The organism is Bartonella sp. CL63NXGY, assembly GCF_042194905.1.
Lineage (GTDB): Bacteria > Pseudomonadota > Alphaproteobacteria > Rhizobiales > Rhizobiaceae > Bartonella.
Genome location: NZ_JBHINK010000005.1, coordinates 1 through 115343, shown reverse-complemented (window position 1 = coordinate 115343; position 115343 = coordinate 1). Strand labels below are relative to the sequence as shown.

Annotated in this window: 93 protein-coding genes, 1 other RNA gene and 4 pseudogenes (1 of these 98 running past the window's edge); 49 read left to right on the top strand and 49 right to left on the bottom strand. The window is 37.8% G+C overall.

Annotated features, from left to right (window positions below):
* The 8 genes from rsfS to ACFIK0_RS04350 form a co-directional block, all read left to right on the top strand.
* Positions 1-158, top strand: the end of a protein-coding gene (gene rsfS, locus ACFIK0_RS04385) for a ribosome silencing factor (RefSeq protein ID WP_273790636.1). Its footprint begins 229 nt before the window's first position; only the last 158 of its 387 coding nucleotides appear in the window; the start codon falls outside the window, past its left edge; the stop codon is at positions 156-158.
* 1 nt (position 159) lies between these two features.
* Complete coding sequence (gene rlmH / locus ACFIK0_RS04380; protein WP_273790635.1) at positions 160-642, top strand: 23S rRNA (pseudouridine(1915)-N(3))-methyltransferase RlmH; 483 nt, start codon at positions 160-162, stop codon at positions 640-642.
* A 133-nt stretch (positions 643-775) separates the two neighbouring features.
* Positions 776-2020: a murein hydrolase activator EnvC family protein gene (locus ACFIK0_RS04375; protein ID WP_375663571.1), complete on the top strand. Its 1245-nt coding sequence runs from the start codon at positions 776-778 to the stop codon at positions 2018-2020.
* Positions 2010-3320 carry a S41 family peptidase gene (locus ACFIK0_RS04370; protein WP_273790634.1) on the top strand — a complete coding sequence of 437 codons (1311 nt, stop codon included), beginning with the start codon at positions 2010-2012 and terminating at the stop codon, positions 3318-3320. The genes ACFIK0_RS04375 and ACFIK0_RS04370 overlap by 11 nt, the downstream gene beginning before the upstream one ends.
* Positions 3321-3359: 39 nt before the next feature.
* Positions 3360-3881 carry an RNA pyrophosphohydrolase gene (locus ACFIK0_RS04365; RefSeq protein ID WP_375663566.1) on the top strand — a complete coding sequence of 174 codons (522 nt, stop codon included), beginning with the start codon at positions 3360-3362 and terminating at the stop codon, positions 3879-3881.
* 99 nt (positions 3882-3980) lie between these two features.
* Positions 3981-4541 (top strand): invasion associated locus B family protein, encoded by a 561-nt coding sequence (locus ACFIK0_RS04360; RefSeq protein WP_375663565.1) that lies wholly within the window; start codon positions 3981-3983, stop codon positions 4539-4541.
* A 327-nt stretch (positions 4542-4868) separates the two neighbouring features.
* Positions 4869-5162 carry a YggT family protein gene (locus ACFIK0_RS04355; RefSeq protein ID WP_273790631.1) on the top strand — a complete coding sequence of 98 codons (294 nt, stop codon included), beginning with the start codon at positions 4869-4871 and terminating at the stop codon, positions 5160-5162.
* A gap of 22 nt (positions 5163-5184) precedes the next feature.
* A complete protein-coding gene (locus ACFIK0_RS04350; RefSeq protein ID WP_273790630.1) occupies positions 5185-5499 on the top strand; it encodes a DUF167 domain-containing protein in 315 nt (104 codons plus the stop codon).
* A 53-nt stretch (positions 5500-5552) separates the two neighbouring features.
* On the opposite strand, the gene ppa is transcribed toward ACFIK0_RS04350, so the two are convergent.
* The 3 genes from ppa to mgtE form a co-directional block, all read right to left on the bottom strand.
* A complete protein-coding gene (ppa, locus tag ACFIK0_RS04345) occupies positions 5553-6083 on the bottom strand; it encodes an inorganic diphosphatase (protein WP_273790629.1) in 531 nt (176 codons plus the stop codon).
* A 79-nt stretch (positions 6084-6162) separates the two neighbouring features.
* Positions 6163-7989, bottom strand: coding sequence for a translational GTPase TypA (gene typA, locus ACFIK0_RS04340; protein WP_273790628.1), 1827 nt, complete (start codon positions 7987-7989; stop codon positions 6163-6165).
* 1261 nt (positions 7990-9250) lie between these two features.
* Entirely contained in the window at positions 9251-10627 is a 1377-nt protein-coding gene (mgtE, locus tag ACFIK0_RS04335; RefSeq protein WP_273790627.1) for a magnesium transporter, read from the bottom strand.
* Positions 10628-11179: 552 nt separating this feature from the next.
* Between mgtE and ACFIK0_RS04330 the strand changes: the two genes are divergently transcribed.
* The gene (locus ACFIK0_RS04330; RefSeq protein WP_375663564.1) at positions 11180-13204 is read left to right on the top strand and encodes a M3 family metallopeptidase; all 2025 of its coding nucleotides are present in this window, start codon (positions 11180-11182) and stop codon (positions 13202-13204) included.
* A gap of 162 nt (positions 13205-13366) precedes the next feature.
* Here ACFIK0_RS04330 and ACFIK0_RS04325 read toward each other — a convergent pair whose 3' ends face one another.
* Together ACFIK0_RS04325 and ACFIK0_RS04320 are read right to left on the bottom strand one after the other, a co-directional pair.
* On the bottom strand, positions 13367-14443 hold the full coding sequence (locus ACFIK0_RS04325; RefSeq protein WP_375663563.1) for an SGNH family hydrolase: 1077 nt from the start codon (positions 14441-14443) through the stop codon (positions 13367-13369).
* A gap of 14 nt (positions 14444-14457) precedes the next feature.
* Positions 14458-15711 (bottom strand): lytic murein transglycosylase, encoded by a 1254-nt coding sequence (locus ACFIK0_RS04320; RefSeq protein WP_375663562.1) that lies wholly within the window; start codon positions 15709-15711, stop codon positions 14458-14460.
* Between the two features lie 264 nt (positions 15712-15975).
* On the opposite strand from ACFIK0_RS04320, the gene ACFIK0_RS04315 reads away from it, so the two are divergent.
* Both ACFIK0_RS04315 and ACFIK0_RS04310 read left to right on the top strand, forming a co-directional pair.
* A complete protein-coding gene (locus tag ACFIK0_RS04315) occupies positions 15976-16866 on the top strand; it encodes a UTP--glucose-1-phosphate uridylyltransferase (protein WP_375660852.1) in 891 nt (296 codons plus the stop codon).
* 39 nt (positions 16867-16905) lie between these two features.
* Positions 16906-17898, top strand: a complete 993-nt coding sequence (locus tag ACFIK0_RS04310; protein WP_375660851.1) for an SIS domain-containing protein — start codon at positions 16906-16908, stop codon at positions 17896-17898.
* Positions 17899-18173: 275 nt separating this feature from the next.
* Here the strand turns inward: ACFIK0_RS04310 and ACFIK0_RS04305 are convergent, their stop codons facing one another.
* Positions 18174-18533 carry a hypothetical protein gene (locus ACFIK0_RS04305; protein ID WP_375631095.1) on the bottom strand — a complete coding sequence of 120 codons (360 nt, stop codon included), beginning with the start codon at positions 18531-18533 and terminating at the stop codon, positions 18174-18176.
* Between the two features lie 252 nt (positions 18534-18785).
* On the opposite strand from ACFIK0_RS04305, the gene ACFIK0_RS04300 reads away from it, so the two are divergent.
* The 3 genes from ACFIK0_RS04300 (at position 18786) to guaB (ending at position 23796) form a co-directional block, all read left to right on the top strand.
* Positions 18786-20171 (top strand): sigma-54-dependent transcriptional regulator, encoded by a 1386-nt coding sequence (locus ACFIK0_RS04300; RefSeq protein WP_375631094.1) that lies wholly within the window; start codon positions 18786-18788, stop codon positions 20169-20171.
* 403 nt (positions 20172-20574) lie between these two features.
* Entirely contained in the window at positions 20575-22146 is a 1572-nt protein-coding gene (locus tag ACFIK0_RS04295) for a phospholipase D family protein (protein WP_375663561.1), read from the top strand.
* A 150-nt stretch (positions 22147-22296) separates the two neighbouring features.
* Entirely contained in the window at positions 22297-23796 is a 1500-nt protein-coding gene (guaB, locus tag ACFIK0_RS04290) for an IMP dehydrogenase (protein WP_273790618.1), read from the top strand.
* 179 nt (positions 23797-23975) lie between these two features.
* On the opposite strand, the gene ACFIK0_RS04285 is transcribed toward guaB, so the two are convergent.
* Complete coding sequence (locus ACFIK0_RS04285) at positions 23976-24122, bottom strand: hypothetical protein (RefSeq protein ID WP_375631092.1); 147 nt, start codon at positions 24120-24122, stop codon at positions 23976-23978.
* A 455-nt stretch (positions 24123-24577) separates the two neighbouring features.
* Here ACFIK0_RS04285 and ACFIK0_RS04280 point away from each other — a divergent pair, with 455 nt between their 5' ends.
* The 7 genes from ACFIK0_RS04280 to ACFIK0_RS04250 all read left to right on the top strand — a co-directional run bounded on the left by ACFIK0_RS04280 (position 24578) and on the right by ACFIK0_RS04250 (position 33335).
* Positions 24578-25864, top strand: a complete 1287-nt coding sequence (locus ACFIK0_RS04280; RefSeq protein WP_273790617.1) for an RsmB/NOP family class I SAM-dependent RNA methyltransferase — start codon at positions 24578-24580, stop codon at positions 25862-25864.
* A 132-nt stretch (positions 25865-25996) separates the two neighbouring features.
* The gene (gene guaA / locus ACFIK0_RS04275) at positions 25997-27553 is read left to right on the top strand and encodes a glutamine-hydrolyzing GMP synthase (RefSeq protein WP_375663296.1); all 1557 of its coding nucleotides are present in this window, start codon (positions 25997-25999) and stop codon (positions 27551-27553) included.
* A 76-nt stretch (positions 27554-27629) separates the two neighbouring features.
* Positions 27630-28352 carry a glycerophosphodiester phosphodiesterase family protein gene (locus ACFIK0_RS04270; protein ID WP_273790616.1) on the top strand — a complete coding sequence of 241 codons (723 nt, stop codon included), beginning with the start codon at positions 27630-27632 and terminating at the stop codon, positions 28350-28352.
* Between the two features lie 757 nt (positions 28353-29109).
* A complete protein-coding gene (ugpB, locus tag ACFIK0_RS04265; protein WP_375663560.1) occupies positions 29110-30444 on the top strand; it encodes a sn-glycerol-3-phosphate ABC transporter substrate-binding protein UgpB in 1335 nt (444 codons plus the stop codon).
* Positions 30445-30539: 95 nt separating this feature from the next.
* Positions 30540-31424, top strand: coding sequence for a sn-glycerol-3-phosphate ABC transporter permease UgpA (ugpA, locus tag ACFIK0_RS04260; RefSeq protein ID WP_375663559.1), 885 nt, complete (start codon positions 30540-30542; stop codon positions 31422-31424).
* Between the two features lie 10 nt (positions 31425-31434).
* The gene (gene ugpE / locus ACFIK0_RS04255; protein ID WP_375637593.1) at positions 31435-32286 is read left to right on the top strand and encodes a sn-glycerol-3-phosphate ABC transporter permease UgpE; all 852 of its coding nucleotides are present in this window, start codon (positions 31435-31437) and stop codon (positions 32284-32286) included.
* A 2-nt stretch (positions 32287-32288) separates the two neighbouring features.
* Positions 32289-33335 (top strand): sn-glycerol-3-phosphate import ATP-binding protein UgpC, encoded by a 1047-nt coding sequence (locus tag ACFIK0_RS04250; RefSeq protein ID WP_375637594.1) that lies wholly within the window; start codon positions 32289-32291, stop codon positions 33333-33335.
* Between the two features lie 28 nt (positions 33336-33363).
* Here ACFIK0_RS04250 and ACFIK0_RS04245 read toward each other — a convergent pair.
* The 4 genes and pseudogenes from ACFIK0_RS04245 to ACFIK0_RS04230 form a co-directional block, all read right to left on the bottom strand.
* Positions 33364-33564, bottom strand: a pseudogene (locus tag ACFIK0_RS04245) (DNA-binding protein).
* 1643 nt (positions 33565-35207) lie between these two features.
* Positions 35208-36125: a metal ABC transporter solute-binding protein, Zn/Mn family gene (locus ACFIK0_RS04240; protein WP_375663558.1), complete on the bottom strand. Its 918-nt coding sequence runs from the start codon at positions 36123-36125 to the stop codon at positions 35208-35210.
* A 10-nt stretch (positions 36126-36135) separates the two neighbouring features.
* A complete protein-coding gene (locus ACFIK0_RS04235; protein ID WP_375631086.1) occupies positions 36136-37005 on the bottom strand; it encodes a metal ABC transporter permease in 870 nt (289 codons plus the stop codon).
* 3 nt (positions 37006-37008) lie between these two features.
* A complete protein-coding gene (locus ACFIK0_RS04230) occupies positions 37009-37761 on the bottom strand; it encodes an ABC transporter ATP-binding protein (protein WP_375663557.1) in 753 nt (250 codons plus the stop codon).
* 682 nt (positions 37762-38443) lie between these two features.
* On the opposite strand from ACFIK0_RS04230, the gene nrdH reads away from it, so the two are divergent.
* The 4 genes from nrdH to nrdF are packed head-to-tail and all read left to right on the top strand — an operon-like array spanning position 38444 to position 42184.
* A complete protein-coding gene (nrdH, locus tag ACFIK0_RS04225; RefSeq protein ID WP_005774163.1) occupies positions 38444-38668 on the top strand; it encodes a glutaredoxin-like protein NrdH in 225 nt (74 codons plus the stop codon).
* Positions 38668-39066 carry a class Ib ribonucleoside-diphosphate reductase assembly flavoprotein NrdI gene (nrdI, locus tag ACFIK0_RS04220; protein WP_273790607.1) on the top strand — a complete coding sequence of 133 codons (399 nt, stop codon included), beginning with the start codon at positions 38668-38670 and terminating at the stop codon, positions 39064-39066. The genes nrdH and nrdI overlap by 1 nt, the downstream gene beginning before the upstream one ends.
* Positions 39048-41198: a class 1b ribonucleoside-diphosphate reductase subunit alpha gene (gene nrdE / locus ACFIK0_RS04215; protein ID WP_273790606.1), complete on the top strand. Its 2151-nt coding sequence runs from the start codon at positions 39048-39050 to the stop codon at positions 41196-41198. The genes nrdI and nrdE overlap by 19 nt, the downstream gene beginning before the upstream one ends.
* 11 nt (positions 41199-41209) lie before the next feature.
* A complete protein-coding gene (nrdF, locus tag ACFIK0_RS04210; RefSeq protein WP_273722534.1) occupies positions 41210-42184 on the top strand; it encodes a class 1b ribonucleoside-diphosphate reductase subunit beta in 975 nt (324 codons plus the stop codon).
* On the opposite strand, the gene prmC is transcribed toward nrdF, so the two are convergent.
* The 4 genes from prmC to secA form a co-directional block, all read right to left on the bottom strand.
* Complete coding sequence (prmC, locus tag ACFIK0_RS04205; protein WP_375663556.1) at positions 42181-43047, bottom strand: peptide chain release factor N(5)-glutamine methyltransferase; 867 nt, start codon at positions 43045-43047, stop codon at positions 42181-42183. The two genes, nrdF and prmC, sit on opposite strands and share 4 nt — an antisense overlap.
* The gene (gene prfA / locus ACFIK0_RS04200) at positions 43044-44120 is read right to left on the bottom strand and encodes a peptide chain release factor 1 (protein WP_375631085.1); all 1077 of its coding nucleotides are present in this window, start codon (positions 44118-44120) and stop codon (positions 43044-43046) included. The genes prmC and prfA overlap by 4 nt, the downstream gene beginning before the upstream one ends.
* A 223-nt stretch (positions 44121-44343) precedes the next feature.
* Positions 44344-44835 carry a Fur family transcriptional regulator gene (locus ACFIK0_RS04195; RefSeq protein WP_273790603.1) on the bottom strand — a complete coding sequence of 164 codons (492 nt, stop codon included), beginning with the start codon at positions 44833-44835 and terminating at the stop codon, positions 44344-44346.
* Positions 44774-47491, bottom strand: a complete 2718-nt coding sequence (gene secA, locus ACFIK0_RS04190) for a preprotein translocase subunit SecA (protein ID WP_375631084.1) — start codon at positions 47489-47491, stop codon at positions 44774-44776. The genes ACFIK0_RS04195 and secA overlap by 62 nt, the downstream gene beginning before the upstream one ends.
* A 435-nt stretch (positions 47492-47926) precedes the next feature.
* Here secA and ACFIK0_RS04185 point away from each other — a divergent pair, with 435 nt between their 5' ends.
* The 3 genes from ACFIK0_RS04185 to mutT all read left to right on the top strand — a co-directional run bounded on the left by ACFIK0_RS04185 (position 47927) and on the right by mutT (position 50781).
* The gene (locus ACFIK0_RS04185) at positions 47927-48880 is read left to right on the top strand and encodes a peptidylprolyl isomerase (protein WP_273790601.1); all 954 of its coding nucleotides are present in this window, start codon (positions 47927-47929) and stop codon (positions 48878-48880) included.
* A gap of 129 nt (positions 48881-49009) precedes the next feature.
* Positions 49010-50242, top strand: coding sequence for a bifunctional glutamate N-acetyltransferase/amino-acid acetyltransferase ArgJ (gene argJ, locus ACFIK0_RS04180; protein ID WP_375663555.1), 1233 nt, complete (start codon positions 49010-49012; stop codon positions 50240-50242).
* A 125-nt stretch (positions 50243-50367) separates the two neighbouring features.
* Positions 50368-50781 (top strand): 8-oxo-dGTP diphosphatase MutT, encoded by a 414-nt coding sequence (gene mutT / locus ACFIK0_RS04175; RefSeq protein WP_375631082.1) that lies wholly within the window; start codon positions 50368-50370, stop codon positions 50779-50781.
* A gap of 876 nt (positions 50782-51657) precedes the next feature.
* Here mutT and ACFIK0_RS04170 read toward each other — a convergent pair.
* The 4 genes from ACFIK0_RS04170 to ACFIK0_RS04155 all read right to left on the bottom strand — a co-directional run bounded on the left by ACFIK0_RS04170 (position 51658) and on the right by ACFIK0_RS04155 (position 56196).
* Positions 51658-52545, bottom strand: a complete 888-nt coding sequence (locus tag ACFIK0_RS04170) for an NlpC/P60 family protein (protein WP_375663554.1) — start codon at positions 52543-52545, stop codon at positions 51658-51660.
* A 153-nt stretch (positions 52546-52698) separates the two neighbouring features.
* Positions 52699-54072 carry a M17 family metallopeptidase gene (locus ACFIK0_RS04165; RefSeq protein ID WP_375631081.1) on the bottom strand — a complete coding sequence of 458 codons (1374 nt, stop codon included), beginning with the start codon at positions 54070-54072 and terminating at the stop codon, positions 52699-52701.
* A 13-nt stretch (positions 54073-54085) separates the two neighbouring features.
* The gene (coaA, locus tag ACFIK0_RS04160) at positions 54086-55084 is read right to left on the bottom strand and encodes a type I pantothenate kinase (protein ID WP_273790598.1); all 999 of its coding nucleotides are present in this window, start codon (positions 55082-55084) and stop codon (positions 54086-54088) included.
* 122 nt (positions 55085-55206) lie between these two features.
* Positions 55207-56196, bottom strand: coding sequence for an asparaginase (locus ACFIK0_RS04155; protein ID WP_375663553.1), 990 nt, complete (start codon positions 56194-56196; stop codon positions 55207-55209).
* A 220-nt stretch (positions 56197-56416) separates the two neighbouring features.
* On the opposite strand from ACFIK0_RS04155, the gene hslV reads away from it, so the two are divergent.
* Both hslV and hslU read left to right on the top strand, forming a co-directional pair.
* Positions 56417-56998, top strand: a complete 582-nt coding sequence (gene hslV / locus ACFIK0_RS04150) for an ATP-dependent protease subunit HslV (RefSeq protein WP_012754621.1) — start codon at positions 56417-56419, stop codon at positions 56996-56998.
* Entirely contained in the window at positions 56999-58309 is a 1311-nt protein-coding gene (gene hslU, locus ACFIK0_RS04145; protein WP_375631079.1) for an ATP-dependent protease ATPase subunit HslU, read from the top strand. It abuts the gene before it with no gap.
* Between the two features lie 19 nt (positions 58310-58328).
* On the opposite strand, the gene ACFIK0_RS04140 is transcribed toward hslU, so the two are convergent.
* From ACFIK0_RS04140 to rpsO, 3 genes are all read right to left on the bottom strand, one after another.
* On the bottom strand, positions 58329-59324 hold the full coding sequence (locus ACFIK0_RS04140) for a class I SAM-dependent methyltransferase (RefSeq protein ID WP_375663552.1): 996 nt from the start codon (positions 59322-59324) through the stop codon (positions 58329-58331).
* Positions 59325-59398: 74 nt separating this feature from the next.
* Positions 59399-61594: a polyribonucleotide nucleotidyltransferase gene (gene pnp, locus ACFIK0_RS04135; protein ID WP_375663551.1), complete on the bottom strand. Its 2196-nt coding sequence runs from the start codon at positions 61592-61594 to the stop codon at positions 59399-59401.
* A 249-nt stretch (positions 61595-61843) separates the two neighbouring features.
* Positions 61844-62113, bottom strand: coding sequence for a 30S ribosomal protein S15 (gene rpsO / locus ACFIK0_RS04130; protein ID WP_375611819.1), 270 nt, complete (start codon positions 62111-62113; stop codon positions 61844-61846).
* Between the two features lie 314 nt (positions 62114-62427).
* On the opposite strand from rpsO, the gene ACFIK0_RS04125 reads away from it, so the two are divergent.
* A complete protein-coding gene (locus ACFIK0_RS04125; protein WP_375643392.1) occupies positions 62428-64056 on the top strand; it encodes an MFS transporter in 1629 nt (542 codons plus the stop codon).
* Between the two features lie 461 nt (positions 64057-64517).
* Here the strand turns inward: ACFIK0_RS04125 and truB are convergent, their stop codons facing one another.
* From truB to ACFIK0_RS04005, 24 genes are all read right to left on the bottom strand, one after another.
* On the bottom strand, positions 64518-65480 hold the full coding sequence (gene truB, locus ACFIK0_RS04120; RefSeq protein ID WP_273790592.1) for a tRNA pseudouridine(55) synthase TruB: 963 nt from the start codon (positions 65478-65480) through the stop codon (positions 64518-64520).
* A gap of 4 nt (positions 65481-65484) precedes the next feature.
* The gene (rbfA, locus tag ACFIK0_RS04115; protein ID WP_375637598.1) at positions 65485-65892 is read right to left on the bottom strand and encodes a 30S ribosome-binding factor RbfA; all 408 of its coding nucleotides are present in this window, start codon (positions 65890-65892) and stop codon (positions 65485-65487) included.
* A gap of 123 nt (positions 65893-66015) precedes the next feature.
* The gene (gene infB, locus ACFIK0_RS04110) at positions 66016-68535 is read right to left on the bottom strand and encodes a translation initiation factor IF-2 (protein ID WP_375663550.1); all 2520 of its coding nucleotides are present in this window, start codon (positions 68533-68535) and stop codon (positions 66016-66018) included.
* Positions 68532-69167: an RNA-binding protein gene (locus ACFIK0_RS04105; protein ID WP_273790589.1), complete on the bottom strand. Its 636-nt coding sequence runs from the start codon at positions 69165-69167 to the stop codon at positions 68532-68534. Before ACFIK0_RS04105 ends, infB begins: the two co-directional genes overlap by 4 nt.
* Positions 69168-70799, bottom strand: a complete 1632-nt coding sequence (gene nusA / locus ACFIK0_RS04100; RefSeq protein ID WP_375631074.1) for a transcription termination factor NusA — start codon at positions 70797-70799, stop codon at positions 69168-69170.
* Positions 70800-70846: 47 nt separating this feature from the next.
* On the bottom strand, positions 70847-71497 hold the full coding sequence (gene rimP / locus ACFIK0_RS04095; protein WP_273790647.1) for a ribosome maturation factor RimP: 651 nt from the start codon (positions 71495-71497) through the stop codon (positions 70847-70849).
* Positions 71498-71624: 127 nt separating this feature from the next.
* On the bottom strand, positions 71625-72326 hold the full coding sequence (locus ACFIK0_RS04090) for a tRNA (guanine(46)-N(7))-methyltransferase TrmB (protein ID WP_375631073.1): 702 nt from the start codon (positions 72324-72326) through the stop codon (positions 71625-71627).
* Complete coding sequence (gene metK / locus ACFIK0_RS04085) at positions 72323-73591, bottom strand: methionine adenosyltransferase (protein WP_273790586.1); 1269 nt, start codon at positions 73589-73591, stop codon at positions 72323-72325. Before metK ends, ACFIK0_RS04090 begins: the two co-directional genes overlap by 4 nt.
* A 130-nt stretch (positions 73592-73721) precedes the next feature.
* Positions 73722-74135 (bottom strand): helix-turn-helix domain-containing protein, encoded by a 414-nt coding sequence (locus ACFIK0_RS04080; protein WP_273790585.1) that lies wholly within the window; start codon positions 74133-74135, stop codon positions 73722-73724.
* A 148-nt stretch (positions 74136-74283) separates the two neighbouring features.
* The gene (gene lnt, locus ACFIK0_RS04075; protein ID WP_273790584.1) at positions 74284-75918 is read right to left on the bottom strand and encodes an apolipoprotein N-acyltransferase; all 1635 of its coding nucleotides are present in this window, start codon (positions 75916-75918) and stop codon (positions 74284-74286) included.
* Positions 75881-76906: a hemolysin family protein gene (locus ACFIK0_RS04070; RefSeq protein ID WP_273790583.1), complete on the bottom strand. Its 1026-nt coding sequence runs from the start codon at positions 76904-76906 to the stop codon at positions 75881-75883. Before ACFIK0_RS04070 ends, lnt begins: the two co-directional genes overlap by 38 nt.
* A gap of 108 nt (positions 76907-77014) precedes the next feature.
* Positions 77015-77482 (bottom strand): rRNA maturation RNase YbeY, encoded by a 468-nt coding sequence (ybeY, locus tag ACFIK0_RS04065; protein ID WP_375637600.1) that lies wholly within the window; start codon positions 77480-77482, stop codon positions 77015-77017.
* Complete coding sequence (locus ACFIK0_RS04060) at positions 77479-78603, bottom strand: PhoH family protein (RefSeq protein WP_375663570.1); 1125 nt, start codon at positions 78601-78603, stop codon at positions 77479-77481. The genes ybeY and ACFIK0_RS04060 overlap by 4 nt, the downstream gene beginning before the upstream one ends.
* Before the next feature lie 159 nt (positions 78604-78762).
* Complete coding sequence (miaB, locus tag ACFIK0_RS04055; RefSeq protein ID WP_375631070.1) at positions 78763-80139, bottom strand: tRNA (N6-isopentenyl adenosine(37)-C2)-methylthiotransferase MiaB; 1377 nt, start codon at positions 80137-80139, stop codon at positions 78763-78765.
* 31 nt (positions 80140-80170) lie between these two features.
* Positions 80171-80662 carry a ribosomal protein S18-alanine N-acetyltransferase gene (gene rimI / locus ACFIK0_RS04050; protein WP_273790580.1) on the bottom strand — a complete coding sequence of 164 codons (492 nt, stop codon included), beginning with the start codon at positions 80660-80662 and terminating at the stop codon, positions 80171-80173.
* Complete coding sequence (gene tsaB / locus ACFIK0_RS04045; protein ID WP_375663549.1) at positions 80662-81348, bottom strand: tRNA (adenosine(37)-N6)-threonylcarbamoyltransferase complex dimerization subunit type 1 TsaB; 687 nt, start codon at positions 81346-81348, stop codon at positions 80662-80664. Before tsaB ends, rimI begins: the two co-directional genes overlap by 1 nt.
* Positions 81349-82061: 713 nt before the next feature.
* Complete coding sequence (locus tag ACFIK0_RS04040) at positions 82062-83090, bottom strand: YeiH family protein (RefSeq protein WP_273790578.1); 1029 nt, start codon at positions 83088-83090, stop codon at positions 82062-82064.
* Positions 83091-83139: 49 nt separating this feature from the next.
* Positions 83140-83745, bottom strand: coding sequence for a recombination mediator RecR (gene recR / locus ACFIK0_RS04035; protein ID WP_273790577.1), 606 nt, complete (start codon positions 83743-83745; stop codon positions 83140-83142).
* A gap of 30 nt (positions 83746-83775) precedes the next feature.
* Complete coding sequence (locus tag ACFIK0_RS04030) at positions 83776-84099, bottom strand: YbaB/EbfC family nucleoid-associated protein (protein WP_273790576.1); 324 nt, start codon at positions 84097-84099, stop codon at positions 83776-83778.
* Between the two features lie 14 nt (positions 84100-84113).
* On the bottom strand, positions 84114-86054 hold the full coding sequence (locus ACFIK0_RS04025; protein WP_375663548.1) for a DNA polymerase III subunit gamma/tau: 1941 nt from the start codon (positions 86052-86054) through the stop codon (positions 84114-84116).
* Positions 86055-86277: 223 nt separating this feature from the next.
* An RNA gene (gene ffs / locus ACFIK0_RS04020) (signal recognition particle sRNA small type) lies at positions 86278-86375 on the bottom strand.
* Positions 86376-87926: 1551 nt separating this feature from the next.
* Positions 87927-88334: a hypothetical protein gene (locus ACFIK0_RS04015; RefSeq protein WP_375613320.1), complete on the bottom strand. Its 408-nt coding sequence runs from the start codon at positions 88332-88334 to the stop codon at positions 87927-87929.
* A gap of 537 nt (positions 88335-88871) precedes the next feature.
* On the bottom strand, positions 88872-89735 hold the full coding sequence (locus ACFIK0_RS04010; protein WP_273790573.1) for a prephenate dehydratase: 864 nt from the start codon (positions 89733-89735) through the stop codon (positions 88872-88874).
* Positions 89732-90463, bottom strand: a complete 732-nt coding sequence (locus ACFIK0_RS04005; RefSeq protein ID WP_375663547.1) for a 3-deoxy-manno-octulosonate cytidylyltransferase — start codon at positions 90461-90463, stop codon at positions 89732-89734. Before ACFIK0_RS04005 ends, ACFIK0_RS04010 begins: the two co-directional genes overlap by 4 nt.
* 104 nt (positions 90464-90567) lie before the next feature.
* On the opposite strand from ACFIK0_RS04005, the gene ACFIK0_RS04000 reads away from it, so the two are divergent.
* A complete protein-coding gene (locus tag ACFIK0_RS04000; RefSeq protein ID WP_375663546.1) occupies positions 90568-91131 on the top strand; it encodes a c-type cytochrome in 564 nt (187 codons plus the stop codon).
* A gap of 822 nt (positions 91132-91953) precedes the next feature.
* On the opposite strand, the gene ACFIK0_RS03995 is transcribed toward ACFIK0_RS04000, so the two are convergent.
* Complete coding sequence (locus ACFIK0_RS03995) at positions 91954-92748, bottom strand: molybdopterin-synthase adenylyltransferase MoeB (RefSeq protein ID WP_375663545.1); 795 nt, start codon at positions 92746-92748, stop codon at positions 91954-91956.
* 87 nt (positions 92749-92835) lie between these two features.
* On the opposite strand from ACFIK0_RS03995, the gene gshB reads away from it, so the two are divergent.
* The 11 genes from gshB to ACFIK0_RS03940 all read left to right on the top strand — a co-directional run bounded on the left by gshB (position 92836) and on the right by ACFIK0_RS03940 (position 105387).
* Entirely contained in the window at positions 92836-93783 is a 948-nt protein-coding gene (gene gshB, locus ACFIK0_RS03990) for a glutathione synthase (protein ID WP_375663544.1), read from the top strand.
* A 132-nt stretch (positions 93784-93915) separates the two neighbouring features.
* On the top strand, positions 93916-94962 hold the full coding sequence (locus tag ACFIK0_RS03985) for a PstS family phosphate ABC transporter substrate-binding protein (RefSeq protein WP_375663543.1): 1047 nt from the start codon (positions 93916-93918) through the stop codon (positions 94960-94962).
* Between the two features lie 75 nt (positions 94963-95037).
* Positions 95038-96498 (top strand): phosphate ABC transporter permease subunit PstC, encoded by a 1461-nt coding sequence (gene pstC / locus ACFIK0_RS03980; RefSeq protein WP_375663542.1) that lies wholly within the window; start codon positions 95038-95040, stop codon positions 96496-96498.
* A complete protein-coding gene (pstA, locus tag ACFIK0_RS03975) occupies positions 96495-97784 on the top strand; it encodes a phosphate ABC transporter permease PstA (protein WP_375631059.1) in 1290 nt (429 codons plus the stop codon). The genes pstC and pstA overlap by 4 nt, the downstream gene beginning before the upstream one ends.
* Before the next feature lie 51 nt (positions 97785-97835).
* Positions 97836-98594 carry a phosphate ABC transporter ATP-binding protein PstB gene (gene pstB / locus ACFIK0_RS03970; protein WP_273790565.1) on the top strand — a complete coding sequence of 253 codons (759 nt, stop codon included), beginning with the start codon at positions 97836-97838 and terminating at the stop codon, positions 98592-98594.
* A 21-nt stretch (positions 98595-98615) separates the two neighbouring features.
* Positions 98616-99338 (top strand): phosphate signaling complex protein PhoU, encoded by a 723-nt coding sequence (phoU, locus tag ACFIK0_RS03965; RefSeq protein WP_273790564.1) that lies wholly within the window; start codon positions 98616-98618, stop codon positions 99336-99338.
* 549 nt (positions 99339-99887) lie between these two features.
* Positions 99888-100724 carry a cell wall hydrolase gene (locus ACFIK0_RS03960; RefSeq protein WP_273790563.1) on the top strand — a complete coding sequence of 279 codons (837 nt, stop codon included), beginning with the start codon at positions 99888-99890 and terminating at the stop codon, positions 100722-100724.
* A 174-nt stretch (positions 100725-100898) separates the two neighbouring features.
* Positions 100899-102146 carry an aminopeptidase gene (locus tag ACFIK0_RS03955; RefSeq protein WP_273790562.1) on the top strand — a complete coding sequence of 416 codons (1248 nt, stop codon included), beginning with the start codon at positions 100899-100901 and terminating at the stop codon, positions 102144-102146.
* Positions 102147-102418: 272 nt separating this feature from the next.
* Positions 102419-103294, top strand: a complete 876-nt coding sequence (mutM, locus tag ACFIK0_RS03950; RefSeq protein WP_375643403.1) for a bifunctional DNA-formamidopyrimidine glycosylase/DNA-(apurinic or apyrimidinic site) lyase — start codon at positions 102419-102421, stop codon at positions 103292-103294.
* Positions 103295-103379: 85 nt separating this feature from the next.
* The gene (locus tag ACFIK0_RS03945) at positions 103380-104774 is read left to right on the top strand and encodes a M20/M25/M40 family metallo-hydrolase (RefSeq protein ID WP_273790560.1); all 1395 of its coding nucleotides are present in this window, start codon (positions 103380-103382) and stop codon (positions 104772-104774) included.
* On the top strand, positions 104767-105387 hold the full coding sequence (locus tag ACFIK0_RS03940) for a ribonuclease D (RefSeq protein WP_273790559.1): 621 nt from the start codon (positions 104767-104769) through the stop codon (positions 105385-105387). The genes ACFIK0_RS03945 and ACFIK0_RS03940 overlap by 8 nt, the downstream gene beginning before the upstream one ends.
* A 249-nt stretch (positions 105388-105636) precedes the next feature.
* Here ACFIK0_RS03940 and ACFIK0_RS03935 read toward each other — a convergent pair.
* A pseudogene (locus tag ACFIK0_RS03935) lies at positions 105637-106071 on the bottom strand (integrase); the annotation flags it as partial.
* 412 nt (positions 106072-106483) lie between these two features.
* On the opposite strand from ACFIK0_RS03935, the gene ACFIK0_RS03930 reads away from it, so the two are divergent.
* The 3 genes from ACFIK0_RS03930 (at position 106484) to ACFIK0_RS03920 (ending at position 109838) form a co-directional block, all read left to right on the top strand.
* On the top strand, positions 106484-106813 hold the full coding sequence (locus ACFIK0_RS03930; protein ID WP_273790557.1) for a hypothetical protein: 330 nt from the start codon (positions 106484-106486) through the stop codon (positions 106811-106813).
* A 1018-nt stretch (positions 106814-107831) separates the two neighbouring features.
* The gene (locus ACFIK0_RS03925; RefSeq protein ID WP_375631054.1) at positions 107832-108665 is read left to right on the top strand and encodes an outer membrane protein; all 834 of its coding nucleotides are present in this window, start codon (positions 107832-107834) and stop codon (positions 108663-108665) included.
* Positions 108666-109001: 336 nt separating this feature from the next.
* Positions 109002-109838: a porin gene (locus ACFIK0_RS03920; protein ID WP_375663541.1), complete on the top strand. Its 837-nt coding sequence runs from the start codon at positions 109002-109004 to the stop codon at positions 109836-109838.
* Positions 109839-110130: 292 nt separating this feature from the next.
* Here ACFIK0_RS03920 and ACFIK0_RS03915 read toward each other — a convergent pair whose 3' ends face one another.
* Positions 110131-110301: a hypothetical protein gene (locus tag ACFIK0_RS03915; protein WP_375660866.1), complete on the bottom strand. Its 171-nt coding sequence runs from the start codon at positions 110299-110301 to the stop codon at positions 110131-110133.
* Here ACFIK0_RS03915 and ACFIK0_RS03910 point away from each other — a divergent pair.
* From ACFIK0_RS03910 to ACFIK0_RS03900, 3 genes and pseudogenes are all read left to right on the top strand, one after another.
* Positions 110231-111026 (top strand): annotated as a pseudogene (locus tag ACFIK0_RS03910) (outer membrane protein). The gene ACFIK0_RS03915 and the pseudogene ACFIK0_RS03910 sit on opposite strands and share 71 nt — an antisense overlap.
* A gap of 182 nt (positions 111027-111208) precedes the next feature.
* Positions 111209-112090, top strand: coding sequence for an outer membrane protein (locus ACFIK0_RS03905; RefSeq protein ID WP_375631052.1), 882 nt, complete (start codon positions 111209-111211; stop codon positions 112088-112090).
* 575 nt (positions 112091-112665) lie between these two features.
* Positions 112666-115343 (top strand): annotated as a pseudogene (locus ACFIK0_RS03900) (hemagglutinin repeat-containing protein); the annotation flags it as partial.

The window sequence follows — 115343 nt, the reverse complement described above, 5'->3', positions numbered from 1 at the left end:
TAGAAGGGCTTGCTGGAGGTGACTGGGTATTGATTGATACAGGTGATATTATCACTCATCTTTTTCGTCCAGAAATTCGTCTTTTTTATAATTTAGAAAAAATATGGATGACACCGGATTTAAACGATACGGCTTTGCTTCTCTTCGGAGATCATTAAAATGCAAATTTCTATTTTTGCGGTTGGTCGTATGAAAAGTGGGGCGGAGCAAAAATTAGTTCAGCATTATTTGGATCGTTTTTCTAAAATTTCTGGAGATGTAGGCTTTCATTTAAAAAAGTTACAAGAGATACCAGAAAGTCGTGCTCAAACAGTTTGTCAACGTATGGAGGAAGAGGGGAGAAAACTTATTGAATTTTTACCTGAAAAATGTCGGTTAATTGTGTTAGATGAGCGTGGAGAATCGATTTCGTCAATTTCTTTTTCTGAAAAATTGAGGTGTTATCGTGATGAGGGCATTCGAGATGTCGTCATTGCTTTGGGAGGACCTGATGGGCATAATGAACAAATAAAGAAGCGTGCTGATTTCCTTTTATCTTTTGGTTTGATGACGTGGCCACATCAAATTGCACGTATTCTTCTTACAGAACAACTTTACCGCGCTGTAACAATTGAAAATAATCATCCGTATCATCGTTTTTAATATTTTTGTGCAATTTTTAGCACTTATTTATATGTTTATTAATATTGTTTTAGCTGACACCATTTAAAGCATCTCTAATGTATACGATGAGGTGTCATGGTTTTTGCAAATGAAAAAGCTTCTTCATAGAAAGATGCTATATTTATATGAGGAGTGCGTCATATTTGTCATTCTGCTCTTGAGTATGTTTTTTTGCTTTTCTGTATCGCACGCGGAAGATACAATGAGGAGTACGGAAGTACATAAAGAATTAGGAGAAATTCGCCAAAATATTTCACTTTCGCGTGAGCGTGTTGCTTTTCTTATGCATCAAGTTGAGCATTTAAAAAAAGATCAACGTGTTTTGAGTGATGCACTCATAAAGGCGGCTAAAGAAGAACGTATAGTAGCAGATGATATTGCTAAAAGGGAAGAAAAGCTTAAAAAAATGATAGAAAAGCGGGTACAAGTCTATCAAAGTTTAAAAAATCGTCGTGCTGAATTTGCGGAAGTTCTTGCAATTTTGGAGCGTATGGGATTGAATCCGCCTCCTGCTCTTATGATACAGCCAGAGGACGCGTTGGCTTCTATACGTAGTTCTGTTTTATTAGGTACTGTTATTCCTCAGATGCAAGAGAAAACACGAGATTTAACAGAAAAACTCAAGGAGTTGACCAATTTGAGTAATTCCATTACTACGGAATATAAGGCATTAAAGACAAAGCTGCAAAATCAAGCAGAGCAGCGAAAACGTCTAGAGCTTTTATTAGACCAAAAAAACAAACTACAAAAAAAATCAGAAACAGAACTTACAGAACAGCAACAAAAAAATATTGCTCTTGCTAAAAAAGCGCAGTCTTTGGAAGAATTGATTTTGGAGCTCGATCGTCAGTCAAAACTTAGCTCTGATGCATCAGTACAGGTACGGAAAAGTTTGCAATTGTTAGAACAGTCCAATTTTGAAAGCCGAAAAGGTTCTTTACTTTTTCCTGTTTCAGGAAAAAGAATACATCACTCTAACAAAAGTTCGCAGATTACGCGCTTTGGTGAAACGATAGAAACAGAGTCAGGAGCTGTTGTTATATCACCTGTGGATGCTTTTGTTGCTTTTGCTGGGCCATTTCGTTCTTACGGACATTTAATCATTCTCAACGTTGGAAATGGTTATCATATCATTCTTACTGGAATGTCGAGAATTAATGTAAAACAGGGGCAGTTTGTTCTTTCAGGTGAGCCTCTGGGTATAATGGAGATGCAATTTATTTCAAACAGTGTTGCATTGGATATAGGAAAAACTTCTCCAATGCTTTACATTGAGTTTAGAAAGCAGGGAAAACCTGTAAATCCAACTCCTTGGTGGCAGACTGAAAAAATAAGAAGGAGCCAAAATGATTCGTAAAGTTATTCTTTTGGTCGCTGGGGTATTGCTCGGCGCCTGTTCAATGATTATGGTGCAGTCTGTTGCTGCGAATAATGAAGATAATGCATATAAAAAGCTAGCTATATTTGGCGATGTTTTTGAGCGTGTGCGTATGCAATATGTTACAGTTCCAGATGATAAAAAGCTTATTGAAAATGCTATCAATGGCATGCTCACATCACTGGACCCTCATTCATCTTATTTGAATGCTGAAGAAGCTAAGGATATGCGGGATTCTACGAAAGGAGAGTTCGGAGGTCTTGGTATTGAGGTCACTATGGAAAAAAACTTAATTAAAGTTGTTTCACCAATGGATGATACTCCCGCTTCAAAAGCAGGTATTCTAGCAGGAGACCTTATTTCAAAAATTGATGATGTACAAACGAATGGTCAAACATTGAATGAAGCTGTTAATAAGATGCGAGGTGCTCCTGGAACACCAATTACCTTAACAATTATTCGTTCTGGTGTTGATAAGCCATTTGAAGTGAAGATTGTTCGTGATATTATCAAAGTAAAAGCGGTGAAATATCGGGTTGAGGGTGATATTGGATATTTAAGAGTTATCCAGTTTTCTGAGCAGACATTGAATAATCTTCTGGCGGCAATTAAAGATATCCAATCTAAAATTCCTGAAGATAAGCTAAAAGGTTACGTCCTTGATTTGCGGCTTAATCCGGGTGGGCTTTTAGATCAAGCTGTTAATGTTTCGAGTGCTTTTCTCAATAAAGGTGAAATTGTGTCGACTCGTGGGCGCAAAAAGAGTGATGTGACAAGATTTGATGCGAAGCCAGGTGATGTCATCAATGGAAAACCGCTCATTGTCCTTATTAATGGTGGTTCGGCAAGTGCTTCTGAAATTGTTGCGGGTGCATTACAAGATCATCGTCGTGCAACAATTTTAGGGACGCAGTCTTTTGGTAAAGGATCTGTTCAAACAATTATTCCTTTGGGTGAAAATGGGGCTTTACGCTTAACAACAGCACTTTATTACACGCCATCTGGCACTTCTATTCAAGGAACAGGGATCACGCCTGATATTATTGTAGAGCAACCACTCCCTGAAAAATATAAGGGTTATGATGTAAAAGTTGGTGAGTCTGCATTAAAAGGACACATCAAAGGAAAACGAGAGAGTAATAAAGGATCTGGTTCAGCTGCTTTTGTTCCCAAAGACCCTAAAGATGATATCCAGTTGAATGAGGCTTATAAATTGTTACGAGGTGAAATGGCAAATGCAGCATTTCCACCAGATCCCAATAAGGATGTGTTGAAGTGAGAATTGATATCTATAGCTTGCGATTTTGAGGAATATTAAATGGATGCAGGTATTAATTTGAAAATTCTTCCATATCGCAAATGTGTTGGGATTGTTATCTTTAATCATGACGGTAAAGTGTGGGTTGGGCGTCGTTTAATGATGCCCATTCATGCAGATATTGAAATATCTCATCGTTGGCAGCTTCCTCAAGGAGGGATTGATGAAGATGAAAAACCATTAGATGCAGCATATCGTGAACTTTATGAAGAAACGGGTATTCGATCTGTGAAGTTGATTAAAGAAGCACAAAATTGGTTCCATTATGATTTTCCACAAGAACTTATTGGGTGCACATTAACAAATAAATATCGTGGGCAAATACAAAAATGGTTTGCTTTCCAGTTTACAGGAAAGCTTTCTGAAATTGCGATTAATCCGCCACCAGATGGCAATAAAGCGGAATTCGATCAATGGAAATGGATTGATCTAGAAACCCTTCCGTTGATTGCTGTTTCTTTTAAAAGGCACGTTTATACGAAAGTTGTCAGCGAATTTCGAGGTAGCCTTAGACCATTATAAAAGCTATATGATTACGAGAAAGCTTTTTTTATTAAGATGCTTTATATTATAATAAATAATAAACATGTTTCTCTTTTATGTAAAGAACAGGAATATAAAATGAAAAAGTTATTTAATTTACTTATAGTTTTTACTCTCTTGAGTATTTCATCTGTTGCATTTGCAACAAGTTCAAAACCTCCTGCATCAAAAGATGCGGCAGCGACATTGCCAAATGGAGCTTCTTCTTTGACTGAAACCTACGGTTTGTGGACTATTAGCTGTGGTATACAAGAAGGGAAAAGAATTTGTTTTATGCACCGTCAAGAAGTGAATGAGCAGGGGCGTGTTGTTGTGGCTATGGGCCTTACTCTCGATGCTGAGGGTGTTGTATCTGGTAATTTAACAGTTCCTTTTAACATTTTGGTTTCTAAGCCTGTTCGTTTACAAGTTGATGAGGGAAAAGCTGTTATCGAAACCGGTATCCGGACTTGTGTACCAGCAGGTTGTGTGGTTCCTGTCGTTTTTGACAAAAATCACGTAGCAGCTTTACGTTCTGGAAAACAGTTAAAGTTGGCGATGACAATTGCTGCTGCAGGTGAACCAGCTTTGAATGATTTATTTATTCAGCTAGATGGTTTTAGCAGTGCTCTTAATCGTTTGACTGCTTTGCAGAAATAATTTTAAAACTAAAAGCGGCCTTTAAAAGGCCGTTTTTAGTTTGTTTGTTTTTTATATATTAATAATTAAGACGATGAGATTTAAGATTAATCCTATAAGGGATATTCAGATTTTTTGCCGTTTCTTCTATTGTATGTTCTATTTTTAATTTTGATATTTGTTTTCTAACTGCATCGTCATTAAATAGAGAGATGAAGAATTTAGATATCTGGTTTTTATTCAAGAAAAAAGAGTATTGAAATATAAAACCATTTTTTGATACACAGACCTGCTTTAATGAAGGTTTTCTATACGCTCTTCTGTTTCCTTGATTGAAAGGGATGACGCATGATTTATGCATTGCTTCGAACGATTGATTTGATTTTTGAGATTTATATTGATATTTTAATCGCTAGTGTCATTTTTTCTTGGCTTTATGTCTTTAATATCATAAATTCACGCAATCGCTTTGTTGTTTTGATAGGAAGCTTTCTAGATCGTCTTACAAATCCCGTTCTAAGCCGTATCCGGAAAATTTTACCAAATTTGGGAACGATTGATATTTCACCTATTGTAGTGTTCATTATTATATATTTTATTCGTACTTTTATGTGGCGCGTTTACGCAAACATGTATGTATAGAAATATTACTTGAGGCGAATACATGTTTTATCAAGTTGATAAAAATAACTTGATTTTGTTTGTATATCTCATTCCAAAATCGTCCGTTGACAAAATAATAGGGATTGAATGTAGGGATGGTGAGAAACAATATCTGGTTATACGCCTTCGTGCTGTTCCTGAAGATGGAAAAGCGAATAAAGCTCTCATTAAATTTCTTGCCAAGCAATGGAGAATACCATCTTCTTCTATTTCTCTGAAAAACGGTGCAATATCTCGCTACAAACAACTTTACTTTTCAACACATTTAGAAGAGCTAAAGCAGATATGGCAATCCTTTAGAGATTGCATCTCGTAGAAAAAATAAAGAATAAAGCCTATTTTTAAATAGGCTTTATTTTATTAAAATCGTTATATTTTTTTATTGCGCTCAACAGCTTGCTTAATTAATTCATGCGCAAAGTTTTTATCACGCCATCCTTCAATTTTAGCCCATTTTCCAGGTTCCAGATCTTTGTAATGCTTGAAGAAATGTTCAATTTGTTTGAGTGTAATCTCGGGTAGATCTGTATAGTCATGAATATTGATATAGCGTTTTGTTAATTTTGTAGTGGGAATGGCAATAATTTTTTCATCTTTACCACCATCATCTTCCATCATTAGAGCTCCGATGGGGCGAACATTGATAACACAACCAGGCATAAGTGGACGGGTATTACAGATAAGGACATCAATAGGATCACCATCATCTGAAAGCGTATGAGGGACAAAACCGTAATTTCCAGGATAAACCATTGATGTATGAAGAAAACGGTCAACAAATAATGCACCAGACTTTTTATCCATCTCATATTTTATTGGTTGCCCACCAAGGGAGACTTCCACAATAACGTTAATATCTTCTGGTGGATTTTTGCCTACGGGTATTTCCTTAATATTCATAGAGACATCCTTTCTGGAATATAGTGAGGCTCAATACAATTAAATATTTTATAAATATTTTACCAAAGAGATTATGAAATTAACTTGAAATTGATGCACGTGTTTTTTCAAAACGTTTACGTTCATTAGGATCAAGATAGAGTTTGCGGAGACGAATATTTTTAGGGGTTACCTCCACAAGTTCATCATCTTGTATCCACGATAAGGCACGTTCTAATGTCATTTTAATGGGAGGCGTTAACTTTACGGCCTCATCTTTTCCAGAAGCGCGCATATTGGTAAGTTTTTTCCCTTTTAAGACATTGACTTCTAAGTCATTATCTCGTGAGTGGATGCCAATAATCATACCTTGATAGACTTTCACACCCGCATCGATGATCATAGGACCACGATCTTCAAGATTAAAAAGAGCATAAGCGACAGATTCACCGTTGTCATTTGAAATCATAACACCATTAACACGACCAGCAATGTCTCCTTTATAAGGTTCATAAGCATGGAAAAGGCGATTCATAATTGCTGTACCACGTGTGTCCGTTAAAAGTTCAGATTGATAACCAATGAGTCCTCGGGTTGGTGCATAAAAGACAAGGCGGACACGATTACCTCCAGAAGGACGTAATTCCACCATTTCGCCTTTACGTTCAGACATTTTTTGTACAACAGTACCGGAATATTCTTCATCAACATCGATAACAACTTCTTCGATTGGCTCAAGAGTTATTCCATTTTCATCTTTTTGCATAACAACACGTGGGCGTGAAACACTAAGTTCAAATCCTTCACGGCGCATATTTTCAATGAGAACTGCAAGCTGTAATTCTCCTCGTCCTGAAACGTAGAAAGAATCTTTATCGGCTGATTCTTCAATTTTAAGAGCGACATTGCCTTCTGCTTCTTTTAACAATCGGTCACGAATGACACGGCTTGTTACTTTATCGCCTTCAGTTCCAGCAAGGGGACTATCGTTGACGAGAAAACTCATAGTAACAGTAGGAGGATCAATTGGTTGGGCAGTAAGGGGTTCATTGACAGTAGGATCACAGAAAGTATCAGCTACGGTACCTTTTTGCAGACCTGCAATCGCAACAATATCACCAGCACTTCCTTCTTCAATAGGTTGCCGTTCTAAGCCACGAAACGCTAAAATTTTTGAAATACGCCCAGTTTCTAAAAGTTTTCCATCTTGTCCAAGAACTTTGACATTTTGATTGGGTTTTAGACAGCCAGAATGAATCCGCCCTGTAATAATTCGTCCCAAAAACGGATCCGCTTCAAGAATAGTTCCAATCATGCGAAACGGTCCTTCTGCTACACTAGGAGAAGGGACATGCTGCGTCACAAGATCAAATAAAGGACCTAATCCATGATCTTTTGGTCCTTCAGGGGCTTCAGCCATCCATCCATCGCGTCCAGATCCATAAAGAATAGGAAAATCAAGCTGTTCATCGGTTGCATCAAGAGCAGCGAAAAGGTCAAAAACCTCATTAATGACTTCATCAACGCGTGCATCCGGTCGGTCAATTTTATTAATAGCAACAATAGGGCGCAATCCTACTTTCAATGCTTTGCCAACAACAAATTTTGTTTGTGGCATTGGTCCTTCAGCAGCATCAACAAGTACAATGGCTCCATCAACCATATTTAGAATGCGTTCAACTTCTCCACCAAAGTCGGCGTGTCCTGGTGTATCAACAATATTAATTCGAGTATCTTTCCAAACAACAGATGTCACTTTCGCTAGGATTGTAATTCCGCGTTCTTTCTCAATATCGTTTGAATCCATCATACGTTCGCTTGTACGCTGATTATCACGGAAGTTTCCTGATTGCTTGAGAAGTCCGTCTACAAGCGTTGTTTTCCCATGGTCAACGTGGGCAATGATGGCAATGTTACGCAATTGCATAAATTTTCTTCTTTTCGTTTAATGAAATTTCATTTGAGGCAAAGTCTTTACATTCTTTGCCTGACTATTAAAAAACCTTTTACATGTTTTTTTATAGTTTTGGAAGATGGAGGCAATATTTTTATGACAAAACTATTTATCCAAGTCTTTAAGGCTCTATTAAGCTTCAATTGCTGGAGCTTCGTAAAAGGATTTTTATAGTGCGTATGTTCTATTCTCGAGCTAAGAATTATCCAAAAAATCACCGTCAACTTGATTTCTATCAATATGACACAAGGAATTTATATGAGCTCTTGTAAGAGTAAGTAAGTATAAAGCTAGCCATATTATTGTTGTTGTTTTGCAAAGAGATTAATAAAAATCCGGAATATCTCTCAATCCATAGCCAATTTGTTGACAATTGTACAACATTCTTATTCTAAATAAAGCTTTTTCTTATTCTATAACTTGTCAAACAAAATCCAGATCTAATGCAACCGTGTATTTGAGGTAAATATTGAGATGATTAAGAATTTTATAAGAAGTTCTAGCTTTTGTATGCCAGATTGGGGCAAGAGTTATATCTGTTTTATTTATTTATGAACCCGGAATACAGTCTTATTTAGAAAGAATATGAAGGCATCCAAAGAAAATTTCCATCTTTGCCGTTAATCCAATTTATGCTTTCAAAGGCATCTAAAGTAATATCTTTTAAACCATGGAGATAGTGCCTTGCCCCTCACACTTTTGTTAATCGTATTCTCTAATAGGAGCATGCTTTTCATGCCAAACAGAACACTTTAAACAGAATATACTTGTTGTTGCATATTCATGTACTTAAGAGAGATTGCTTAACGTATACTACATCCATTCCATGATAGGCTCATAAATGATATAATATACGCGAATAGTATACTATTAACGCCTTTGTGAAAAAATATAAAACTGTTGAGCATTATCATTCTTTCTCAGCTGTCAATATTGCGCCAGTTTTTGCTACGAGAAAGAAGATATAAGAAGTATTTTATTTTTTCTTGAATAGTTTTTAGCCATACACCGATCTCGTTTGTGACTGGCAAGAAGATGACTTTAATCGATTTAATATGAGAAGCTTTATGATGAGGTAAATTTACGTCATTCGGAGCTGTTATTCAAAAAAAATAATAAATTATCTATGGAGCGGTGCGCTAGAAAATAAATAATAAAGCTTATTTTCTTATGGAAAGAATCTTAGGTTACATGACAAGATCTTTCCATAAGTAAGAGTTTTTACTTTACATGTTTAAAGAAGAGTTCCTGACAAAATGAGGGAAGCTACAGAAAAATAGATTATAATGCCCATGACATCTACTAAAGTTGCCACAAAAGGAGCAGAAGCACTTGCTGGATCAAATTTTAAACCTTTAAGAATAAAAGGCAACATAGATCCAGAAAGAGAACCAAAGGTAACGATTCCAACTAAAGCTGTACCCACTGTTGTCGAAATAGCAATCCAATGTTGTCCATAGTCGTAGATACCCAGTTTTTGCCAAAGAGCAATGCGCGTAACACCAATAATTCCTAGTAAGAGACCAAGGGATAGTCCTGTTGGAATTTCACGAATGATCACTTTCCACCAGTCTTTCAACGTGAGTTCACGTAAAGCCAATGCACGGATAATAAGGGATGTAGCTTGTGAGCCGGAATTTCCTCCTGAGCTCATAATGAGAGGTATGAACAGTGTAAGAATAATCGCTTTTTCGAGTTCTGTTTCGAAATGTTGCATAGCGCTTGCTGTCAGCATTTCACCGATAAAGAGTAAAGCGAGCCATCCGCCACGTTTTTTCATCATTTCAGGAAACTTAATTTGCATATAGGGCTTATTAAGCGCTTCCATACCCCCAAATTTATAGGCATCTTCATTCATCTCATCGACCATAGTATCAAGCACGTCATCAACGGTTACAATGCCAATGACATGGTTACTTTCATCAACTACAGGCACAGAGAGAAGATCATGGCGCTGGAAAAGGCGTGCGATATCTTCATGATGTGTGAAGGGCGATATTGTAATGGGCGAGTCATGGGTAGGGACATTAAGAATTAGTTCATCAGGTGAGGCAAGAATAAGGTTACGCAGGGAAACAGCTTTTAGAAGAGTACCTGTTTTAGGGTCAATTACATAGCTGGTATAAACTGTTTCACGTGTTCGCTCGACCTCACGGATGTGATCCAAAGTTTTTTGTATGGTCCAGTTTGAAGGAACGGCTATAAATTCTGTTGTCATCAGTGCCCCTGCTGTATGGTCAGGATAACTGGTGAGTTTTTTAAGTTCAGCGCGCGTTAAGGGGTTAAGCAAGGCATAAAGTCGTGTGCGGGTTTCTTTATCCATTTCTTGAAAGACGTCTGCAGCAGCATCGGCAGACATGCCATCAAGAATTTCAACAGCACGATTTATAGGGAGAAGTTCTAGGATGGCAGCAGGTTGCTCAAGCTCTGGTTTATCAAAAAGTTCGATAACATAATCAAGAGGCAGAAGACTAAGAATAGTTACACGTTCCATGCTATCGAGGTCATTTATGATATCAATAGAGTCTGCAAAATGCTGGTTCTTTAACTTTTCAGCAAGAGCTTCAGGAGAAAAATTTTTGAAGTCGAAGGCCGTTTTGATTTCAGTCATGATAAAGTACCTCCTGAAGAGTTGGAGAGTTATAAATCTAGATAATAGATGAGATAAAAACAAAAGTTTATGGAAGATTTAAAAAAAACTCCCCAGCTATATTCCCAATTGTTAATATTTGAAGTAAAGTCAAGGGTAAAATATAAGTTATAAACAAGTTTCTGAATCACTAAAACGAGAATACAGCTTAATTTGAGGATAATATAAAAGCGTAAATGTAAAAATCAGTTCTGATTTTTACCATCATTTCTTTAATGCAGTTTTGTGATTTTCAAAAGAATCTACAGCAATATTTTGTAAAGAGTGGAGATTATGCCTTTCTCCAAGTGTTTTTGTTAATATGCAATTCTATTGTGATGTGTGAGCGAATAATCTTTATTGCTTCAATATAATATGGTTTAAAATGAAAGAACTTTGCGATTTTCAGGTTTTTTATTCAATAGCGTTTTGAAAGGTAGTTTTGAAACTCACGAGATAGTTTTAGTATGTTATCAATTTGTGTCGTAAAGATAATTGTTACAGTTTAAATTTATAATGGAGACATAAAGTATTATGGCAAAAGAAGCAGTGCTGGAGTGGAAGGGATTTTCATGTCTTCCTGATTTTTCTTCTATAAGTGATGAAGATTTTAAACCCGCTTTTGAACAGGCTCTTCAAGAAGCCGAAGAAGAACTAGAGGCGATTGCGATGGTGCAAGAACCTCCAACGCTTGAGAATTTTTTACAGCCTTTTGAGCTTTGCGGCAAAGCGCTTGATCATGTCTGTTCAATATTTTTCTTACGCACCAGTGCTCATACGAATGTATTAATTCAACAGCTAGAGCAAGAGTTCGTTGTAAAACTTTCTCGTTATTCTTCAAAAATGATGATGGATGCGCGGATATTTGCGAAAATAGATGTGCTTTATAAACAGTCGCAGCTGGGCATATTTGAGAGTGAAACAACACGTGTTCTTGAATTATGGTGGAAAAAGTTTGTTTGTCATGGGGCAAAACTCGATGAAAAAGCTAAGAAACGGCTTTTGGAAATTAATGAAAGACTTGCTTTTTTAAATGCTACTTTTGGACAAAATGTCTTAAATGATGAAGCTGAATGGATTCTATTTTTAAAACAAACAGACTTATCTGGTTTACCGCAAGATCTCATTGCTTCAATGAAGGAAATTGCGTGTGAAAGAGGCAATGAAGAAGCGTATGCATTAACACTAGCACGTTCGATTGTTGAACCTTTTTTAAAATTCTCTGATCGTCGTGATTTGCGTGAGGTTGCATTCCAAGCTTGGGCTAAACGTGGTGAAAATAATAACAAGAATGATAATAAAACAATTATTGTAGAGATTGTTGCGCTTCGAGATGAGCAGGCTAAATTATTGGGATATAAATCTTTCGCAGATTTGAAGCTCGATAATACTATGGCTAAAAGTGTTGATTCCGTTATGGATTTGCTTATGCCTGTATGGGAGTGCGCAAGAGCGAAAGCTTCTACTGAGCAAATTGACTTACAAAATTTTGCCAACAATCAGGGCTGCAATGAATCTTTAGCTGCTTGGGATTGGCGTTATTATGCTGAAAAACTTCGTACTGAAAAACTTTCTTTCGATAGCGCGGAGATTAAATATTATTTTCAGCTTGATCGTATGATTAAAGCGGCTTTTAGGGTAGCAGAAAAACTCTTTGGCATTACATTTGAAGAAAAAAACGCTGTTACACTTTGGCATCCTGATGCACGTTTGTGGGAAGTAAAAAAGTCTGATGGAAGTCTACTTGGGCATTTTATTGGTGATTATTTTGCGCGTTCTTCAAAACGCTCCGGTGCGTGGATGAGTAGTTTGCAATCACAACATAAATTGGATGGCGGACAAAAGCCTATTATCTACAATGTTTGTAATTTTGCTAAACCGCCCAAAGGAGAAGTTGCTCTTTTATCACTTGATGATGCACGTACGCTTTTCCACGAATTTGGACATGCATTGCATGGTTTGCTTTCTGATGTCACATGGCCATCTGTGTCGGGAACATCTGTTGCACGTGATTTTGTTGAGCTACCTTCTCAACTTTACGAACATTGGTTAACCGTGCCAGAGATATTAAAATCTTATGCTATACATACAAAAACAGGCCATCCTATGCCACAAGAGTTGATAGATAAAGTTTTAGTAGCACAGACATTTAATGCAGGATTTTCTGCCGTTGAATTTATCTCATCAGCTTTAGTGGATATGGCTTTTCATCAAGGCGAAACAGTCACTGATCCAACAGTGTTTGAACGCCAAGAATTAGAAAAGCTGCAAATGCCTGACACAATTATTATGCGTCATCGTCCCCCACATTTTATGCATGTGTTTGCAGGGGATGGTTATGCATCTGGTTACTATTCTTATATGTGGTCGGAAGTTCTTGATGCAGATGCTTTTCAGGCTTTTGAAGAAACGGGAGATGTTTTTAATTCAGAGCTCGCTGATCTTTTAAAGCGTTGTATTTACTCCGCTGGAGGAAGTCGTGATCCAGAGGAGCTTTATAAAGCTTTTCGGGGACGGATGCCTTTACCAGAGGCAATGATTAACAAACGTGGACTATAAGATATAACGGTATGGTTAACACCATGCCGTTTTCATATTATTCGAAAGGTGCAGTTGCTAGTTATGCAAATTTCCTCTTCATTATAGCTCTGTAAACAGAGTTTTTTATCTTATTCGCTTTTTGTTTATAGAGGAAAACAGATTTTGTATTTTAAATAGACATTATGGGAAAGAAAAATCATCAGCTCGATCTTTTTGATGCCCATTTGGTGGAAACCATGATTTTTTTATAAAACTTGACTTTCTTTTGCCTAAAAGGTGAGTGTTTTGTTGTGCCATATCATCGAGGCTCATTGGAAGCTGACGCATAATTTTACTCCGCTCTTGATTCTCTGATTCTTGTATAAGTTTTTGAATAGCTTGATCGGTTGAGTAAGGATTTCCATGAGAAAAGGCATAAAAATTTAAAATATTTTTCAATGGCTTTTCTAAATAAGAGGCAAGTTTTTTCTTTCCTTCAGGGGTGAAATGCATGCCATTATTGGTGCGTAATTTGGTTATTTTCCCATTAATATCATAGCCTGAAAAAGAAAAATTTCCTGTCTCATCACTAAAGCCGCTCCAGATATCGAGAAAATACCCTCCTGCTGTTTCTGTTTCTTGTTGATAGAGCGCATTAAAAATTTTTATTTTTTGTGTCAAAAGATCATTTCCAAAAGAAGGCTGACCTATCCATATCCATGGTTTTCCAGAGGCATGAAGACTTTCAGCAATTTCGATAATTCTTTGTTTGTAGATGCGCATCCATTCTGACTGATCTGTGTTAATCATGTTATGAGAGTCTGTGATGGGTTGATTATCATTTGCACCGATCATCATGATAATAACATCGGGATTATTTTGATCAATGAGTTTAGAAATATTGCCTTGCCAAGAATAATAATCCGTTCGAACTAAGCCGGAAACTGGTATTGTGTTGTTCATGATAACGATATCGCTATTATTTATAAAAGACTTCTTAAGTGCATCGGCAACAGCAGAAGCTGCAAAATCCCCTATGACAAGAACGCGCTTTGCATTCTCATTTTTTAGCTTTTGTATGTTTTTTTGTGTTACGATCTTTTTTTGCGGCTTGTCTATTTTTTGTTCTATAATTTGCGGTGGCTGCTGTGTCTGTTTGTTTTGTTGTGACAACCATTTGAAGAAGTTCGTTGCTTTACTTGGGGATGGCTGTAAGATCCCCACAATAGAAAGTGAAAACAGCAATAATGTCAAGTATATCAGGCGAAAAGAAGACAAAAATTTAGTCTCCCTTATTGTTTGCGAAGGAGAAAAAGCACTTGAGATGATGGATATCCATTTGCTTTTAGACCGTGACGCAGTTGAAAAGCTTTAATTGCTTTGCGAGAAGCTGTTCCGATTTTTCCATCAACATTCCCTTTATAATAGCCCAGTGCACTTAAGCGAGATTGTAGTTCTTTACATTCCTGGAAAGTAAGAGGTTGAAAAGGTCTTTGCCAATCATTTACCAATCCAGAATGTCCAGCAATGCGATCAGCAAGAAGGCCAACAGCAAACGCATAACGATCTGCATTATTATAATGTTTCAGAACAAAGAAATTTTTTGTGACTAAAAATATAGGTCCTTTTGCTCCATCTGGATATTTTAATATTGCTTGTTCAGCTGATGTAGGAAGAGGGTGCCCATTTGCGTGTTTTACACCTAATTTTTTCCATTGTTCAAAGGAATACCAGCCTTCAGGAAGGTTTTTCCCCTGCGGCACTTTTACCTCTACTCCCCAAATAAGATTAGGTTGCCAGCCATTTTTGTGGAGAAGGTTAGCAGCAGTAGCCAGAGCATCTGGAACAGAGTTCCAGATATCACGCCGTCCATCTTGGTCCATATCAACTGCATAGGCGAGATAACTGCTTGGAATAAATTGTGTATGCCCCAATGCACCGGCCCAAGATCCAGTGAGTTGAGAGCGTTTAATTTCGCCACTTTGTAGAATTTTCATAGCAGCAATCAGCTGTGTATATGCATATTTTGCACGTTTTTTATCAGCATAGGCTAAAGTTGCAAGAGAGCGAATGGTATCACGCATTACACTTTTATTGGCTAAAACCTTCCCATAGTTGCTTTCCATTGACCAAATAGCAAGCAGAATATTGCGATCAACACCAAAACGTTTTTCAATTTGAAGAAGCCATTTGTTCCATTTTTGAGTTTGGCGCCGTCCTTCCTCAATTGCAATATCATGGACACGATTATCGAAATAGTTCCATGAAGGAGCAACAAATTCCGGTTGGTATGCGGCACTTTTTAGAACTTCTGGATCAATGGCATTAACACCTTTAAACGCCATATGAAACGTAGAAGGGGTAATATTGTGAGCAATAGCTATTTTTTTAAATTCTTTAATCCAGTGTTTAAATCCGCTATCAGCATATGAAAGGGATATAAAAAACATAAAAAAAGCAGAAAAAATAACGGCAGAGACAGTGAAAAGAGTTCTCCAAGTTATTGACTTCTCTAAAAAGAGAGTCTTCAATTCTGTTTTTTGCATTTTGAAATCCCCATTAATATTCAATTCATTAGATGTGCAATAACTTTATTTTGTATTTAGTTTAATCGATAATATGATCAAGAAGAGGAAAAAACTGAATAAATAATACGTTTTAATCTTTTCAATAAATTCTCAGACTCTTTTTACATTTTTATTATCCATTATAATGATAATCAAAACAATAAGATATCTTTTTTACCATTTCGTAAAAACATATGATAAATAAAACAAAAAAGTTATATGAATTCATTGAGGAGGGTGAGTGTGCGTAAAATCCGGAAAGCAGTATTCCCAGTTGCAGGTCTTGGGACGCGTTTCCTTCCTGCGACAAAAACGATTCCTAAAGAAATGCTAACAGTTGTTGATAAACCTGTTATTCAATATGTTGTGGATGAGGCGAGGGAAGCTGGTATTGAGCATTTTATTTTTGTGACTGGACGTAACAAAGCAGTCATTGAGGATTATTTTGATGCGCAAGTTGAATTATACACGACACTTGCTGAATGTGGAAAGAAAGAAGATCTTGCAAATTTATACCGTTTACAGCCATTACCAGGGTCAACTTCTTTCACTCGGCAACAGCAACCTTTGGGATTAGGGCATGCTCTTTGGTGTGCGCGTGAATTAGTTGCAGGGGAACCTTTTGCTTTGTTATTACCCGATATGTTGATACAGGCGAAAAATGGCTGTCTTTCTGAGATGATTAGTCTTTATGAAAAGGTGGGTGGGGGAAATATTATAGCAGTTCAGGAATGCGATCCTAGAGAAACACATAAATATGGTATTGTTGGGAAAGGCAAACAGATTGCAAATGGTTTTGAAATCACAAAAATGGTAGAGAAACCAGCACAAGGAACGGCACCATCAAATTTGTACATCAATGGACGTTATATTTTGCAGCCAGAAATTTTTAATATTCTTTCCACTCAAGAACGGGGAACAGGAAATGAAATTCAATTAACAGATGCTATGATACGGCTTTCAAATGAGCAAGATTTTTGGGGTTTGCAAGTAAAAGGGCGCACTTTTGATTGCGGTTCTAAAGCTGGTTTTATTGAAGCCAACGTTGCATTTTCTTTGGCACGCGCTGATATGCACAGCCACGTTTCTGCTTCATTGAAAAATTTACTGGAAACCATTAATGTTGAAAAATAATATAGATCTCTCATTTAATTTTATTGATCGAATTTGATTATGATAATATCGTCTCCTCATATGGCTTTGCAGGGTGCTGTTGTATCAGCGCTTAAAACACTTGCCAGTGAAAAGCAGGGGCTTGAAGCCCTTGAAAAAGCTCTTCTGGAAAGTCTTTCTTCTTCTTTTGAAGCGGCTGTTCAAACTATTAGAAATGCTCGTGGACATGTGGTTATTACTGGTCTTGGAAAAAGTGGTCATATAGGGACAAAAATTGCAGCAACCTTAGCCTCAACTGGAACACCTGCTTTTTTTGTTCACGCTGCAGAAGCCAATCATGGTGATCTTGGTATGATTGGATCTGATGATGTTATTCTTGCTTTATCATGGTCTGGTGAAACTCAAGAGTTAAGTGGTATTATGAGTTATGCGGCGCGTTTTCGTATTCCCCTTATTGCGATGACATCAAGTAAGCACTCTGTGTTAGGACGACAAGCTGATATTGTGCTATTATTACCAAAGATAGAAGAGGCTTGCCCCCATGGTTTAGCCCCTACAACTTCAACAATTATGCAATTGGCAATGGGAGATGCATTAGCGGTTTCTCTTTTAGAAATGCGTGGTTTTACCGCAACGGATTTCAAAATATATCATCCTGGTGGTTCTCTTGGTGCAAGCCTTAAATACGTGTGTGATATTATGCATGAGGGTGATAATATTCCTTTGGTAATGCAGGGAACATCTATGACTGAAGCGATGAATGTTTTGGTGGAAAAACATTTTGGTTGTGTTGGTGTTGTGAATCAAGAAGGTGAACTAATCGGAATTGTAACTGATGGCGACCTTGCACGTAACATTCATTTTAATTTATCAAAATTTAATGTTGACGAGGTGATGACCAAAGCTCCTAAAGTTGTAAAGCCAAATACACTTGTTGGTGCAGCAACAGCTTTTATTAATGATCATCAGATTGGTGCATTTTTCGTGGTTGAAGATAAAAAACCGATAGGAATTGTCCATTTTCATGATCTTTTGCGCATTGGCGCTGCTTAGATTAAGCTTCCTTATCAAATAAAATGTTATTTTAGGTTGAAATAGATTGCAGGGTACAAAGTTACAATTTTATTGTGAGGTGGCTTTACTGATATTTTGTGGAAGAAAATGATTATTTTACGCATTTCATAATGTTTAGAAAATTCTCAGGGTAAAGATTATACCAGCCTCTTTGCGTATTTTAGAGAGGATTTTCTATCAGGAGGAGAACGGATCGCCTCCTGCTTAATGTGTGTGCTCCCTCTGTTCTTAAGAGAGGTTTCCCTTGTACTTTGTTAAGATTTCCGCTTAAGGAAAAACTGTGCTCCTGTATGTGAGGTGCAGAGAAGTTGTGTGGCGTCATATGACATTGTACAATTGACTCTAGAAATTGTTCCACGGAGAATAGAGCGTATTTCAATTTCTATATTTTGGGCATTGAGATAATTATATGCCCCTTCTGATAGTTTTTCTTCTGTATCTGCTGCACGCGTTTCAAAAACACCATTGTGGAAAGAAGAAATAATACCATTCTCATCAACCCATTTCCCATCAATTCCAGTTGGCATATTTGAATTATAATATTGCGAAAATTTACAGGCACTTAACAGCAAGGCGGTGATTGTAAGACATAAAATATGAAAGGTATGTTTCATTTATTGCACTCTATTTAGATTATTTTCTCTCGAGTTTCTATAACATTATTAAATTACCCCATGAGTCAATATGAAAAATTTAATGAAAATCAATGAAAAAGCAAAAAAATGGAAAAAAATGCCTTAATGTTGTATTTAATTGATAGCTTGATGAAGTTTGTAAGTGAAACACAAGAGGTGAAATATTTCTTATGGTTTACAACAATTTTGATATTAAGCTGCTGAGTAGTCTCAAAGGAGATTATTGACATTATGGTTGGTCCCATTCTTGTTGCGAGTGAAGATTATGGAAGACGTATAGAACTTTCTGCTATGCTGAGAGGTTTTGGTTATCGTGTCATTGAAGCAGAAAATGGTCTCCGTACGATTGATCTTTTACACAGGCGTAAAAACATTGTGCTTGCACTCCTTGATGTCGTTATGAGTGATTTGAGTGTGAGCGATTTGATTAAAATGATTAGAGTTGCTGGTGTTTCTGTTCCTATTGTCGTTATAGCACAACAAGAGAATCAGCATTTACTCCAGAAAGCTTTAACAGCTGGAGCTATTGATTATTGGATCCATCCAGTAACATTATTACGCGTAAGAGTTACTTTGGATATTCTTGCTCTTATTTCTGCCTTGGAGCATGAGGTTCGAGATATTCGGCGAAAAAAAGAGAATCATTTACGGTTTTCTGATCTTTGCGTAAAAAGTAGAGCTATGCAGATAGTGTTAGAACAATCGAGACAAGCAGCAACTTCTTTACAGAATCTTTTGATAGAGGGGGAAGCTGGAACAGGACGTGAGACATTAGCTCGGATTATTCATCATGAGGGATTATTTTCGGAGGGTGTTTTTGTTCGCTTTCAATGTTCAGCCATCGTTGATCCAGAAGAAGAAAATCAGCAGTGGTTTAAAGAATTCCTACCATTGGTTTCTTCTCTTGAAAAAGGGACACTTTGCCTTTGTGATATTGATCGACTTGAGCCCATACAGCAAAAACGGTTTGCTCATTACCTTAAAGAGAGGGAAAGGGATACAAAAGGAGGATTTTTCCCTTTTCGGATCATTGCTATTTCAACATCGCGTTTAAAGGACTTGGTTAATGAGAACTTTTTTTTGCATAGTTTGTTTGAACAATTTTCTCACTTGTCTATTAGCGTCCCTGCTTTACGAGAATTAAGGGATGATTTTCCAGAGATTACACAACGTTTGATTGATCGCATTATCACAGAAACAGGGCGATCACATGTCCATGGTTTAGCAGGCTCTGCTCTTTCCTTGCTTATGCAGTATGATTGGCCTGGCAATAGAAATGAGCTTGAAACCTTTTTATTTCGTGCGATTTTACTCAGTGAAGGACCGTTATTAACTGTTCGAGATTTTCCGCAATTAATGGGAAATTCATTAATGAATGTTCCCAATATCATTGAGGGTAATATACAAGAAGATAATGAACAAGAATCGATAAAATTTTTGAATACTGATGGGCATGTGCGTACTTTTGCAGAGATGGAACATGATATTATAGAGAAAGCGATTAAACATTATAAAGGACATATGAGTGAGATTGCACGCCGCCTTCATATTGGTCGCTCTACACTTTATAGAAAAATGGAAGAATTGAGAGCAATAAGAAATCAAGAACGAAAGTAAAATTCATAACAAATTTCTCTTCATGACAAGCATGAGTTTCACAAAAATAGAGTGGATTTTGATAAAGTTCGTGGGGGAAGCTTAAGAAAACAATTATTTATTGTAAAATTTATCTATAGAGGATGATTTTGTAGATTTAAATCAAATATAAATTTTATGTGATTATTTTAATCGTTTGTTTCAATTTATACAATTTTAGTTAAGTTTACATTTATTAAAACAGAGAAGCATTTTTAAAAACTTTTAAATACTACCGCTAAAATTTTTGTATCATCAATATTAAATTTATACTCTCTTAAGCAAGAAGTGGCATTTTATCTGCTATACGATTAAGATAAAGTGATTAGTGTTATCGTTTGCATTACTGATGATGTGATAGTTTAAAATAGAAAGTTTATCCTCTTTGACTCTTTTACAGATTGTTATTGGTTTTGTCCTCTTTTTTTTTATTGCATCTATGTTGGCAATCTACACCTATGGGCGTTTTGTGAAAAATGCTAGGGGGCAGTGTTCTTATGCGTTACCTATTCAGAAAGATGAAACTAAGCTTGATCGTATCATCAGTCAATTAGCTGAGGAAGAAAATGGATTGGGGATTGATAAAGATGCCCTTTCCCTCATTATCAGCAATTTGGATGCGTTTTGTGTTCGTGCAATAGGATCTGCAGAGGCTGGGCGTAGCCTTGATCTGATGTATTATATTTGGGACGATGATTTAACGGGGCGCCTATTATTAAGTGAAATAGTTGAGGCAGCAGATCGGGGTGTTCGGGTACGGCTTCTTTTGGATGATATTAATGCTCAGGCACGTGATCCAGCTTATATTGCGCTAGATAAACATCCTCATATTGAGGTGAGAATGTTTAATCCAGGGCGATCTCGTAAAGGTGGTTTACGCCGTGGTTTAGAAATTATATTACGGGCAATTACCGTAACACGTAGAATGCATAATAAAGCTTTTATTGTTGATGGCAGGGTCGCTTTTGTAGGAGGACGTAATCTTGCAGATTCTTATTTTGATGCTGGTAAAGAATCCCATTTTCGAGATTTAGATTTGATGTTAATCGGTCCCTCTGTTAAAAAGGTAGAAAGTATCTTTGATGATTTTTGGAATAGTGCTGTTGTTTTGCCAATTCATACTTTGGTTGTTCCTAAAAGCGCAAGTGATCTTAGCTATTGGAAAGATAAATTACGAAAGTTTCGTGATTCCAAGGTTGCAAAAGTTTATTTAGATTATGTCAAAGAGCACATTAACTTTAATTGTTTTATCCAAACAGGAAAGCGGTTATTTTTAGCAGACAAAGTTGTTGTTCTTTCTGACCCTCCAGAAAAAGCATTGCGTAAAAAAGCAAGCAATTGGCTTATGAAGGCACTTTCAAAGGTTATTGGAAATGCCCAAAAAACGGTTCAGATTACGTCACCTTATTTTGTTCCTGGTAAGGTTGGCACGCAGAATTTTAGTAATTTGGTTTCAAAGGGTGTTGATGTCAAAATTCTGACAAATTCTTTAGCAGCTACTGATGTAGCATTAGTGCATGGTGGTTATGTACCGTATCGTAAGGCATTGTTGAAAAGTGGTGTTAATCTTTATGAATTAAAAGCGGAAGGCAATACTCATGGGTTACGATTGTTTCGATCGAGTAAGGCAAGTTTACATGCCAAAGCTTTTTTAATTGATCGTAAAACAGCTTTTATTGGATCTTTAAATTTTGATCCAAGATCAGCATCATTAAATACAGAAATGGGCATTCTTTTTGAATGTGCTCCCATTACAGCAAGATTAGATTTGTTGTTTTCTGAAGAAACCACAGGGGAAATGAGCTATCATCTGCGTCTTGGTGATAATAATCGTATTTATTGGGATTTTATTGAAAATGAAAAAAAATATAGCATTGACTATGATCCAGAAAGCAATTTTTGGCGTCGCGCATTTGCAAAAATAATAAGTTGGTTACCTATTGAATCACAATTGTAAATTTTTATAAACCACACTTAAAAAAATATTTTATTTTTCTTTTCATTTTGTTTGTAGCATGGCATAATTTTTTGCCAATCTACCATGTATGAGAACCGCAGTTGTATTTTAAAGCTCCTTGCGGTGTTTTATTATAAAAGGAATTTTGCTATGGCAAAGATTGTTGAAACGGGGACAGGTGCATTGGCACTGACTTTTGATGATGTACTTTTACAACCCGGTCATTCTCTTGTTATGCCTAGTCAAGTGGATCTCAGTACGCGCATTGCAGCGGATATTAAGCTCAATTTGCCATTGCTTTCTGCGGCAATGGATACGGTAACAGAATCGCGTTTGGCTATTGCGATGGCTCAAGCTGGTGGTCTTGGGGTTATTCATCGTAATATGTCTCCTGCAGAGCAGGCAGAAGAGGTCCGCCAAGTAAAAAAGTTTGAATCTGGTATGGTTGTTAATCCAGTCACCATTGGACCAGATGCAACACTTGAAGAAGCAAAATCTTTGATGCGCTCTCATGGTATTTCCGGTATTCCGGTTGTTGAAAATGGTGCTAAAGGTGAAACTGCTGGACGGCTTGTTGGCATTTTGACAAATAGGGATGTGCGTTTTGCATCGGATCCCAAACAAAAAATTTATGAATTAATGACGCATGAAAATTTAATCACAGTGCGTGAAAATGTTCAACTCAATGAAGCAAAGTATCTTTTACACCATCATCGTATTGAAAAATTATTAGTTGTGGATGAACAGAATCGTTGTGTCGGACTGATAACAGTTAAGGATATTGAAAAAGCAAAATTAAATCCAAACGCTGCCAAAGATTCGCAAGGTCGCTTGCGTGTTGCAGCTGCAAGTAGTGTAGGGGACGATGGGTTTGAGCGGGCTGAACGATTAATTGATGCAGGTGTTGATATTCTAGTGATTGATACTGCACATGGACATTCTCAGCGTGTATTAGACACAGTTGAGCGTATTAAAAAAATGACGTTTTCTCCAGCCATTATTGCTGGTAATGTTGCAACTCCGCAAGCAACACAGGCTTTGATTGACAGTGGTGCGGATGCTATAAAAGTTGGTATTGGTCCTGGTTCTATTTGCACAACGCGAATTGTTGCAGGTGTTGGTGTTCCTCAGCTTGCAGCCATTATGAGTGCGGCAGAAATTGCTGATAAGGTCGGTATTCCCGTTATTGCTGATGGGGGGATAAAAGCTTCGGGTGATTTTGCTAAAGCCTTAGCAGGTGGGGCTTGTGCTGCTATGATTGGCTCTCTTTTAGCGGGTACAGAAGAAAGCCCTGGTGAAGTTTATCTATATCAAGGACGATCCTTTAAAGCTTATCGCGGCATGGGATCTGTTGGTGCTATGGCACGAGGATCGGCAGATCGCTATTTTCAAGATGATGTTCGTGATGAACTTAAGTTGGTTCCTGAGGGTGTAGAGGGGCAGGTGGCTTATAAAGGTCCTATAGCATCAGTTCTACATCAGCTTGCTGGTGGACTTCGTGCTTCGATGGGGTATGTTGGAGCAAAAGATCTTGTAGAGTTTCGTGAAAAAGCAACGTTTGTACGTATTACGAATGCGGGACTCCATGAAAGTCATACGCATGATGTTTCTATCACACGAGAGAGTCCAAATTATCGTGGGCCAGTTTAAAGATACAAGATCCTAATGTCATATTGCATAAATATAAAATCTTCCGAGAATAAGAAAGAGAGACTGCGCTTTTTTCTGTTTGTAATTTGGTGTAATAATCCCAAAAAGGAAAGAATTAGAGGTCAAAACTCTAATTCTTTCTGTTAAGACTATATGAAATAAGTTATATAAAATTAGAATTAACTTTTTGTTGTCTTCCGTCCAGTCTTTGACGCACGTTGGCGAGTGTTTGTCTGATCACTTTGGATGGATTTCTTTCCGTTGTTTGAGGGCATTGTATTATGACGGCTTTTAGACGAAGTTGTTTTTCCATTATTATAAGTCATTATTTTCTCCTTTTAAATTGTCTGGCAGTTGCCATTAGAGTAAAAACGGTCATGCCAAATAGTGGTTCCAAGCATTTTCTAAAAAGTTAATTTTTTGTTGAACGTAAGATGAAATTGTTTAATTTTATGAGAAGACTTTTTCTATTTTTTCAGCAGGATAGCCGTACAAAGATGGGAGATATTTGATTTTTTCGTAATGCATGGCGGAAATAAGTTCTTTATGGATGGCTACGTATCTTTTAGCATAAGAGGTAGAAGGATAAAAAGCGAATGGGCAGAAGATGAAAGGAAAAATCTAGATACTCTAAATTTGATTTTATAAAAAAGTATGATCAGATCATTTTAATATTGAGTGTAAATTTTTTATGGCTTTGAGAAGGTTCCATTGGCAAGAAGACGATAATATTATTTTTTTAGATGATTTAAAATTTTATTATTTTAATTGGGAGAAATGAATGCGATTAGGTGGGCGTTTGCAAGCAGCAATAGATGTTCTCAAAGAGATAGAAATGAAGCATCGCCCAGTAGGAGCAGCTTTAAAGGATTGGGGGCTTTCTCATCGCTTTGCTGGAGCAGGTGATCGCGCAGCTATTGGTACAATCGTTTATGATGTTTTAAGACGACGTTATTCTTTACAATGGCGTATGGAGAGTGATGATATCCGAGATATCGTTTTTGGTGCCTTATTAGATTATGGAAAAATGACGCTGGAGCAAATTGACGGTGAGTTGGCAGAAGATCGGTTTGCACCACAGTTATTAGGGGCTAAGCAGCGTAAATCGTGGCAAGGTCAGCAATTAGTGGATGCTCCAGACTATATTCGTGGTGATATTCCACAATGGTGTCAAGCGCATCTGCGTCCTTTATTTGGTGATAATTGGATCACTGAAGCGGCTGCGTTAGCAACGCGTCCTTCTTTAGATCTACGGGTAAATAACCTAAAGGCAACACCAGAAAAGGTGCTGAAAGAATTAGCAAAAACCAAACTTAAATCTTTTCCATGGTTTGGGCAAGCTTTAAGAATTGCACCGATTGAAAAGTTTAATCGTCATCCCAATGTTCAAGTGGAACAAGCTTTTCAAAAAGGACACTTTGAAATACAGGATTTAGGATCTCAAATTGTTGCTCACCTTGTGGACGCGCAAGAGAGCATGCAGGTATTAGATTATTGTGCAGGTGCTGGGGGCAAAACATTAGCTTTAGCTTCCGATATGAACAATCGTGGACAAATTTATGCTTATGATTCCGATAAAGCGCGCTTAGCTCCTATTTTTGATCGTCTTCGACGCGCTGGTGTTCGTAATGTACAAACACGAGCACAAAAAGAAGAATTGAAGCCATTAATAGGCCAGATGGATAGAGTTCTACTAGATGCACCATGTAGTGGGACAGGAATATGGCGTCGTCGTCCAGATGCGAAATGGCGTTTAACATTAGAACAGGTGAAACAACGCCAAACAGAACAGAGGGCTATTTTGAATGAAGCGATAGCTTATCTTAAGCCAAATGGGCGCCTAATCTATATTACCTGTTCTCTTTTTACAGATGAAAATGAGGAACAAATTTCCCATTTCCTTCAACAACATTCTCATTTTTCTCCAATAGATATGCCAGCGCTTTGGCAGAAACATTTTAGTTTTTCTCCTGTGCAACCAGTTTTTTCAAATTATGGACTTACTTTGTCGCCAGCCACAACACAAACAGATGGGTTCTTTTTATCTGTGTTGCAAAAAAAACATTGATCCATATTTTTGCACTTTTTATCATAAACTTTACGAGAATAATCTTTTTCTTAAGAAAACAGGCTTGTGAAAAGAGAAAGATTAAATCATAACTCTCATGAGTTTTCTTTTACAATTGTTGATTGGTTTTCTATGAGCATATCACATCCAGACACTGTTCTTATTATTGACTTTGGTTCACAAGTTACACAACTTATTGCACGACGGGTACGAGCAATGGGGGTATATTGTGAAATTGCTCCTTTTCAATTGGCTTTAGAAGTTGTGCGCCGCATAAATCCTAAAGCTATTATTTTATCAGGGAGTCCTTATTCCGTTATTGATGAGGGCTCTCCGCGTGCTCCAATGGAAATTTTTGAGGCGGGTATTCCGATTCTGGGTATTTGCTATGGTGAACAAGTCATGTGTGTTCAGCTTGGAGGAAAGGTTGAAGTTGGGCATGAGCGTGAATTTGGGCGTGCTTTTTTGGAAGTGCAAGAAGAGAGTGCCCTTTTTGATGGAGTGTGGAAAAAAGGTTCTCGTTATCAAGTATGGATGAGCCATGGTGACCGTGTGGCAGCTTTACCAGAAGGTTTTCGTGTCATAGGAACCTCAAAAGGAGCTCCCTATGCGGCTATTGCGGATGAAAAAAGACATTTTTATGCGGTACAGTTTCATCCTGAAGTTATCCATACACCGGATGGTACAAAACTTTTGCAAAATTTTGTTCATAAGATCTCTGCTATTACAGGCAATTGGTCAATGGCTTCTTATCGTGAGCAGGCAATTGCTACGATACGACAAAAAGTTGGGAAAAGTCGTGTGATTTGTGGTCTTTCAGGGGGAGTGGATTCATCTGTTGTAGCGGTACTCCTTCATGAAGCTATAGGAGATCAACTGACATGTATTTTGGTAGACCATGGGCTGATGCGCAAGAATGAAGCTGAAGAAGTTCTCACGCTCTTTCGTGATCATTATAATATAGAGCTTATTCACGTTAATGCTGCTGATGTGTTTCTTAATGCTTTAAAAGGTGAGACAGATCCAGAAAAAAAACGCAAAACAATTGGTCGCCTTTTTATTGAAGTTTTTGAAGAAGAAACGAAAAAAATAGGAGGTGCAGAGTTTTTAGCACAAGGAACACTTTATCCAGATGTTATTGAGAGTGTGTCTGCTATTGGTGAAACGGTAACCATTAAAAGCCATCATAATGTGGGTGGGCTACCAGAACAGATGAAGATGAAACTTGTAGAACCGTTACGTGAGCTCTTTAAGGATGAGGTTCGCTCGCTAGGACGAGAGTTAGGGCTACCGGAGCAGTTTATTGGTCGCCATCCTTTTCCAGGTCCCGGCCTTGCAATTCGGTGTCCAGGTGCTGTAACACGTGAAAAATTAGAAATTTTACGCGAAGCAGATGCTATTTATCTTGAGGAAATCCGTAAGGCCGGTCTTTATGATGAAATTTGGCAAGCTTTTGCTGTTCTTCTTCCAGTTCAAACTGTTGGTGTTATGGGGGATGATCGCACTTATGAATTTGTTTGTGCTCTTCGCGCTGTCACATCTGTAGATGGAATGACCGCTGATTTTTATCCCTATGATATGGCATTTTTAAGTAAGACAGCAGCACGTATTATTAACGAAGTTAGAGGGATTAATCGTGTTGTATATGATGTAACCTCAAAGCCTCCTGGTACTATTGAATGGGAATAATTGAAATGAAGAATAAGCCTTTATCTGACAATCTGTACGTCAATATCGTTTAAAATTGAGAAGTGTGGGATTTTGCATGTCTGAGAAAAAAATTGTTGCACACCGTGGAGGAGCTCATCTTTATCCTGAAAATACCCTTTCAGCATTTAATAATGCTATAGCGTTAGGTGTTGATGAAGTTGAATGCGACGTTCATTTGCTGAAAAGCGGTGAAGTGGTTGTCTTTCACGATTTCCGTTTAGACCAATTGGTTGGGAAAAAGGGGTATATTCACGACATTGATAATGAAACACGCAAACAACTCTGCGTGAAAGGAAGCCAAGAAGCACCTCCCTTATTAGAAGAAGTGCTTGATCTTTTAGCACCAACGAATGTTGCATTGCATCTTGAAATCAAAACATGTGGTGAAGTGGAGCGTGAAACAATATTATCCCAAAAAGCGCTTGCACTAATAAAAAGCCGAAATTTATTAGAACGGGTTTCTGCAATTAGTTTTGATCCTTTTATCCTTCGTCCTTTTATTGAAGCAGGAATACCATCTGGTCCATGTGTTGATAATTTTGAAGGTGATATGTACCGTCATTTTTCTGAATGGAAGCAATTAGGTTATTCTGATCTAAGTTTAGATGGCTCCATTGTTTCACAGAACTTTATTGAATCAGCTCTTGAGGCTGGTTTTACTGTAGGGGTATGGACAATTAATGGAAAAGCTCGGTTATCACATTGGCTTGATATGCCTGTACATTACATTACGACAGATCAACCTGATCTCGCATTGCAATTGCGTGCACAAAGGTAAAAAACACATCAACACAAAAGGAACTATATATTTTCATAAAGCTAGCGTAATAAAAGAATAAAAATTATCTAATATATAACAATAATACATTGATTTATAATGATAATTAATGGTTTATTCATGTGAATAATAGACCTTAATACATAAGATTTTCTTATTTCAAATCTTTTTACAATGAATCAATCAAAATCATTCCTTTGCACATTACAAGCAGGGTTGGTGTGTGGATAAAAAATGATTGAGAAAAGAATAAAAATATTCATTTAACGTATTTTAAATGCAAGATTTGTTGAAGCATTAGGGTCTCACATGATGATGTCGTTTTGCACTTTTATGAAGTGTAAAAGTGATGGTATACAAAAAGTCTTATATACTTTAGTGGAGAGGCTTTATGGCTTATATTATAGGAGCTATCACGAAATGTAGATGTATTGAAAGATTTTTTAACAGCATGGAAATTGGTCATACATTGTCATTTTGTTTTGCGTGAGGGGCGTGATCTTGTTACAGGGAAAGAGACTATTAAGCGCTCAAAATGATTTTTAATTTTAAGAAAAGTTTTATTTGTCTCTTCGTTAATACATAAGAATGCTTATAAAAGAAAATGAATAAATTTAAACAAATTCATTTGACCTTTTGGTGGTTCCTGTTTAAATGAGAGAATATGTTTCTGAAATAAAACTGTCATAGCATGTTCATGTGTAATACTATAAATTTAGGGGTAGTTTGTATTCCATCACTTCAGAAAGGGTGAACCATGAGTCGTTTTTATCTTTCCATAGCGGCCACGGTTGCTATCATAATGTCCACAGCGGGAATAACAGCAAGTTTTGCGCAGACAAAAATCAGCTTTTGGCATTCTATGAGTGGTGAATTAGGAAAGCAAACTGAAAGTCTCATTAACGATTTTAATGCAAGTCAATCTGAGTATAAAGTTGTTTCTTCATATCGCGGTGAATATGAAGAGGGGTTGATTTCACTTATTGCAGCATTTCGTGGAAAGAAACAGCCAGTACTTGCCCAAATTTATGACGTTGGTACTGGAACTATGATGGCTGCAAAAGGCGCAATCTACCCATTTTATCAACTTATGGCTGATACAAAACAAGAATTTGATCCTACAGATTATTTCCCTGCTATTAGTGGTTATTACTCCGATGAACAGGGGCGTATGGTTTCTATGCCATTCAATATTTCAACACCCATCCTTTATTATAACAAAGATATCTTTAAAAAAGCAGGGCTTGATCCAGAACAGCCTCCTAAAACGTGGCAAGATATAGAAAACTTTTCCAAAAAAATTCTTGAGACTAAAGCAGCAACTTGTGGTTTTACAATGGCTTATGCCGCTCAATGGATTGGTATAGAAAATTTTTCAGCGTTGCATAATGTTCCGTTTGGAACAAAGGAAAATGGCTTTAAAGGACTTGATTCAGAACTTACATTTAATGGACCTTTACAAGTGCGTATGTGGACTGACCTGAAAAAGTGGTCTGATCAAGGTATTTTCCGCTATGGTGGTCCAGCAGGTGCATTAGATTCAACACCAATGTTTATGGCACAAAATTGTGCAATTTTTATGCAATCTTCAGGATCACATGCTGGAATTGTTTCTGAAGCTCAGTTTAATGTGGGGGTTGGTATGCTACCGTACTATAAGGATACAGAAGGAGCACCACAAAATTCAGTTATTGGGGGAGCTTCTATTTGGGCGTTTAAGGGCCATACCCCAAAGGAATATGCAGGGGCAGCCGCTTTTCTTAAATTTCTTTCGAAAACAGAAAATCAAGCAAAATGGCATCAGGAGACAGGTTATCTTCCAACCACAAAAGCAACTTATGAATTGAGTAAAAAACAACATTTCTATGAAAAAACGCCAGGTGCGGATATAGCTATCAAACAGATTAATCTTAATCCACCAACAGTTAACTCAAAAGGGATAAGATTTGGTAATTTACCACAAATCCGTGCCATTCTTGATCAAGAGTTGGAAGCTGTTCTTAGTGGTTCAAAAACGCCGAAAGATGGTTTAGATGAGACCGTTGAACGTGGAAATAAACTCTTGCGTGAATTTGAAAGATCTAATCATTAATTTCGTTTTATTGTTAAACATTAAAGACTCAACAAAAACAGTTGAGTCCTTTTTGTTTACCTTTTTAAAGTCTCTACATTTAAAGAGCCCTACGAATGCAAGAAAAACATGCATATTTTAAAAATAATCTACTTTCTTATGGACTGCTTTTTCCTCAGCTTTTTGTGACTTTTTTGTTTTTCTTTTGGCCTGCTGCTCAAGCAATAAAATCATCTTTTGAGCGTGAAGACCCTTTTGGCTTTACAACAACCTTTATTGGTTTTGAGAATTATCTAACCGTTCTTTCTGATCCTACTTATCGGCAATCGCTTCTTACAACCACAGTATTTTCCATCTCAGTTACTGTCGCTTCAATGACAATATCACTTCTCTTAGCTGTCTGTGTTGATCGTGTCATCCGTGCAAAAAAGGCTTATACAATGCTTTTGCTTTGGCCCTATGCTGTTGCTCCAGTATTGGCAGGTATATTATGGCTGTTTATCTTTCATCCCACCATCGGAATTATGCCTTTTCTTCTCGAGAAAATAGGAGTGCTATGGAATTATCGTATTAATGGCACTCAAGCAATGATTCTTATTGTCATTGCGGCTAGTTGGAAACAAATTTCTTACAATTTTCTCTTTTTTCTTACAGGTCTTCAGTCTGTTCCGCGTTCTCAAATAGAAGCAGCCGCCATTGATGGTGCTGGTCCCTTTAAACGATTTTGGACAGTGGTCTTCCCGCAAATTTCACCAACGACGTTTTTCCTTCTTATTGTCAATGTCAATTATGTTATGTTTGATACTTTTGGTATTATTGATAATACAACTTCTGGAGGTCCTGCGCGTGCAACGAGCATCCTCGTCTATAAAGTATATGACGATGGCTTTAGAAATCAAATAATCGGTGCATCAGCAGCACAATCAACAATATTGATGTTGATGGTTATTGTCTTAACGTTTATCCAGTTTCGCTGGATTGAGCGCCGTGTACAATATTAGGAAACAAATTATGGTTGAAAATCGCCCTGTTTTGAAATTTCTAACCCATATTACTCTCATTGTTGGTATTATCATTATTTGCTTTCCAGTTTATGTTGCTATCATTGCATCAACTCATAGTTCAGCAGCATTTAACTCAGGAACACTTCCTCTTTTGCCTGGGAAATACGCTCTGGAAAATTATAAAACAATCTTTGGTGATGGCCTTGCACGGCTAGGTTTGCCCAACCTCTGGCCACTCTTAATGAATTCATTCATTATGGCTCTTGGGATTAGTATTGGAAAAATTATTATTTCACTTTTGTCTGCTTATGCAATTATTTACATGCGCTTTCCCTTCCGAAAAACTGCTTTTGTTCTTATTTTTGTTACATTGATGCTCCCTGTCGAAGTTCGTATTCTTCCAACCTATGAGATTGTTGCAAAATTGGGGATGGTTAACACCTATAGTGGAATGATTATTCCACTTATTGCATCTGCAACCGCTACATTTTTATTTCGCCAGTTTTTTTTGACTGTTCCAGATGAACTCTTAGAGGCGGCACGTGTTGATGGTGCAGGTCCAGTTAAATTTTTTAAGGATATCCTTCTTCCTCTTAGTAAAAGCAATATCGCTGCTTTATTTATCATTATGTTCATTTATGGATGGATACAATATCTCTGGCCTCTTATCATCACAACGGATCAAAATCATCAAACGATCCTTATTATTTTAAAACAGCTTATTGTCGAATCACTTCAACATGATCCTCAATGGAATATACTCATGGCAGTATCGGTTGTTGCCATGGTTCCCCCTGTTCTTGTTGTTATCTTCATGCAGCGGCTTTTTATCAAAGGCCTTATTGAAACGGAGAAGTAATTGTGGCCATAATCCAGTTATCAAATATAAAAAAACAGTATGACAACGGCATTCTGGTCATTGATGATTTAAACTTAACTGTTGCCGATAAAGAACTTCTTGTTCTTGTCGGTCCTTCAGGGTGCGGAAAATCGACCTTATTACGTATTATAGCAGGACTTGAACAAGTTACCTCAGGTGAATTATGCATTGATAACGAATGTATCAATGATCGTGAACCAGCTGATCGTGATATCGCTATGGTTTTTCAAAATTATGCCCTTTATCCCCATATGACAGTTCGTGGAAATTTAGAATATGGTCTTAAAAATCGTAAAACCCCTAAAGAAGAAATTAAAAAACGTATCGCACATGCTGCAAAGCTTTTGGAGATAGAACCATTTCTTGATCGTAAACCACGACAATTATCAGGAGGACAACGTCAGCGTGTTGCAATGGGGCGTGTGATTGTACGTCAACCCCGTGTTTTTCTCTTTGATGAACCTCTTTCAAATCTTGATGCAAAATTACGGGCGCAAATGTGTATTGAAATAAAAACACTACAGCGTTCATTAGGAACAACGAGCCTCTATGTTACCCATGATCAACTAGAAGCTATGACATTAGCTGATAGAATAGTCGTTTTGAATAAAGGAGCTATCGAGCAAATTGGAACACCAATGGAAATTTACGATACTCCAGCAACAACATTTGTTGCTGATTTTATTGGTTCTCCTCCTATGAATTTTCTTGATCGCCATGTCTTAGAACAACATTTAGGGCATTCATTTACTTATGGCGAAGAAACTGATCTTTTAGCATTCAGACCTGAAATAATCTTATTGGGCGAACATCCAGATAAAGGACCAGTCTTTCACACAAAAATTGAGCTTATCAAGCCTATTGGAACAGGTTGCCATGTTTTAACGCGTTGGAATGGTATCATCTTTACGATTGAAATAAAAGAACGCTTGACACACGACTATGGTCAAAAACTAAGTTTCACAGTTGCTCATCAGAATTTTCATACTTTTAATAAAAACACAGGAAAGCGCACAAATAATAAGTAAGCATTAATTGATGTGACACGACTCTCTTTTATGCTGCGTCATGATAATGTTGCTTTTTGACTTTCTCGATTACATTTACAAAATCAGGTTGTAACCGGCGGGATTAAAAACAAAATTTTAATAGTTTTGGTAATGATCCATTGTCCCATGGCGCTGAGAATGTCAAAACATTTATATGAAAAAATTTTGCGGTTTCACGGTCTGTAAGAAGAATATTATTTTCAAACATCATTTTCATTATAAAAAACAACATATTATCATATGTTTCTTGATGTAATAATTTATGTATCTTATAAAAAGTAAATGAGAGAAATAGAGAGAAAAAATGCGTCACAGATAAGGGAGGATGCACCCCATATCTTAGCTTTGATCCCTAACATAAGAAGTCTATTTGATCCACAAAATACGACGCTGTTCTAAATAGTCTGTACGAGAATAGGCGCATTCTATTTTACCGCTGACCATATGATCTAAAATGGTTTCAGAGCTCCTATAAGAAGCATTTGTTTTTTCTACCAATCACATAAATTAGAGAGAAACCTATGCGCGCATGCTACAAGTTTATTTTTTCTCATGTAAATCACTATGCAATTCTCAGCGAGGGTATCTGATAAGTTGCAAAAAAATCACTGAGATATAGAAGGCGTGCTTGTTTTAGAATTTTCATGACTGTTAACGATAAAAGCAGATGAAACACATCTGTAACATCTCATCGATCTTTCTATAGTCTTGAGTTAAAAATTGCCTATAGATCATCCTAAAACAGATCTTTATGAATATAACATAAGGGATTGGTGCGAACACCTATAAGAATCAGCAGAGACAAAGACAGTTATATTATTGTTTTGCAAAACATTTTATAAAATCTGGTATATTTTTTCAATATATTGCCAGTCTATTAATGGTTTTATGATATTACTTTCTTATAAAGCGCGTGCTTTTTTGTTGCTTATAAATCAACCTAAACTTTATACAGCAGTATGTTTGAGACAAATATGAAGACGGTTCGGTGCTGTATTCAGTTTTTGTATGTCAGAGTGGAATAAGCTTGTCTTCTTATGTAATTTCTAAAATGAGGAGACAGCTTAATTTAGGGAGAATATGAAAGCATCAAGATAAAAAATAGTTTCTATCCTTAGCCTCATCTTTTAATTTAGTATTGCGATTTTCAAAAAAAAATCTGAGCCAATGTCTCTTACATAATGGAGATTACGCATTGCTGAGCACATTTTTTTATTACGTTCTTTGAATAGAGTTGCACCTCTCATACAAAACAGAATACCTAAACAGAAGGCTATTGGGTTGCCAATTCACGCACTTGTTTTAAAAAATATCTTGCAAGGTTGTTCCAACTATTTTTTCACGCAGTCTTTTATGAGTGGTATAACATAAAATCCACAGTGTATCGCCATCTTTATGCTTATAAAAGTGCAAGCTGGGGACATCATCATACTCTCTTTCAGTCTCCAACATTGCAACAATTATTGTGTTGAGACTCTTTAGAAGAGGCATTTTTTCTTCAAGTGGTTTTTATTCATACGCTAATCCCACTTGCATGTTATAAATGGAGTTGGATAGATAAAAATATTTTAAGAAAGAAACACCAAATGCTTCTTATGAATCGTTTCAAGTGTCGAGAGTTATTGTAAAAGAATCATTGAAAAGTAGAGTGCTACTGCTAATGATTTGGGCACCATGAGGTAATAAATCCACTTACTTTATCTATCTTAGAATCTATTGAATATAAATTTCTCTGTAAAAGTCACTTTATTTCATATCAATGTTATCAATTATAGATGTTGGGCATCATTAGTAATATAATCATAGACTTATGATTTTATGAACTCTTTTTTATCTCTTTTGTAGAAGATCTTAATGTTTTGTGATGGCATCAATGATGGTATTCACATTATGTTCCATCATATCGAGATAAGTTGCTGCTGGACCATTTTTGTTTGACAATGCATCAGAATAAAGTGTTCCACCAATTGTTAAGCCTGTTTCTTTTGCAATCTGTTTTATGAGACGGGGATTAGAGATATTTTCAACGAATAGTGCAGCTGCTTTATTCGCTTTAATTTGTTTGATAAGTTTAGCAACATCGGCTGCGGATGCTTCAGCTTCTGTTGAAGCACTTTGAGGGGCAAGGATAGTAAAACCATATTCCTTGGCAAAATAGCCAAAGGCGTCATGAGATGTGATAATGATACGTTTATCTTTAGGAATGGTAGCAATTTTTGTTTTCAGGGTATCTTGTGCTATTTTAAGTTTTTGGATGTAGGTTTCGGCATTTTTTTTGTAGCTGGTGCAGGATTGTGGATCGAGTTTACAAAAAGCAGCAGCGATATTCTTCACATAGATTTTGACATTGGGAATGGTTTGCCAAGCGTGTGGATCAATAACGCTGTGGTGGTGATGGGCATTATGTTCTTGATTTTTCATTTTGAGGGAGGGAATGTTAGCGCTAACTTCGACAAGAAGTGCTTTTGTACCACTTGCTGTAATGAGGCGATCAATAAATCCTTCTAAATGAAGCCCGTTGATGAAAATAATTTGAGCATTTCTAAGAGCTTGAGCATCATGGGGGGTAGGTTCATAAGTGTGGGTATTCGCATTGGGACCTACAAAAGTGGTCATAGAGATATGGTTGTCTCCTACATTTTTGACGAGATCTGCGAGAATAGAAAAGCTCGCAACAACTTTGATTTTATTGTGTGCAGAAGCAGAAAATGGAGAAAGGGCAAGCAATAAAGCTCCAAGAAGAGCAAATTTTTGAGCAAACTTAGGCACATTTTTTTCCTTAAAGTGAGGAGGTATAAAAGAGGTGGGGAAACCATGTTACAATAAAGCCACGTGGACTTATCAAACAGGAAACAAGATAAATAAATCCTGCGGCAATGATGATAGCAGGGCCGGAGGGAAGTGAAAGATGAAAAGAAAGCAGAAGACCACATACGCTAGAAATGATTCCAAAAAGAGTGGAAAGCGCGCAAATAGGGCCTAGCCGTGAAAACCAAAAACGGGCTGTAATGGCTGGAATCATCATAATGCCAACGGAGAGTAATGTTCCTAGTGATTGAAAGCCTCCAACCAGATTCAACACCACAAGTCCAAGCAATGAAATATGAATATATTTACTCAATGGAGAGAGTGATTTAAAAAAGAGGGGGTCAAAGCTTTCTAAAACGAGTGCACGCCAAAAAATACAAAGGCTGCATAGTGTAATCAGCATTATAGTAGCGATTAACCAAAGGGCTTGTGCATCAAGTGCAAGAACCGATCCGAATAAGAGATGAAGCAGCTCAATTGTTGAGTCTTTCAGTGAGATAATAATGACACCTGCCGCGAGTGCAATAAGATAAAAGACGGTCATGGATGCATCTTCTTTCTGAAAGCTGTTTCGTGAAATCAAAATGGTTGCTAAAGCAACAATAAGACCAGCGAAGATGCCACCAAGAGTCATAGATATGAGGGAAAAACCACAAATCAGAAAAGCAGTTGCAACACCAGGAAGAATGGCATGAGAGATAGCATCTCCTGTCAAGCTCATTCCACGGAGCATCAAAAACACACCAACAGGACAAGCGCTAATAGACAGGAAAATAGAACCGATAAGGGCGTTTTGCATAAATTGGAAATCAACAAAGGGGGCAAGAAAAAATGCATACACGTCTTATAACCTAAGAAAGAGAGGATCATTGATGGGAAGATTTTGTTTTTGTGCGCTAACAGGGAAAGAATTGGATGAGAGAGGTGGCATAACGTGATGAATGGTGTTGTTTAAAAACTGTGTTGTTTCTCCATAAAAGGCGTTTTGTTGATCAATTTGAATCATTTGGGGGAAAAATTCTTGCACGATGAGAGGGTTATGGAGTGCGGTGAGAATTGTGCGTCCTTGCTGTTGCCAGTATGTGATCAGTGCAAGAAGGTCTTTTTGGGTACTATGATCTACACCATTGAAAGGTTCATCAAGCAAAATAATATTGGCATCTTGGACAATGATACGTGCAAAAAGAGCACGTTGTAATTGCCCGCCTGATAATGTTTCAAGTGAACGGGGTGCGAGTTCTGTAAGCCCAACCATTTTAAGCGCATTTTTAATCTTAGAATCATAAGGGCGTTGATTTTTCCATAATCCACAAAAAGACCACAGTCCTGTTTTTACAAGCGTTTTCACATCAATTGGAAATGTTTGATCTATATCACATTGCTGAGCAAGATAAGCAATGCGACTTTTTTTTTGTTTTATAATTTTTCCCTTAAGAGGTTTAATCAATCCGGCGATGGCTTTTAGCAGTGTCGATTTTCCAGCGCCATTATCACCTGTTATTGCGACCAATGAACCAGCTTTTAACTTTGCTGAAAAGTTCTTTATTGCTATTCTATTCCTATAGCCTAATGTTGTCTTATTGAAGAGCAGATCCATATTTTTTACCATCGTTGCTTATTATTTTGGAAACTATGTAATAATATAACGTTTGTCAACAAAATGTTATATTATTACATAGTTTTGAGTACTGAAAATTTTAGTGGGAAGATCGTGGAAAATTAAAAATAATAATTGAATTCACCTTGACGAACGAGAGAGAGTATATACTATATATAGTATCAAAATGATTGGTGATTCTAAATAAGCACAAGAGAGGGTGTTAGTGTGTTTCGTTTGGTATCTAAGTTATTTCCATTATTGTAAAGAGTTTATTGACCAAGGGTATAGCAGTATTTTTGCTGAAGGATCTCTTTTGGAAGGATTCCCTTTCATTTTTGTAATTGATTTTTGCCGTAAAAGAGTAAAACAGAGCTCTTGGAAAACGGTAGTTTAGAACGTTAGTTTTTTAGACAGCAGGAGGGAATTGTAATGCAAGCAAAAGATTGTTTTATAACTAGGGGACTTTGCCATTTAAGTTGTAGAATAATCTCTTATTCTCATCATAGTCTTTGAAGTTATTTGATGAGGAATTCTGTTATATTCAGGAAGCTGTGTACTATTTGAAAAATAACCACATGCTTTGCGTACAATTTCTATTTTTTGTTATTCTTGAGTACCTATAAAATTATTAGATTGACCTTTGAGGGTTGATTGTTTGGAATTGTGAAAGTTGAAGAAAATGTCGATCACTATTTATAGTAAACCATCTTGTGTCCAATGTGATGCTACACGCCGCGCTTTTGATGCAAAAGGCATTCATTATCGTGTTGTTGATATTTCCTGTGATGAACAAGCATACAGTTTTGTTCAATCTCTGGGGTATCGTCAGGTTCCTGTCGTTGTTTGTGGTGAAAATCATTGGTCTGGTTTTAGACCAGATATGATTAGTGGTCTTTGTGCTTAATGGGGCTTATTGTTTATTATTCGAGTGCAACGGGTAATACACAGCATTTTGTCTCGCAGCTTGGTCAACGACTCTTCAAAATTGATAAAAGAAAGCCTTCTGCATTGGTTGGTGAACCTTATGTACTGGTTGTTCCTACATATGCAGATGGTGAAGGAAGAGGGGCAGTGCCGAAAGCCGTTGTCCAGTTTCTTAATGAAGCTGAGAACCGAAAATTAATTTGTGGTGTTATTGGCGGTGGGAATCGTAATTTTGGTCGCTATTATAATTTAGCAAGTAAAATTATTGCTGAAAAATGTTGTGTACCTTGCCTTTATCGTTTTGAGCTGCGTGGAACTGATGAAGACGTTATTTATGTAAAAAAGGGATTGGAAATATTTTGGAAACAATTGGTATAGGACAATCGCAGAAATCGGATCAGATTACTGATTATCATGCGCTGAATGCAATGCTTAATCTTTATGATGAAAATGGTCATATTCAATTTGATATGGATCGGCTTGCCGCACGGCAATATTTTCTTCAGCATGTTAATCAAAATACAGTTTTTTTTCATAACCTGAAGGAAAAAATAGATTACTTAATAGAAGAAGGTTATTATGAAAAAGCTTTATTTGAGCTTTATGATTTTTCTTTTATTAAAAAACTTTTTAAACGTGCTTATGCATTTAAGTTTCGTTTTCCTACCTTTTTAGGCGCATTTAAGTATTATACCAGCTATACACTGAAGACTTTTGACGGGAAACGTTATCTTGAACGTTATGAAGATCGCGTCTGTCTTGTAGCTTTATATTTGGCACAAGGGAATAAAGCTCTTGCTGAAAATTTTGTGGATGAAATTATTACAGGACGTTTTCAACCGGCAACACCGACATTTTTAAATGCTGGAAAAAAACAACGAGGTGAATTGGTTTCGTGTTTTTTGCTACGTGTTGAAGATAATATGGAATCGATAGGTCGTGCGGTTAATTCGGCTTTGCAGCTTTCAAAACGTGGTGGAGGTGTGGCGCTTTGTTTAACGAATTTGCGGGAAGCAGGGGCACCAATTAAGCAAATAGAAAATCAGTCCTCAGGTGTTTTACCGGTGATGAAACTCTTGGAAGATTCTTTTTCTTATGCCAATCAGCTTGGGGCACGACAGGGGGCTGGAGCTGTTTATTTGCATGCTCATCATTTAGATATTATGAAATTTTTGGATACAAAGCGTGAAAATGCTGATGAAAAAGTTAGAATTAAAACGCTTTCGCTTGGTGTCGTTATTCCTGATATTACTTTTGAGCTTGCACGGAATAATGAGGATATGTATCTCTTCTCATCGTATGATATCGAGCGTGTGACAGGTAAGCCTTTTAGCGATATTTCTTTAACGGAGCATTATCGTTCTTTTGTTGATAATGCAAAGATTCGTAAAAAGAAAATAAGTGCACGCGTTTTTTTCCAGACATTAGCGGAAATTCAATTTGAGTCCGGTTATCCCTATATTTTATTTGAGGATACTGCTAATCGATCGAATCCGATAGCTGGGCGCATAAGTATGAGCAATTTATGTTCAGAAATTTTGCAAGTGAGTGAGGCGAGTGAACTGGAGACAGATTTAACTTATCGCACGATTGGAAGTGATATATCCTGTAATCTTGGATCCATGAATATTGCCAAAGCAATGGAAAGTCCTGATTTTGGACAGACCGTGGAATCTGCTGTTCGTGCTCTTACTGCTGTTTCGGATATGAGCAATATTGCCTGTGTGCCTTCCATTGCGAAAGGCAATGCTGAAAGTCATGCGATTGGTTTGGGACAAATGAATTTGCATGGGTTTCTAGCGCGTGAGCAGATCTATTATGGGTCTCCAGAAGCGATTGATTTTACCAATATCTATTTTTATATTGTGACATATCATGCCATACGGGCTTCCAATTTAATTGCGCACGAACGTCAAGAAATGTTTGCAGGGTTTGAAAAATCAGCTTATGCAGATGGAAGTTTTTTCGAAAAATATATTGAAAAAGAATGGAAACCGCAATTTGCGCTTGTGCAAGAGCTTTTTGCACGGAATAATATTGTTATCCCAGATCAAAAGGATTGGCAGGAACTCAAAAAATTAGTTATTGAGTATGGGCTTTATAACCGCAATTTGCAGGCAGTTCCACCTACGGGATCTATTTCCTATATTAATCATGCCACTTCTTCTATTCATCCAATTGCTTCAAAAATTGAAATTCGCAAAGAGGGAAAAATTGGGCGCGTTTATTATCCCGCTCCTTATATGGATAATACGAATTTGAATTTTTACCAAGATGCTTATGAGATTGGCCCTGAAAAAATTATAGATACCTATGCTGCTGCAACACAGCATGTTGATCAAGGTCTTTCATTAACATTATTTTTTCCTGATACAGCGACCACACGTGATATTAACCGCGCACAAATTTATGCTTGGAAAAAGGGTATCAAGAGTATTTACTATGTACGGTTACGGCAAGTAGCATTAAGTGGAACGGAAGTTGATGGCTGTGTTTCTTGCAGTTTATAGGAGATCATCATATGACAAAGATTACAACCAAAAATCCTGTTGTGTGCGCTGTTAATTGGAATAGATTACATGATGAGAAGGATCTTGAAGTATGGAATCGCTTAACTGGGAATTTTTGGTTACCTGAGAAGGTTCCACTTTCCAATGACATTCCCTCATGGTCAAGCTTAACGGATGAAGAACGTAAATTGACAATTCGTGTTTTTACAGGACTAACGCTTTTAGATACAATTCAAAACACTGTAGGAGCCATTTCGCTTCTGGCTGATGCGATAACAGAGCATGAGGAGGCAGTTTTGACGAATATTGCCTTCATGGAAGCGGTTCATGCACGTTCTTATTCCTCTATTTTTTCAACCCTTTGTTCGACGGTAGAAGTTGATGACGCGTTTAGATGGTCAGAAGAAAATATTCATTTGCAGAAAAAGGCTAGATTAGTACTTGAGCGTTATGAAGCAAATGATCCACTTAAGAAAAAAATTGCTTCGACTTTGCTGGAAAGCTTTTTATTTTATTCTGGTTTTTATTTGCCCATGTATTGGGCCAGTCGCGCTAAGTTGACCAATACAGCAGACCTCATTCGACTAATCATTCGTGATGAAGCAGTCCATGGTTATTATATAGGTTATAAATTCCAATTGGGCTTTGCAAAGCTTGATGAAGCCAAAAGACAAGAAATTAAAGATTTTGCTTTTAACCTGCTCTTTGATCTTTATAACATTGAGTGCAAATATACTGAAGATCTTTATGATGCGCTTGGATTGACAGAAGATGTTAAAATTTTTCTTCATTATAATGCAAACAAGGCTTTAATGAATTTAGGTTTTGAAGCTCTTTTCCCCCCTGAGGTTTGTCGTGTTAATCCCGCTATTTTGGCAGCTTTATCACCAAACTCTGACGAAAATCACGACTTTTTTTCAGGGGCAGGTTCTTCTTATGTCATCGGCAAGGCGGTTGCTACCACGGATGATGATTGGGAATTTTAATGTTTGCATGCAAATAGAAGTGCGCGGGGTATTCCACTTAGATCTTTGCGCACTTCTAAACATTGAAAACCATTTTTTTCGAACAAATTGCAGACTTCATTTTCTTGAGAGAAACCAATTTCAACAGCGATATAGCCGTTTTCTTTTAAGTAGTTGGCTGCTTCATGGGCGAGTTTTCGATAAAAATCAAGTCCATCTTCTCCTCCTATCAGAGCGCGCAATGGGTCATGTAAGCGCACTTCTTTTGCAAGTTTTTTGATATCTTTTACGGGAATATAAGGTGGATTGGAAACAATAAAATCAAAGCGATCTGCGACAGAATCAAACCAGTCGCTAAGAAGAGGTGTGAAGCGGTGTGCTACTTCAGCATTTTTTGCATTTTTTTTTGCTGTTCTAAGGGCATCTTCAGAAATATCGACTGCCACCGCATAGGATTGGGGAATTTGTTTAAGGAGTGCAATAGCAATGGCGCCACTTCCTGTTCCCATATCAAGGAATGTTGTTTTTCTCGAATTTTCGACCTGTTTTTGGAGAAAAGGGAGAACAAGATCTATCAGCGTTTCTGTATCAGGGCGAGGTTCTAACGTCTCTTGAGACAATGTAAAAGATATACCATAAAATTCTCGTGCTCCTATAATACGGTAAACGGGTTCGCCTGCAATACGCCGTTGTAAAGCTTGTTCTATTTGTATAATATGCTCAGAAGATAGATGCATATCTGGTTTAGAAATTCTTTCAGCAGCATTTATTCCTGTTATCCATTCAACGAGTATTTTCGCATCGAGATCGGCTTCAGCAATTCCTTTCGTGCGCAATTTTTCTTGCATTTGTTGGATGACATTCTTGAAAGAATATTTGCTCAATTATTATCCATTTCCATCAGCAGTGTTGTTTGATGATCTGAGATGAGTGCATGAAGAAGCTCATCAAGATCTCCCTCTAGAATGCGATCAAGCTTATACAAGGTTAGATTAATACGGTGATCCGTGACACGTCCTTGTGGAAAATTATAGGTACGAATACGTTCTGAGCGATCACCAGAACCAACTTGGCTTTTACGAGAAGCTGAACGTTCACTTTCCGCTTTTTGTCGTTCGATATCGAATAAGCGTGCCCGTAAAATTTGAAGGGCTCTTGCTCGGTTTTGATGTTGTGATTTTTCTGCTTGTACGACCATAATTCCTGTTGGAATATGCGTGATACGAACAGCTGAATCCGTTGTATTAACATGCTGTCCTCCTGCTCCGGATGCACGCATTGTGTCGATACGAATATCTTCAGGACGAATATCAATATCAATATCTTCAGCTTCTGGAAGCACAGCAACGGTAGCAGCAGATGTATGGATACGTCCACCTGTTTCTGTTTCAGGGATGCGTTGCACACGATGAACCCCTGATTCATATTTCAATTTAGAAAAGACACCTTTTCCTGAAATGGTAGCAATAATCTCTTTATATCCGCCAACTTCCCCCTCACTAAGTGAAATAACTTCTACTTTCCAATGGTGAGCATGGGCATAACGTTCATACATGCGGAAAAGATCACCGGAAAAAAGTGCTGCTTCTGATCCACCCGTTCCTGCACGAATTTCAACAATAGCGTTTTTTTCATCAGCAACATCTTTAGGCAAAAGCAGTATCTGGAGTTCTTTTTCAAATTGCTCTACTTTTTTATATAACGATGGTAGCTCTTCTTGGGCAAGATTACGCATCTCTATATCTGTTTGTTTATCGTTGATAATCGTTTCTAATTCTGTAATCTCTTCGTAAAGAGCATTTAATGCGCGTATAGAGGCAATAACGGGTTGTAGTTCTGCATATTCAGAAGCTAATTTAACATATGTTTCAGCATTTGGATTCGTCGTCATTTGGCTTTCAATTATTTCAAAGCGCTTTTCAAGCTGTCTCATACGATCTTGTGGCAAGGAAACCATGATAATATTGGCCTAATTTTTTATAATACAATTTTTTATAATATTTTGTTGCAATGATTTTTTGTTATAATATTGGCAATGAATTACCGTATAGCATCATACAAAGAGGGGTAATAAAGCAATTCTTTTTTTTTGCCAATGAAAACTATTATATTTTAAAGGTAAATTTTTATAAAATTTGATTTGCCTGAGGTCTTTTATCTAATGATATATGATCACTTTTTTAAGAGTTTTTTTTTCCGTAAAGTTCAAGGCGGTGATGAATAATATCATAGCCAAGAGATTTTGCAATTTCCTCTTGTAGCTTTTCAATAACATCAGAATGAAACTCGATGACTTGTCCTGTTTCTATATCAATGAGATGATCATGATGTTGCCCATCTGCTTGCTCAAAACGAGATGGACCACCACTAAAGCTATGGCGATGAATTGTTCCATTTCCTTCTAATATTTTCATGGTTCGATAAACAGTTGAGAGTGAAATATTCGAATCTATTTTGTTTGCACGCTGAAAAATTTCAAATGCATTGGGATGATCATTTGTATCAGTCAAAATATCAAGAATAACTCGTCGTTGACGTGTTACTCTTAAACCAGCGGTGCGCAATTCTTGCTCATAATTTCGCTTTTTATTCATTTGCATAATTTGCTTTTCAAATAAAGGCTCCATGACAGTGTTTGTATTTTTTCTCTGAACCGCAAGGACAACGCTCATTACGTCCAACTTTTCCCCATGTGGTTATATCGTTAGGGTCACGATCTTGTGGATTAACAAATCTATTTTCTTGTGATCGTGCCGATAAGGTGGGAGCATTTTCTTGACTTTGATCATTAAAGACAGAAGAAGCAGCATCAGTTTGCTCAGGTATGGTCGGTTCTGTGGGGTGTTGAATGATTTCAAAGCGCATAAGCTTAGAAGTGACAATTCGGCGCAAATTTCTCAACATACTTTGAAAGAGTTCAAATGATTCTGTCTTATATTCATTGAGCGGATCCCGCTGCGCATAACCACGAAAACCAACAACAGAACGCAAATGATCTAAACTCACCAGATGTTCACGCCATAACGTGTCAATAGTTTCGAGCAATACTGCTTTGTGAAAATAAGCCATAACTTCTGGAGAATATCGTTCAGTACGCTCATTTTCAAGTTTTGTAACAGCATCTGATACACGCTCTAGAATTTGCTCCTCGGCAATTCCATCTTCTTTTGCCCATTCTTCCACTGGAAGCTCAAGATTAAAGAGTTGTTGAAGCTCTTCTTCAAGAGTTTTTGCATCCCATTTTTCAGAATATGTCCCTGATGGAATATAAGCCTCTACGAGATCCTCTACGACTTCATTGCGCATTTCAAGGATCATTTCTGATAAATCATCTGCGTTCATGACCTCCATACGCTGTTCAAAAATAACCTTGCGTTGATCATTCATGACATCATCATATTTTAGCAGATTTTTACGAATTTCAAAGTTTCGTGCTTCGACCTTTTTTTGTGCTTTTTCAAGGGCTTTATTAATCCATGGATGGATAATAGCTTCATTTTCTTTCAATCCAAGTTTTTGCAGCATACCATCCATACGGTTAGAGCCAAAGATACGCATAAGATCATCTTGAAGAGAGAGAAAGAATTTTGAGCGACCAGGATCGCCTTGGCGACCAGAACGTCCACGAAGCTGGTTATCAATACGACGGCTTTCATGACGTTCAGTAGCGATAACGTAAAGCCCTCCAGCCGCTAAAGCTTTTTCTTTAAGCTTCTGAACATCTTTTTTTATTTCTTCAATTTTAGCTGTCCGCTCTGGACCTTCGGGGATATCCTGTAACTCTTGTCGGATGCGCATTTCAACATTACCACCAAGCTGTATATCCGTACCGCGTCCTGCCATGTTGGTTGCAATGGTGAGAGCTCTAGGAACGCCTGCTTGCGCAATGATATATGCTTCTTGTTCGTGATAGCGAGCATTTAAGACTCTAAAATCGGTAATGCCTTCTTTTCGCAAACGCTCTGCCAATTGTTCTGACTTTTCAATAGAGGTTGTTCCAACAAGAATAGGCTGTTCTTTTTCGTGCGCTTGACGGATATCACGCACAATTGCCCGATATTTCTCTTCTGCTGTTCGATAAATCTCATCATCTTCATCAATACGTTGTATTGGCAAATTTGTAGGGATTTCGACAACGTCAAGACCATAAATATTTCTGAATTCTTCGGCTTCTGTTGTTGCAGTTCCAGTCATGCCAGATAATTTCCTATACATACGGAAGTAATTTTGGAAAGTGATGGAAGCAAGTGTCTGGTTTTCTGGTTGAATAGCAACATGCTCTTTAGCTTCTAACGCTTGATGAAGTCCTTCAGAATAACGCCGCCCAGGCATCATTCGCCCTGTAAATTCGTCAATAATAACGATTTCATCATTGCGAACAATGTAATCTTTATCGCGAGCAAACAGTTTATGAGCTTTTAGAGCATTATTGACATGATGAACGATAGCGACATTTTCTATGTCATAAAGACTCTCACCTTTAAGATGCCCAGCTTGTTCGAGCATTTTTTCAATTTTTTCAGTACCAACTTCGGTAAATGTCGTTGTTTTTTGTTTTTCGTCTATTTCATAGTCTTCTGGAGTTAAGGCAGGAATAAATGTATCAATAAGGTTATAGAAGTCAGTACGATCTTCTAGAGGACCAGAAATAATAAGGGGGGTACGGGCTTCATCAATAAGAATCGAATCAACTTCATCGACAATTGCATAATGATGTCCACGTTGGACCATTTGACTACGATCGAAGGCCATATTATCACGCAAATAATCAAAACCTAGTTCATTATTTGTGGCATAGGTGATGTCGCATGCATAGGCCTCTCGGCGGGCATCACTATCAAGATCATGAAGAATCACGCCTGTTGTAAGCCCTAGAAAACTAAAAATTTTTCCCATTGTTTCAGCATCACGACTGGCAAGATAATCGTTTACTGTCACAACATGAACGCCTTTACCTTCCAATGCATTGAGATAAATTGGTAGAGTTGCCATTAAGGTTTTACCTTCACCAGTACGCATTTCAGCTATGCCGCAGTCGTGAAGGACCATTCCACCAATAAGTTGTACGTCAAAAGGACGCATGTCATAAACACGTTTTGCGGCTTCACGAACAGTCGCGAAAGCTTCTGGTAAGAGCAAATCAACACTTTCACCTTCACTAAGACGTTTACGAAAGGCATCTGTTTTTTGGCAAAGCTGCTCATCACTTAATTTTACGAATTGTTCTTCCAAAGCATTAATTTGTGCAACTTTTTGGCGGAGTGCTTTGAGATGTCGCTCATGAGCTGAACCAAAAAACTTACGGGCAAAAACACCTAAACTGACCATCTCTGGCCCTTTCTTTTAATTGTTGTCACTCTTGTTGGGAAATTCATATGCTCTCCCCATACTCTACATTTCCTTCAGGTTGTCTGATATCATTGGAGACATCATGAAATGCAGATGGTACCATTATACTTGCTGGTGTGCAATTTTTCACTCTAATTGTAAAGTAGAGATAAGAGGCTAAGCGCTTTATGTCAACTTTAAGTATGCTATTTAACTGATACAATACAAAGTAATTTAAGATACAATATGTCATTTTTCTCTATTATCATGTTTTTCATCTGCATTAGATAGGATTGGAGAAACTGAGATAAAAGGATGATTTTATACTTTTTTAAAATAAAATTACTAATTTATTTCTCTATGTTTAAAGATTAAAGTGTTATGGTAAAGAAAATTGGAATCTTGAACCTGCCTTCATTTTTAAGGAGTATATTTATGAAATTTAACTTTATCACGCTTTTTTTAGCATCAACTTTATTGGCAAGTACAAGTTTAGGGGTGAGTGCTCAAGAAGGTTTGAATTCATCGTCGAGTGATTTAAAGACTTTAGAGAAAGCTTCTGAAAAAGCCGTTTCTCCTTCTCATGTTATGGCGGTTATTGATGGGAAAAATATTACAGCAGGCCAATTGGATGATTTAGCGCTTGAAATAAATCCTAATTTAGCACGTTTTCCTGATGAACAACGCCGTATGATGGTTTTAAAAGCTTATTTAGATATGCAGGCACTCGCAAAAGCAGCAAGAAGCAAGGGTCTTGATAAGACAGAAGCTTACGATAAACGTATGGCAGTCATGCGTGACAATGTTCTTCAACAGCTTTATTTTAAACAGGAGATTGTTGATAAAATATCGGATACTGATTTGGAAGCTCTTTATAAGCAAGAAGTTGCTGCTTTACCTAAAGAGGATGAGGTTAAAGCGCGTCATATTTTGGTCAAAACGAGAAAAGAAGCAGAAGCTATCATTAAGCATTTAAATAAAGGCGAAAATTTTGAAGAGATTGCAAAGAAAAGTTCAACAGATGGTTCTGCTGCCGTTGGGGGTGATCTTGGTTATTTTAGCCATGGTCAAATGGTCAAGCCTTTTGAAGATGCCGCATTTGGTTTGAAAGTTGGCGAATACACAAAACAACCCGTTGAAAGTCCTTTTGGTTGGCATATTATTAAATTAGAAGATCGTCGTGTAAAACAACCGCCTGCATTTGATGATGTTAAAGAGATGTTGCGGACACAGCTAATAAAAAAGCGCTATCAAGAACTGATTGTTGATTTGCGTAGCAAGATAGATGTGAAATACCCTGATCCTAATGTTACCAAAATCATGGAATCGCTTCATCAAAATGGGACGCTACTTCCCGATGAGACATCAGATGAAGAAGATACGGAATAGCTAGGAAAAATAAGTAGATAGCCTCTTTAATAGATAATTTGCTAGGTTAGTTTTGTTCAAAAAGCCTAGCAGTTTTCTATGAGAGGTTATTGATCTGCAATCATTTCATTTTTTTATAGAAAGCATATTGTGGTTTTGAAAATCTCTCCTTTGTCGCCTCAAAAGATCCAAGAGCTTTCTCCATTATCTGGTGTACGGATAGCAACAGCTGAAGCTGGGATTAAATATAAAGATCGTACAGATCTTCTTTTCATCATATTCGATAAGCCAGTGAGTGTGGCCGGTGTTTTTACTCGTTCAAAATGTCCATCTGCTCCTGTAGAGCATTGTCGTGCATCGCTTCCTCATGGGGTTGCGAGGGGTGTTGTTGTGAATTCTGGAAATGCAAATGCTTTTACAGGAAGCAAAGGAAAGCGCACAACCAATGCAATTATTTGTGCAGCAGCGAACGCTTTAAAGGTTAGAGAAGATGAAATTTTTATAGCTTCTACGGGTGTTATTGGTGAGCCAATGGATGCATCGGGTATTGTCAATCTTTTACCAAGTATGGCAGAGACAGCAGAAGAGGGCAATTGGTTGGAAGCTGCAAAAGCCATAATGACAACGGACACATTTCCAAAACTTGCGACGCGCACTTTTGACTGTGGGGGAGAGCGTGTTACCATTAATGGAATTGCAAAAGGTGCTGGTATGATTGCACCAGATATGGCGACAATGCTGTCATTTGTGGTTAGTGATGCGACTATTTCTTCGGATGCACTCCAATCCATGTTATCAGAGGCAGTTGAGGGTTCTTTCAATTCAATTACTGTTGATAGCGATACCTCAACTTCAGATACGCTTATGTTGTTTGCGACAGGAAAAGAACATTTTCCATGTCTTACAAGTAAATCTGATCCGCGTTATGGGGTTTTTGTGAAACAATTGAGTGCACTTCTGCATGAACTTGCACTACAAGTTGTTTGTGATGGTGAAGGTGCTCGTCATTTAATTGAGGTTAATGTGATGGGCGCTACAACAAACAATGCAGCTAAAACTATTGCTTTATCAATTGCAAATTCACCGCTCGTAAAAACGGCTATTGCCGGTGAAGATGCGAATTGGGGGCGGGTCGTTATGGCAGTTGGGAAGGCCGGTGTTGAAGTCGATCGTGATCTATTGACGATTTGGTTTGGTGAGCATCGTGTGGCCGTGAATGGCGTACGAGATCCTGAGTATTGTGAAGAGACAATAGGTGCTTATATGCAAGGTAAACACATCACAATTCGTGTTGATATCGGTTTGGGTAAGAGCACGGCGACGGTTTGGTCTTGCGATTTAACAAAAGAGTACGTTATGATCAATAGCGATTACAGAAGTTAATGGATGCACTTTATATTTAACAGCTTATTATTTTTCAGAGCAAATGGGGTATGTGAGCTCTTTTAGGAGCAGAGGGGATATGATAGGAAAGTCAGTTATTTTTATGTTCCCTATTGGGGAGTGATATGTGTATGAAAAGTTCTATTCTTCTTGTTGTTGCATGCGCATTGTTCGATCAGAATAATCGTGTTTTGCTTACACAGCGTCCTGAAGGAAAATCACTGGCTGGTTTATGGGAGTTTCCTGGTGGCAAGGTTGAGCAAGGTGAAACTCCGGAAGCATCATTGATTCGTGAATTAGAGGAAGAGCTTGGTATTTATGTTCAACCAAATAATTTACACCCTTTAACATTTGCAAGTCATAACTATAAAACATTTCATCTCTTAATGCCATTGTATCTTTGTGACCATTATGAGGGTGTTGCGCAAGGACGAGAGGGGCAAAATTTAGAATGGGTTTTTATTAATGATCTTGATAAATACTCTATGCCTGATGCTGATAAACCATTGGTTCAGGTATTGAAAAATCATCTTCTTTAATGTGTTATAAGAAGAAAATATAATTCAATATATTGATTTAAAATGATAATTTATAATTTTTTATGTTGAATGGGGAAGTCCAGAGTCGTAAAAAACTTTCTCATTTCAAATCTGTTTTATGTTAAATTAATCAAAACCATTCTTTTGCACGTTCCAAGCGGGGAGGGTTATGTGGATAAAATTATTTAAGAAAGAAATAAAATACGTGCTGAAAGAACACTCTCCAATAGCCAAGGGTTATCGCAACATTGAGAATTGGCAAAGTGTATAACGATGTCTTTACACGATTCATAAGTATAAAGATAGTGGTAGACAATGTATGTTATACTTTTCACGTGTATCATTGTGAGATGGGTTTGGGTGCACTGAGAGGTATAAGGGGTATTTATTTCATGAGATATCGATAATAGGAAAAATTTCAAAAAATGTTGCTTTTGATTAAGAGGGGTACGTTCTTTACGTAATGTAGAATGGCATTGTGTTGCATATTCACGAGCTTTTTTAAAAGAGGCACCTCGCAATGCTCCAAAGCCCATTTCGCGACGGTGCCGGAATGATATAACGTTAAAGCCCCTATGGAAATAATGTAAAATCTATTGAGCGCCACTATCTTTACGCTTATGAAGAAGTAAGCTGGTCCCAATATTACGATAGCTCTTGGCATTTGAGGGCATTCAGAAGGAATATTTTTCTTTTCATAATCATTTTTACTTATACATCAATTACGCTTGTGATGAACAGACAAGCGGCTTTGATTGATCCAACATAAAAACAGATTTGAAATAAAAAATTTTACGATATTTAGAATGCTTGACGCAGAGTGAATGATGGATAATTATCCTTATAAATCAATATATTGTATAATAAAACATTCAATTAATTTTTTATAGGAGGCATGCATGAAGTTTCTTGAATTGGACGGCGTTTTGCGATGGGATATTGATTTTTTTTAGCGATACGCGTAATTGATTTTTCCAATGGCTCAATCATAACGTCCATAGAAAAACCATTTGCGTGAATAATATTTGCGTGATCGACCATAATAGCAACATGATCTTTCCAAAAAATTAAATCGCCTCGTTGAAGTTTATCAGTATCTGTAAGAGGACTGCCTATAGTTTCTTGCTGCATATCGGTATCACGTAAAACTATTTGATCGGTCATCATCATAGAGAGCTGAATGAGTCCCGAACAATCAATTCCAAAACCGCTGACACCACCCCAAAGATAAGGTGTACGGATAAAGGTTTCTGCAACTGTGACATAATCTTCATATACGCGTCCAATGGGGCTGAGATGGCTCGTAATGATTGCTGTTCCATTTTCAAGAATAGAATACATTGTGTCACGGACTTCAATTTCATCAACAACACTGACTTTGCTTCCCATAGATAAAGGGGACACTATTGGTCCACGTAAGTCAGCGTGTAAATATTTAAATGTACGTGGTACTGAAACCACATGCGTTTGTTTTATGGTTGATGTACAAAGAACTTTTGTATCAATATAACCAACATAACCATCTTTGAGTGATTGTCCCCACGACATTGTTTCCCCTTGTTCAAAAATGAGAAGTTCTTCTCCGAATAAGCATTCTGTTTGTCTTTCACTTTTTTTACTATTTTCTTTAAAAAGTCCAGCGACCACTGTATTAACACGTCTTTTTTCACCTTGAACAAAGCGCTGAGCTGTAATTTCTGTTTCAAGACGTTGATCTGCTAGATCATCTCTGAATGCATGAAGTCTTGGGTCTTTAGAGATCATCTTTTTGCTTTCCATTTTGTTACTTCTTACCTTTAAACAAACTCATGAAAGCTGTATTGGTAAGATTTTTATCCTCAAACAAAACTAAGAATACTGTGTAAGACCAATTATTCTTTAAGCTGCAAAATTGTCTATTTTTTGGAATATTGTGTGTCAAACTTCATTTTTAAAAATATTATAAAGGGCACGAATAGTTTGTGCTGATCCACCAATAGGGTATCCTGGTTTTTCTTTTGGAATCCATCCATAAAGGTCAAAATGCGCAAAATGTTCAGCTTTTTCAACAAAAGAATTAAGAAATAAAGCAGCTGTTATAGAACCAGCAAAGCTATTTCCAGTTACATTGTTAAGATCAGCAATTGGTGATGATAACATTTCTTGGTAAGGTTTCCAAAGGGGCATTTGCCAAAGAGGATCAAAGACAGCGTGAGCAGATTCAGAAATTTGTTGTGCCCATATTGAATCATTACAATAAAATGCGGGAAGATCTGGTCCTAATGCTATACGCGCTGCCCCTGTTAAAGTAGCCATACAAAGCATGAATTGTGGACTTTCTTCATCACCATAGGCGAGTGCATCGGCAAGGACAAGGCGCCCTTCAGCATCTGTATTACCTACTTCAACACTTAAACCTTTACGACTTCTGAGGATATCACTTGGTCGGTAAGCATTCGCAGAAATTGCATTTTCTACAGCTGGAATCAAAACACGTAGACGGAAAGGCAATTTTGCATCCATGATAAGTTTAGCCAATCCCAAAACGTTTGCTCCACCCCCCATGTCTTTTTTCATAAGCAACATGTTATTGGCTGATTTAATATCGAGTCCTCCAGTATCAAAAGTTACGCCTTTGCCCACCAACGTTATTTTAGGATGATGTTCTTTCCCCCAGAGTAACTCAATCAGTCGTGGTGCAGTGCTGCCTGCTCGTCCTACAGCATGAATCATCGGAAAGTTATGGGTTAAGAGATCATCTCCACAAATACTTTTGATGTGAGCACCGTAGGTTTTTCCTAGTTTTCGAGCTTCTTTTTCGAGAGCATCAGGGGTCATATCATTGGCTGGAATATTAATGAGATCACGGACGAAAAAGACAGCTTCATAAATTCGTTGGAGTTCATTAAGATCAACGGCCTCATTGACATGGATGGATAATGATTTGAAAGAAGAATTTTGACGATAGCGATTAAATTGATAGCTACCGAATGCTAATCCAAGATAGGTATTTATTTCATCAGAGGTTGTACCTTCTAAATGCCATTGACCAGCAGGAAGTTTTTGAGCAAGAACTCCTGTGATAAAAGGATCGCTATTATTGCCAATTCCAAATAAAACTTTTTTTAAATGCCCCGTTTCGTGAGGAACAAAGAGTATTTGTCCCGCTTTTCCAGTAAAGTCATTAACTTTTATCCATGCTGTTGTTGACGCATCAAGTGATAAGTTAGCAAGATTTCTTTGGTTTACCAAGATGATAGGGCAACTGTTATCGATACGCGTTGAGGTAAAATGAATGTGGTGGTGCTGCATAGTTATGAGATCCTTATAGTCGTCTAAGTGCGACATATTCGACCAAATGATTTTTTCCCTTTCGTAGAATGAGATTGGACCGTGGTCGTGTTGGCAATATATTTTCCTGTAAATTTTTTAAATTAATCGTTTGCCAAAGATCCTCAGCGATTTTTGAGGCTTCTTTTTCATTGAGGTGGGCATAACGATGAAAATAGGATTCAGGATTTTGAAAAGTTGTTTTACGCAAACGTTTAAAGCGCTCCAAATACCAGTGACGAATGACTTCTGTTTCGGCATCGACATAGATTGAAAAATCAAAAAAATCTGATACGAAAGGAATAGCTTTTCCATCTTTAGGAAGATCACTGACCTGTAATACATTAATACCTTCAACAATTAAAATATCAGGACGATCGATGGTAATTGTCTGATTTTCTAGAACATCATAGGTCATATGTGAGTAAAGTGGGGCACGGACATTTCCGATACCTGCTTTTATAGCCGAAAGAAAGCACAGCAGCTTTTTAATGTCATAGGAATCAGGAAATCCTTTACGATTCATACGATTTTTTTGCTGTAAGATTGCGTTAGGATAGAGAAAACCATCCGTTGTGATTAGATCAACTTTAAGACTAGATGTCCAACGTTTCAACAGTTCTTGAAGAATGCGAGCCGTGGTTGATTTTCCTACAGCTACAGAACCAGCAATTCCAATAATAAAGGGCGTTTTTCTACTCTCTTCTTGATGGAGAAACTGCTGACGTTTGTGGAAAAGTTCCTGTACTGCTTCAACATGGCATGATAACAGACGCGATAAAGAAAGATAAATGCGTTGGACTTCTTTAAGATCGATAGGATCATCAATAGAGCGTAAACGCTTAATTTCATCAAAAGTCAAAGTAAGAGGTGTGTCTTCACGAAACTCTGACCATTCTTGTGCAGTAAAAACACGATAGGGTGAATATCGGTCAGAAACAGATTTGACCAGATTATCTTTCTGATTAATTTTTTGTATAGTTGTATCAATCATTTGTATTTGTCGAGATTTTTTTGCAGCAGCAATTGATTAAGAGCAGACAGAAGAGCGGCTTTATTTTCAAATAAATTTTGTTTTGCATGCTCTCTTCTTTTAAGATAATAGATCATTTTTCATTAACTTATAGTCCAGTCATTCCAGTTTGCACGGATTTGTGCTAATGAGTGCCCTTGCGCCAAAAAAGCCCATAAAAGTAGACGCGCTTTTACGGCTGATAAATAACCAGACATGAGAGCACCAGAAGCAATCATATCGATTTCGGAGCCTTTATAGCCATAAGTTATACGAGTTGTTGAGCCATTACAACAACGACTAGCAATAATGATTGGTATTTTTTGTGCATATTGTTGTACAAGGTCTGCTTCTTGAAAACTACAGTGCCCCGCACCAAAACCAGCAATAACAACTCCAGCATAATACCCACTTTCAAGGCATAGTTTCATTAATTGTGCATCAGATGATAAAGAGGAATAGAGGAGTGCAATTTGATGATCATGATTTTGGGGAAGATCAAACGTTGTCGGAAAAAATTTTCGATCATTGAAATAAATAAGTTTTCCCTCTAAAATAGTTCCTAAAACACCTGCAAGACCTGATTGAAATGTTTCGACTTTGACGGTATGGCTTTTATAGAGCCAATAAGGTGAATGAATTGCATCATTTATGACAACGAGAACGCCCCTGTTACGACTTTGTGTGGCTGCTGCGACACGAGTGGCTGCTAAAATGTTTGCGGGGCCATCCGCGCCTGCTTCATGAGGCATGCGCATAGCGCCGGTTATGATGAGTGGTTCAGCCTCCTTCCAATAAAGAGAAAGAAAAAAAGCTGTTTCTTCCAGAGTATCAGTCCCTTGTGTTAAAACAATACCTTCTGCACCAGCGTTTATTTGTTGTTTTGCCCACTTAATTATTTCAAAAAGCATTTGAAACGATAAAGATCCACTTGGTATTTGCATTAATGTTTGTGCATGAATATCAGCAACGTTATTTAAATCAGGAACACTTTTTATAAGGTTATCTGAAGTTAAAGTCGGTTGCATGTGACCAAAACTATCAGCAGTCATTGCAATTGTTCCACCTAAGGTCCCTATGGCTATTTTTTTCATAATTTTCCTCTAAAAAGCACAAACTGTTTATATAAAGCTATTTAGCAGTAATTTACATTGACAACAATGATATCATTTTTCCATTTTCAACAAATTGAGTTATGCTGAATCATTGTGTTTTGCTGTATATGTTCTTAAATAGGACAATAGTAATTGAGTTTTACATTGTATGAAAAGAAATCAATATTAAAAAGTAAAGTTAATATTAAGGAGTTTCCTTATGACAGAACATAAGCCAGACATAATGTATGGTACAACAATTATTACGGTACGAAAAGGTGGAAAAGTCGTGATGGCCGGTGATGGTCAGGTCTCTCTTGGACAGACAATTATGAAAGGCAATGCACGTAAAGTGCGTCGTCTTGGAAAGAACGGAGTGGTTATTGCTGGTTTTGCAGGTGCTACGGCAGATGCTTTTACATTACTGGAGAGATTGGAAACAAAGCTTGAACAATATCCTGATCAGCTTATGCGTGCCTGTGTAGAACTTGCAAAAGATTGGCGAACAGATCGCTATTTGCGTCGTCTCGAAGCAATGATGCTCGTGGCTGATAAGAAAGTAACTTTGGCTTTAACAGGGCTTGGTGATGTCTTAGAACCAGAAGATGGGGTTATGGCAATTGGCTCTGGAGGAAATTTTGCTCTTTCAGCAGCGCGTGCACTCATGGATTTGGATTTGGATGCAGAAACTATTGCTCGTAAAGCTATGGCTATTGCCGCTAAAATTTGTGTTTACACCAATGATCATTTTACGATTGAAACATTGGATGCAGAATTATCTTCTTTAGAGAAAGCTATTTAAATGTGTGTTGTATTTTCCCCTCGTGAGACTGTTTCTGAACTTGATCGTTTTATTATCGGCCAAAATGATGCCAAACGCTCTGTAGCTATTGCATTGCGCAATCGGTGGCGTAGGCAACAGCTTGATGAGCCGATGCGTGAAGAAGTTATGCCAAAAAATATTTTAATGATAGGGCCAACAGGTGTTGGTAAAACAGGAATCGCACGTCGATTAGCAAAACTTTCTGGAGCACCCTTCGTTAAAGTAGAAGCGACGAAATTTACTGAAGTTGGTTATGTGGGACGTGATGTTGAGCAAATTATTCGAGATCTTGTTGAAATTGCCATTTCTCTTGTACGTGAAAAGAAACGAGATGAAATAAAAGAAAAGGCTCACGTGAATGCTGAAGAGCGCGTTTTAGACGCCCTTGTTGGTAAAACAGCAAGTCCTGCTACCCGTGATAGTTTTCGTAAAAAATTGCGTGAAGGTGAGCTGGATGAGAAAGAGATTGAAATTGAAGTCGCCGATAATAATAGCAATAGTGCTTCAACCTTTGATATTCCTGGTATGCCTGGGGCACAAATGGGTATTATGAATTTATCAGATATTTTGGGCAAAATGGGCAGTCGTACAAAAGTCCGTAAGACGACGGTAAAGGATTCTTTTAAACCGCTCATTGATGATGAATCTGAAAAACTCCTTGATCAGGAGCAAATTATTCAAGAGGCGCTTCGTGTTGCTGAAAATGATGGTATTGTTTTTATTGATGAGATTGATAAAATTGCAACTCGAGACGGTGGAGCCAGTGCTGCGATTTCGCGTGAGGGCGTTCAACGTGATCTTTTGCCTTTGGTGGAAGGAACAACAATTGCTACAAAATATGGGCAAATCAAAACAGATCATATTCTTTTTATTGCCTCAGGTGCATTTCATGTTTCCAAGCCATCTGATTTATTACCGGAACTTCAAGGACGTTTGCCCATCCGTGTGGAGCTCAATCCTTTAACAAGGGAAGATTTACGACGCATTCTAACAGAACCAGAAGCCAGTTTGATTAAACAATATATTGCTCTTATGGCAACGGAAGAGGTTCATTTGGAAATTACCGATGATGCAATTGATGCTTTAGCAGATATTGCTGTAGATTTAAATGCAAGGATTGAAAATATAGGGGCACGTCGTTTGCAAACAGTGATGGAGCGCGTTTTGGATGAGATTTCTTTTACGGCGCCAGATAAAGCTGGAACATCGTTTAAAATTGATGCTGCTTACGTAAGAAAATCTATTGGCGAGCTTGCTGCTGATATCGATCTTTCCCGTTTTATTCTTTGAAAGTTATTGCTTGTTTTGTTTATCTGCGCGCTTCGATAATTTTGAAACCATGGGCTTGTTCATGTATCAACACTGTGCGGAAAATATTTTTTAATAATGTTTCATAAGGCAGGTGGCGGTTTGCAACAAAAAGCAGACTGCCGCTTGGTTTTAAGCACTTTGCAGCATTTATAATAAAATTTTTTCCTAATGAAACATCTGTCGTTTGTTGTGTGTGAAACGGTGGATTTGAAATGATTGTGTCATATAGATTTGTGATAGGTTCATGTACAAGGTCATGCCAATAAAAATGAATTGGAAAAGGAGCTGTTATGGATTTAAGGTGCCGTTTTGCTGCTCTCAAAGCGTTGTAGTCGGCTTCATAAAGGTCTAGAGCGGTGAGTTTTTCACTTCTTTCAAGTGCAACGTGAGAAAGATAGCCCCATCCAGCACCAAAATCAGCCGTTTTTCCAGAAATAACTTTGAACATATAAGACGCAAGCGCAGCAGATCCTGGATCAATACGTCCGTGTGAGAACATACCAGAAGCGGTTTGAAATTTACCAAAAGTGAGCGGTGGTGAGCGCAATTGCGCAATGTTATGTCTCTCAATTTGTTGAGGAACTTGCAACCAAAATACAAGACCATGATTTTTAGATAATTTATTGGTGATGGGAACAATTGTTTTGACCCATTTCATCATTGAAGCAGCTCCAACAGTTTTATTCCCACTGATTACAATCCATCCATTGGGTTTAACGCATTCTAATAAATCAAGAAAACAATTTTGGTTCAAACCACGATATTTGCTCAAATGTAAAAATGCACCATCATAGCTGAAGGTTTTATCTATTTGAGGAGAGCAGTGAAATTGAGTATCGACAAATTTTAAAAAATCTGGTCGCCAAGGCGTAATAACTCTTAAATTTTGTGCCCATTCTTGAGCTGGGATTTCTGTTAAACCAAAACTTAGCCAACACTGGTTTGGATCAGGATACGGGAGTTCATGATTTTCAAAAGGCAAAAATAATAACACATATGACTCTTTCAAAGAAAAAAATGCCACTCCAATATTGGGATGGCATTTCATGATACGATAAGAAGAAAAACTTACTCTTCTTTTTTCTTACGGCGGCGCTTATTTTCAGGTTGTTTTTTTTCATCCACGCACTTTTCTTCATTTATCGCTTTATCACCGGTGATTTCCTTGCCGGTTGTTTGATCAATGACCTTCATTGATAACCGAACTTTTCCACGCTCATCAAAGCCCATTAATTTAACCCAAACTTTGTCACCTTCTTTTACAATATCGGTTGTTTTGCTGACGCGTTCTGATGCAAGCTGAGAGATATGAACGAGTCCATCACGAGAACCAAAGAAGTTTATAAATGCACCAAATTCTGCAGTTTTTACAACTGTTCCTTGGTAGATAGCACCAACTTCAGGCTCATCGACAATAGAATGGATCCAGCGTTTTGCCGCTTCAATGGTTTTAGCATCAGCAGAAGCAATTTTAATGGTACCATCATCTTCAATATTAATTTTTGCTCCAGTTTGTTCCACGATTTCCCGAATAACTTTACCACCAGAGCCGATAACATCACGGATTTTATCGACAGAAATATTCATAACTTCGATTCGTGGAGAAAATTCACTCAGCTCAGCACGTGCACTGGTTAAAGCTTTCGCCATCTCATTAAGGATATGAATTCGGCCTCCTTTGGCTTGTTCAAGCGCGATTTTCATAATCTCTTCGGTAATACCATCAATTTTGATATCCATTTGCAAGGCAGTAATACCATTTTCTGTTCCTGCGACTTTAAAATCCATATCTCCAAGATGATCTTCATCCCCTAAAATATCAGAAAGAACAGCAAAGCGTTCTCCTTCTTTAATCAAGCCCATAGCAATACCAGCAACAGGGCGTGCTAGAGGAACACCAGCATCCATAAGAGCAAGTGAGGTTCCACAAACCGTTGCCATAGAAGAAGAGCCATTGGATTCAGTGATTTCTGAGACAGTACGAATGGTATAAGGAAAAGATTCTTTCGTTGGCAACATGGGGTGAATTGCCCGCCATGCCAATTTACCATGTCCAATTTCACGACGACCAGGAGAACCAAGGCGTCCCGTTTCACCCACTGAAAATGGTGGGAAATTGTAATGGAGAAGGAATGTTTCCTTATACATTCCCGTTAAGGAATCAACATATTGTTCATCTTCACCAGTTCCTAGCGTTGCAACGACAATAGCTTGTGTTTCTCCACGGGTAAAGAGTGCTGATCCATGTGTGCGGGGTAAAATACTTACTTCTGATTGGATAGGGCGCACGGTAGAAAGATTGCGTCCATCAATCCGCTTTTGGGTATCAAGAATGTTCCCACGAACAATTTTTGCTTGCAACTGTTTAAATACGGTTGCAATTTGATCTGTACTAAATTGACAGTCTTTTTCTGTTTCTGGCATAAATTTATTGAGGATTTCTGTCTTTAGTGCATCAATTGCAGCATAACGTTCTTGCTTATCAGTAATTGTGTAAGCCTTTCGTATATCCTGTTCTGCCATTTTCTGCATCGCTTTTTCAAGTTCAGAAAGATCTTCAGGAACAAAATCACGAGGATCTTTTGCAGCAACTTCAGCAAGCTTTATAATGGCATCAAGGACAGGTTGAAGGCCTTGGTGACCAAACATCACGGCCCCCAACATGATATCTTCCGGTAATTCTTGTGCTTCTGATTCAACCATCAAAACAGCACTTTCTGTTCCAGCAACAACAAGATCAAGTTTTGATTCAGGCATTTCATCGATATGAGGATTAAGAACATATTGTCCATTACAATAGCCAACGCGGGCACCAGCTATAGGTCCCATGAAAGGAACACCTGACAGGGTCAATGCGGCAGAAGATGCAATCATCGCAAGGATATCGGGATTGTTTTCGAGATCATGCTGTATAACGGAAACAATAACTTGTGTATCATTTTTATATCCCTCAACGAAAAGGGGACGAATTGGGCGATCAATCAAACGTGAAACCAAAGTTTCATTTTCACTTGGTCGACTTTCACGTTTTAAATAGCCCCCAGGTATTCTACCAACAGCATAGAATTTTTCTTGATAATTAACAGTGAGTGGAAAAAAGTCCTGGTCTGGTTTTGGGTTTTTGGCCGATACAACGGTTGCTAAGACAATAGTTTCTCCATAGGTAGCAATCACTGCACCATCAGCTTGACGCGCTATTTTCCCTGTCTCAAGGGTGAGAGGACGCCCAGCCCATTCAATTTCTATCTTGTGCGTTTTGAACATTTTTTATCCTTAATGACCAGTGTTTAAATCTTTGATTGCTTACATTCTGGTTGTGCGCAGCATATTTGCAAGTTTTGGGGTGGACAACAAATTACTTCCTTTGTTGCGAGAAGAGAGAAGTAAATCGCATTAAATGTGAAACGATGAGCAGTCCTATCCCATAATAACTTATCAGTTTTTAAAATTTTTAATTAAAAGCAACACATTGAAAAAATGGGTGGTTTTTTTAATACCACTTCCATTTTTCTTTTAGCGACGCAAACCTAACTTCTTTATAAGTGTCTGATAACGATTTTGGTCAACTCCTTTAAGATAATCAAGAAGACGCCGGCGTTGAGACACCATCTTCAAAAGACCACGACGAGAATGATTATCTTTTTTGTGAGATTTAAAGTGGTTTGTTAAATTAGAAATACGTTCAGAAAGTACAGCAATTTGCACTTCTGGTGATCCTGTATCACCAACTTTGTTTGCGTATTCTGCGACAAGAGCTTTTTTACGTTCAGCTGTAATCGACATCGTATTATCCTTTCCAAAAACGAAGAAACATAAAGCCACCCATAGCCGAGATGTCGTTCAGCAAGGGTCTGTGAGAAAACAGGAAAAGTCGAAGACTCTTACCTAATTTCGTTCTTATATAGGAAAGAAGGTTAAAATACTAGTCCTTGACAGCATTTTGAAGTCTTTCTTTAAATAAAAGCTTTTGTTTTGAAATATTGATTTAAATAGAGTTTTATGAGAAGTGTTTTAAACAATTATGCATCCTTTTGATACAAAGATTATGAGTGTGTGTGAGTGGTAACAAAAGTGATAAATAGCGTTGGAGGGAAAAGATGCAGAGCATTTCAACATTAAAACTTTTTCGTAATTCGGTATTTCGAAATTTATGGTCATCTACTCTTATTTCTAATTTAGGGGGGCTGATACAAGCTGTTGGAGCAGGGTGGTTAATGGCGTTGATTAGTTCTTCGCATTCCATGGTTGGGCTCGTTCAAAGTGCCACAACATTACCACTTGTTATGTTTTCTTTGATGGCAGGGGCATTAGCTGATAATTTTAATCGGCGTCAAATTATGTTGTGTGTACAGATTATGATGATGGTCATATCGATGAGTTTATCTGTTTTAGCCTATATGGGATTTCTAACACCTTGGCTTTTGTTATGTTTTACGTTTTTGATTGGATGTGGCACAGCTTTTTATAATCCTTCTTGGCAAGCAACGATAGGAGATATTGTGAGCAGGGAAAATATTCCTGCTGCTGTTAGTTTGAATAGTGTCGGCTTTAATTTGATGCGGAGTGTTGGTCCTGCGATTGGTGGTGCCATCATTGCAACTTTAGGGGCATCGGCTGCTTTTTTGTTTAATGCTATAAGCTATATTCCTCTTATTGGTGCGTTGTTTTTCTGGAAGTCGAATTATGAAAACAACTCATTGCCACGAGAAAGGCTGTTAGGAGCTGTCTCAGATGGTTTGCGTTATGTTGCGATGTCACCTAATCTCTTAAGTATTATGGTTCGAGCGTTCCTTTTTGGTATAGGAGCAACTTCTATTTTAGCACTTTTGCCAATTGTTGCGCATAAAGTTCTTGGAGGAAGTGCCCTTCTTTATGGTACATTGCTCGGTTGTTTTGGGTTAGGAGCCATGACAGCAGGTATTATTAATGCAGTTGTACGGCATCATTTTCGTTCAGAAACAATTATTGCAAGTGCATTTATTGGTTTCGCCTTTTCTTGCTTTTTATTGGGAATCAGTCGTTCACTGATTATAAGCCATATTGCTTTATTTCCTGCAGGGTTATGTTGGGTTTTGGCCTTATCATTGTTTAATACATCTGTACAACTCTCTACACCACGCTGGGTTGTTGCACGTTCTTTAGCTCTTTATCAAACGGCAACTGCCGGGGGGATGGCTATTGGAAGTGCAATCTGGGGAGGTTTAGCTGATGGTTATTCTCCAACAATTGCTTTGAGCGTTTGTTCTTTATTCTTGATTTTTGGTGCTCTTGCAGGGGTAAAATTTAGAATTCAAGAAATTCCTCAGATAGATTTAAATCCTCTTGATCATTTTAGAGAGCCGGAATTATTACTCGACCTCAAAGCAAGAAGTGGCCCGATCATGATAATGATTGATTACCAAATTCATGAAAATGAACTCGAAGAGTTTCTCAAAGTGATGACGCGTCGACGCCATATTCGATTACGTGATGGTGCGCGTCAGTGGGTCCTTTTACGAGATCTTGAAAGACCTGAATATTGGACAGAGGCTTATCATATGCCAACATGGGTAGATTATTTACGCCATAATCATCGTCGTACAAAAGCAGATGCAGAAGTCAATAAGCGTCTGCGTCATTTAAATTGTGCTCCTAACGGTATAAGAGTGCACCGTATGATTGAACGCCAAACAATACCTCAAGCCAATGAGATGCTTTTAAAAGTTTCCTCTGATCATCTCCCTTAGGGTTAAAACAGTTTTTGTAAATATTAAATATGTTAATATTATTTCGATCAATTTGTTAGCTTAATCATAACAAAAAATTGCTGTTTCAATAGTTAATAAATTGATTTATAACGGTTATTTACAATTTTTCATGTTGAGTGATAGTTCTGAAAGTCTTAAGCTTTTCTCGTTTCAAATCTATTTAGAGTAAATCAGTCCACATCTTCGCTTGCACATTACAAACGAGGGCTAAAGTATGAGTAAAAATGATTGAAAAAGAAATAAAAAGCCTCTTATGAATCCTTTAAATGCAAGGATTATTGCGACATTAAGAGGAAAAAGTGTGTGGTGGTGTTAGCTTATAGCACTGACTTAAATTTTGATATGAATACGGTAAATATAGACAATGAAAAGCACCATATTTTTCTTAATTGATAGAGAAAAATATCTTTCCGCAAAAGGTGGTTGTGGAAAAGAATCGATTAAATTGTGAAAATCCGCTTTGGTTTAAATAGACCTTTGTCGAGAATGCCAATAGCAAGAAGTTGTTCCTTATAGAGGACACAAATTTCCTCTTCATCAAGAGGTACTTTGTGATGATTCAAGAGGATAGAATGACCCTTGATAATTCTCTGTGCTTGAGTTTCATTAAGGATATAGTGAGGGAGGCAATCTAATGCGGCACTTGTGTCAATTAAGAGCCCATCGAGTGTTGAGAAGTTTTTTTCAAAAGAACGATTATTTTCATCTGTAGTATTTTTATTTGGCGGAATGGCCGCTTTTAGTTCCTCCCATGTAATGAGATCTTCTTCATCAAAAGGTGCGACGGCAATACGTCTTAAATCAGCAATATGCCCATAGCAACCGAGATCACGTCCCATATCGCGTGCTAAAGAGCGCACATAAGTTCCTTTTCCGCAGGTTATTTCAAAGACAGAATGCTCTTTGGTAGGCATTTCTAATAACTTGAAAGTTTCTATTTCCACTTCACGGGGCGGAATTTCAACAACTTCCCCTTCACGCGCTAAATCATAGGCACGATTTCCGGCAATTTTGATTGCTGAAAATTGTGGAGGTGTTTGCAAAATAACACCTGTATATTGAGGAAGAAGAGCAAGTATTTCTTCTTGTGTTGGACGTTTGAGAGAAGTTTTCGTTATTTCTCCTTCTAGATCATCTGTTGAGCGCTCTTGCCCCCAAGCAATATGAAAACGGTAAGTTTTTTTGCCTTGCATCACGTAAGGGACGGTTTTGGTTGCTTCGCCCAATGCAATAGGAAGGAGACCAGAAGCAAGAGGATCAAGTGTACCCGCATGTCCTGCCTTTTGAGCATGAAAGAGCCATTTGATTTGTGAGACAGCTTCTGTTGATTTCATTCCTTTTGGTTTATCAAATATGACCCAGCCAGAAACAGGACGCCCTTTTTTCTTGTGTTGCCGCGCCATATCTTTAATCCTCATCTGTATCGCTATGGTGAAGATCGCGTGCAACCTCAGGCGAGCGAAGGAGAGCATCAATTTTTGAAAAATTATCAAAACTATTATCAAGTCGGAAACGCAGTTCTGGCATATATTTCATTTGTCGCAACGCATGACTGATTTCTCCACGGAGAAAACGACTATGTTTATTGAGGGTATCAACAACATCGGTATGAGAAGCATTTTTAAGAGTGCTGAGAGGTGATACAAAGCAAGTAGCAATTTTTAAATCTGGTGACATGCGTACTTCAGAGACAGAAATAACAATATCTTTTAAGATATCATCAAGCAAAATATCACGCTGTAATATATGCGCTACTGCATGACGTACTTGCTCTGCTACTCTAAGTTGCCGTTGTGATGGTCCTGCATTTTTCATCAAAGTTTTATCCTTGCTACAAGATCTCTTTTTTTGACCATTTAGATAAGGAAAAAAAGATATTGTGTATAAAATCTAATAACTTTTTCTCATTTTATAACAGAATAAGGTTATTGGATTATTTTATAATGTGCGATTAATATGTTCGATACGGAAGGTCTCAATGATGTCTCCTGCGCGCATGTCGTCATAATTTTCAAAGGCTATTCCACATTCTTGACCACTTTGCACTTCACTGACTTCATCTTTAAAGCGTTTGAGTGTTTTCAGCTTTCCTTCGTGAATAACGATATTATCGCGGATAAGGCGAACACCGGCTCCTCGTTCTATTTTACCTTCTGTAACACGACATCCTGCAACTTTTCCAATTTTTGTAATGTTAAAGACTTCTAGAATTTCAGCATTACCAAGGAAAGTTTCACGCTGTTCTGGTGAGAGTAATCCAGACATGGCAGCTTTGATATCGTCAACAAGATCATAAATGATGTTATAATAACGAATTTCAATTCCTTGTGTTTTAGCAAAATCACGTGCCTGCTTATTGGCTCGAACATTAAAGCCAATTACAGCAGAGTTAGAAGCTTCCGCAAGAGAAATATCACTTTCGGTAATTCCGCCAGCACCAGAATGTACAATACGCGCACGAACCTCATCATTTCCGAGTTTTTCCAATGCTGAAGCAATTGCTTCAATTGATCCTTGCACATCCCCTTTTATAATAAGAGAAAACTCCTTAACACCAGTCGTTTGCAATTTTGTCATCATCTGTTCAAGAGAACCACGCGAACCAGTTTGCCGCGCAACAGCTTTATCACGTGCTAATCGTTGACGATATTCAGAAATTTCACGTGCTTTTGCTTCATGTGTGACAACAGCAAAACGGTCTCCGGCTTGTGGTGTTCCTTGCATTCCTAAAATTTCAATCGGTGTAGAGGGAACGGCTTCTTTGACATGGCGGCCATGGTCATCAATCAAAGCACGCACACGACCCCATTCATTTCCGGCAACTATAATATCAGAAGGGTGTAATGTACCTTTTTGAACAAGAACTGTTGCAACAGATCCACGTCCGCGATCCAATTTGGCTTCAATGATAACGCCTTCTGCAGTTCGTTGAGGATCTGCTTTCAGATCAAGCATTTCAGCCTGAAGAAGGATAGCTTCGAGAAGTTTATCAAGATTTTGACCAGTTTTAGCAGAAACTTCAACGTCCAAAGTTTCACCGCCCATAGTTTCAACAAACACTTCATGTTGTAGAAGTTCTGTACGTACTTTTTGTGCATTCGCAGCTGGTTTATCAATTTTGTTGATAGCAACAATGATAGGTACACCAGCAACTTTCGCATGATTGATTGATTCAATCGTTTGGGGCATAACACTATCATCAGCGGCTACAACGAGAACAGCAATATCAGTAACACGAGCTCCACGTGCACGCATAGCCGTAAATGCAGCATGACCAGGTGTATCAATAAAGGTAATTTTTTGACCGTTTTGTTCTACTTGATAGGCACCAATATGCTGCGTAATACCTCCTGCTTCGCCAGAAACAACATTTGCTTTACGAATAGCATCCAAAAGAGAAGTTTTTCCGTGGTCAACATGGCCCATAATGGTTACAACAGGGGGACGCTGCTGCATGTTTTGAGGATTATCTTTTATATTAAAGATACCTTCTTCTACGTCAGATTCTAAAACACGTTTAACAGTATGGCCAAATTCAACAGCGATGAGTTCGGCAACATCTGCATCAATAACATCGCCAGGTTTCATCATTTGTCCTTGTTTCATCAAGAATTTAATCACATCAACAGAACGCTCCGTCATACGTTGTGCGAGCTCTTGAATGGTAATCGTTTCAGGAAGAACAACTTCGCGAGAAATTTTTTCTCTTGGTTCTTGATTTTGTGCACGCTTAAACTTTTCCTGTCTACGCCGCATTGCAGCCATTGAGCGCCCACGTGCGTTTCCTTCTTCATCCAGTGCACTATTCAGAGTTAGCTTTCCGCGTCGCCGCTCATCAGCTCCTTTGACAACTTTTGGTACACGTATTTCTGATTTAGCAGGATTAGCACGTCGACTATGCCGTTCTTCCTCTTTATTGTCATCTATTTTGCGTTTTTCAATCACGGTTGTGTTTTTAGGCGCAATAGGAATATCTGTCTGTTCAATGAGAGGGGGAACAGGTGGAGTCTGTACTGGTGATATTTCTTCTTCTTGTTGGAGATGTATTTCTTTTTCTTTACTTTCTTGCTGTAAAATTTCTTCACGCTCTTTAGCGCGTCTTGCTTCTTCTTCGGCTTGTTCTCGCGTTATTCTTTCTTGGATATGTGCTTCTTCTAACGCGCGAAGTCTCGCTTCCATTTCAGTTGATGAAAGATTGCTTTTGGACACAGATTCTTGAGGCTTTTTTCCCTCAAAACGCGGTTTAGAACGCTGGGGGGCCACATGCGGCTTTGTAATGGGCTGTAGGGTTTCAGCTTTTTCATCAGGTCGCGTAATTTTACGCCGTTTGGTTTCGACAACGACAGCCTTCGTACGGCCATGACTAAAATTTTGTTTAACCGTGCTCGTTTCCAAGACAGACCTCTTGAGAGTTAGTGTCTTCTTGACGGTTGTTTTGTCGTTGTTATTTTCACTCATTGTACTTCCTTCACGGCTTGTGCCGTCATCTCACTAGACTTACTATGCTTGTCGTCACGATAGCTGATCAATTTACATGTCGTTTTGAGAAATCCTTCAGCAGCCTTTGTGTCCAGTAAGGCCGCGTGCATTACAGGATTAGAGCCAAAAGCCACTCGCATTTCATCACTTGTAAATAAAGATATGGTTTTTATAGTCCGATTTGTTTGTTGTTGTATTGAATGGATGGCCTGTGCAATTTTTCGTTTCCCATCTTCTGTTGTTTCTTTAGCATGAAGTACAAGAATAACTTTACCAGAGCGGATAGCAGCGTCAACCTTTGTTGCTCCCATAACAATTGCTCCCGCTTTTCGTGCCATGGAAAGGCTTGAAAGAGCGGCTTTTAGTAAAAGCGTATCAATAACATGCACAAGATTTGGTGCAACCTCAACATCTGTTTTAAAATTTCTATGAAAAGCTTTCTGTTTTATTGCTTTCTCAATAACAGCGTGATGGGCGGAAATCCAAACGCCACGCCCTGGTAAATTCGCTTTAAGATCAGGAACAATTTGGTTATTGGGACCAATAACAAAACGGATCAGCGTTTGTGCTGAAGCATTTTTTCGGGTCACAATGCAAGTCCGTTCATTCATTTAAAGTGTATCCACATCCAAATCATCTATTTTTTCATTTTCTGTAGAATTTTCATCTTCTACAGGATTTTCTGTAACAAGATCAGCTTGGTCTATCCAGCCTGCTTGTACACGTGCGGCTAAAACCATAGCTTCTGCATCTGCGCGTGTAATGTCAAAAGGGGTTAAAATACCAGAAAAATTCTGTGTTTGACCTTCTTTGCGTTCTCTCCAACCAGCTAAATCATCAACGGCATAGCCAGCAAAGTCTTCTATCGTTTTTACACCATCCTCACCTACAGCAACCAACATAGCACTTGTCATTCCAGGAAGTGTTCGCAATTCGTCAGAAACTCCGAGCTTTTTGCGTTTTTCATCAAGTTCTTTTTCTTGATGATCAAGATATTCGCGGGCACGACTTTGGATTTCAGCGGCGGTATCATGGTCAAAACCATCAATAGAAGCGATTTCTTCAAGATCAATATAGGCGATTTCTTCAATAGAAGAAAAACCCTCTGATGCCATAACCTGTCCGATCATTTCGTCAACCTCTAAGGCTTCCATAAACAATTTACTCCGTTCAGTAAATTCTTTTTGACGATTTTCAGATTCTTCCTTTTCCGTTAAAATATCAATGTTCCATCCTGTTAGCTGTGAAGCCAAGCGAACATTTTGCCCACGTCGTCCAATAGCAAGGCTAAGTTGATCATCTGGCACAATAACTTCAATCCGTTCAGCATCTTCATCAAGGATAATTTTAGAAACTTCAGCAGGTTGCAGTGCATTAACGACAAATGTTGCCGCATCAGGCGACCAAGGAATAATATCAATTTTTTCGCCTTGTAATTCAGCAACAACAGCTTGTACACGACTTCCTCGCATTCCAACGCATGCTCCAACAGGATCAATGGAACCATCGCGTGAAACAACGGCGATTTTAGCCCGTGAACCTGGATCACGAGCTACAGATTTGATTTCTATAATACCATCATAAATTTCTGGCACTTCCATAGTGAAAAGTTTTACCATAAATTGGGGATGTGTGCGTGAAAGGAAGATTTGCGGCCCACGCGTTTCACGGTGTACATCATTGACAAAAGCACGAATGCGATCTCCATAGCGGAATGATTCACGAGGAATTAATTCATCACGGCGCACAATAGCTTCACCGCGCCCTAGATCAACGATGACGTTACCATATTCCACACGCTTAACTGTACCAGAAATAATTTCACCAACTTTATTTTTGAATTCCTCATATTGCTGATCACGCTCTGCGTCGCGTACTTTTTGTACAATAACCTGTTTAGCAGATTGTGCTGCGATACGTCCAAAATCCATAGGAGGTAAAAGATCAGCAAAAAAATCACCAATTTTTGCTTCTGCTTGATGTTTGAGAGCATCAGACAAAGTAATTTCCGTTGTATAGTCTTCAACGACATCAACGATTTTAAGCAGGCGCTGTAATTTAATTTCACCTGTTTTAGAATTGATTTCAGCACGGATATTGGTTTCTTGACCATAACGAGAACGTGCTGCTTTTTGAATAGCATCAGCCATCGCAGAAATGACAATTTCACGGTCGATTGACTTTTCACGTGCAACAGCATCTGCAATTTGCAGAATCTCAAGCCTGTTAGCGCTTGTAGCCATCAATTTTCTCCTTCTTTGTGCCACACGATGGGTATTCCCCTGTGATATTATTTTTTGAAATTGAGCGTCTGTATAGAGTCGTTAGCGTTCTCTTCGGCAATGAATTGTTGACTTAAATCTTTATTTTGTTTCAATGCATCGCGAATAAGCTCATCGGTAAGCACTAAATGTGCATTTATGATATCACAAAAGGAAATAGGGGTATACATGGCTTCTCCATAAGCAGCTTTATCGGTGTTTAAAATAAATCCATCTTGCGTGATATTTGTAAGTGTCCCGCGAAATTTTCGGCGCCCATCAATTATTATTTTTGTTTCAATTTTTGCAAGATGCCCTTGCCAATGAAAAAAATCAGATTTTCTTACCAATGGACGATCAATTCCAGGTGATGAAATTTCTAAATGATATTTGCGTTCAATAACATTTTGGACATCAAGGAGTGGGGAAACAGTTCGACTAACAGTTTCACAATCTTCTATGGTCATAGAACCATCGGCACGTTCAACCATAATTTGAAGTGTTAAACCATTTTGACCAAGAAGTTTTACACGAACCAAACGAAAACCTAAAGGTTTAAGTAGTGGTATGACAAGAGCAGCAACCTGTGCTTCGATACCCTCTTCTTCAAACAAGCGCGGTTCGTCAAGATTGCTTATTTTTTCAGCTTCGTTCATACATTTTATCCAAGTTGTTTTCATCAGTTTTATGATATTAAAAAAGAGCGGGTCCAACGGCCCACTCTTCATCATAAGACCAAGAATTTAACTATTGATACTCTTAAATTCAAAATTTTTCAAGTTGTTTATGAGAAAAGCGCTTGATCATTTATTTCTTGATAAAGGTAAGATAGGCAGGCGTTCGTCCTTCGCGTAAAGCTTTTGCTTCATAGCGGGTTCCACTCCATAGTGGATAAGGGAGTTTCCAGTCTTGAGGGCTTTCTGCTTTCCATTCAAAGTGATCATGTTGTGCACAATGGTACAAAGTCCAGTTTACATAACTGTCTATATCGCTAGCAAAGCGAAAAAATTTCCCTATTTTAAGAACACGAGCAAAACGGTTAAGATTTTTTATGTTGATGAAACGTCGTTTCCAGTGTTTCTTTTTCGGCCAAGGATCAGGATAGAAGAGGTCTATTCCATCAAGCGAGTTATCAGGGAGCCAATCAAGGAGGCGTGTAGCATCATCATTATAGAGGCGAAGACGATTTTGATGGTTTTGATGCTGTTCAAGAGACAACAATATTTTTGCCATGCCATTGATAAAGGGCTCGACGCCGATAAAACCAGTTTTTGGAAAATATTCCATTTCATGAAGTAAATGTTCACCTCCACCAAAGCCGATTTCAAGTCGAATTTCTCTTACTTTGCTTGAAAATAAGGATGTAAGGTTTGAAGGAGGAGGAACATTTAAATCAATATTAAAATTGGGGAGAAGCATTTTTATACGTGTAAGCTGACTGTTTCGAAGTTGTTTTCCTTGTCGGCGTCCAAAAAATGCTTCACTCTTACGTATATTATGTTTAATCATGGGATTTGGATCATTGTTTGAAGCGTTTTCACGAGATCAGTTTTTTCCCATGAAAACGAACCATCGTTTTTTGGTTTACGACCAAAGTGACCATAGGCAGCTGTTTTTGCATAAATAGGTTTATTGAGGTCAAGATGTTTTCGAATGCCGGTAGGTGAAAGGTCCATTATTTTGCGGATGGCTGCTTCAATAACTTTTTCATCGACTTTTCCTGTTCCATGAAGATTAAGATAAATAGATAAAGGTTGTGCGATACCAATTGCATAGGAGAGTTGAATGGTGCATCTCTCTGCTAAATGAGCAGCAACAATATTCTTAGCCAGATAGCGTGCCGCATAGGCAGCAGAACGATCAACTTTTGTTGTATCTTTTCCTGAAAAAGCACCGCCTCCATGGGGTGCTGCACCTCCGTAAGTATCCACAATAATTTTGCGTCCCGTTAATCCGGCATCGCTTTGAGGTCCTCCAATAACAAATTTTCCTGTTGGGTTAATATACCAACTGCATTGAGCTGCAATGGGAATGTCATGTAAAGCTTGGCGAATGTAAGGCTCAACCACTGTACGTACTTTATTGGAATCCCAGCTTTCATCAAGGTGCTGCGTTGAAAGAACGATGGATGTGACCTCTATTGGTTTTCCATTTTTATAGCGTATGGTTATTTGGCTTTTAGCATCTGGTCCTAATTTTCCAGTTTCTCCCTCTCCTTTATGTCGGGCTGCGGCAAGAAGTTTGAGAATTTTATGCGCATAATAAATTGGTGCAGGCATGAGATCAGGTGTTTCACGGCAAGCATATCCAAACATGATGCCTTGATCACCTGCTCCTTCTTCACCGTGCCGATCCGTAGCATTATCAACCCCTCTTGCTATATCAGCTGATTGGGGGCGCAAAAGAACATCAATTTTAACAGTTTTCCAATGGAATCCTGCTTGTTCATAGCCAATGGTACGAATAGCACGGCGCGCTGCTGTACGAAAACGTGTAGGATTAATGAGTGGAAAGCTAGTTTCATCGTAGATGAATTCTTTATTTTTATCTTTTTTTAATAGCGTATCGGGAACACGTACTTCACCAGCGATAACAACACGGTTGACACTGACGAGAGTTTCACAGGCAACGCGTACTAACCATGGATCAGTACCAGTCTTTTCAGCTTCTTTATAGATCATATCAACGATTTCATCGGAAATACGATCACAAATTTTATCAGGATGTCCTTCCGATACCGATTCGCTCGTAAAAAGATAATCTTGATGCGGCATAGGAACTCCTTCAAAAAAGAAAACCAACGATTTAATTAATTGCTTACTAAAGTCGCTACCATTTGCTAATTCTGTAGCAAATCGTCAATGCAAATTTATATGAATAAAAGAGAAAAGATATAATTTTAATTTATAACTTATTTGTCACATCTTCCTCAGAAAGTGCTTTTGCCAAGTCAATAATTTTTCGACGCACTTTAGCATCAGATATATTTGTAAAAGCGCGCATGAGCTGAATCCCTTCGCTGCTAGAACAAAAGTCTATAAAATTGTGATCACTTTCGGCAAAACCCTCTACTTGTTGGGAGGTAATACCTTTATCAAAAAAGTAAGAAACAGGAACATCCATAATTTCTGCTATCGCTTGAAGACGACTGGCACCAATACGGTTTGTTCCTTTTTCATATTTTTGGATTTGCTGAAAAGTAATTCCTAATTTTTCACCTAGTTTCTCTTGAGTGAGTCCTAAAATATTACGACGTAAACGGATACGAGTTCCAACATAGATATCTATAGGGTCAGGTTTTTTTCTAGTTTCGGTCATAATGCAACTCTTTATTTCCAGCACTTTTCTTCTAAATCAACATCATATTTATGCGAAGCTGATTTATCATATAATTAAAACAATATGTAATATTTTTTCCCAATACTACTGGTACACGCAACATAATGCCGTACAAAGGGCACTTGAATCATTTAAGCTGTTTTGTAGAACCAAAACCAACACGACACAATAGCATAAGGATGAATAAGATAAAAGTAGAGAAAGTTCTGTATTCATTGCTTCCTATAGGGGTAATGGATGATGGAACTTGTGAATCAATAATGCCCACAGCATTTTGTCGAAGAGCTACAACGATTCGTCCATAAGAATCAATAACAGCTGATATGCCATTATTGGCTGCCCGTATGAGGGGGATTCCCAGTTCAACGGCACGAAGCTGTGCTTGTTGAAGATGTTGATAGGGTCCAGGTGTTACACCAAACCATGCATCATTTGTAATATTAATAATTGCTTGAGGTGGGGAGCCTTGAAAAGTCATTTCATGGGGAAATATTGCTTCATAACAAATTAAGGGTAGATAAGAAAATCCGTTTGGCATTGTAACAATTTTGCGCACACTTGCAGTACTATATCCACCAATATTATCGGCAAGGGTACGCAATCCAATTTTTTTCAATAAATTCTGATAAGGAAGATACTCACCAAAAGGAACCAAATGAAGTTTATCGGAGGTATTTAAAATATTACCTTGAGCATTAATGACTGCAATTGTATTAAAATATTGTGTTTGGGAATGAGGTAGATCATTGCTGGCGCGTATTGCTCCGATAATAGCCCATTGTTTAGGTTTTAAAAGAGAGGCAATGCGCATTGTGATAGATGAGTTATCATAAAGAAGGTAAGGAACGGAAGCTTCCGGCCATATGATAAAATCGGGTTCTGAATTTTGATCGGTTGTTGGTGTTGCACTTAGCTTCATATGCGCTTCCAACATAGCTTCTCGTGTATTATCACGCAATTTTATATTTTGTTGGATGGACGGTTGAACAATACGCACCCAATAAGCACTTTTTTGATCTTCAGCTGTGTTTTCTATAGTATGAAGACGATAAAACCCAAAACCACAGTGAATGAATATAAGTGATAAGCAAAGAGAAAGTGCCACTTTCTTTTTTTCATTCGTTAATAAAACAGTTGGCAAACTGTAGGCTAAGACAGCAAGAATATTCATTCCGTAAAGTCCTACGATTGCATCAGATTGCATGAACATTGGGGTTGGCATGGCTGTATAGCCAAGAGAATTCCATGGAAATCCTGTGAATAAAAACGCACGCAACCACTCGGATAATCCTAATGCAAAGGCTAAAACAAAAAAGCGTGCTATTCCTTTTGTCCATAATAAACCGACAATGAAACCAGAAAAAAACCAATAAAGAGAAAGGTAGAGTGGAGGGAATAAAATGGCTAATGGGACTGCCCAACCAAAAGAATCTGGATCTGTTAACAAAGCATTGCATAGCCACCAAAGGCCGCAAATAAAATAACTAAAACCAAAGGTTCCACAGCTTAAAGCGTAAGTAAAAAAATGTTTTTTATTGTTTTTGGTGGCCCGTATTGAGTCAAGTAAAACAATAAAGAGAGGGAAAGTTAAAAAGCAAAGAGGTGTTAAATAAAAGGGTGGAAGTGCAAAAGAAGTAAGAGCACCACACAGAAATATCCATGCTTGGCGCTTCCAGCCTGTAACAGAGAACAAAAAAACGATGAAATTGTTTAAAAACGCTGGACTATTCTTTAGGGATGGCATTGTTCTCAAGATTCTCATTTTTGGGAATGCGAAAAATGCGCAATCGTTTAATCCGGCGTTTATCAGCTTCTAAAATACGAAATCTATAGCCAGGTACAGCTTCGACAATTTCACCTTTAGCAGGAATGCGATCAAGAATGGAGACGATCAAACCACCAATAGTATCAACTTCATCACCATATTCCCCTACGATAAAATCAGGACCAAGAGCTTTCTCCACATCTTCTAGTTCAGTTCTTGCATCAACGAGCCATTTATTATTTGGTTCACGTACGATAGCATTGTCGACATTATCATGTTCATCTTCGATATCCCCAACGACTAACTCAACAATATCTTCCATTGAAACGAGACCATCTGTTCCTCCATGTTCATCAATAACTAAAGCCATTTGAGTTCGTGTAGTTTGCATCCGTGTTAATAATTTGCTCGCAAGCATAGAACTGGGAACAAAGAGAACTGTTCGGATCAAATCCAATTCACCGATTGGAGTATGCAAGTCTGTATGGTTTAATTGAAGCAAATCGGATTTTTGTTCGGTTTTTGTTGGGTTGATAATAAAGCGAGTGATGTAGTTAAGAATATCGCGGATATGGATCATGCCGCGCGGATCATCTAAAGTTTCAGCATAAACGGGTATACGAGAATGACCAATTTTTGCAAAACATTGAAGGGTTTCTCCAAGAGAGGTGTTTATTTCTAATGCTTCGATTTCAGAACGAGGTATCATAACATCATCCACGCGTGCTTCACGTAAGCGTAAAATGTTATGCAGCATAGTACGTTCTTCAGGTGAGAAGAGGGCGGTATCTTTTTCATTGTTAGTCGTGAGTGCAACGGTAAGATCATCGCGCAGTGACGTAGATGCACAATTACGACCCCGTAAGAATGAAAATAAATGATTCATCAGGGAATATTTCTCTGTATGATTCGTCTGTTGAGAGGGGTCTTTTTCATTATTAGAAGATGCTTGACTATTATTTTGTGCATTTATTTTGTTTGCCATGGTTTTGAAATCTTTTAGACTTTCTTTTTATAACAGATAAATAAGAGGCTTTAAATGGTATGCTGGTAATATTGATTTTAAAAGTTAAATTTTATCATTGATAGACAATTATGCGTAAGGATCTTTTATGGAAAGCTTTTGAAGAATTTCTCTTTCGAGCTTTTCCATTTTATATGCTTCATCATCAGTTTCATGGTCATAACCAAGCAGATGTAAGATACCATGAACAATCATATGCGTTAAATGATCTTGAAATGTTTTTCCTTCTTTCTCTGCTTCGAAAACAACAGTTTCTCGGGCAATAATAATATCACCGAGCATGGGACCAGGTTGATTTCCAGCTTTAAGTGGAAAAGCAGGAAAGGATAATACATTAGTGGATTTGTTTTTGTTGCGCCATTGTGCATTGATTTGTGCCATATGTTCATCATCCGTAAAAAGCAGGCTAATCTCGCTTACAACATTTTCCAATGAAACATGATGCATAGTCGCCATTAATGCTTTTTCAGTGATATTATAAAGCATTTTCTCATCATTCCACCCTGCGCTTTTAATCATTATATCAATAATAATCATGATGAATCAAATTCATTTTTTAATGCATCGCATGCGAATGATTTTTTTTTATTTTGTATTTCGGAATCACGATCATAAGCACGAACGATAGCAGCAACAAGTGGGTGGCGTACAACATCTTTTTCATCAAAATGCACAATTGCAATATTTTCTACATTTGAAAGAATGCGAATTGCTTCAATGAGACCTGATTTTTGCCCTGTAGGCAAATCAATTTGGCTTACGTCACCGGTAACAATCATACGCGTTCCTTCTCCAAGACGTGTGAGGAACATCTTCATTTGCATGGGGGTAGTATTTTGTGCCTCATCAAGAATAACAGCAGCATGGGCAAGTGTTCGTCCGCGCATAAAGGCGAGAGGAGCAATTTCTATGACACCAGAAGCTAAAATGCGTTCTATTTTTTCAGCGGGCATCATATCATAAAGAGCATCATAAAGTGGTCGTAAATATGGGTCGACTTTTTCTTTGAGATCACCGGGAAGAAAACCAAGATGTTCTCCAGCTTCAACAGCTGGACGTGAGAGAATAATTCGCTCAATGATACCACGTTCTAGAAGCATTGCAGCATGAGCAACAGCAAGATACGTTTTTCCTGTTCCTGCTGGTCCTACACCAAACACAAGTTCAGTATGCTCCATAGCGCTTATGTAAGCGTCTTGTGTTGGAGTTCTTGCATGAATTATTTTTTTATGGGTACTCAACCGTGCTGGTATACGTTTCGTTGCAGATTTGTGTGTTATTGTGTCTTCTTTCTGCTTCTTTGGTATATTTGCCATAGCAATCGCTCCTTTTATATCTGATAAAGTGAGCTCTTGATGTGTTTTGGCACGTTCATAAAGCTGCTGCAATACATATTGCGCACGTTTTATAACAGAAATATTTCCACGGATTAAGACTTCATTACCACGCGGATGAATACTAAGTTCGAGTTTTTTTTCGATATAAGCGAGATTTTCGTCAAATTTACCAAAAACTGCTTTTGCATATTTATTATTTTCGAAAATCAAAACAACTTGGCTCACATCTGAAGCGCTTGTTTGTTTCAAGGTATCAGCCTTTTCAAGGGACATATTTACTTTTTCTTTAATACGCTTTATTTTTTCGGTTGAAGCTTTCAGCCTATTCTCCATATCTACATAAACATTGCACATTTTGTTAAGTAAACTTTATAAAAGACAATTTTTACAAAAAGTGCACGCTTTAGATGTAATCATTTTCTTTTAAAATAAAAGAGTTTTCAAAAATATTTATTTTTGAACAAGGTGTTAGAGGCATGTTTATCTATTTGTCACTTCACCAACAAAACTGTTTGAGCTGGCATTTTTAATATGAATTTCTATCACGCTACCTGTAGAGGCTTCTGTATCGACAACAACAGGTAAAAGCCAAGGGGAACGCCCTACCATTTGCCCTGAGTGACGTCCAGGTTTTTCGATGAGAACGTTCGTTTTTTGATCAATTTTAGAACGCAAAAACGCATTTTGTTGCTCAAGGAGAAGGGCTTGTAAATGTTGAAGTCGGGAATCTTTTACAGATTCATCAACATGATTTTTCATTGTGGCTCCCACTGTTCCAGGACGGGGGGAATATTTAAAAGAATAAGCTGAACTGTACTGTACTTGTTGAATAAGTTTAATGGTTTCTTCAAAGTCTTCATCTGTTTCTCCTGGAAACCCTACAATAAAATCGCCTGAAAAGGCAATATCTGGCCGTGCGTTTCGAATTTTTTCGATAAGATGAAGATAATGAGAGCTTTTGTGTTGTCTGTTCATGGCTTTTAAGATGCGATCTGAACCTGATTGAACAGGAAGATGGAGGTAAGGCATTAACATATCAAGATCTCGATGCGCGGCAATAAGGCTATCATCCATATCACGTGGGTGGCTGGTTGTGTAACGCAAACGCTTTAAACCATTGAGTTTTGCAAGATGATAAAGAAGATCGCCAAGACGCCAAGTTTTGCCATCAGCACTTTGTCCATGCCAACCATTGACATTTTGTCCAAGCAGCGTAATTTCTTTGACACCCGCTTCGATGAGTTGGCGGGCTTCCTCGGTAATTTGCTCGACAGACCGTGATATTTCAGCACCGCGTGTGTAAGGAACAACACAAAAAGTGCAAAATTTATCGCAACCTTCCTGTACTGTTAAAAATGCGCTAACACCTCGTTTTCTTACCGCATGTTTATTATGGGGCGGCAAATGAGCAAATTTATCTTCAACAGCATAGTCTGTTTCGATAATTTTTTTTCCTTGTTTTGCTTTTTCTAACAATTCTGGCAAGCGATGATACATTTGCGGACCAATAACAAGATCCACTGTTGGAGCACGGCGCAAGATTTCACTTCCCTCAGCTTGTGCAACACAACCTGTTACACCAACCATCAGGGGTTTATCAGGTGTGCGCTCTTGACGCATAACGCGCAAACGACCAAGATCAGAATAAAGTTTTTCTGCTGCTTTTTCACGAATATGACAGGTATTAACAAGAATAAGATCGGCATCATTGGGAATTTGTGTTGTCACATAGCCTTGCGAACTGAGGCTATCAGTCATCCGTTGGCTATCATAAACATTCATTTGACATCCATAGGTTTTGATAAAAACCTTTTTAGGAGCAACAGGAGGCGTATTTTTAGGATTTACTTTATTCATAGCGCATGTGTAAATGTTTTTTACACAAATCTCAATCTATTTGCTTAAAAGTTTTTTGCATGATAATTGCATCACCACGACCATTTTTTGACGCGTAGTAGGCAAGACGTTCAGAAATTTTTTGAAATTCAAAGCGTTGATAAAGGTTCAAAGCAGAAAGATTTGTGGCTTCTACTTCCAAGAATAATTTTATAGCGCCCTTGTCGTGAAGATGGTGAACTGTACGATCGATAAGAAAGGTACCAATTCCTTGTTGACGATAATGAGGATGAACAGCAATTGTGATGATTTCTGCTTCATCAAGGATGAGACGGCATAGGCAAAAGCCTAAAATTTGATCAGAGCGATCAATGAGAAAAACTTTGTATCCGAAGATAGAGTGATCTGTTAAGAAATTATCAAAAGCTTGTTTTTCCCAAGAAGGGGTAAAACAATGTTGATGAATTTGATGAAGAGAAGCACTATCATTAACTTGTAGCGGAGCAATTCCAAAAATCTTTTTTGTCAATGAAAATTTGGGCATTATTTTTTTTGTGGCAAAGCAAAATTGGTTTGTTGTTTTGCATCAGCGCTGCGTAGATAGAGTGGGCGAGGCGAATTTTTTGATTGTTTGTTTGCAGCAAGATAAGCATAGTTTACAATATCGGCCGCTTCGCAGGGGATTTTTTCTAGGACAATTTTTTCGTGTATTTTATGGTTTTTAATATGTTCCATAACGACATCAGCAGCTGGGCCAGTCAGTCGGGTTTTTTTGGGCAAATCTTCGAGGATATTTTCAATTGTTTTTAATCCCGGCTCTCCCAAAGGTGTGAGATCATTATGAAAATTTTGATGGTAGAACATTCCTCTCCCTGCTTCAATGACAACAGTAATTGCCGATACTGTACTTTTACTGTTTATGACTTGTGCTGCTAACGCTTCAAGAGCACTCACTCCAACAGCTGGTATTTCAAGTGCTAATGCCAAAGCGCGTGCTGTTGCAACACCGACACGTACACCAGTAAATGATCCAGGTCCAATATTGACAGCAATACGCTCAACTTGATCAAGCGTCATATCGGCTTGTTTCATTATTTGTGTAATCTGCCCAATAATTTTTTCGGCATGTCCTTTGTTCATGCGTTCATTGATACGCGCAATAACAGATTTATGACGAATAAGCGCAACAGCACAATAAATTGAAGCAGTATCTATAGCAAGGATAAGCATAAAAATATTTTAGTTGAATAAAACGATAAATAAAAGTCCTGCTGTATTTTTAATCTTTTCATTATCGTATATTTCATTTGTAAGAAAGTTACTAGTGCCAATAAGCAACAATATCTTTTTATGAGATAGAACGAGATGTTAATTTAATCCCTATTATTTCACTTTTTGAATGAGTACCTTGAGTATTGTATGATTCTCTTATTTTAAATTTACTTATGGTGAAACAATTAAATTTATTAGCTTGTATATTACAAGCGGAGTTAGCGTATGAATCAAAACTCCTTTCACGAATCATTTAAATGTAAGGGTTGTCACAACTTTTAAGCTATCAAATAGTACGTTGATGCCACTTGTATCACATAGTAAGTAAAAGTAATTTAAAAGAGGAAAAGTCATGACCTCACATTTTTTCCAAATAAGAATATATTTTATCAGTCTTTGTATAAAAACCTCAGCGTAATGAGAGCAGATGAAAGAAATGGTATTGTTTTGTATGAGTTACGTATTTTGATACTACCCCGTTGCAAATCATTATGGACTGAAAAGCAAAATTGACAGTTTTCACTTAAATATCAGCTCTTTCAATTTTTTGTATAGAATAATGGGCAATATTTTAGAACTTTTTCTGGTTTATGAAAGAACTGATTTTAATAATAATGAGGACTTTGGGTTGATTGCATACTACGTTGAAAAAATAATAATCAATGCACATTTTAAAATGTTATATGATTTAAATCATTCAATTGTATCATAATAAGGCTACAAATACCGAGAATAATTATGGAGCAGGTTGAAGCCAAAATGACGCGCCATCCTGCTTTTTTTAGTGATCGGATATCAACACCTAATCCTAGTGCAGCCATTGAGATAACAGTAAACAACTGGGCAATAAATTTGATGGGATTGATAGCCTTTTCAGGGATAAGACCACTTGAGCGAACAAGCATCATGATAATAAAGCCAATGATAAACCATGGGACGAGGGTATGTAAACGCAAGCGTGTTTCTGCTGATCGGCGATAAATGATTGATAGAGTAAAAATAACAGGGCCTAACATGAGAACCCGTACTAATTTGACAATTGTTGCAATTTGAACACTTAGAAAAGAGATAGGTGCTGTTGCTGCTAAAACCTGTGGTACAGCATACACAACCATGCCAGCAAGCACACCATATTGGCTAAATGACAAATTCAGAGATGGATGTAAAAAGGGTAGAAATAAAATAATAAGAATTCCTAAAAGAGCAGTGAAGGCAATTGACGCGGCTACATCGTCATGTTTTGCTTTTATAACAGGTGCAACGGCGACAATAGCTGAATTGCCACAAATAGCATTCCCACAAGCGACCAGCATTGCCAAATGTGTAGAAAGCCCGAAAAGTCGGCCGATGGCAAAGCTCAGGATAATCGTTACGAATATCACGAATATGATACTAGCAAGCAAATTCCAGCCAGCTGAAAGGACTGCGTTAATGCTAATGCTTGCTCCTAGAAGAACGATAGCAATTTCGAGAAGTGTTTTTGCACAAAAGGTGATACCTTTTTGAAAATATGTTGGCAAAGAAAAACAACTACGGATAATTGATCCTAGAAGAATTGCCAAAACAAGGCTTTCAAGCCACGCTTCCGTGAAAAACTGTTTTTCTACAACTTCTAAGCCATAAGCTAAGGCTGATATGAGTAAACATACTAAAATACCAGGACCAAAGTCGTTTAAAAGTGAGAGATTTTTCTTTATCATTTTAATATTCCCCCGTCATTAAAGAGCTAAAGGTTAAGAAGAAAAAGTTTTAAAGATTTGTTCTTGCTTGTACAGCTGCTGCTAAAGTTCCATCATCAAGATAATCAAGCTCACCTCCTACAGGAACACCATGAGCAAGTCGCGTAATTTTAACTGGAAAATTAGAAAGCTGATCAGTGATATAGTGAGCAGTTGTTTGACCTTCGACAGTCGCATTGACAGCAAGAATAATCTCCGTAATAGGGTTTTGTACAACACGCTGTATTAAGGTGGCAATGTTGAGTTCGTCAGGACCTATTCCATCTAAGGGGGAGAGTCGTCCACCCAACACATGATAACGTGCGGCTAAAGTTTTTGCGCGCTCAAGGGCCCACAGATCAGCAATATCCTCAACAACGATGATTGTTGTATCATCGCGGCGCAAATCTGTACAAATTGAACAAGGATCAATGGTATCGACATTTCCACAAACAGAACAAATGCCGACTTTTTCGATAGCTGCTTGTATAGCCGCTCCTAAAGGCTCCAGCAAAGTCTCCTTTTTTTTGATAAGATGCAGTGCAGCACGACGCGCTGAACGTGGACCAAGACCTGGTAACCGTGATAAAATCTGAATGAGACGTTCAATCTCAGGTCCTGCAATGTATTTAGACATATTTTTGTCCCACGGAAAAAATCCGTTTCATTAAAATGGAAGCTTGAAACCTGATGGGAGTGGTAGCCCTGCCGTTATACTTTTGGTTCTTTCTTCTATTGCGATTTCGATTTTTGTTCTTGCTTCATTATAAGCTGCCATAATGAGATCTTCAAGAATTTCAGCTTCTTCAGGTTTGAGTAATGAAGGATCAATTTGAATTGCTGTTATAATATTTTTGCCATTTAAAGTGATATTGACGAGACCACCCCCTGCAGTGCCCACAGCTTGCAGATTAGCTATTTCCTCCTGAATCTTCTGCATTTTTTCTTGCATTTCTTTGGCTTTTTTCATCATGCTCATCATTTCACGCATAGGAATAGGTATCCTTATTCATCATTGATATCATTTTTATTTTTAAAAATATCAGCATTTTTAAAGGTATTGGAGAGTAAATCAAGATCATTTTCTTCTTTATTGAGTCGAATATCGACAATTTTTGCTTCTGGGAAATGATTGAGGATTTTCGCAATATCAGGATCTGTTTCTGCATTAGAAAAAAGAGTCTTTTGAATCGCTATACTTTCCTCCTGTAAGGTTGGGCCACCTCCTTCATTAACAAAAGTTATTGTCCAGCGTTTTTCTGTCCATTGAGATATCTTTTTTTCTATATCATGAGCAAGAAATTGTGGGGTATTTTCAGAAAGTCTTAAGGTAATATGCCCAGCTTCAAAAGAAACAGGATGAACAAATTCTTTAATAAGGAGTTTGAAAGGAGTGTCATTATGCTGTTCGGCTAATTGAACAATATCGTGCAAAGAATTAATCACGAGAGTTTTAGGTTCAGTAATCTTTTCTGTTGTTTGCGTGACAGAATGCGATAAATTTACAATCTTTTCAGAAAGATCAGTAGATGGAGAAGTTTCTAGAATTTCTGTTACTTCTTGGGCGTTGATTTTGTCATAGTTTTGATTTTTAACTAAATTTTCCGGTTGTAAGGAATGATCTAATTGGTTTTTCAAAGAGCTTTTTAAATCTGATTGATCGGGTAATGTATTTGAAACGCTCGAGGAAGCAAGGGCTCCGATCATTGTTTCTTTTGTTATATTATTTGCATTTGTAGATTCTTGATGAGAAGAGTTTTTAACCAGTGTGAGAGGCGTTTTTTCTTGCGTAAGCTTTTTTAAAGCCTCATCAAGAGTTGGTAAGTCAGCCGTGTGAGCAAGACGAATTAAAAGCATTTCAGCGGCTTGAAGAGGACGTGCAGTTTGATTAACTTCCTGTAAACCTTTGAGTAACATTTGCCAGTTTCGGGATAAAATAGGAACGGAAAGTTTTTTTGAAAAGTCTAAACTTCTTAAACGTTGTTCTTCAGTTAGAGAGAAATCTTCCACTATTTCTGGTGTAAAACGTAAACGTGTGACCAGATGATTAAAATCGGCTAGTTCTGTCAATATAGTAAGAGGATCAGCACCTGCTTCATATTGACTGCGTAATTCATGTAACGCATTGACAACATCGCCCTTCATAATAAATTCAAAAAGATCAATGATACGTGCTTGATCCGCTAATCCTAACATTGTACGCACCGCAATAGCATTAACATTGCCATTGCTATGGGCGATTGCTTGATCAAAAATGGATAATGCATCACGTGCTGATCCTTCTGCAGCACGGGCAATCATAGAGAGTGCTTGATCTTCTACTTCTACCTTTTCATATTTCGCAATTTGACGCAAATGTGCACTCAAAGCTTTTGATTCAATACGTCGCAAATCAAAACGTTGGCAACGCGAAAGAATTGTAATAGGAACTTTGCGAATTTCTGTTGTGGCAAAAATAAATTTCACATGGGACGGTGGTTCTTCAAGAGTTTTCAATAAACCATTAAAGGCTTGTGTTGAGAGCATATGTACTTCATCTATAATATAAACCTTATAGCGTGCAGAAACAGGACGATAGCGTATTTGTTCAATAATTTCACGAATATCATCAATGCCCGTATGAGAAGCGGCATCCATTTCTATAACATCAATATGGCGTCCTTCGATAATTTGTGTGCAATGTTCTCCAAGAGAGTCCAATACGGTTGTTGGTTGATCAATATCTTTTGTTTTATAATTAAGCGCACGTGCCAAAATACGTGCTGTTGTGGTTTTACCTACGCCACGAATCCCTGTTAACATCCACGCTTGTGCAATACGACCTTTTTCAAAGGCGTTGGTGAGAGTACGCACCATAGCTTCCTGACCAATGAGGTCAGAGAAGTTTTTTGGTCGATATTTACGAGCAAGAACACGATAGGCTGTTTCTACCGGTAAATTTTCCATGAGTATTTCCAACTTCGAAGTTCTTTATGCGTACATTTTGATAATACAAAAGCATAGATCAATACTGTAGTCTCATATAAAAGGATTTTTTCTTAATCAAATTATTTATGGGACAATTTGTTTAAAAATAACAAAACCCCTTTATTTGCTGCATACAAATGCTGCTCTGAAGATTAAAAATACCTCGCTAAAAGACAGCATAAAAAATAATTTCTTCAGCAAAATAGGAGGTTGGAACGATGACCCGTACCAGAACTCGTTGGGGCTGCTTCTTTCCAGACCTGACCCAGTTGGCGAGTAGTTCGTCCACCACCAACCTCCCAAGCTCATATTGTCGATTTGGAATGAAAAATCAAGATCAGAAACGAAAAATATCCTAAGAACGACGAAGAATTTTCCTTTGCGTTTAATTTATTGACATATAAACAACAAAGAGATTGTGGATTTACCAGTTTTTATAGCAGTAGCTCTTCATATTTATTTGGTATGAAAATATTTTTTCGCTTAAGATAGTCTGAATGTATAATTATTCTCATTCGCTGAAACATGTAAGAGTTTTAGGATAGATACATCTGTTCTAAAACTACGAAATTGTATCATCAAAAATTTACAATAGTCAAAGAAGCAAATAAAGCAGATAGATCATGTAATTGGCTAACATTCGAAAGTTAGGGGGAAGAGTGCTATTTAAAGAATTATAAAATATTGCTTTAATGGTGTTTCTCATCTCACACAAAACAGAACATCCCAAACAGAACAACTTAATGTTTTACATTCACAGGCTTTTTAAAGAGCTATTGCTCAATACTCTTAACTATATTTCAAACGCCACTCATAATAGTATACATGCTTCCCTTGAGTTATAAATCTATTGTTGCACTACCCTCTTTATGCTTAATACAAAGTATAAATTTTAGCCCTCATGCTATTTAACAACTCCCAATGTTGCGATCCCTTGTACTTGAGAGGCTTTATAAGAAGCATTTTTATTCCTTTTTTTAATCGTTTTTACTCACACACCAATCCCATTTGTAACTTTCGAGGAAACGATTTTAATGGATTCAATATGAGATTTAAGATGGGAGGATCTTACTTTATTCGTGGTTTTAATTCAGTGTAAGAAAATCAAAGTTTTATAATGATAAGCCAGTATCTTAAATATCTTATAAGAGCACCACCTCTTTTAACATAATATAAATATATAAATACTGAGTAGATGTTATCGCTCTTTTTTTGCGTGCTTGTTCTTTTAATTAAAAAACATTGATGTTCATCACAAGGTGGGTCAATATATGAAGTTTCATTATTTGAGAAAAGATTTCATATATTTTTTAAGGGGCTGTACTCATACAAGAGGAGATGCAACATTCAACGCTATAGAAATAAGGGGATACTGATTTTATAAGCATAAAAATGGTTCTTATTCGATATAAGCGACATTTTATAGTTTCAAATAATATATTCTTTAATAAGGAGGGAAAAGCGAGATAATTTTTATAAAAAGCTGAATGAGTATGACTTAAAGTGCAGTGAGGAATGCATCTGTAGAGCAAATTTTACTTTTCCGTTTATCTAAGTGATTTGGGTACGATGTGCTTTATATCACTTAAAATGAAGCAGTTGCGAAGAGAGAAGCATATTCTTATTAAAAAAATAGCTCTGATAGTAGAAAATCCAGAACAATTTAAATTTAGTCTTTTAGTTTTCGCAAAAGTTCCTTAATATCTAACCTTATGAGCAACTTAAGGTTTGCCATATTAGGATAAAAACACCTCTTCAGCGATAAGTTTTAATGGCTCATTATGCTGTATTTTGAAAAAAATAACTGAAAAAAAATAAATCTACTAAAGTTTAGATGTTATAGAAATATTGTTAATCATAATCTCCTGTGTCACAATTTGTTCCAACAACTTTTTTCTTCGTAATATTTTTAAAAATATAATGTCCTGACGAAGGAAAACTTATATGAAGAGATTTTATATTTTTTAGGATAAAGATCTTCTTTTCTTTATCATGGGTTATTTTTTTTTCATCATCAACAGCAATTCTCAATTTGTTTAAATCAGAAGGGGTAGAGTACGATAAAGTAAAGGATACTTTCTTTGGTTCAAAGATACTACAAGAGTATTCAGCTCCTTGATGGATTGTATCGGATGGGATGATCACAACACTTTCATCCAGCCCAAAATTCCATTTTCTCTCACCAAAGCCAGCAAACGCACCACTAGAGTAGGCGAGAATATTTGCGGCTAATAATCCTTGCATGAAGATTTTTTTCATTATCTTCTCCTTTTTCTAAAGTGAGGTGAATCATAAATCAATTTTTATAAAGATAAAAGCTCAAACTTAACGCTAAAATCAGGGCTAAGTTGCATTTTCTAGTTTTAAACCATGTTCAGACTGATATCAGTCTAAGAAATTTGAATGCTCTATCATGTATAATAATTTGAATTGTTTTGAGAGCTAATTTAGAAGTTCGTTATCTTTATTGGAATATTGTCAGAGGAAATGACTTTTCTCAAGAAGCTCTCTTTGAAGATATAAAGGGAAATAGATGGTACAAGCGTTTTTATTTTTGGTTACTGTGTTTTTTTACACTGGTTTTTATACAAGTTGAAGTGCTTTTTATCATGATATAATTTGTGAAAAAATATTATGGAAATAATTTATATATTCTTTTATGAGCCGTTTTTTCTTCTTCAGTGTTTATGAAGGGTGTTGAGTAGAAAAAAACGAGCTCTTTCAAGATACGTTGCATTATGAAATTTTTACGATGCTCTTTGATATCAGCAAAGAATGATAGCAGCCTAATTGCTTTTATATATACGATGTTCGATCGTTTTGTGCTGGATAAGTACCGATAATACGCAGTTCTGCAGAAAAGAAAGATAATTCTTCTAAGGCAAGTTTCATCATCGGGTCTTCAGGATGCCCTTCAATATCAACAAAGAATTGTGTTGCATTGAAATTTCCACCAATTTGATAGCTTTCTAATTTTGTCATATTGATACCATTCGTTGCAAATCCTCCCATAGCTTTATAGAGAGCAGCGGGGACATTGCGCACTCGAAAAAGAAGACTGGTGATGATTTTTTCGCCATTTTGAGGTTTGGGGACATGTCGTTTGGAGCGTGAAAGGATGACAAAACGGGTAATATTATGAGGGTTATCTTCAACATCTCTTTCAAGAATATCAAGTCCATAGAGTTCTGCTGCGATTAAAGGTGCTAAGGCAGCCTGTGAACGTTTAGCATTTTTTTTAATAAATTTTGCAGCTCCAGCGGTGTCAGCAGAAACAACAGGTTTCCAACCGTTGTTTCGTATGATTTTTCGGCATTGTGCAAGGGCATGCGTATGGCTGTGGACGGTTTTAATTTCGTCATGTGTAACGCCGGGTAAAACCATGAGTTGAAAATGGATAGGTAAAAAATATTCATCAATAATATAAAGAGATGACTGCGGTAAAAGATGATGAATGTCTGCAACGCGTCCCGCAAGGGTATTTTCAATAGGGATCATAGCAAGATCAGCTTTCCCGCTTTCCACTAAATTAAGGGCGTCTTCGAAAGTAGCAGAGGGAACAGCATCCATATTGGGGAACATATTGGAGCAAGCAATATGGGAATTAGCGCCGTATTCTCCTTGGAAAGAAATTTTATTGGTTTTTTTAAGTATTTTCATGCTAAAATCTCACAAACTCTATCGAGATCATGTTGTGTGTCTACACCTAAGGGAATTGTATCGACTATTTCCACATCAATACGCATGTTGTTTTCTAATGCACGTAATTGTTCAAGTTTTTCACGTTTCTCAAGTGGTGAGGGTTTGAATGATACAAATTTCTCAAGTGCTTCGCGCCTATAGGCGTATATTCCAATATGGTGATAAAGAGGACCGTCTCCATAGGGTGCTGTGGCGCGCGTAAAATAAAGAGCACGAAGACGATTTTGAGAAAGCGGTGTACCAATGATTTTGACAACATTGGGATCTCTTGTTTCATTTTCTTCAATGATTTGGGCGCCCAAGGTTGCAATGTCAGTAAAGCTATTTTCTAAAGGGCGTAGCGCACGAATGATTTCACGAGGCATTATTGTTGGTAAGTCACCTTGTATATTTAAAATGGCATTGTAACGTTGTTCCGGATCAATGCGCATTAAAGCTTCATAAATACGATCAGATCCAGACTTATGATCACCTCGTGTTATGATATATTCATGTCCATAATCTGCAACAGCTTTAGCGATATCATTATGATCTGTTGCAACGATTGTACGTCCTATTGCAGCTTTTTTAGCTTGTTCTGCGACATGAACAATCATCGGTTTTCCGCCAATTTTAGCGAGAGCTTTTTGAGGAAGACGGGTTGAGCCTATACGGGCAGGAATAAGAATAATTGGTTTAAGAGCCATTGTAAGATTCCAAATGTCATCTGTGATGCATTTATGATGTTGTGTGTTATAAAGAAAAAGCTTAGACTAAAAATGGTAATGAAACCGTGAACATTTGAGTTTTTATGAATCGCCGGAGATTTATTTATTTTATTTGTGCTTGTTTATGTGTGCTGGTCGCTGTTGTGGGGATTTCCACACTCAGCAATATAATTTACGATCATCCTACATCAGTCCAATATCATCATACAGTTGCCAAGAATGATATATTTCAAGAAAAACAAAACGCACCTGATGTTTCCCTATCACTAAATAGCCGCCTTCAACAAGGCAATTTTGAAAATGGCCGTAAAGTTTTTCGCCAATGTGCCATATGCCACACATCTGGACGCAATGCAGCAGGGCGTGTTGGTCCAGTCCTCTGGGAGATTGTTAACCGCCCTTTGGCATCAGCAGCAGGTTTTGCTTATTCACGGGCATTACGTGCTCATTCTGATCAAAAATGGGATTTTGTAACGTTAGATCGTTATTTACATTCTCCACGTGAAGCTTTTCCTGGGACCATTATGTCTTTTCGTGGAATTAAAAATGACCAAGATCGTGCCGATCTTTTGCTTTATTTACGCAGTTTATCCGATCATCCTGTTCCTTTACCAATGGATAATAATAAAGCGAACGAGCCAAATTAACTTATACCATAGATGTTAATTTTAGAAAGAAGTCTGACTTTTTGTAATTTTAGTTTCACGGTTTTATAAAAAGAGCTCTTTTATAAAAATGCACTCTTTACGCTGTCATCTGCAGATTGGTTTTCAAGATTTGTTTGCTTCACTTTTTCTACATATACTTGTCTGTGAAATTATTGCTGAAGGATTATCAATTCATGAGCCGCAGTTTTCTGCTTCTGAATGCAATAATTATGTAATTAAAGCTCTCCATGAGGTTTATCTCAATCCTTCTATACACATCAATCCCTATGTACTTTTACATCAATTTCCATGTATCAGAGACAATTGATTGTTCTTATACGTGCAATGATCCTAAGCTGCATTTTATGATGCTTGATGAATAGACGTTTTCTCTTGAGGTTAGAGGTGTAGGTACAGATCATTGACCTTCTATAGTATCAATCACTAAAATATGACTTAGATTATTTATTTATAGGTTATGGTTTGAAGTAAGCACTTTCATGTGAAACAATTTTCATGTGTGAATAGTAAAATAGTTGAATAGAGTTCTGCTGATTGTATTTTTATCTACGTTGAAAATTTTTTACACAAGAATACTGATGGCAGCTAAGTTTGCACGAGTCTCTGTCCATTTATAGACGATGACATGAAATTATGCTGATAATCCATTATAGAGAATTATTTTTTCACAAAAGGTTTTCCATATTTGTGATAAATTTAATAGGTTTCATTGGTTACAATGTTTTGATGACTTGCGATAAAATATTAGTATTTCAATATATATTGCGAGAGTGCTAAAAATTAGTGGAAGAGAGAACATAATCATGATTCTCCAAGATTCTTAAGAGCTACGGCATTTTCTTTATAATTTGAGCGTTTATAAGTAATAATATTAAATTGCGCTAATAATCCATTATAGAGAAGAATCTTTCCTACTAATGGCTCTCCGATGTTTGTGATCATTTTAATAACTTCCATTGCTTGTAGGGTCCCAATAACGCCAGGTAAAACACCGATTATTCCAGTTTCAGTGCATGTTGGGATAGTCCCGTGAGCTGGAGGGGTGGGAAATAAATCGCGATAGTGAGGATTATTGTCTTTATACGGCATAAGGACGGTTAATGAGCCATTAAAACGTTCTACAGCACCACTTATTAAGGGTTTTTTGCATTGGGCAGCGTGATCAGCAAGAAGATAGCGTGTCGTAAAATTATCACTTCCATCAACAATGATGTGGTAAGCATTGAGCAGTTTATCCACATTACTTTTATCTAAGCGTAGGGTGTGTTTTTCAACTACAACATGGGGATTTATTGCTTTTATAGTGGTTTCAGCACTGTCTGTTTTGCTTTTGTTTATTGCATTTGTTTTATGAATAACTTGGCGTTGTAAATTGGAAAGTGAAACGATGTCGTTATCGACAATTCCAAGGGTTCCTACACCTACGGCAGCCAAATAGGTTAAGACAGGAGCACCAAGACCACCAGCACCCACAACAAGAACACGTGCTTTTTTTAGCTTTTGTTGTCCTACACCACCAATCTCAGGCAAAATGATGTGGCGTGCATAGCGTTCGATTTCTTTGTTGTTTAATTTTGTATCTGTTTCTTTTGTCATAAATTTTCTCTTGTCATAGTTCTTTTATTGTTTACTAAGTTTATGATGCTTAGACCAGTCTGCTTTTAGGATAGGGAGGATTTATTTATGAAAATTGCCATTCAGATGGATCATATTTCAACAGTTCGGATTCAAGGAGATACGACATTTGCACTCGCTTTAGCAGCACAAGAACGTGGACACTCTCTCTTCCATTATACACCAGATCGTTTATCTCTGTATGATGGTTGTGTGATTGCACGACTAGAGCCATTGATTGTACATGATAAAGAGGGAAGCCACTATCAATTAGAAAAGCCTGTTCGCACGGAATTAACAGATATGGATGTGGTTCTTTTACGCCAAGATCCACCTTTTGATCTCAATTATATCACAACGACTCATTTGTTAGAACGTATTCATCCTAAAACACTCGTTGTGAATGATCCGGCATGGGTACGCAACAGTCCAGAAAAAATTTTTGTGACTAAATTTTCTGATCTGATGCCAGAAACATTAATTACCAAAGATATTGAAGAAATAACAGCTTTTAGAGAGACATTTGGCGATATTATTGTTAAACCACTTTATGGAAATGGGGGCGCTGGTATTTTTTATTTAAAACAAGATGATCGCAATTTAGCATCATTGTTGGAAATGTTTGCAGAAATTTATCACGAACCTTTTATTGTTCAGCGCTATTTAGAGGCAGTACGAAAAGGAGATAAAAGGATTATTTTGCTTGATGGTACACCTGTTGGAGCTATTAATCGAATTCCGACAGAAACAGATGTGCGCTCTAATATGCATGTTGGAGGCCGCGCGGAAAATGTTGAGTTAACAAAACGTGATTATGAGATTTGTGAACGCATTGGTCCAGCTTTAAAGGAACGAGGTCTTCTTTTTGTGGGGATTGATGTGATTGGAGATTATATAACAGAAATTAATGTGACGTCTCCTACGGGAATTCGTGAAATTAAACGCTTCTGCGGTACAGATGTTGCTCATTTGTTTTGGGATGTTATTGAGTTCAAGCGTTCAAATGAATTTATTTGACAGAGGACAAAAACATGGTTTTAAAAAATGATCCATGTTGTTTTTTATATTTGTTATGTTGCAAATGTGAACTAGAATGACCGTATGATATAAATTAAGAGGCTTTATCCTCAATTTTTAGGGAGCTTATAGATGAACAGAGTATTATCAATTGGAGTGGGATTGTTTTTTGCGCTACTGCTGTCAGCAAATGGAGGCAATGCGCGCGATCAAATACAGATTACTGGTTCATCTACAGTTTTACCTTATCAAAAGATTGTTGCTGAAACATTTGGAGAAATTTATCCTCATTTTAAGGTTCCTGTTATCGAATCGGGTGGAACAGGAGCTGGTATTAAGGAATTCTGCCGTGGTATTGGGGAGAACACTGTTGATATTGTTAATGCTTCGCGAGCAATGAAACCGAGTGAATTACAGTCTTGTTTTGATGCTGGTGTAAAAGATGTTGAGGAAATACGTATTGGGTATGATGGCATTGTTTTTGCAACTGATATTAAGGGACCTGATTGGAAATTACAGCCAGTAGATGTTTATAAAGCCCTTGCTGCTCGAATTATTATAGACGGAAAGTTGCAACCGAATAATGTTTTGAAATGGAGTGCAGTCAATAGTGCTCTTCCTGATTGGACGATAGCAGCGTATATTCCTGGGGAGAAGCATGGGACACGTGAAGTTTTTGAGGAAAAATTACTTACTAAGGGGTGTAAAGAGAGTGGGGCAGTTGAAGTGATGAAGTCTTTAGGAATGGATGATAAGGAGATACACACTGCTTGTATTGCGGTACGTAAGGATGGAAAAGCGGTTGATATTGATGGTGATTATTCTGAAACATTTGCGCGTCTAACTTCTAATAAAACAGGGGTTGGTATTTTTGGTTTGTCTTTTTATCAAAATAATGCTGATAAACTAAAAGTTGCCGATATTAACGGTTTTGCGCCAACAGTTGAGACGATTTCTAGTGGACAATATCCGGTTTCTCGTCCGCTTTTTTTCTATATTAAGAAAGCACATTTAGGTATTATTTCAGGTTTGCGAGAGTATGTTGACTTTTTTCTTTCTGATCAAATGATTGGTCCAGAGGGTCCTTTGGCTGAATATGGTTTGATTGCTTCTCCTGAAAAGGAGCGTCAAGCACAGCGTTCTGATTTTTCTGCTGGTCGAGTAATGACATTGAAATAATTTGCAGGGAAAATTTGTTGGATTTCTGGGATAGGGAATTTGGATGCTATTTTTTTATAAAAACTGAAAGATAAAATGCGCATTTCCTTTATTATTTTGTTATTATTGATTTTTGGATTTTGTGGTTTTTGTATTTCTTATATGCGAGCACGCATTCTTGAATACAGACAACATAAAATGCATTCTCGTGCGTATTATTATGGCTGGTGGACATTTTTGATTACTGTTATTCCAGCTTTTATTTTTTTAATTGTTTGGGATGCTGGGAGTACAATTTATTTAGAATATAATGCCTCTCGAGAGCTTGAGGCGTATAGTGCGCATGTAACAGAGCCTGTAAATCACGATCTACTTTGGGAGACACTTCGAAGTCTCGTCAAAAAGATTCATCGTTTTGAGGGGAATCTTTCTACCGCTTCCTATAAGGAAGTGCAGGCACAATTACTCGCGAAGGGATGGATTTTACCCGATGAAGCATCAGATGATGTGTTCAAAATAGCACAGTCGTGGGTATTTTCTTCTGAAAAGCTTAAATTTATAGGTTATGTTTTCCTTTTTGCTATTGCGTCCTTTGGTTTTATCTGTGGAATGATGCAAATTGCGCCTCATCAACGTGCGCGTAATAAGGTTGAATCTTTTATTATTATTGGATTGATTTGTGCATCTATTGTTGCAGTCTTGACAACAATAGCCATTGCGCTTTCTATGCTTTTTCAGACAGTAAGCTTTTTTCAGTCTGTATCCTTTTCAAATTTCTTTTTAGGAACAGTTTGGGATCCACGTTTTTCCGTGAGCGGTTCAGGCGATGAAGTAGGGCAATTTGGTTTAATACCGCTTCTTGCTGGTACGCTTTATATTGCATTTGTTGCCATGCTTTTTGCTGTACCTATAGGACTATTTTCAGCTCTTTATATGGCTGAGTATGCTTCTGCGCGATTGCGAGCAATTGTAAAACCATTATTGGAAGTTCTTGCTGGCATCCCAACCATTGTTTATGGTTTTTTTGCTTTGAAGGTTGTAGGACCATTTTTACGTGATCTTTCTGTTTCTCTCTCAGGTGGGGTTGGTTTTATTATGGCACAAAGTGTTTTGACCGCTGGAGTTGTGATGGGAATTATGTTGATACCTTTTGTTTCCTCTTTATCGGATGATGTTATTACGGCTGTTCCACGCATTTTACGTGAAGGTTCTTATGGTTTAGGCGCAACACAATCTGAAACAATTAAAAAAGTTGTTATACCAGCAGCGCTTCCAGGGATTATGGGGGCTATATTGTTGACGGCATCGCGTGCAATTGGAGAAACAATGATTGTGGTTTTGGCGGCAGGTGTTGCAGCAAACTTAACACTCAATCCTTTCGAAGCAATGACTACGATGACTGTTAAGATTGTTAATCAATTGACCGGTGATTTTGAGTTTAATTCTCCACAAACTCTGGTGGCTTTTGCCTTAGGGATGACGCTTTTTGTTATGACACTTTTGATGAATATTCTGGCTCTTTATATTGTGCGTAAATATCGGGAACAATATGAATGAATGAAGATTTTTTTCCTCGTCGCAATATTAGTCTCAAGCGTCGATATTGGGCTGAACGTCGTTTTCGTGCCTATGGTTTGATTGCCATTTTTATTGGTTTGTTTTTTTTATTTGCGCTTTTATGGTCTATCATTAGTCAGGGTTATACAGCTTTTTTTCAAAGTGAAATGACATTGTCGATTTATTTGGATGAAAAGATCATCGATCCAAGTGGTCAACGTAAAACAAAACCACAAGTTCTCATGACGGCGAATTATCCACTTCTTGTACGCAATGCTTTAGCAAAGAAACTTAATATCAATCAAAATGATCGAGCCTCTCTTCGGGACGTTAACCGTATGTTTTCAAATGGTGTCCGCGTTCAACTACGTGAAATGGTGACAAAGAATCCAAAATTGATTGGCACAATGCAAAAAGTTAAAGTTTTGGCATCTGCGGATATTGATTCTGCTTATAAGGGACAGATTGATCTGCGTGTAGCAGAAAAAAACCGTAAAGTTTCTAATCGACAAGTGGAATGGATAAAACGTTTAGCGCATGATGGTACGCTTCATAAAACATTTAATATTGGTTTTTTTACATTTGGCGCTTCAAGTCGTCCTGAGACTGCGGGATTAGGTGTTGCGATTATTGGTTCTCTTTATATGATAGGCATTGTTTTATTAGTTTCACTTCCAATAGGCATAGCAACGGCTCTTTATTTGGAAGAATATGCACGCAAAAATAAATTTACAGATTTTATAGAGGTTAATATCAATAATCTTGCAGCTGTTCCTTCGATTGTGTTTGGTCTTTTAGGACTCTCTTTTTTTGTTAATTTTTTAGGATTACCACGTTCAGCCTCCTTTGTTGGTGGTCTTGTTTTAGCGCTCATGACTCTTCCCACGATCATTATTGCAACACGTTCTGCTCTGCGTGCTGTTCCTCTCTCTATTCGTGCAGCAGCTTTAGGACTGGGAGCATCAAAAACACAAATGATTTTTCATCATGTTGTTCCTTTAGCAGCGCCTGGCATTTTGACAGGCACAATTATTGGAATTGCTCAGGCTTTGGGTGAAACAGCTCCTTTGCTTTTGATTGGAATGGTTGCTTTTGTTGTTAATATTCCTACGACCCCCATGGATCCAGCAACGGCTTTGCCTGTTCAAATTTTTATGTGGGCGGGGGAAGCAGAGCGTGCTTTTGTTGAAAAGACATCAGGTGCTATTATTGTATTGATGATTTTTCTTGCGATCATGAATATTTCTGCGGTTTTTTTACGACGACGATTTGAACGCCGCCAGTAATTTTAATAAAATAACAACTTTGATAAGATTTTTGTAAGGTGAATTTTTGTAATGAAGATTAAAATGCGTGGTGAGGATGTGAAGGTTTCTTATGGAGACAAAGAAGCACTCCACGGTATTACACTTGATATTCCTGAACATCAAGTAACTGCTTTGATTGGTCCATCAGGATGCGGAAAGTCGACTTTTTTGCGTTGTTTTAACCGTATGAATGATACGATTGAAGGCGCTAAAACAACCGGTCTTATTACCTTAGATGGGGAGAATATTTATGACACACGGATTGATGTTGTAGAATTGCGCGCTCGTGTTGGAATGGTTTTTCAAAAGCCCAGTCCTTTTCCAAAATCTATATTTGAGAATGTTGCGTATGGTCCACGCATTCATGGTTTAGTAAAAACGCGCTCTGAATTGCATGATGTAGTTGAAAAGAGTTTGAGGCAGGCAGGTTTGTTTGAAGAAGTAAAAGACCGTCTTCATGATCTTGGAACAAGTTTATCAGGGGGACAACAACAGCGTTTGTGTATTGCACGTGCTATTGCGGTTAGTCCTGAAGTTATTTTGATGGATGAGCCTTGTTCAGCTCTTGATCCTATTGCGACAGCACGGATTGAAGAGCTTATCGATGCATTACGGCAAAATTATACAATTGTTATCGTAACGCATTCTATGCAGCAGGCCGCACGTGTTTCTCAATATACGGCTATGTTTCATTTAGGGCATTTGGTAGAAGTTGGTGCGACTGAAATGATCTTTACCTCACCAAAAGAGCAACGGACACAAGATTATATTACGGGGCGTTTTGGATAGGTGAATTGAGGAGTGTAAGATATGTCTATGAACCATACTGTCCGTTCTTATGATGCAGAACTAAAATATTTAAGAGCAAGGATTATAGAAATGGGGAGCCATGCAGAAAGGATGATTGAACGTTCTGTCGCATCGGTTGTGTGTAGTGATCTTCAACTTGCAACGACAGTGATTGCCGATGATGTATTTTTAGATGAAGCAGAACGTGACATTGATGAAAAAGCGGTTGCTATTATTTGCAAACGCCAACCGATGGCTGTCGATTTGCGTGAAATTATTGGAGCCATTCGTATTTCTTCTGATCTTGAGCGGATTGGGGATATGGCCAAAAACATTGCTAAAAGGACGGTTGCACTTTCAGAAATACGACAATCTGCTTCTGTTTATCATGGGCTTGAAACAATTACAGCTTTAGCACTCAATCAATTAAAAGAAGTCTTAAATGCTTATACGAGTCGCCTATTAGAGCGTGTTGACGCGGTGCGTGAGCGTGATGAGAAGATTGATGCTTTGTATACTTCTCTTTTTCGTGAACTTTTGACGTATATGATGGAAGATATGCGCAATATTACGGTTTGTACGCACTTACTGTTTTGTTTAAAGAATATTGAACGAATTGGTGATCATGTTACTAATATTGCTGAAATGCTGCATTATATCATAACGGGTTACCATATGTCCTCTGATCGTCCTCGCGATGACCTTACTTATAAAGTTGGAGTAGGTGAGAAGAAAATAGATTAAAATTTTTCTTATATGTATAAAATAAGTTTGTAGATATGTGAGTATTTTCTTACAGTGCTGCTATAGAAAGAATAAGATAACCGTCTTATGGAAAAGCACAAAGAAGCAACCAAGAGTTTTTTCAGAGAAGCGTGGCAGATTGCTAACTCTTGGTTTGACATATTTGTATATTAGATGATATCATCACTCGTATTGTGGCCGGAGGGGAGTTTTCTAGGGGAATTTCCTTTCAGATCATTTTGTTAAAATTTTATATTAAAGGGGATATCTGTATTATTTTTCGTATGTAGAAGAAATGGATAGCGTTATTTTACTATAATTGAAACGTATGGGTTATTATAGCCTATATTGAACCATGAATAATAACAATATTGATCTGTAAATTAAGAGTTTTTTATTTTTTATTTTGCATAGATACTTTATTGATTACCTCTTGTATTAAAATTTTGCTGAGTGGTAACAATTAGCTATGTACTTTATTGAGAGATACATTTAAAGCTCATTTCAAGACTTGAATAGCTCAGAGATTATAGGAATGTGTTGCATAAGATGAAAAAAAATCGTTGGAATGTATTTGTTACCTGTTGTGTAGCGCCGTTAGTTGTTGTGGGGTGTGCTTCAAATCATTTAGATACTGGAAAAATAAATAATAATAAGACAAAAACGGTTACGTATCCATTGACAGAGCGTCAATGTCTTATGCGAGCGATGTATTTTGAATCAAATCGCACAAGCCGTGAAGGAATGATTGCCGTTGGGACGGTTGTTATGAATCGTGTTAATTCGACCGCCTATCCTAAGACGATTTGTGGTGTTGTTGGTCAATATAGGCAATTTGCTCCTGGTGTTTTAACGCGTCCTATGACGGAGAAAGCATCTGTTGCTCGTGTAAGAGAGGCAGCTGATGCCGTTTTACGGGGTGAACGAGATAAGAAAGTTAAACACGCTAAGTTTTTTCATACCGCTGGTTTGTCTTTTCCGTATAAAAACATGCATTATGTTCAGGTTGCAGGGGGAAATGCTTTTTATGAAAAACGATCAAGTGATGGGGCACTTCAAGTTCCTACAAATAATCGCCCTTATGATGTTGCTTATGCTTTTGCTCAAGAACGTTCTGGTCATGCGCCAAGCTTTATAGATGAAGGCTTAGAGAGTAGGGGAGTAAAGGCAGAGAAAAGTACATCTCATTCGACAGAAGTAGCACAATCCAAGACGTCACATCCAGCACCTTTTGCTATGGTACAGCTTGATAAAGTTCCTATCCCTGCCTATGCACCTCAACATCTAGCTAGGAAAGAGGAAAATAAAACGATTATGGCTTTACCTTCATCCGATCAGTTAAATGCAATTGTTGCAATGTTAGAAAAACGACACAGAAACTGGTAAGTTTTTCATGACCAAAGAAGGGTTATACACCCATTGCGGTTTATGAATTAAGTGAATTTTAGCGATCATGATATGCATAAGTATACGTAGAGAAAGTGAACTCAAAGGATCTGAAAAACAATTTATAATATGACGACATAAAGAACGCATTTTATTTAGAGAAGGGTATTGGTAATGTACTTTGATATTCATGAGACAATTTCGCCTGAAATGCTTAATCGTCTTGCAGAAATTACAGTGAAAGTGGGGTTGAATTTACAAGAAGGGCAGGATCTTGTTTTGACTGCTCCAGTTTCAGCGTTACCTTTTGTTCGGCGTATTGCATATCATGCTTATAAGGTTGGTGCTGGTGTCATTACACCAATTTTTAGTGATGATATATTATCGCTTACACGGTTTGAAAATGCTCATACAGCTAGTTTTGATTGTGCCCCTTCTTGGCTTTATGAGGGAATGGCAAAGGCTTTTGAAAATGGGGCAGCGCGTTTAGCGATTGTTGGTGATAATCCTTTGCTCCTTTCCAATCAGGATTTTGATAAGGTTTCACGTTTAAATAAAGCCACTTCAATAGCTTATCAGCCGGCACTCAAGCAAATATCAAATTTTGCTATGAATTGGTCGATTGTTGCTTATCCAACAGCAGGGTGGGCTGAGGCGATGTTTCCTTCTTTATCGCTTAATGAGGCGATTAAAAAATTAGCTGATGCAATTTTTTCTGCTTCACGTGTTACAGAAGAAGATCCGGTACAGGCGTGGACTGTCCATAATGCACATTTGAAGAAACGATCATCTTGGCTTAATGAGCAGCGTTTTTCTGCCTTACACTTTACAGGGCCAGGAACTGATTTGACGGTTGGTTTGGCAGATGATCATGAATGGCATGGCGGGGCATCTGTTGCTCAAAATGGTGTTATTTGCAATCCGAATATTCCGACAGAAGAAGTTTTCACGACTCCTCATGCTCATAAGGTTGAAGGTTTCGTTCGCTCAACAAAGCCCCTTTCCTATCAAGGAACTCTGGTTGATAATATTGAAGTACGTTTTGACGCAGGGCGTATTGTTGAGGCTCGTGCATCAACAGGCCAAGAAGTTTTACAGCAGGTTTTGCAAAGTGATGAGGGTGCAAGCCGGTTGGGCGAAGTTGCCCTTGTGCCCCATTCTTCACCAATTTCTAAGAGTGGCCTCCTTTTTTATAATACCTTATTTGATGAAAATGCTGCATGTCATATTGCTTTAGGTCAGTGTTATTCCAAATGCTTTTTAGATGGGGCATCATTGACGTCAGAAGAGATTGCAGCACGTGGTGGGAATAAAAGTGTCATTCATATTGACTGGATGATTGGTTCTGGCGAAATTGACATAGATGGCATTACCCAAGATGGTGTAAGAGTTCCTGTATTTCGTAAGGGTGAATGGGCTTAATTTTGTTACCATAAAACACGGTCATTTGAGGTGGGGTGGGATGTAAGCCTCATTGATACGTTAAGTATTTTAGAGTGTGTGGTATATATTCAAGGCAGGGTTTGTCCATAAAGCCTTTAGTTAAATGATTCACATGAGTAGGAATCCAAGTAAAATCCACTCATCAAGAATTTGTTTAGTAGATGTAGAGGAAGTCTTCGTTCTTTGAGGGGGAAAAGAAGTTAATATATCAGTGATACGATTGGAAAGTGTATAATTATTAAAGAAGAGAGATGCCTGAGCTTCCTGAAGTAGAGACAGTTCGTCGTGGACTTGAGTCCGTTGTAACTGATGCAAAGATAGTATCTGTCAAACTTAATCGTAGAGATTTGCGCTTTCCTTTTCCTGAGGCTTTTTCTGAGCGCCTTATTGGCAGAACAATTATAGAACTTGGTCGGCGTGCAAAATATTTATTATTTCATCTTTCTCAGAATGAAACGATTTTAAGCCATTTAGGAATGTCTGGTTCATGGCGTATAGAGAATGATCTTTTAAGAACAGTTTTTTCAACGACAAGTAAATTGGTTAAGCATGATCATTTTGTCATGGATATTCAGACAAAGAATGGTGACGTTTATCGTCTTATTTATAATGATGTGCGTCGCTTTGGGTTTATGCTTTTAGTCGATACGGATAAGCTTTATGAACATCCACTTTTAAATAAGCTAGGTCTTGAACCTATGAGTAATTCGTTTTCTGGTCGTTATTTACAAAAGGCTTTTGTTAATAAAAAAATGTCTCTCAAGGGTGTTTTACTTGATCAGTCTATTGTTGCAGGTCTTGGGAATATTTATGTTTGCGAAGCACTTTGGCGGAGTCGTTTGTCTCCACAACGTGGTGCATTTACATTGGCATCACAAACGGCACGGGCACGTGAATTTGCAGATTCTTTAGCACAAAATATACGCAATGTGATTTCTGAAGCTATTTTGTCTGGTGGCTCTTCTTTACGTGATTATATGCATATAGATGGTTCACTTGGTTATTTTCAGCATGCTTTTTCAGTTTATGGACGAGAAGGCAAGCAATGTTTGGAATGTGGAGCGCCTATTATGCGCATTTTACAGGCTGGACGTTCAAGTTTTTACTGCTCACAATGTCAAAAATGAATAAGGCGTCTTGCAAAATCTTACAAGAGGCTTAAAGTCATCGTATCTATAATATAATTACACAAGGCTTGAAAGGTTTTTTTTTATGCTGAATAAAGTACTAACACATCTTGATGGAAATATAGAGAAGAGCCTTGAACGCCTTTTTTCTCTTTTACGTTTTCAATCGATTTCTACAGACTCGGCTTACAAGGATGCATGTCGTAAAGCAGCTGATTGGTTAGTAGAGGATTTAAAAAGCATCGGTTTTGAGGCTTCACGCCGTGATACACCGGGGCATCCAATGGTTGTTGGGCATCATCCTGGACCTTCAGATGATTGTTTGCATGTGTTGTTTTACGGACATTATGATGTTCAACCTGTTGATCCATTGAGTTTATGGGAGGATGATCCATTTACACCTTCTTTAAAAGAGAGAGATGGAGAGAAAGTTATTTGTGCTCGTGGAGCTTCAGATGACAAAGGTCAGTTGATGACTTTTATTGAAGCATGTCGTGCATTTAAGAAAGAAACAGGGCAGCTTCCTATTAAAGTTACTATTTTATGTGAAGGCGAGGAAGAGAGTGCTTCTCCTTCCCTTATTCCTTTTTTAAAAGCAAATACAGATGAACTTAAGGCAGATTATGCATTGGTTTGTGACACGTCAATGTGGGATGCGAATACTCCATCTATTGCTCTTTCTCTTCGGGGAATTATGGCAGAAGAGATTATTATCACAGCAGCTAATCGTGATTTGCATTCTGGTTATTTTGGAGGAGTAGCAGCTAACCCCATTCGTATTTTAACGAAAATCTTAGCAGGACTTCACGATGAAAATAATAGGGCAACACTTCCTGGTTTTTATGATGGAGTAGAAGAAACACCTCCACATATTTTACAATCATGGAATGCGCTTAATTGTACTGCTGAAAATTTTCTTGGTCCTATAGGACTTTCCGTTCCAGCTGGTGAAAAAGGGCGGAGCATTTTAGAGCTTGTATGGGCACGTCCTACCATGGAAATTAATGGTATTAGTGGCGGCTATGAAGGGGAAGGGATGAAAACGGTTATTGCTTCTCAAGCGAGTGCAAAAGTATCGTGTCGTTTGGTGCATAAGCAAGATCCAGAGAAAATACGCCAAGCGTTGCGTGATTATGTACGTAGCTCAATTCCTGCTGATTGTAAGGTTGAATTTAAGAATCACGGTTCTTCTCCGGCACTTCAGATTTCTGATGATTCATCTTTTATCAAGGAGGCGAAGGATGCCTTATCACAAGAGTGGGAAGTGCCTGCTGTCTTGACAGCCATGGGGGGCTCGATCCCAATTGTAGCAGATTTTCGGTCAATTCTTGGCATGGAAACTCTTTTGGTTGGTTTTGGACTGGCTGATGACCGTATTCATTCGCCTAATGAAAAGTATAATTTAAAATCATTTCATAAGGGGCAGCGGTCTTGGGCGCGTATTCTTGCAGCTTTAGCAAATAGGAGGGTAAATGGCTGAGATTCGTGTTCATCAAGGTGATTTACCAAACTTAGATAATTATCAAACTGATGCTGTTGCGATTGATACCGAAACTTTAGGATTACAACCCCATCGTGATCGTTTATGCGTTGTTCAGCTTTCTTCTGGAGATGGTACTGCCGATATTATACAGATTGCTAAAGGACAAAAGAATGCACCTAATTTGGTCAAGCTTCTTAAAGATAAAGCAGTCGTAAAAATATTCCATTTTGGGCGTTTTGATCTTGCTATTTTAGCACATACATTTGGTGTTATGCCAGAGGCTATTTTTTGTACAAAGATTGCTTCGAAACTCACGCGTACTTACACGGATCGTCATGGCTTGAAAGAAATTTGTAATGAATTGCTGAATGTGAATATTTCTAAACAGCAACAATCTTCGGATTGGGCGGCAGAAACGTTATCACAGGCGCAAATTGAATATGCTGCGTCGGATGTGTTATATTTGCATCGTTTAAAGGTTATATTTGAAGAACGTTTAAGACGTGAAGAGCGAGAAAATGTTGCCAAGGCATGCTTTCAATTTTTGCCTATGAGAGCTAGGCTTGATCTTTTAGGATGGGCGGAAGTTGATATTTTTGCGCATAGCTAACTTTAAAATTGGCTTTTTAATGGAGTTAATTATTGATGTGAGAGGACAAAATGCTTGTACATTATGGACATTTTATCCTCTCATCTTTTCTGATAAGAATTATAATAAATTCTTAAGTGCTATTTCATTTGAAGTTTAGGTAATAAAAGTACTTTTGCGAATTCATATTTTTTATTTTTGTAACAGCTTTTATTTGAAACAAAGCAATTTTGAGGAGAGGCTGGAAACATACGGTGATTGGAAGACTTAAATCTCTGCAACCAGTATACAGCCTAATTGGGGGAGAATATGAATGTGTAAATGTAAAAACCAAATCTCATCTTTACCATCATTTTTAATTCGGCTTTACGACTTTCAAAAGTATTTAAAGCAATGTCTGTTAAATAATAGAGATTACGCATTGCCTCATGTTTTTAATGGATTTACGTTCTTCGTGTAAAACAGAACGCCCTAAACGGAATATATTTGTGTTGCTAATTCATGTGCTTTTTTAAAGAAACCGGCACCCAAATCCATTTTACGACGGCGCTTATGAATGGTATAACGATAAAGCCCCCAAAAATATGATATAAAATTCATTGAGCACTCCCATTTTTACGCTTACGGAGTAACAAGCTGCTACCATCACACCACTTTGCCAACTCCCAATGTTGTGTAGCCCTTGGCACGGTTCATAAGAGACATTTTAGTCTTTTTAGTGTTTTTTATCCACACAGCTCTTCCAACTTATAACGTGCAAACAAATGGTTTTAATTGATTCAACATGAAAAAGATTTTGAATGAGAGAATCTTATGATGTTTAGGGTTCTCAGTCAATGTGAATAATGCTAAATTATCATTATAAATCAGTATATTATATGAAGTTCGTATAGTTTATTATTTTCAGACGATACTTCGTGCCTTTATTTATTACTCAATAAGTAATTTCTATGTTGGCAGAGCAGGGCAATTTGCTTTTATTTTAAAAGCAAAATGCTCCAAAGCTTTATTTTTAAGGATTTTCACTTTTTATCTATAAACACATTATTTTTCTCTGGAAATTTGCAATGAAGGCACTAGATAAAATCCATTATGAATATTTGATGAGGTTAAATTTATGAATATAAAATATTTTATTACAGCTTTTGCTACTTTTGCTTCAATCTCTATGGCTCAAGGTGCAAGTTTTTTAGCGTCTCAAAATCTTATACAGAGAGCATCTTCGACTGTTCCTCCAATAGGTTTTTTTTCTGGTGAACAGCTTTGCAAGTTATTATCTGAAGTTTTTCAGATAGAACTTTCTTGCACAAATAACAGCGAATGCATAACAGCAGCTAAGTTAGTACCTGTGTTACATTCTGGTAAAAAAAGAGATCATTATCCTAAAAGAAGACCAGGGAAAAGAGGACGGCCAAACCTATTTGCACGAGGTCCAATGAGTTTTTAAAAAGTGAAAAAACAACATTAAGAAGTATAATATATGTTTTGAAGTTGAAAAAGAGGGATATTTTTTCTGCCAAATTCATGATTTTTAAAGCAAGGGGTGGTTTGAAAACTTTAAGAAAGATTTCTCATTTTTTCAGCTTTAAGGAGATTTCTATATAAGTTTTAATGTTTATCATACCGGTTGTTTGTCTTTAGGTATTTTTTTCAATTTCGTCTTGTAAAGGAGTATGAAATGATAGCCTACAAATAAGGCTGAAGCTCTGAAAAAGACTTTACTATAAGGTTGAGAGAAGAAAAAAATGGTAAGTATGTCAAAAAGGAATAAATGCCTAAATTAAAAACAAAGAGTAAATGTAATGAAATTGCATGTAATCTTGTTGCAGTCCATAGGGTAGTGGAGATCTTGTTCATGTGCGCTACAAGCATTCTTTACAGTGATGAAAAAATAATCAAAGAGCTATTCACATTTGGTTATACGAAGGATGAAGCTAAAAACGTTGTTTGTATGAATTTAAATGGAACAGTTACATTTAGCTGCTCTCAATATTGTAACGGTCTTCACTATTACAATATTGAGAGTATTAATAGGAAGCATTTTAGCTTTTAAATAGTTTTATTTATTCACACACTTGCTCGTTTGTGAGGTGCTGGGGGGGCTTTAATATAAAAAGGCTTAAGATAAGAACATCTTCAATATTGCAGACGAATTAATATAAAAGATATTTTTTCATTATAAATCAATATATTATATTTTTATGTCAATAGCACACGCTTTACACGGAGGGTACTGTGGCGCAGTTTTTTTATCAAAATGATAAAGGAGAGAAAACGTGAGGAAAAGAGATCATTTGTGCATGGGCATAGTTTAATTCTCATTTATTACAGATCAAGCAATTAAGGGTACTTTGATTGGCTTTTTGTTTTTTTTATAAGTGTATCATTTTTGCTACAGATATCTGAAGATGGGGCTCTATATGAAATGGTGTGTTCAAATAAATATTCAGCTATGGAGAGAAAATATGAATATGAAATGGTTAATAACAGCTTCTGCTTTCGCTTTTGTTTCAGCTTCAGCAGCTCAAGCAGCAGATGTTATTGTTCCCCCCAGTCCAACACCTGTTGCTCCTGTTATTGTTGCTCCAACTTTTTCTTGGACAGGTTTTTATGTTGGGGGGCAGATTGGTGGTTTTTCGGGTAAGACGAAAATGGATATTCTCAGTAACGGAAAAAAGATTCCAGCACCTGATGACCTTTTGCCTAAACTATCTGGTTTCATGGGTGGTTTTTACGCAGGTTCCAACGTTGATCTCGGCAATGGCCTTATTTTAGGTGTTGATACAGATATCATGTGGTCTAATAAAGATGACACGAAGACAGGAAAAACATATGTTATTCTTCCAGATCACATAAATTATATTAAGAAGATATTAACAGAATCTGGAATTAATATTGGTAAAGATGCGCTTGTACCTGGTGATAAACGAACCCACAGTTTCACTTTTAAAGAAAAGTGGGCTGGTGCGACACGTGTACGTATTGGTTTTGCAGCTGAACGCATTATGCCTTATGTTGCTGGTGGTATCGCCTATACACAGCTTCAAGATAGTGCATTGATTTCAATAACAGGGAAAGATTCAGATAAAGTAATAGCTTCTGGTACTCTGTCTGATGAAACAAAGACCCTTGTTGGTTACACGCTTGGTGCTGGTGTTGATTTAGCAATGACCAATAACGTTATTGTCCGTGCGGAATATCGTTACTCAGATTTTGGTAAAAAGAAATTCTCAAATGATAAATATGAGACATCTTACAAAACCAATGATTTCCGAGTTGGTGTTGCTTACAAATTTTAATAGATGGTAAGTTAAATAACGAAGAGGCTCTGTCTTTGACCGAGCCTCTGTTATTCTTTGTTGCTATATTATCACACAATACATAATTTATTGTGGATGTGAAAAGATATTATTCAGATTTTCTTAAAAAAATTCATAGACAACAAACAAAAATTACATTTAAAAATCAATAAGTTATTTATATATAATCTTTAGGCTTCTCGTACAAAATCAAGCTATGAAGCAATTTTGTCTGGGATGTGCCCTCCATTTTCTGTGACTGTATCATTTTTACTACAGCTTTTCTTTCTGTAATCTTGTAGCACTGTGCTCATAAATAAATTAGGAGCAAAGTTTATGAATATAAAATCTTTAGTAACAACTTCTGTTATCGCTATAGCGGCAGCTTCTGCAGCACAAGCTGCTGATGTTGTCATCCCTCATGAAACAGCCCCAGCAGTCATCGCAGCAGCCCCTTCATTTTCTTGGACAGGCTTTTATATCGGTGGTCAAGTTGGTAACTTTTCAGGTAAAGTTGATGAATATGATTCAGAAACAAAAAAGAAAATTACAGATAAAGACTGGACACCTAAGCCTTCCGGTTTCATGGGGGGTATTTATGTAGGTTCTAACGTGGATCTTGGAAATGGCCTCATTCTAGGTGTTGAAACTGATGCCGTCTGGGCTGACCGCGAAGATTCAAAAGCGCATTCAGCAGTCATTGGAGCAATTGGCCTTGATGCTTTCAAAGATGAGCTTATAGCAGCGAAAGCTACACCTGCTACAGGAAAAACTATTGCTGGTATCGCGGCGACTGACAAACGTGTAGATAGCACCTCTATAAAAGAAAAATGGTCTGGTGCAACACGCGTTCGTGTTGGTTTTGCAGCCGTTGATCGCATTATGCCTTATGTTGCTGGTGGTATTGCTTATACGCAGCTCCAGATAGTCGATTCTCTTAAGGCGGAAGGAGCTGATGGTGCCGAAATCGCTTCTGCTAAAGTGTTTGATGAAACGAAAACGATGGTTGGTTTCACTGTAGGTGGTGGTATTGACTTTGCAATGACAGACAATGTTCTGTTGCGTGCAGAATACCGTTACTCAGACTTTGGTAAAAAAGCATTTGTAAAGGACGGGGATAAAATAGCTTACAAAACCAATGATTTCCGTGTAGGTGTTGCATACAAATTCTAATTTCGTCAACAACGAAATGATGAAGATAAAATAAATTGTCATGAGGCTCTGTTAAAGACGGAGCCTCTGTTATTTTTCTATTGTTATATTATTACACACTCCATATTTATTGGCGGTGTAAAAGATATTATTCAGATTTCCTTAAAAAGATTTTTATAAACGACAGGCAATAATTACGCGGTAAAATCAATGAATTATACGTATTCATAACTTACAATTTCTTGTGAAACGTGAAGTTATGAAATGACTTTATCTTGCGTCAGCTTTCGTTTCCTATGATTGTATCATTTTACTACAGCGTTTTTTTGTAGTCGTATAATACTGTGCTCGTAAATAAATGAGGAGCAAAGTTTACGAATATAAAATCTTCAGTAACAACTTTTATTATCGCTATGACTACAGCTTCTGCGGCACAAGCTGCTGATATTGTCATTCCTCGTAAAAAAGCTCCAACAGTTATCATAGCTCTTTCGTTTTCTTAGACAGGTTTTTATCTTGGTGGTCAAGTTGGCAACTTTTCAAGTCAAAGTTTATGTATTTGATTTAGAGACAAAAGAAAAAAACTTCAGATAAAGATGCACTACCTAAGCCTTCAGGTTTCATAGGTGGTATTTATTTTAGGTTCCAACGTAGATCTTAGAAATGTCCTAGGTGTTGAAACCGATGCAGTCTGGGCAGACTGAGGAGAGACGAAGACGGTCTCAGGGATTCTTGCGATTGATGAATTTGATGATTTTAATGATGAATTTAAAGATGCTGGTGTCACATTGGATGAAAATGAAAAGTTTCAAAAGGTTGACACAGCAGTGTATTGCATTGGTTTCAAAGAAAATGGTCTGGTGCAACACGGGTTCGTGTTGGTTTTTCCGTCGCTGACAGTATTATGCCTTATGTGGCTGATGGTATTGCTTATGCGCAAATACAGGGTGTTGGTAAAGTTTCAGGAACAAACAAAATTGGCAAATGGGTAAGCCAAGTAAAGAAGTTTCTGCTACAGTATTTGATAAAATAAAAACGATGGAGGGTTTCACCCTTGGTGGTGGTATAGATTTCGCGATGACAGATCATGTTCTGCTTCGTGCGGAGTACCGTTACTCAGACTTTGGTAAGAAGGAATATAAAAAGTATTACCTTAAACTAGGTTACACAACCAATGACTTTCACGTAGGTATCGCTTACAAGTTCTAATTTCATCAAAAGTGCAATTATGAATAAAAAGTATTAATAAAAAATTAAATTTCCAAAAGATATTGACTTTTACAAAAGCGCTGTTTTCTGGGCTTTTATTTGTACGACTGTGACATTTTTACTACAGCTTTTCTATTTATAATCTTGTAAGGTCGTTTTGTAGTTAATTTAGGAGCAAAATTATGAATACAAAATCTTTAATAGCAACTTCTATTGCCGCTTTAATTTCAGCTTCTGCAGCACAAGCTGCTGACGTGGTGATCCCTCGTGAAACAGCCCCAGCAGTTATCGCAGCAGCCCCTTCGTTTTCTTGGACAGGCTTTTATCTTGGTGGTCAAGTTGGTAACTTTTCGAGTAAAACTAAAGTAACTATTCCAGGAGAAGATAAAGAACTTGTCAAAAAAGATAACACACCTAGTCCTTCTGGTTTCATGGGTGGGATTTATGCCGGATCTAACGTAGACCTTGGAAATGGTCTCATTCTCGGTGTTGAAACCGATGCAGTTTGGGCAGACCGTGAAGAATCAAAAACAGCCCGTGAATTGACTCTTACTAAAGAAGATGTGGCATTTTTTAATAATGCCCTTGAAAAAGCTAAGGTTGAATTAAAAGATCAGCAACGGTTTGAAATAGGTGACAAGGTAACGGAAAAGCACAGTTACAAAGAAAAATGGTCTGGTGCTACACGCGTTCGTATCGGTTTTGCTGCTGTTGACCGTATTATGCCTTATGTTGCTGGTGGTATTGCCTATGCGCAGGTACAGGGTATTCAATCAGTTACAGGAAAAGGAGAGAGAGTTAAAGTTGAACAGAAAGCTGATGTGGTTGAAAACCCATCAATTAAGCAAAATGTAGATTTGACTGGTGGTACTTGGGCTGATGACACGAAGACAATGGTTGGTTTCACTATTGGCGGCGGTGTTGACTTTGCAATGACCGACAACGTTCTTTTACGTGCAGAATACCGTTACTCCGATTTTGGTAAAAAGAAATTCGCCAACGATACACGTGAATTCAACTACAAAACCAATGACTTCCGTGTAGGTGTCGCTTACAAATTCTAATTTCGTAAAAATGAAATTATTAGCACAAAAAATACTAAGGCCTCGTTTAACGGGGCCTTTATTTTATTAGCTCTCTATTTTATTTCTCTTAATCTCTTTTATTTTTTATTTGTATCATTTTGTATTATAAGGCTTAAAAAAGTTTTATATTATAAAAGGCGAATTAGTAGTATGCAGTGATTTTATAACTACTTATTACATAAAATCTTATATTACGGCTATCATTTTACACTTAAGTGAAAAGTATTTAATTAATCTCAGAAATAAGACAATATCATAACCAGTGACGAACTTTAGTCTACTTTTATATGCTAGATTAGAGCGAGCATACTACATATATCTGTTAGAGTAAGTTCTGAAACGGGAATACAGCCTCATTGGGGAAGAATATAAAGTTACAAAGAGAAAAACTAGTTTCCAACTTTATCATCTTCTTTTAATTTAGCTTTACGTTTTTGTTTATTGCATTTCTTAATGGGATCATACTCCTCATGCAAAACAGAACGCCCTAAACGGAATACACTTGTTGTTGTGTATTCACACATTTGTTTTAAATAAATATTTTTCAAAGTACATCAAGCCCACTTCTCTCTGGAAAAGATTTGAATATTTTAGGCTCTGATGTTCAAGCAACGGATAAACTTCTCTTGCAAGCTGAGAGGAATGTTTCGATTGATGCCACACGCAACAGTGCCAATAGCCATCGCGGGGATCAAACCTTTCATGTCGCCGTGCACAATGGCTCTCATTTAAGTTCTGGAAAAAATACCACTGTTCTATCGGGTGGCGATATCCATATTGCTGCTTCCGATATAGATGCCAAGGGCAATGTTGGTCTTGGTGCCCAAGGGGAGGTAACAATAGGGGTAAGAAACGATGAGATGGAGTATCATCTTCGCACCAAAAACACGAAAGTGGACATGCAAGCTTCTCATGCCGTTGGCTCTTCGATAAAATCGGGAGGTGATACCACTGTCATTGCAGGGCAGGATGGCAAACCACATGATCTTAGCATCACAGGCAGTTCCATTGCGGCTGATGGCAAGGTAGGGCTGAAAGCCAGCAACGATGTCCTGATCAATAATGCAGAGGATAGCTTACATTATGAGATGTCGTACCATAAAGACGGTGGGGTGTTTAGTAGCAGCAAATCTGAGCATAACAAGATGGATGTGCGCCAAGTTGTGGGGTCAAGCATAACAGGGGGTGAAGGCGTTGCCATTGATTCCGGAAACAACACGGAAGTTGTAGCCTCGACGCTCATAGCCGGTAAGGCAGAGGAAACGTCAGGAGAGAAAGCACCAGGAGATCAGAAACAAGCGGATATTACCATTCACTCTGGGGGAAAGATTGTCATCAAAGGCGCCCAAGAACACTTGGATCAGCAAGCGCAATCGTCATCAAGTGGCTTTTTGCATGAGAAATCGTCCGATACATCTCAATCGCATACCACAACGGTCTCCTCTATCCTTGGGGCGACGGGCAACATCGTGTTAGACGCACAAGGAGAAGCCAAGATTTCTGCTTCTCATCTGCTTTCCGGTCAAGATATCAATGTGAGCGGAGAAAGTGTGACGATTGATGGCATGACAGATCATCATAAAAGCCATTCAGAGACCCATGAAACGGGTTTTGGTGTGGGATCAGGCAAGGGCTTTGTGTCGATATACGGGAGTGAGGGAAAGACAGAAAATGAAGAGAGTTTTGAGCATCAAGGTTCTTCTCTCAATGCGGATGGTACGATCAACATCACTGCCAAGAAAAAAGATGTGACAATTGTTGGCTCTGATCTTGCAGGTGAGAATATTAACCTTTCGGCAGCTCGTGATGTGAATGTGCTTGTTGGTCATAATAGCCATTCCTCAAGCTCAAAGGAAGAACGTACAGGCTTTGGCATTCAGTTTGAAAAGAGCAACAGCGGTGCTTCTGTAGGTGTTGGAATTGCAAGCGCCAAAGATACGGGCGATCAATGGGAAAATACTTCCACACAATCACACATCACGGCACGCCAAGATGTGCAGATTACTGCTGACAATGATGTGAATATGCAAGCAGCCATTGTTTCGGCGGATCGTGATGTCAACATTGATGCCGGCAATAATATCACCCTATCAGAAAGCTATGATACCTCTAACGGCAAAGAGACACATGAAAAGTCTTTTGCTGGTGTGACAACTTCCGTTGATATCGGTGTCCTTGGCACGGTACAAGGACTAAAAGATGCCGCAGATCACATGAATAATAAGGATGGTAACAATACAGTTATTAATGGCATACTGACCGGCATGAAAATCAGTCATCTTTATAGTAAAGGCAAAACCTTTGTTAATTGGCTGACTGGCAATACGGGGGAAAAGGGGAACACAACCAAAGGACTGAGTAGCTCATTAGGAGGGGTGGGGGGCTCCACCAAGGATGCTCTTGCCAATCTGGCTGGCGCATCTGGCAGTGTAACCGTGGGCTTTAAAACTGAGAAAACAGAAGCCTCTTCTCAAGTCTCCACAGCGGTGACAGATAGCATAGAAGGCGGACGCGCTGTTAACATGCAAGCCCACAAAGGCAGCATTCATGGTGTTGGCGCTGATATTATTGCTGGTACCAATCCAATCTATGTGCTGGAAAATGATGCACAGAGCGGAAAGATCACCATGGAAGCAGGTGAAGATATCATCTTTGAAAGTGCACAAAACACGCAAAGCACACAAAACAGCAGTGAAAGTGCTTCAATGAGTGTTGGCACCGGTTATGGCACGGGTGGCGCAGGGGCAACGGGTAGTGCTGCTTTTAGTCAAGGGGAAGGTTCCAGTGAGGAAGTTCAACACAAAAACAGCCATATTATAGGCACCGGCACCGTTCATACCACGAGTGGGGCAAACACCACATTGGCAGGCGCCGTGGTTTCTGGAGAGCGTGTAGAAATGGAAGTAGGGGGTGATTTTGCCATTACCAGCCGCAGTGATACGGGACAAACTTCCAGTAAGCAAAATTCTGTTTCTGTTGGGTTTGGTGCTGGACAAAAGGGTGGTGGGGGGTCCATGAGCGCCTCTTTCCAAAAGGATAAATCCTCCAGCGATTATCATAGTGTTGTGGAACAATCAGGCATCAAAGCTGGTGATGGCGGCTTTAATATCATAGTTAAAGATAAAACAACGCTGACCGGAGGCATCATTGCCAGCACCGCGCCGGCAGAAAAAAACAGCCTGACCACAGGAAGCATTAGCACCAGTGATATCAGCAACGGTGCGCATGCTAA

What these genes read in the sequence shown, in the direction of transcription:
- ACFIK0_RS03920 (WP_375663541.1), top strand. Translation starts at nt 109,002, where the DNA reads ATGAATATAAAATCTTTAGTAACAACTTCTGTTATCGCTATAGCGGCA.
- miaB (WP_375631070.1), bottom strand. Translation starts at nt 80,139, where the DNA reads ATGAATAAAGTAAATCCTAAAAATACGCCTCCTGTTGCTCCTAAAAAG.
- lnt (WP_273790584.1), bottom strand. Translation starts at nt 75,918, where the DNA reads ATGAGAATCTTGAGAACAATGCCATCCCTAAAGAATAGTCCAGCGTTT.
- ACFIK0_RS03915 (WP_375660866.1), bottom strand. Translation starts at nt 110,301, where the DNA reads ATGATAACTGTTGGAGCTTTTTTACGAGGAATGACAATATCAGCAGCT.
- hslV (WP_012754621.1), top strand. Translation starts at nt 56,417, where the DNA reads ATGACAGAACATAAGCCAGACATAATGTATGGTACAACAATTATTACG.
- infB (WP_375663550.1), bottom strand. Translation starts at nt 68,535, where the DNA reads ATGAGTGAAAATAACAACGACAAAACAACCGTCAAGAAGACACTAACT.
- rpsO (WP_375611819.1), bottom strand. Translation starts at nt 62,113, where the DNA reads ATGTCGATTACAGCTGAACGTAAAAAAGCTCTTGTCGCAGAATACGCA.
- ACFIK0_RS04005 (WP_375663547.1), bottom strand. Translation starts at nt 90,463, where the DNA reads ATGGCTCTTAAACCAATTATTCTTATTCCTGCCCGTATAGGCTCAACC.
- ACFIK0_RS04285 (WP_375631092.1), bottom strand. Translation starts at nt 24,122, where the DNA reads ATGACTTATAATAATGGAAAAACAACTTCGTCTAAAAGCCGTCATAAT.
- pnp (WP_375663551.1), bottom strand. Translation starts at nt 61,594, where the DNA reads ATGTTCAAAACGCACAAGATAGAAATTGAATGGGCTGGGCGTCCTCTC.
- ACFIK0_RS04375 (WP_375663571.1), top strand. Translation starts at nt 776, where the DNA reads ATGCTATATTTATATGAGGAGTGCGTCATATTTGTCATTCTGCTCTTG.
- ACFIK0_RS04280 (WP_273790617.1), top strand. Translation starts at nt 24,578, where the DNA reads ATGCGATTAGGTGGGCGTTTGCAAGCAGCAATAGATGTTCTCAAAGAG.
- ACFIK0_RS04310 (WP_375660851.1), top strand. Translation starts at nt 16,906, where the DNA reads ATGATAATATCGTCTCCTCATATGGCTTTGCAGGGTGCTGTTGTATCA.
- typA (WP_273790628.1), bottom strand. Translation starts at nt 7,989, where the DNA reads ATGCAATTGCGTAACATTGCCATCATTGCCCACGTTGACCATGGGAAA.
- ACFIK0_RS04080 (WP_273790585.1), bottom strand. Translation starts at nt 74,135, where the DNA reads ATGACCGAAACTAGAAAAAAACCTGACCCTATAGATATCTATGTTGGA.
- ACFIK0_RS03985 (WP_375663543.1), top strand. Translation starts at nt 93,916, where the DNA reads ATGAACAGAGTATTATCAATTGGAGTGGGATTGTTTTTTGCGCTACTG.
- mutM (WP_375643403.1), top strand. Translation starts at nt 102,419, where the DNA reads ATGCCTGAGCTTCCTGAAGTAGAGACAGTTCGTCGTGGACTTGAGTCC.
- ACFIK0_RS03960 (WP_273790563.1), top strand. Translation starts at nt 99,888, where the DNA reads ATGAAAAAAAATCGTTGGAATGTATTTGTTACCTGTTGTGTAGCGCCG.
- nrdF (WP_273722534.1), top strand. Translation starts at nt 41,210, where the DNA reads ATGACAAAGATTACAACCAAAAATCCTGTTGTGTGCGCTGTTAATTGG.
- ACFIK0_RS03925 (WP_375631054.1), top strand. Translation starts at nt 107,832, where the DNA reads ATGAATATGAAATGGTTAATAACAGCTTCTGCTTTCGCTTTTGTTTCA.
- ACFIK0_RS04370 (WP_273790634.1), top strand. Translation starts at nt 2,010, where the DNA reads ATGATTCGTAAAGTTATTCTTTTGGTCGCTGGGGTATTGCTCGGCGCC.
- ACFIK0_RS04090 (WP_375631073.1), bottom strand. Translation starts at nt 72,326, where the DNA reads ATGATTAAACATAATATACGTAAGAGTGAAGCATTTTTTGGACGCCGA.
- hslU (WP_375631079.1), top strand. Translation starts at nt 56,999, where the DNA reads ATGTGTGTTGTATTTTCCCCTCGTGAGACTGTTTCTGAACTTGATCGT.
- ACFIK0_RS04125 (WP_375643392.1), top strand. Translation starts at nt 62,428, where the DNA reads ATGCAGAGCATTTCAACATTAAAACTTTTTCGTAATTCGGTATTTCGA.
- ACFIK0_RS04330 (WP_375663564.1), top strand. Translation starts at nt 11,180, where the DNA reads ATGGCAAAAGAAGCAGTGCTGGAGTGGAAGGGATTTTCATGTCTTCCT.
- gshB (WP_375663544.1), top strand. Translation starts at nt 92,836, where the DNA reads ATGAAAATTGCCATTCAGATGGATCATATTTCAACAGTTCGGATTCAA.
- ACFIK0_RS04185 (WP_273790601.1), top strand. Translation starts at nt 47,927, where the DNA reads ATGAAATTTAACTTTATCACGCTTTTTTTAGCATCAACTTTATTGGCA.
- rimI (WP_273790580.1), bottom strand. Translation starts at nt 80,662, where the DNA reads ATGCCCAAATTTTCATTGACAAAAAAGATTTTTGGAATTGCTCCGCTA.
- rimP (WP_273790647.1), bottom strand. Translation starts at nt 71,497, where the DNA reads ATGAAAACAACTTGGATAAAATGTATGAACGAAGCTGAAAAAATAAGC.
- ACFIK0_RS04070 (WP_273790583.1), bottom strand. Translation starts at nt 76,906, where the DNA reads ATGGCAAACAAAATAAATGCACAAAATAATAGTCAAGCATCTTCTAAT.
- ugpA (WP_375663559.1), top strand. Translation starts at nt 30,540, where the DNA reads ATGCAAGAAAAACATGCATATTTTAAAAATAATCTACTTTCTTATGGA.
- ACFIK0_RS04350 (WP_273790630.1), top strand. Translation starts at nt 5,185, where the DNA reads ATGTTTTATCAAGTTGATAAAAATAACTTGATTTTGTTTGTATATCTC.
- ACFIK0_RS04155 (WP_375663553.1), bottom strand. Translation starts at nt 56,196, where the DNA reads ATGAAAAAAATAGCCATAGGGACCTTAGGTGGAACAATTGCAATGACT.
- ugpE (WP_375637593.1), top strand. Translation starts at nt 31,435, where the DNA reads ATGGTTGAAAATCGCCCTGTTTTGAAATTTCTAACCCATATTACTCTC.
- ybeY (WP_375637600.1), bottom strand. Translation starts at nt 77,482, where the DNA reads ATGATTATTATTGATATAATGATTAAAAGCGCAGGGTGGAATGATGAG.
- ACFIK0_RS04040 (WP_273790578.1), bottom strand. Translation starts at nt 83,090, where the DNA reads ATGATAAAGAAAAATCTCTCACTTTTAAACGACTTTGGTCCTGGTATT.
- prfA (WP_375631085.1), bottom strand. Translation starts at nt 44,120, where the DNA reads ATGGTTTCCTTGCCACAAGATCGTATGAGACAGCTTGAAAAGCGCTTT.
- ACFIK0_RS04010 (WP_273790573.1), bottom strand. Translation starts at nt 89,735, where the DNA reads ATGAAAATACTTAAAAAAACCAATAAAATTTCTTTCCAAGGAGAATAC.
- ACFIK0_RS04305 (WP_375631095.1), bottom strand. Translation starts at nt 18,533, where the DNA reads ATGAAACATACCTTTCATATTTTATGTCTTACAATCACCGCCTTGCTG.
- truB (WP_273790592.1), bottom strand. Translation starts at nt 65,480, where the DNA reads ATGGCGCGGCAACACAAGAAAAAAGGGCGTCCTGTTTCTGGCTGGGTC.
- guaA (WP_375663296.1), top strand. Translation starts at nt 25,997, where the DNA reads ATGAGCATATCACATCCAGACACTGTTCTTATTATTGACTTTGGTTCA.
- ACFIK0_RS04195 (WP_273790603.1), bottom strand. Translation starts at nt 44,835, where the DNA reads ATGAGCGTTGTCCTTGCGGTTCAGAGAAAAAATACAAACACTGTCATG.
- pstB (WP_273790565.1), top strand. Translation starts at nt 97,836, where the DNA reads ATGAAGATTAAAATGCGTGGTGAGGATGTGAAGGTTTCTTATGGAGAC.
- ACFIK0_RS04030 (WP_273790576.1), bottom strand. Translation starts at nt 84,099, where the DNA reads ATGCGTGAAATGATGAGCATGATGAAAAAAGCCAAAGAAATGCAAGAA.
- ACFIK0_RS04360 (WP_375663565.1), top strand. Translation starts at nt 3,981, where the DNA reads ATGAAAAAGTTATTTAATTTACTTATAGTTTTTACTCTCTTGAGTATT.
- ACFIK0_RS03940 (WP_273790559.1), top strand. Translation starts at nt 104,767, where the DNA reads ATGGCTGAGATTCGTGTTCATCAAGGTGATTTACCAAACTTAGATAAT.
- ACFIK0_RS04230 (WP_375663557.1), bottom strand. Translation starts at nt 37,761, where the DNA reads ATGGATCTGCTCTTCAATAAGACAACATTAGGCTATAGGAATAGAATA.
- ACFIK0_RS04025 (WP_375663548.1), bottom strand. Translation starts at nt 86,054, where the DNA reads ATGGAAAATTTACCGGTAGAAACAGCCTATCGTGTTCTTGCTCGTAAA.
- ACFIK0_RS03905 (WP_375631052.1), top strand. Translation starts at nt 111,209, where the DNA reads ATGAATACAAAATCTTTAATAGCAACTTCTATTGCCGCTTTAATTTCA.
- ACFIK0_RS03955 (WP_273790562.1), top strand. Translation starts at nt 100,899, where the DNA reads ATGTACTTTGATATTCATGAGACAATTTCGCCTGAAATGCTTAATCGT.
- ACFIK0_RS03995 (WP_375663545.1), bottom strand. Translation starts at nt 92,748, where the DNA reads ATGACAAAAGAAACAGATACAAAATTAAACAACAAAGAAATCGAACGC.
- rlmH (WP_273790635.1), top strand. Translation starts at nt 160, where the DNA reads ATGCAAATTTCTATTTTTGCGGTTGGTCGTATGAAAAGTGGGGCGGAG.
- ACFIK0_RS03945 (WP_273790560.1), top strand. Translation starts at nt 103,380, where the DNA reads ATGCTGAATAAAGTACTAACACATCTTGATGGAAATATAGAGAAGAGC.
- nrdI (WP_273790607.1), top strand. Translation starts at nt 38,668, where the DNA reads ATGGGGCTTATTGTTTATTATTCGAGTGCAACGGGTAATACACAGCAT.
- tsaB (WP_375663549.1), bottom strand. Translation starts at nt 81,348, where the DNA reads ATGCTTATCCTTGCTATAGATACTGCTTCAATTTATTGTGCTGTTGCG.
- ACFIK0_RS04320 (WP_375663562.1), bottom strand. Translation starts at nt 15,711, where the DNA reads ATGCAAAAAACAGAATTGAAGACTCTCTTTTTAGAGAAGTCAATAACT.
- pstC (WP_375663542.1), top strand. Translation starts at nt 95,038, where the DNA reads ATGCGCATTTCCTTTATTATTTTGTTATTATTGATTTTTGGATTTTGT.
- secA (WP_375631084.1), bottom strand. Translation starts at nt 47,491, where the DNA reads ATGGTCAGTTTAGGTGTTTTTGCCCGTAAGTTTTTTGGTTCAGCTCAT.
- nrdH (WP_005774163.1), top strand. Translation starts at nt 38,444, where the DNA reads ATGTCGATCACTATTTATAGTAAACCATCTTGTGTCCAATGTGATGCT.
- ACFIK0_RS04355 (WP_273790631.1), top strand. Translation starts at nt 4,869, where the DNA reads ATGATTTATGCATTGCTTCGAACGATTGATTTGATTTTTGAGATTTAT.
- phoU (WP_273790564.1), top strand. Translation starts at nt 98,616, where the DNA reads ATGTCTATGAACCATACTGTCCGTTCTTATGATGCAGAACTAAAATAT.
- ACFIK0_RS04105 (WP_273790589.1), bottom strand. Translation starts at nt 69,167, where the DNA reads ATGAATGAACGGACTTGCATTGTGACCCGAAAAAATGCTTCAGCACAA.
- ACFIK0_RS04000 (WP_375663546.1), top strand. Translation starts at nt 90,568, where the DNA reads ATGAATCGCCGGAGATTTATTTATTTTATTTGTGCTTGTTTATGTGTG.
- ACFIK0_RS04365 (WP_375663566.1), top strand. Translation starts at nt 3,360, where the DNA reads ATGGATGCAGGTATTAATTTGAAAATTCTTCCATATCGCAAATGTGTT.
- ACFIK0_RS04165 (WP_375631081.1), bottom strand. Translation starts at nt 54,072, where the DNA reads ATGCAGCACCACCACATTCATTTTACCTCAACGCGTATCGATAACAGT.
- rbfA (WP_375637598.1), bottom strand. Translation starts at nt 65,892, where the DNA reads ATGAAAAATGCAGGACCATCACAACGGCAACTTAGAGTAGCAGAGCAA.
- nusA (WP_375631074.1), bottom strand. Translation starts at nt 70,799, where the DNA reads ATGGCTACAAGCGCTAACAGGCTTGAGATTCTGCAAATTGCAGATGCT.
- ACFIK0_RS04300 (WP_375631094.1), top strand. Translation starts at nt 18,786, where the DNA reads ATGGTTGGTCCCATTCTTGTTGCGAGTGAAGATTATGGAAGACGTATA.
- ACFIK0_RS04015 (WP_375613320.1), bottom strand. Translation starts at nt 88,334, where the DNA reads ATGAAAAAAATCTTCATGCAAGGATTATTAGCCGCAAATATTCTCGCC.
- coaA (WP_273790598.1), bottom strand. Translation starts at nt 55,084, where the DNA reads ATGATTGATACAACTATACAAAAAATTAATCAGAAAGATAATCTGGTC.
- ppa (WP_273790629.1), bottom strand. Translation starts at nt 6,083, where the DNA reads ATGAATATTAAGGAAATACCCGTAGGCAAAAATCCACCAGAAGATATT.
- ACFIK0_RS03930 (WP_273790557.1), top strand. Translation starts at nt 106,484, where the DNA reads ATGAATATAAAATATTTTATTACAGCTTTTGCTACTTTTGCTTCAATC.
- recR (WP_273790577.1), bottom strand. Translation starts at nt 83,745, where the DNA reads ATGTCTAAATACATTGCAGGACCTGAGATTGAACGTCTCATTCAGATT.
- metK (WP_273790586.1), bottom strand. Translation starts at nt 73,591, where the DNA reads ATGCCGCATCAAGATTATCTTTTTACGAGCGAATCGGTATCGGAAGGA.
- ugpB (WP_375663560.1), top strand. Translation starts at nt 29,110, where the DNA reads ATGAGTCGTTTTTATCTTTCCATAGCGGCCACGGTTGCTATCATAATG.
- mgtE (WP_273790627.1), bottom strand. Translation starts at nt 10,627, where the DNA reads ATGACTGAAATCAAAACGGCCTTCGACTTCAAAAATTTTTCTCCTGAA.
- pstA (WP_375631059.1), top strand. Translation starts at nt 96,495, where the DNA reads ATGAATGAAGATTTTTTTCCTCGTCGCAATATTAGTCTCAAGCGTCGA.
- ACFIK0_RS04270 (WP_273790616.1), top strand. Translation starts at nt 27,630, where the DNA reads ATGTCTGAGAAAAAAATTGTTGCACACCGTGGAGGAGCTCATCTTTAT.
- mutT (WP_375631082.1), top strand. Translation starts at nt 50,368, where the DNA reads ATGTGTATGAAAAGTTCTATTCTTCTTGTTGTTGCATGCGCATTGTTC.
- guaB (WP_273790618.1), top strand. Translation starts at nt 22,297, where the DNA reads ATGGCAAAGATTGTTGAAACGGGGACAGGTGCATTGGCACTGACTTTT.
- ACFIK0_RS04170 (WP_375663554.1), bottom strand. Translation starts at nt 52,545, where the DNA reads ATGATCTCTAAAGACCCAAGACTTCATGCATTCAGAGATGATCTAGCA.